This is a genomic window from Aeromonas sp. s7(2024) (assembly GCF_040907825.1).
In the GTDB taxonomy this organism is placed as follows: domain Bacteria; phylum Pseudomonadota; class Gammaproteobacteria; order Enterobacterales; family Aeromonadaceae; genus Aeromonas; species Aeromonas veronii.
The window spans coordinates 1-111,793 of the sequence record NZ_JBFOCM010000006.1; the positions used below are offsets into that span (position 1 = coordinate 1).

The window sequence follows — 111,793 nt, forward strand, 5'->3', positions numbered from 1 at the left end:
AAGAATTTGCCTGGCGGCCATAGCGCCGTGGAACCACCTGATCCCATGCCGAACTCAGAAGTGAAACGCGGTAGCGCCGATGGTAGTGTGGCATTCGCCATGCGAGAGTAGGACACTGCCAGGCACCCAATACAAGAAACCCCGCTCATCGAGCGGGGTTTTTTATTGCCTGTAATTCATCACGTCGCCGGATTATTAGACTTCCCCCTTCTTGTCATTCATTGATTAGCCTTCTAAAGCCCCAAAAAGACCTCTTTTTCTGTTCGATATTTGCTCACCAATTCAATGTGTTGGATACAAAAAGTACAGAATGTGATGCCTCTACCTTTCTTGTGATGTCTCCTCTGGTTTAATTCTTCAGTCCATATTGATGGACCAAGGAATCACAATAATTTAAGGAATAGACTCATGTTCAAGAGAACAGTAACGATGATGCTGGCGGCGGGAACCCTGGTATTAGGCGGTTGCGCATCCAATGGTGGTGCAGAGCAGGCTGGGGCAGACAACAGCGACTTCGGTGGCAAGTCCATCTACCTGCGCGGGGAGATGAACGACTGGATGGCGACTGATGAAAGCAAGGTAGTCAAGGTGGCGGAAAAGCTCTATATGGCCAAAGGCACCCTCAAGAAAGAGTGGGCCCCCTACAAGTTCAAGTTTGCTGATTCAGGCTGGAGCTGCGGTACCAACTTTGGCTACAAGAGCCCGAGTGATGGTGTTGCCGTGTTGGGTGGTGAGGCGGTGCCGGTTAACCCCTGCTCCAAGTATGAGGACATGAAGTTCTCACCGGATGCTGATGGCGTCTATGAGTTCTATCTGAATATGGCGGGTGAAACGCCGTCAGTTTACGTCAAGAAGCCCTGATCTATCTCTGAGTGTTAAATCCCTCAGCAAATTAATCAGTTAAGTGCCCTGGCCCAGAAATCTGCTGGCCGGGGCATTTTTTTAGGTTAGAATCGGCGCCCTCATGGCATCAGGTGTACTATATGTTGTGCCATTAATTTTAGATGGCACCATTAGTGGTGTTTTCTGCTGTTGTCATGATGTTGATGCATTCACATAAGGTTGATTGAAAATGGCTAAATCGAACCCGGTGCTGGAGAGTGAGCTTGGCTCCCGCCTTATCCCCATGCAGGAAACGTCCCTCGAGATCTGGGATAGCAAGTATCGCCTCAAGAGCAAGGATGGCACTCCCATCGACAGCTCTATCGACGAGACCTACCAGCGGGTAGCCCGTGCGTTGGCAGAGCAGGAGCTGGAGCCGGAAGCCTGGTATGAGCCGTTCCTGTGGGCGCTGCGCAATGGGGCCATTCCGGCGGGCCGCATCACCTCTAATGCGGGGGCGTTTGAGCACAAGCCTGCCACTTCAACCATCAACTGTACTGTTTCCGGCACCATCGAAGATTCGATGGACGATATCCTCGGCAAGGTGCACGAGGCCGGTCTGACCCTGAAAGCTGGGTGCGGTATCGGCTATGACTTCTCGACCCTGCGCCCGCGCGGTGCCTTTGTCTCCGGTGCCGGAGCCTACACTTCCGGCCCGCTCTCCTTTATGGATATCTATGACAAGATGTGTTTCACCGTCTCGTCAGCCGGTGGCCGTCGCGGCGCCCAGATGGGCACCATGGATATCCGCCATCCCGATGTGATCGAGTTTATACAGGCCAAGCGTGAAGATGGCCGCCTGCGTCAGTTCAACCTCTCTCTGCTCATCACCGAAGATTTCGTCAAGGCGGTGAAAGAGGATGCCCCCTGGTCGCTGATCTTCCCCTATACCGCTAAAGAGGTGGAGCAGGATGGCATTGGGCTGAACGATCCCGCTCAGGTGCTATGGGCCGACTGGCCCAACAAGGAAGGGGTTGTATTCAACGAGTTGGGGCAGGTCGCCTGCAAGGTCTACAAGACCATGCCCGCCCGCAAGCTGTGGAATGTCATCATGACCTCCACCTATGACTATGCAGAGCCCGGCTTCATCCTGATCGACAAGGTCAACCAGATGAACAACAACTGGTTCTGTGAAGAGATCCGCGCGACCAACCCCTGTGGCGAGCAGCCTTTGCCGCCTTATGGCGCCTGCCTGCTGGGCTCGGTCAATCTGACCAAGTTTGTGCGCGACCCTTTTACTGAAAGCGCTGCGTTCGATTGGCAGGCGTTTCGCAAGGTGGTGGCCATCTTCACCCGTATGCTCGACAACGTGGTGGAGATCAACCAACTGCCGCTGGCCAAACAGCGCGAGGAGATCACTGCCAAGCGCCGTCACGGCATGGGCTTCCTGGGGCTTGGTTCGACCCTCACCATGCTGCAGATCAAGTACGGCTCCGCTGCATCCGTGGCCTTTACCGAGCAGGTATCCCAGGAGCTGGCGATGACCGGCTGGCAGGAGTCCCTGCGTCTAGCCAAGGAGAAGGGCTCTGCCCCAATAATGGAGCAGGAGTTCGAAGTAACCGGCAAGATGCTGCGTCTGCGCCCGGAAATGGCGGCTGATGGCATCAAGGTAGGCGACAAGGTGAAGGGCAAGGTGCTGCATGCGCGCTACAGCCGCTATATGCAGCAGGTTGCCGAAGTGGATCCTGCGCTGGTCGCCGAGTTGGCGGAAGTGGGTGGTCGTTTCACCCATCACAGCAGTATCGCGCCGACCGGCACCATCTCGCTGTCTCTGGCCAACAATGCCAGCAACGGCATCGAGCCGAGCTTTGCCCACCACTACAGCCGCAACGTCATCAAGCCGGGCAAGAAGAGCAAGGAGAGCGTCGATGTCTACTCCTTCGAGCTGCTGGCCTACCGCGAGCTGGTGAATCCGGCCGCCATGCCCTATGCCGATGATGTGGCGAGCCGTCTGCCGGACTATTTCATTACTGCCGATGACATCACCCCGGCGCAACATGTGGACATTCAGGCGGCGGCTCAGCGCTGGATTGACTCATCCATCTCCAAGACCGCCAACGTGCCGACTGATTTCCCGTTCGAGCAGTTCAAGGACATCTACATGTATGCCTCGGACTCCGGCCTCAAGGGGTGCACCACCTTCCGCTTCAATCCGGAGGCCTTCCAGGGCGTGCTGGTGAAGGAGAAGGATCTGGAGAACACCCTCTATGAGTTCACCCTTGAGGATGGCTCCGTCATCTCCGTCAAGGGGAACGAAGAGATCGAATACGATGGCGAGCTGCATACGGCCGCCAACCTCTACGACGCCTTGAAAGAAGGCTATTACGGTAAATTCTGAGAACGACATTATGGTCAAGAAGATCGACAAGAAAATCGTCGCCTACAAGGTGCGTACCAAGGATGAGCCGCAAGAAGATCTCTCTGTGCAGGATGACGTGGTGCACATGCACGAAACCGTGCTGCGCCCGGAGCGGCTGATGGGTACCACCTACAAGCTGAAGACGCCGGAGCATGTCTCCGAGCACTCACTGTTCATCACTATCAACGACATCATTCTCAACGAGGGCACGGTTCACGAAACTCGCCGTCCGTTCGAGATTTTCATCAACTCCAAGAGCCTGGAGCACTATCAGTGGATCGTGGCGCTGACCCGCATCATCTCGGCGGTATTCCGCAAGGGTGGGGATGTCACCTTCCTGGTCGAGGAGCTGCGCTCGGTGTTTGATCCAAAGGGCGGCTACTGGAACAAGGGCAAGTATGTGCCGTCGCTGATCGCCGAAATTGGCAACGTGATCGAGAGCCATCTCACCGAGATCGGCATGCTCAAGGCGCCGGGACTGGATGAGCATCAGCAGGCGTTTCTGGCTGAGAAGCAAGCTGAGTTGAAAGCCGCTCAGGAGGCCGAAGAGCAACAGGCGGGCAGTGGTTTCCCGGCCAATGCGGCGCTCTGCTACAAGTGCCACACCAAGGCGCTGGTGCTGAAGGATGGCTGCATGACCTGCCTCAACTGTGGCGACTCCAAGTGCGGCTGAAAAACATGCCCAAGTAGTTGAACAAGAGAGGAAAGACCGGCCACAGTGCCGGTCTTTTTATTGCTGTTTTTATGCGCAATCAAATCAGGCGGCCCAGTGATTTGTTGCACGATAGTAAAATCGGGCGTAGCGTTGAGGGTAATAAAACTGTCACGGCCGTGTGGTTTCAATGACATCCGAGATTCACACACGTGGCCCTTCAGTGCCAAGGAGGATGCTTATGGACAATACGGACCGAAAGCTGTTTATCCTGGATACCAACGTTCTGCTTCACGAACCCCTCGCTATCTACTCCTTCAAAGAGCACGACGTGCTCATCCCCATGACGGTGCTGGAAGAGCTCGATAACATCAAGGATCGCAACAAGGATGTCAGCCGCGACGCGCGGGTGGCCATTCGTGCGCTGGAAGATGTGTTCCGCGATGCAACCCCGGATCAGATCACCCAGGGTGTGCCGCTGGCTGGCGAAGCGAGCGGCAATATCTGCATCTTCAGCGATCACCATCTGCCGCAGGATGCCGAGGTGTTTACCGACAAGGAGGCCGACAACCGCATCATCAACGCGGCCCTCTATCTGCAAAAGCACGAGTTGAAGCGTCAGGTGGTGCTGGTCACCAAAGACATCAACATGCGCCTCAAGGCCAAGGGGGCCGGGCTTGCTCACGTTGAAGATTACCGCAGCGACCAGCTGATCGACGATATCCGCCTGCTGGCCAAAGGCTTTCAGGTGGTGCCCGGCAGCTTCTGGGAGCGGGTTGGCGAGTGCGAGAGCGAGACCCATGGCCGCGACACCATCCATGTGATCGATGCCAATCTGCTGGAAGGGGTTCACGTAAACCAGTATCTGGTGGATGAAGAGAATTTCTTCGCCGCCCGGGTGCTCAGCCACGATGGCAACAAGATCCGCATCAAGGATCTGGGCCGCGAGCGACTGATGTCTCGCAAGGCGTGGGGTGTCCATCCCAAGAATGTCTATCAGGGGATGGCGCTGGATGCACTGCTCGATCCGCACATCGATCTGGTGATCCTGACCGGCCCGGCGGGTTGCGGCAAAACCTTGCTGGCCATGGCTGCTGCGCTGGAGTTGGTGATTGAGAAGGGCATTTACGAGAAGGTGATCGTCACCCGGAATACCCCGGAAATTGCCGAGAGCATCGGCTTCCTGCCCGGCACTGAAGAGGAGAAGATGATGCCCTGGCTGGCAGCGGTGACCGACACCCTGGAGGTGCTGCACAAGCAGGACGAGAACATGAGCGGCTCGCTCAGCTACATCATGGAGAAGGCCAACATCCAGTTCAAATCGGTCAACTTCATGCGTGGGCGCAGCATCCAGAACACCTTCGTGCTGCTGGATGAGTGCCAGAACCTGACCGCGTCCCAGATCAAGACCATCATCACTCGTTGCGGCGAGGGCACCAAGATCGTCTGCTCCGGTAACCTGGCCCAGATCGACTCCAACTACCTGAGCCCGGTGACCTCGGGTCTCACCTACATCGTCGAGCGTTTCAAGGATTTTGACGGCAGTGCCAACATCTTCCTCAATGGCGTGGTGCGCAGCCGACTGGCTTCGTTCGCCGAGGAAAATCTCTGATTTAAATGAATATTTCCAGATACAAAGGGAGGCCAATCGGCCTCCCTTTTTGATCATGGCGCAGTCTTTACTCCCAAGGGCTATTGGCCAAGGTAGCGCAGCAGCCCTGGGTGGTCGCTATTTTGCAGAATATCCGGCTTGCCTTGCAGGGCGATGCGGCCCTCGTCGACAAAGAGCACCTGATCGGCAATCAGCTGGGCATCTTCCGGATTGTGGGACACCATCAGTACGGTAATGCCCTGTTCGCAGGCTAGCCTCGCCACTTCCGCCAGCATCTCCCGGCGCAGGGCGGGATCGAGGGCAGAGAAGGGCTCATCCAGCAGCAGCAGCGGTTTGCCGCGCACCAGCGCGCGAGCCAGCCCGACTCGCTGCTGCTGGCCGCCGGAGAGCTGTTCAGGCTGGCGGTTTAACATCTCGCCAAGACCAACCCGTGCGGCTGCATCGATCACCTGTGCCCGCTGGGCTGCACTCAGGCGCAGGCCCGGGTGCAAGCCGATGGCGATATTGTCGAACACCGACAGGTGGAGGAACAGGTTGTGATCCTGAAACAGGGTGGTGACCGGTCGCTCGGCGGGGCCCAGTGGCAGCAGGTCTTCACCATCGAAACTGAGGCGGCCTGATTCCACCGGCACGAAGCCGGCGATCATCCCGAGCAGGGTCGATTTACCTGCGCCGCTTGGGCCGATCAGTGCGGTGATCTCCCCCTTGGGCAGGGTCGCGCTGAAGCTGACGCGCCAGTCGGGGTAGCTGGTCGCAAGCGTATCAATGTTCAGCATGTTTTCCTCCTCAAAGGGTCCGTTCCACCAGCCGGAACAGCCGCAGAAACGCTGGCACAGGGGCGCAAGGCGTTTAGTATCTCAATGTTGCTCGCCATTTTTTCCTCCAAGCCCCCGTTCCACCAGCCAGAACAGGGAGAAACAGAGCGTCAGCAGCAGCAGGGCGGTGGCGGCCGCTTCGGTCAGCCGGTAGCTGCCGAGCTGCTGGTAGAGCAGCAAGGGTAGGGTGGTGAGCTCCTGGCTGCCAAACATGGCGATGGCACCGAGATCCCCCAGCGAGAGGATCATCGACAGCGCCATCGCCAGTGCCAGCGAGCGGCGCAGCAGCGGCCACTCCACCAGTCGCAGGCGATGCAGGCCGCGTACCCCCAGACTGTCCGCCAGCCGATCGTACTGGCGTACCACCAGCTGCATGGGGGCTGAGAGGGTGCGCATCACATAGGGCAGCGCCATCAGGGCGTTGACCAGTACTACCAGCCAGGGGCCGAGTGCAAATACATCGGCAAAGGGCATAAACAGGATAAAGAGTCCGGTGGAGAGCACCACTGCCGGGATCATCAGGATCATCGAACCGCTGGCCTCCCATAGGGCCGCAGCGCGCCGCTGGCGGGTGCGCACCTTGAGGTGACGGCTGGTGAGCAACAGGCCGCTGCCAAGCAGGGTTGCAAGGGTGCCCGCCGCCAGCGCAATCAGCAGCGACTGGCCGCTCGCCTGCCACAGCTTGCTGGACGTGAGCGCCGTCAGCAGGCCCGGGTGAAGGCCCGCCACCACGATGGCCAGCAGCGGTGGCAGAAAGATGGCGAGCCCGATACCGAGCGAGAGCAGATCCACCACAGCCGCGCCCGGCTGATGGCGATCCGGTCGCAGGCAGGGGCGACGGGGAGTCACCCGACTGGCCGGGGTACTCTGCAGCTTGTGTTGCAGGAGCAGCAGGGCGGCGGTCAGGATCAGCTGCACCAGCGCCAGTCCGCCCGCGGTGGCGAGATCGAAGTCAAAGCGTAGCGCCTGATAGACGGCCACCTCCAGGGTGGTCGATTTCGGCCCCCCCCCTAGCGCCAGCACGGTAGTGAAGCTGGTGAAGCAGAGCATAAAGATGAGACTGGCCAGCCCCGGCAATATGCCGCGAATAAGCGGCCACTCCAGCAGCCGGAAGATATGGGATGAGCGCATGCCGAGCTGGCTGGCGAGGCGCCAGCTCGATTCGGGGATGCTCTCTATGCTCTGCAGCATCAGGCGGGCCGCCAGCGGCATGTTGAAGAAGACGTGGGCCAGCAGGATACCGAACAGGCCGTAGAGATAATTGCCGGGATCCAGCCCCAGTGAGCGCAACAGTTGCGGCAGCCACCCCTGCTTGCCATGAACCGCCACGATGCCGAAGATGGCGATGATGACCGGCAGTACCAGCGAGAGGCCAAATAGCTTGATCAGCAGGGTGCGGCCAAGGAAGCGGCGCCGCGCCAGCGCGCGGGCCACCGGAATGGCCAGCCCGAGACTGAACAGGGTGGAGAGCAGTGCCTGTCCCAGACTGAAGCCCAGCACATGACGCAGATAAGGATCTGCGAGCAGGGTGCGGGGGGCCAGCGAACCGGCGTGCCACAGTAGGGCCGCGAGCGGCCCGAGAGATAACAGCAGGATCAACAGGGTGGCGGCACTGCCCGGCAACCACCAGAGGGGACGAGCCTGTAATTTCAGATAACGGCTCACTGGGTGACGGCTTGCAGCCACTCGCGGATCCACCCTTTGCGATTGGCGGCCACCTCATCGCTGCTGAAGGCGAGCGGCTTGGCTACGGTGATCATCTGCTCGAAGCCCTTGGGCAGCGGCGTGTCGATAACCGGATACATCCAGTTGCCGGTCGGGATTTCCTGCTGGAAGGCGGGGCTCACCATAAATTGCAGGAACTGGTCAGCCAGTTTCCCCTGTTTGGCGCTCTTCAGCTTGGCGGCCACTTCTACCTGGCGGTAGTGACCCTCCTCGAAGGCGGCAGCCTGATACTGGGGCTTGTTCTCGGTAATCAGGTGGTAAGCGGGGGAGGTGGTGTAGGAGAGCACCATGTCCGCCTCGCCATCGAGGAACATGCCATAGGCCTCGGACCACCCCTTGGTGACGGTGACCGTCTTTTTGGCAAGCGTGGCCCAGGCTTCAGGAGCCTTGTCACCGTAGACAGACTTCATCCACAGCATCAGCCCCTGTCCCGGGGTCGAGGTACGGGGGTCCTGATAGATAACCTTGAGATCGGGGCGCTCCACCAGCTCTTTCAGGCTCTTGGGCGGGGTCTTGAGCTTGCTCTTGTCGTAGACGAAGGCGAAGTAGCCGTAGTCGTAGGGGACAAAGGTGTCATCCTGCCAGCCACCCGGCACCTTGATGCCATCCAGCTTGGCGGGATGGGAGGCGAACAGGCCGCTCTGCTTGGCTTCACTGATGAGTGCATCATCCAGCCCCAGCACCAGGTCGGCCTTGCTGTGGTTGCCCTCCAGTCGCAGCCGGTTGAGGATGGCTACGCCATCTTCGAGGGGAACCAGATTGAGGGTACAGCCGCACTCCTTCTCGAAGGCTTGCTTGATCTTGGGACCGGGTCCCCAGTCGGCAGTGAAGGAGCTGTAGGTGTAGACGGTGAGGGTGTCGGCGGCGAACACATTGGCCGACAGCAGGCCGGTGGTGATCAGCAGCAGGGTCTTCATGGGTGGCACTCCCTATTACTTGTTAATAACGAGGTGCCAGCGGGTGAGGGCGCAAAAAATGAGCGCCATGCCTCAAATTCCTCCGCCAGCATTATCTGGATCAGGTGCACGGGTATAATCTCAGCGGTAAACCGCACCCCGTTTGAGAAACGAACCGCATTGTATTAACGTTCTTTTGGGTAGACCAGCACAATTGTGCAATACCCATGAGATGACGCCCACCCAACAGAGGATGTTCGCGTGCTTACCAATACCAAGGAAAGGCGTGCCTTTGCGCGCATGGTCATCAATGCTCCGGTCACCGTCTATCAGCAGCAGCTGGTGCTGGAGGGGATCTGCCGGGATCTCAGTGCCAACGGCATGGGGATTGCGGTCTCTGAACACCAGCTCGACATCAATCAGCCCATCCGGATCAGTCTTGCCACCAACAACAACCTGTTGCCTCCCTTTGAAGCCCATGCCCGTATTATCCGTGTGCTGGAGGAGGAGAGCGGGTTGCTGCTGGCGGTAGAGTTTCTGCCTCAGGGTTAATCCTCTCTCCCCATCGGCAGAGGGAGGGGATTACCCTTTTTCCTGAACCGGCTGCACACTCAACTGCTTGCTATCGACCAGCGTTTTGCTGGTCGATGCTATTTGGCCTGCAGGCAAGGTGGCGGGACCGGTAGGTTCGAGCAACAGGTAGTTCTGCCCCTGCCAGTTGAGGGTCACATCCCCCGGCTTGGCGGGCAGGTCAACGGCCAGCAGGGCATGGCCGGGGACGAACACCATGGCCTGTTTCAGCTCCGGAAAGAGCTGAGCCAGCATGGCGGCCATCAGGGTTACCTTGCTGTCGCAATCACCCCGGTTCTGCTCCAGCACCTGACGGGGAGATAGAAATCCCTTGCCCTGCCTGCCGTTCAGGCTGTCGAGCTGCTGATAGGGGATGCTCTGGATAAAGGTGAGCATATGGGCCACGGTTTTCTGGCGCGCTTCCGTTTCGGTGCTGCCCTGCTGCTTGAGTTGATCCGCCAGCGGAGCCAGCCCGCTGCGACTCTCCAGCGCGATGCGCACATGATCCTGCTTCACCGCCAGCTGCCCGTCGGGGGTGTTGAAGTACTGGAAGTAGTGTTTGGTCAGCCACGCCTGCTCCTCTTTACCCCGTTGTGACTCCAGAAAGGCCATCGCCTCGCGCGCCTTGTCCTGATTGCGGCTTTTCAGATGCAGCTCCAGCGAGGGGCGAGCGAGGGTGAACTGCACCTCGGGGTAGTTCTGGCGCACCTCCCGCAGCAACACCTGCAACACCTCCTCCTGCATTCTCGCCGGGCGATAGGCGATGAGAGGCGGCAACTTGCCCTGTTCGAGTCGGTAGGTGAGCTGTTGGGGTTTGCCTTCGCTATCCTGCCAGCCGACGCTGATCTGGCCGAGGCTGTTGTTGAAGCTGGTTTGGCTGGCCCCCGCAGGCAGGGCAAGCAGCAGGGCACAGAGTAGAGGGATTGCCGTCGGTCTCTTCATCATCCTTTCCTGTGGCACGGGCCAGTTCCGGTGGCCCAAAGTGGGAAGCGTCGCGGACAGTAAAACAGGGAGCCGAAGCTCCCTGTTGATTCTACTCGTTTTTTTGCAACTGGCGCGTTAAATCCAGCTCGGCTGCTTCGCCTCAAAGGCGCTGATGGCGGCCTCGTGCTGCAGGGTCAGACCGATGGCATCCAAGCCGTTGAGCAGACAGTAACGGCGGAATTCATCGATCTCGAAACCGAAGCTGAGTTTGCCGGCGCGTACCTGATTGGCCTCCAGATCCACCTCGATCTCGATGCCCGGCTGGGCGGCCACCAGCTGGAACAGGGTGTCGACCTCCTCCTCCTTCAGACGTACCGGTACCATGCCGTTGTTGATGGCGTTGCCGTAGAAAATATCGGCAAAGCTCGGGGCTATGATGGTCTTGAAGCCGTAGTCGGCCAGCGCCCAGGGGGCGTGCTCGCGACTAGACCCGCAGCCGAAGTTCTCGCGGGCCAGCAGAATGCTGGCACCGGCAAATTGCGGTTGGTTCAGTACAAACTCGGGGTTGGGCTGCTGGCCGGCATCGTCCAGAAAGCGCCAGTCGTGGAACAGGTGCTTGCCAAAACCGATGCGGTTTACTTTTTGCAAAAACTGTTTGGGAATGATGGCGTCGGTGTCGACGTTGGCGCTGTCGAGGGGGACGACGATCCCTTTATGCTGTTTGAATCCTGTCATCGAAATGTCCTCTTACAGTGCGCGAATGTCGGCGAAGCGGCCGGTGACGGCGGCAGCGGCGGCCATGGCCGGGCTCACCAGATGGGTGCGGCCGGCGCGGCCCTGACGCCCTTCGAAGTTGCGGTTGCTGGTGGAGGCGCAGCGCTCCCCCGGTTGCAGCCGGTCGTTGTTCATGGCCAGACACATGGAGCAGCCGGGCAGGCGCCACTCAAAGCCAGCCTCGATGAAGATCTTGTCCAAGCCCTCAGCTTCGGCCTGTGCCTTCACCTGTTCGGAGCCCGGCACCACCAGCGCCTGCACGCCAGCGGCTACCTTGCGACCGCGAGCGATGGCGGCGGCAGCACGCAGATCCTCGATGCGGCTGTTGGTGCACGATCCGATAAACACCTTGTCGATGGCAACGTCGGAGAGCTTCTGGCCCGGTTGCAAGTCCATGTAGGCGAGCGCCTTGCGGGCGGATTGCTGTTCCATCAGATCGCTGAAGGATTCCGGTGCCGGAATCGGCTCATTGACGGCAATCACCTGGCCCGGGTTGGTCCCCCAGGTGACCTGCGGGGCGATATCGGCGGCATCCAGCACTACTTCGGCATCGAAACGGGCACCTTCATCGCTCTTGAGGCTCTGCCAGTAGGCGATGGCCTGCTCCAGCGCCTCGCCTTTGGGGGCGAACTCCTTGCCACGGATGTAGTCGATGGTGGTCTGGTCGGGGGCAATCATCCCCGCCTTGGCACCCAGCTCTATGGCCATGTTGCACACCGTCATCCGCCCTTCCATGGAGAGGCCCGCAATGGCCTCGCCAGCGAATTCCACCACGTAGCCGGTACCACCGGCATGGCCAACCTGACCGATGATGGCCAGCACTACGTCCTTGGCACTGATACCCTCGGCCAGCTTGCCGTTGACCGAAATGCGCATGGTCCTGGCGCGACCCTGTTTCAGGGTCTGGGTCGCCATCACATGTTCCACTTCGGAAGTGCCGATGCCGAACGCCAGTGAGCCGAAGGCGCCGTGGGTGGCGGTGTGAGAGTCGCCGCAGACGATGGTGGTGCCGGGCAAGGTGATGCCGAGCTCGGGGCCCATCACATGGACGATCCCCTGATATTTGTGGTTGAGATCGTAGAGACGAACCCCGAACTCCTTGCAGTTTTCGGCGAGCGTCTCCATCTGGATGCGGGCCATCTCGCCGGAGGCGGCGATGTCCTTGGTGGTGGTGGAGACGTTGTGATCCATGGTAGCCCAAGTCAGATCCGGGCGGCGCAGCTGGCGGTTCATGGCGCGCAGGCCGTCGAATGCCTGCGGGCTGGTCACTTCATGCACCAGATGGCGGTCGATGTAGATGAGGGGGGTCTCCCCCTCCACTTCCCGTACCACGTGGGCGTCGAATACTTTCTGATAGAGGGTCTTGGCCATTGCTTCTCTCTTCCTTGTTCTCTGTTATGCGGCTCAGATCCGGGCGGCGATCTGGCTACCCATCTCGGACGTGCTCTGCACCGGATGGCGGGCGCTGGCCTGATGCAGGTCAGCGGTGAAGTAACCCTCGGCCAGGGTCTGGGCCACGGCCTGCTCGATGGCTTGAGCTGCGTCTTCCATCCCTAAGCTGTAGCGCAGCATCAGGGCGGCGGAGAGGATCTGGGCGATGGGGTTGGCAATACCCTTGCCGGCGATATCCGGGGCCGAACCACCGGCAGGTTCGAACAGGCCGAAACCCGATTCGTTGAGGCTGGCGGAGGGGAGCAGCCCCATGGAGCCGGTGATCATGGCGCATTCGTCGGAGAGGATGTCGCCGAACAGGTTGGAGCAGAGCAGCACGTCGAACTGGGAGGGATCCTTGATGAGCTGCATGGTGGCGTTATCGATGTACATATGGTTGAGGGTTACGTCCGGATAGGACTTGGCGACTTGCGTCACCACCTCGCGCCACAGAATGGAAGAGGCGAGCACGTTGGCCTTGTCGATGGAGGTGACCTTGCCACGGCGCACGCGTGCTGACTCGAACGCTATCTTGGCGATGCGCTCAATCTCGAAGCGATGGTACACCTCGGTGTCGAACGCCTTTTCGTTCGCCCCTTCTCCCTCGCGCCCCTTGGGCTGACCGAAGTAGATGCCACCGGTCAGCTCGCGCACACAGGCGATGTCAAATCCGCGATCGGAGATGTCGGCACGCAGGGGTGAGAACTGCTCTAAACCGGTATAGATACGGGCCGGACGCAGGTTGCAGAACAGCTTGAAGTGGGCGCGCAGGGGCAGCAGTGCGCCACGCTCAGGCTGATCGTTAGGGGGCAGATGTTCCCATTTCGGGCCGCCCACCGAGCCAAACAGCACGGCATCGGCCGCTTCACAACCCGCGATGGTGCTTTGCGGCAGCGGGGTGCCGTGGTTGTCGATGGCGATGCCGCCCACGTCATGGCGATCATACTCGAAGGCGAGGCCGAACCTGGCCTGCACCTTCTCCAGCACCTTGATGGCCTCGGCCATCACTTCAGGGCCAATGCCGTCCCCCGGCAATACTGCGATCCGATAACTGCTCATACACTCTCCATCCTGATATTGTCTTTGAGATCCCTCTGCCCGGTTTTACCAACGCCGCGCGCGGTTGCCGGTTCAGACGTTCCCCGTCCTGATGTTGTCATTCCATGCCGTCTGTGTGGCTGCGAGTCCTGCTCAGACGGTTTCTGATTTGATGCTGTTATTGCGTTCCATCTGCTCGGCTACCTGATCGGCGCGCCAGATGCTGTTGATCACATGGAGCAGAGCGTGGGCCGAGGATTCGATGATGTCGGTGGCCAGCCCCATGCCGTGGAATTTGCGCCCCTTGTACTCGGCGACGATATCGACCTGACCGAGGGCATCTTCCCCTTCACCCTTGCTCTTGAGGGCATATTTGTCGATACGGATCTCATAACCTGTGATGCGGTTGATGCACTGGTAGACCGCATCCACCGGGCCGTTGCCGGTAGCCGCTTCGCAGATCAGATCCTGTCCCACCTTCAATTTGACCGAGGCGGTGGCCAGTACCGAGCTGCCGCTCTGCACCCCGAGGTACTCCAGTTTGAAGTGCTCGGGCTCTTCGTGGATCTGGCTGAAGAAGGCCAGCGCTTCGAGGTCGTAGTCGAACACCTGCCCCTTCTTGTCGGCCAGGGTCAGGAACTTGCCGTAGAGGTGGTCGAGGTCGTAGCTGCTCTCGGCATAACCCATAGACTCCATCCGGTGCTTGATGACATGGCGGCCGGAGCGGGAGGTCATGTTGAGGTTGTTCTGGGTCAGGCCAATGCTCTCGGGGGTGATGATTTCGTAAGTGTTTTTCGCCTTGAGCACCCCATCCTGATGGATGCCGGAGCTGTGGGAGAAGGCGTTGGCCCCGACGATCGCCTTGTTGGGCTGCACCGGCATATTGCACAGCTGGCTGACGAGGGTGCTGGTGCGATGAATTTCGTTGTGGCGGATATTGGTTTGCACCCCGAGCAGGTCGGCGCGGGTTTTGAGGATCATCGCCACCTCTTCCAGCGAGCAGTTGCCCGCCCGCTCGCCGATGCCGTTGATGGTGCACTCGATCTGGCGGGCCCCCATCTGCACCGCGCCGATGGAGTTGGCCACCGAGAGTCCCAGATCGTCGTGACAGTGGACCGAGATGATGGCCTTGTCGATGTTGGGGACCCGGTTGAACAGGGTGTGGATGATGCCGGAGAACTCGGTTGGTACCGTATAGCCCACGGTATCCGGGATATTGATGGTGCGGGCGCCAGCCTTGATGGCGGCCTCCACCATGCGGCAGAGATTATCGATCGGCGTGCGGCCCGCATCCTCGCAGGAGAACTCCACGTCATCGGTGTAGCGCAAGGCGTACTTGATGGCGCCGACTCCCATCTCCAGCACGTCTTCGAAGCTCTTTTTCAGCTTGCTCTCCACGTGAATGGAGGAGGTGGAGATGAAGGTATGGATGCGAAACGCCTCTGCCACTTTCAAGGCTTCGCCAGCGGCGTCGATATCCTTGGGCAGGGCGCGGGCGAGGGCGCAGACCCGGCTGTTCTTGATGTGGCGGGCGATGGTCTGCACCGATTGAAAATCGCCGGGAGAAGAGACCGGGAAGCCCACCTCCATGACGTCGACACCGAGCCGCTCCAGTGCCTGGGCGATCTGCAGCTTCTCCTTGACTGTCAAACTGGCCGCCAGGGCCTGCTCACCATCACGCAAGGTGGTGTCGAATATGATGACCCGATCTGACATGTGACTTCCCTCTTCCTAAGTTCGGTAACGTGCATCCTGCGGCGGCATAAAAAAACCCGTGCAGGGTGCACGGGTTTTTGTAAATTCCGGCTATGCCTTAGCCCGGCTACAAGGATCCCGCGCGAGTTAACGCGATTAGGGAGATTAGTAGTAGCGGGGTGGCGATACGCATGACGTTGTTTTTCCTTCCAGTCGATAACGCTTTTACCAATATCGAGATTTTTATGCTGTGTCAACACGGAAGGTCAGGGGCAATCTGCTGGCGTATTTAATCGGATTGTAAAGGATTGCAAATTTCCTTGTCCCATATTCGGCCCATGACCGATTATCTGGTCATTCCTGCTGTGCTCTATTCTCTGCACAACCAGATCGACTTATCAGCATTGGCTGAATTATCTGAGGTGTTAAATGGAAAAACGTAGACCTGGTCGTCCGGTCGGACGTTCTGACATTCGTGACAAGTTGCTTGCTGCCGCCCGTGAGCGTTTTCTCAATACTCCCTATAGCAAGGTGACTACACGCGAAATCGCGGAGCTTGCTGGCTCCAATCTGGCAATGATCCACTACTACTTCGGCAGTAAAGAGGGTCTTTACAAAGCTGTGTTGGGCGATGTCGCCGAGCCCCTCGACCATGCCTGGCAAGATGAACACAGCAATCACAGCCTCAACGAGCTGCTCAACACCTACTATCAGGTGATGGCGCCCAACAGCGAGCTGACCTCTGCCATCTCCAGCGCATTGTCGACCGAGAAGAGCCCGGGCCGGGATTTTGTGCTGAACCGCCTGCTGGAACGCCAGCTGCCGCAGTTCGATGCCCTGCTGGAAACCATGAAGTCCAACGGCGAGCTGGGTGACAACCTGGATCCCGACATGCTGAAGATCTCCTTCCTCAGCATGATGTGGCAGCCGTTCGTGATGAAAGATCTCTACGAGCAGGTGTTTGGCCTGAAAGTGGATGAGCACTTCATGGCCCGTCTGGCGGACCACAACTGCCGTCTGATGGAGACCGGTCTGCGCGGCAGCCACTGATTTTGCCGCAACATCGAGATTAAAAAGGGCCATTCGGCCCTTTTTTCATAAATCTGTTATCCCTTGTTCAACGTAACGTCATCCCGCTTTCTTACTCTGCAAGCAGAATTCAGGGAAGGAGGGGATATGAACAAGATCCAGCAATGGGACCTGCAGGTGTGCCGGGTCTGCCTGCTTCACGGCTACAACCGGCAGCAGGCGAGGGTGAGTCGTCTCATTTCCCGCACCGGCGATGGCCCGCTTTACGCCGTGCTGGCCGCCCTGCTCTGGTGGCAGGGGGAGGCAGAGCGGGAGCTGGTGCGACTGGCGCTGCTCGCCTTCGCCATCGAACTGCCCCTCTATCTGCTGCTGAAAAACAGCCTGAAACGGCAACGGCCGGTCGGCTTGCCGGTCTTTATCACTCCTTCCGATCGTTACAGCCTCCCCTCCGGTCACACCGCTGCCGCTTTTCTGATGGCCACCATACTGGCCACCGGCTTTCCGCTCTGGGCGCCCCTGCTGTTTGGCTGGGCGGCGCTGGTGGGGGCATCCCGGTTGCTGCTCGGGGTACACTACCTGAGTGATCTGGTGGCCGGTGCCCTGCTGGGTGGTGGTTGCGCCGTGCTGGCGCTCAGCTGGAGCCACCCATGAGGATACTGTTTGGGGTGCAAGGCACCGGCAACGGTCATATCAGTCGCAGTCGCACCCTGGCGCGGGCGCTGCGCACAGCAGGGGTCGAGGTGGATTATCTCTTTAGCGGCCGCCCCGCCGACCGCTACTTCGACATGGAGGAGTTTGGCGCCTACCGCGCCTTTCCCGGCCTCACTTTTGTCAGTCACGAGGGGCGAGTTTCTCCATGGCGCACCCTGCAAGCCGCCTCGCCGCTCACCTTCTGGCGGGATCTGCGGTCTCTCGATTGCAGCGAATACGATCTGGTGGTGAGCGATTTTGAGCCGCTGACCGCCCACGCCGCCCGCCGCTATGGCAAGCCGAGCCTCACCGTCAGTCATCAGGCCAGCTTCAACTGGCCCATTCCGCGCTGGGGGGAGGATGGGGTCAGCCGCCAGCTGATGCGCCACTTTGCCCCGGTGGATCAGCCGCTCGGGCTGCACTGGTTTCACTTCGGTCACCCCTTGTTGCCGCCGGTGATCGACCCTATCGCCGCTGCGCCGGATAACGGCGAGATCCTGGTCTATCTGCCGTTCGAGCAGACCGAGGCGATTGCTGCCCTGTTGTCGCGTTTTGGTCAGCAGCGCTTTGTCTGCTTTCACCCCGCCATTCGCACCCCCAGCCAATGGCGCAACCTGCGCTTCGAACCGCCATCGCGGCACGGATTTATCGCCGTTCTGGCCGGTTGTCGCGGCGTTATATCCAACGCGGGTTTCGAGCTCGCTTCCGAGGCGCTCACCCTCGGCAAGAAGCTGCTGGTCAAACCCCTCGGCGGTCAGTTCGAGCAGCTGACTAATGGCAAGACGCTCGAGATGATGGGGCTGGCGACCCTGATGGATGTGCTCGACGCCAATCTGGTGCGTACCTGGCTAGACAGCGCCTCGCCGGGGGCTGTCTGTTACCCCGATGTAGCGGGGGAGCTGGCCCGCTGGCTGGCGGCGGGAGCCGACGAGAGCGTGGCCTCTCTGTCGCGGCGGCTCTGGGCGCGCACCCTGTTTCCGGAGGAGGTAAGTGATCGCCTGAGCGAGCTGGATGGGGGCGACTGTTTATCCAGTTGCTGGTTATCGCAAGTGAGCGTTGTTGACTAGACTGAAAGGCGATCCCACCAAGGAGAGGACGGAGCAAATGCGCTTTACCAATGAAAACGGCGAAGTCATGAACCTGGCTGACAATCTCACCCTGCACGAGTTGCTCGATATGGGGGTCAGCATCTCGGTCAGTGAAGAGACCGATCCGGATCAGCAGATCTGGCTGGCGGAGCCGGATCAGGAGAACTGAGTCATCATTCGGCATCAAGCCCACCGCTGAGCGGTGGGCTTTTTTGTGGCTGTTTTTCCCCTCAGCGGAATGATCCGCTGGCCATTCCCCGACTTCCTTCCCTTTTGTCTCATGGTCGCTACGGCAAGTCATTGAATGTTAATAGCCGATTGAAATGTATGACTGTTCTGGTCAGATAAAGCCGTGGACAAGCGTTATGAAGCGGGTTAAGTTGGTTTTTCACCCTATTTTCGGGTGAATGATGGAAAAATCCTTTTTTTCTACTGTCGACGGGGCTGAATTGGACCGATCTGCATTCAGATAACAACAAGAAACGGATCGGGCCGTGCCGGGAAGCACGGCATCGTCGGCGGGATTCGCTAAACGGAGCAAAGCCTGGAGGGCTTTATCATGGAGATGTTATCAGGCGCCCAGATGGTGGTTAGAGCGCTGGAAGATCAGGGAGTTGAGCACGTCTTCGGCTACCCTGGTGGCTCAGTGCTCGACATCTATGACGCTCTCTTCGAAAACGGCAAGATGGAGCATGTTTTGGTGCGGCACGAGCAAGCCGCGGTTCACATGGCTGACGGTTACGCCCGTTCCACCGGCAAGGTGGGGACTGTGCTGGTAACGTCAGGCCCGGGAGCGACCAACTGCATTACCGGTATTGCCACCGCCTATATGGATTCCATTCCGCTGGTGATCCTCTCCGGCCAGGTGCCGACCAGCATGATCGGTGAGGATGCGTTCCAGGAGACCGACATGATCGGTATCTCCCGCCCAGTGGTGAAGCACAGCTTCCTGTGCAAGAAGGCGAGCGATATTCCCGAGGCCATCAAGAAGGCCTACTACATTGCCGCCAGCGGCCGCCCGGGGCCGGTGGTGGTGGATCTGCCCAAAGATGTGCAGAACCCGAAAGAGAAATTCCCCTACCAGTATCCCGAGACGGTCTCCCTGCGCTCCTACAACCCGACCAAGTCTGGCCATAAAGGGCAGATCAAGCGGGCAGCCAAGCTGCTGGTAGAAGCCCAGCGCCCGGTGATGTACGTGGGCGGTGGCGCCATCAACGCCAATGCGGACCATCTGGTGACCAAGCTGGCGGAGCTGCTGAACCTGCCGGTGACCACCACCCTGATGGGGCTGGGGGCCTTCTCCGGTGTTCATCCGCAATTTATCGGTATGCTGGGGATGCACGGCACCTTCGAAGCCAACAAGACCATGCACAACGCGGATCTCATCTTCGCCGTGGGTGCCCGCTTCGATGACCGCGTCACCAACAACGTGGCCAAGTTCTGCCCCAATGCCACCGTGGTTCATATCGATATCGACCCCACCTCCATCTCCAAGACGGTGCAGGCCCATGTGCCCATCGTTGGCTCGGTGGAAACTGTGCTGGAGCAGATGTTGGAAGTGATCCGCGAGTGTGGCTTCGATAACGACAAGGAGGCGCTGGCGGACTGGTGGAGCCAGATCAACCAGTGGCGCTCTCGTCACTGTCTGGCCTACGAAAAGTCGGCCACCCAGATCAAGCCGCAACAGGTTATCGAGACCCTCTACAAAGTGACTCAGGGTCAGGCGTTCGTCGCCTCCGATGTGGGCCAGCACCAGATGTTTGCTGCCCTCTACTACCCGTTTGCCAAACCGCGCCAGTGGATCAACTCAGGGGGCCTAGGCACTATGGGCTTCGGCATTCCTGCCGCCATGGGGGCCCAGTTTGCCAACCCTGATGCGGTGGTCTGCTGCGTCACCGGCGATGGCTCGGTGCAGATGAACATTCAGGAGCTCTCCACCTGCATGCAGTACGGGGTGCCCATCAAGATCATCTCCATCAACAACCGTGCGCTGGGCATGGTCAAGCAGTGGCAGAAGATGTTCTACGGCGGTCGTCACAGCCACTCCTACATGGAGTCCCTGCCGGACTTCGTCAAACTGGCGGAAGCCTACGGCCATGTCGGCATCGCGGTGAGTGATCCGGCCGAGCTGGAGAGCGCCATGGAGAAGGCCTTCGCCATGAAGGATCGGCTGGTGTTCATGGATATCTCGGTCGACCCGGATGAGCACGTCTATCCGATGCAGATCAAGTTTGGCGCCATGGATGAGATGTGGCTGAGCAAAACGGAGAGAACCTGACGATGGAACATATTATTTCGGTCGTGCTCAAGGAGCTCAAGTTTGGTTCCATCAAGGACGAGATGTGGCTGAGCAAGGCGGGGGAAATATCATGAGACACATCATTTCAGTACTGCTGGAGAACGAATCCGGCGCCCTGAGCCGCGTGGTGGGTCTCTTCTCCCAGCGCGGCTACAACATCGAGACCCTGACGGTGGCGCCGACCGAGGATCCCACCCTGTCGCGCATGACCATAGTCACCATGGGTGACGAGCGGGTGCTGGAGCAGATCCAGAAGCAGCTGCACAAGCTGGTGGATGTGCTCAAGGTGTGCGACCTGAGCGAAGGGGAGCATATCGAGCGGGAGATCGCGCTGGTCAAGGCGCGCGCCGCCGGTGGCGCCCGTGACGAGCTGAAACGGCTGGCGGATATCTTCCGTGGCCAGATTGTCGACGTCACCCCCGAGCAGTACACGGTACAGCTGGTGGGTACCAGCGAGAAGCTGGATGCCTTTATCAAGACTGCCGCCCAGACCAACGAGATCATCGAAGTGGTGCGCTCCGGCGTCTGCGGTATCTCCCGGGCGGACAAGGCGTTGCGGCCCTGATGGCTGGCGGGACAGCTGATGATGCGTCAGCTGCCGCAGAGTGAAAGGAAAGAGGGCTCTGCGGAGCCCTTTTTGTTTGGTTTTTCTTTACGAGGGGAGGGGGGATGTTCGGTATTCATGATCTTGCACTGTTTATGGTCTCGGGGTTGCTGCTCAATATCATGCCGGGACCCGACTCCCTGCTGGTCATGCTGCGCAGCGGCTCGCAAGGGTGGCGTGCCGGTTCGGTCGCGACGTTGGGCATTGGCACCGGTGTCATGGTGCATGTGCTGGCGGCGGCCCTCGGTCTGTCGGCCCTGCTCAGCGCGTCGGCCGAACTGTTTGCCCTCATCAAGCTGGCTGGCGCTATCTACCTCATCTATCTGGGGGTCTCCCTGCTGCGCCAGCAGGCTACGGGTACAATGGAGAGAGGGGCCACCCTGCCAGCCCTCGGCTATGGCCAGATTTACCGGCAGGGAGTGCTGACCAATGTGCTCAACCCCAAGGTGGCGCTCTTTTTTCTCGCCTTCGTGCCCCAGTTCATCGCTCCGGATGCCCCCGACAAAGCGTTCGCCTTTATCCTGCTCGGCTGCATCTTCAATCTGGGCGGCATCATCTGGTGTCACCTGCTGGTCTTTACCACCGTCTATGCCAGCCACAGGGTACGGTTGTCACAGCATCTCGGCCGCTGGCTCAACCGGGGCATCGGTACCCTGTTTGTCGGACTCGGGATCAAGCTTGCTCTTTCCAGCCGCTAACTGGCGACCTGGGGAAATTCAAGAAGGGAGCTGACGCACAGGGTCGAGCCGAGAACATGGCCCCAAGCAGGTCGCCGTGACAATGCAACAAAAGGGGCTTGCAACTGCAGGCCCCTTTTCGTTGGTTGTTTCATCCGCACGGTTTCAGCGTGCGACTACGCAGCAGCAGGGGAAGCTGGTAGAGCACCAGGGCACCGAGCACCAATCCGGCACCGGCCAGTTTGGCGCCGCCGAGGGGTTCGTTGTAGAAGAGGGTGCTCAGCAGCAGAGTCCAGACCGGTTCCAGCAGCATCATCAGGGCGGCGTGGGCGGTGGTCATCTTGCTCAACGCATGGGTGAGCAGCCAGTAGCGCAATGTGGTGGCGATCAACACGCTCGCCACAAACCAGCCCCAGATGCCGTGGCTGACTCCAGCCTCGGGCCACTGTTCGGTCAGCAGGGAGAGCAGGGTGCCGAGCAGGCCGGTCATCACCAGCTGGATGCAGGTGAGCCAGGCCGGGGCAATGGATTGGGCGAAGTGGCGATGGACGGCAAGCTGGATGCCGAGGGTGGTGGCCGCCGCCAGAAACCAGAACAGCGAGAGCGACACGCCCCAGTGGGTACTGCTGGAGAGCAGCAGCAAACCGGCGATGGCGATGGGCAGGGTGAGCCAGTAGTGGCGGCCAGGCTTGGCCCGAAAGGCTCCCCAGGCGGCCAGTGGGGCCATCAGGGTCGCGACGCTCATGATAAAGGCGCCGCTGCCCAGCGCATCGCTCTGGCTGATGGCGATGACCCACAGCAGCAGGCTGGCGCCGAGCAATGTGCCGCAGCCGGCGGCGCGCACCAGTTGGGCGCGGGTCGGCGGCGGTTCACGCAGCCAGGCGAGGGGCAGCAACAGCAGGGCGGCCAGTAGAAAGCGGCTGCCGATAAAGGCGGCGGGGGGCAGTTCGCGGATCGCCTCTTTCGAGAAGAGCCAGCCAGCGGCGGCCAGCAGGGTGACCAGTACCATCAGCAGCAGAGGAGTGCGGTTCATCGGGGTCGTCATGGTGAAATGGAGGGGAGAGCATAAAGGAAAGGCGCCAGGTATTGCTACCTGGCGCCTTTCGCATCTGCCTTGAACCGCCGTCGCGGCTCGCGGCCAGCAATCAGTTCATGCCGTAACGCTTGAGCTTCTTGCGCAGGGTGCCACGGTTGATACCCATCATCACGGCAGCGCGAGTCTGGTTACCACGGGTGTACTGCATGATCACGTCCAGCATCGGCGCTTCGACTTCGGAGAGAACCATATCGTACAGATCAATCACTTCCTGACCGTTCAACTGGGCCAGGTAGTTACGCAGGGCCTGTTGCACAGAGTCACGCAGGGGGCGCTGGGTCGGCTCGGCAGCGTGATTGTGAGTAGTTGTTACCAATGCATCAGAAGTCAGGGTTTGTTCGAACATATTCGGTCGGCTCTTTAGTTATCTTGTTAACCTAATCCATCGAAATACGCTTCGAGTGCCTCAAGTTGCGCGTCTGCGCAATCCAGGGCATTGAAGTGCTTACGGAATTCTCGGCCCGTCTCTTCTTCATCCAGATACCAGCCCACGTGTTTACGGGCTATGCGCGCTCCCAGATATGCACCATAAAACCGGTGCAGGTTGGTTACATGCTCGTTCATCAGGGTGCGAACCTCTTCCCTCTCGGGAGGCGGCAGCTTGGTGCCCGTCTCAAGAAAATGACGGATTTCCCGGAAAATCCAGGGTCGTCCTTGCGCAGCTCGGCCGATCATCACGGCGTCAACACCGGTATAGTCGAGGACATACCGGGCTTTCTCCGGGCTGTTGATGTCACCATTGGCGACAACAGGAATCGATACGGCCTGCTTAATCGCCCTGATCGTGTCGTATTCCGCTTCGCCCTTGTAGAGGCAGGCACGGGTACGACCATGCACGGCAAGGGCCGCGATACCGCAATCTTCGGCGATTCGGGCGATCTCCACGCCATTGCGGTTATCCGGATCCCATCCTGTGCGGATCTTCAAGGTGACAGGCACCTCCACTGCATCCACCACGGCCTGGCAAATTGCTTTGACCTGATCGGGGGCACGCAGAAGGGCAGAACCTGCCAACTTCTTATTCACTTTTTTTGCCGGACATCCCATGTTGATGTCGACGATCTGTGCGCCCTGCTCCACGTTGTAGCGGGCAGCAAACGCCATCATCTCGGGGTCGGCTCCGGCAATCTGGACCGATCGCAATCCGCCTTCTGCAGAGTGATCCATCCTCATCCGGGTTTTCTGGGTATCCCAGACATCCGGGTTGGCCAGCAGCATCTCGGAAACGGCCATGCCAGCCCCCAATCGCAAACAAAGTTCACGGAATGGTCGGTCAGTTACACCGGCCATGGGAGCAACAATCAAGGGAGTTTCAAGCGTGTGGGGACCTATCTGCATTCCACGGTTACCATCGGCTTAGGGCGGCGTATATTACGCATTTTTTAGGCAGGAGAAAAGGTTAGTATTTGAGCGTCAGCCATTTTTTTCTGAAAAAAACGTCGCGCCAAGGCTTGCAAATTCTGGAGTTATTGAAAAACGGCCAGATTGCCGGAGAGTGAGCGCTGTACCATTCGGGTCGGACGCCTGCATAATTGTCAGTCCACTTGCAGGCCCGCTTTGCGTTATGATAGCGGGCTTAAGTCGAGCAAATGCTCCACACATTTATGCAACAAAAGCGGATTGGGGATCTATGACGTCAAGGTTCATTAAATCACTCTGGCCGTGTCTGATGGGGGCCGTGCTGGGGTCGGCGCAGGCGCAAACCATCAGTTTTGGCGAAGCCTGGACCCGGGTCATCCAGCAGGATGAAGGGCTGGCTGCCGAGCAGGCCGGGGTCGATCGGGCCAAGCAGCTGCGCGAGGCGGCCAAGGACATGTATCTGCCCAAGGTGGATCTGGGGGCCAGCTATACCCATCTTGATCAGCCGATTGAACTTGATGCCCTCGATCTCAATCCGCTGGCCAAGCAGAAGGATCTGATCCTGGCGCTCGGCAGTCTGTTCGGGGTCGGGGCCAACGCATTTGTAACGCCCCTGACCAAACAGAATGTGGTGACCAGCTCGGTCAAGATGCTCTGGCCGCTCTTTGCCGGTGGTCGCATCGATGCGGCGCAGGATATCCGCCAGGCACAGGTGAGCGAGGCGCAGCAGCTGCTGGTGCTCAAGCAGCAATCCACCTTCGAGAGCCTCTCCCAGACCTATTTCGGCGTGGTGCTGGCTGCTCAGGTGGTGCAGACCAAACAGGAGATCGAAGAGGGGCTGGCCCACCATCTGGATCACGCCAAGAAGCTCGAAGCGCAGGGCCAGATCGCCAGGGTGGAGCGCCTCTCGGCCCAGTCGGCCTATGACAGAGCGCGCATCGATACCCAGAAGGCGCGCCGCAGCCTCGAGATCGCCGAACTGGCCCTCGGCCGCATGCTGAAGTTGCCAAATGCCCAGCCGGGCAGCGGCCTGTTCGTCAACAAGGAGCTGCCGCGCCTCGAGGGGTTGGTGAGCCAGACCCTGGAGGTGCACCCCGGTCTCAAGCTGCTCACTGCCAAGAAGGAGCAGGCCAAGGGGCTGATCCGGGTCGAGCAGGGCAAATATGCCCCCGAGGTGTTCCTGTTCGGCAACTACAACCTCTATGAAGATGATTCGCTCGCTTCCAAGACTGCGCCGGACTGGCTGGTGGGGGTGGGTGTCAGCATGCCGCTGGTGAGCCGCGATGGCCGCTCCGAGACGGTGCAGGCCGCCAAGAGCGCCGAGCTGCAGGTCAATCTGCTGCAAGCCAAGACCCGCCAGGATCTGGAGTTGCTGGTAGAGAAGACCTGGCGCGAAGCGGCGCAGGGGTTGGAGGAGTATCAATCCCTCTCTTCCACCCAGGCGCTGGCCGAGGAGAACGTGCTGCTGCGGGACAAGGCCTTCGGGCAGGGGCTCTCCACGTCACTCGATGTGGTGGATGCCCGGAACCAGCTGGCGGGGGTCAAGACCCAGCGCGCGGCGGCGGCTTATCAATATGTGGTGTCGCTGGCTCGTCTGCTGGCGCTCTCCGGCCAGATGAACAGTTTCAATCAATATCAGCACGGTCAGGTGATCGAGGTGAACTCATGATCGCCATCCGATTCGTGCCTTTTTCTATCTCTGTTTCGACCGCCAAGGGTCGCCCGTTTGTCGAGGTGAAGTGATGAGCCATCCCCCCATCAAAAAGAAGATGAGCCAGGGTAAACCGCTGTTGTTGCCATTGGCGCTGGTTATCTTGGTGGTCTGGCTCGGCTGGCGTTTCTGGCTCGCCTATCAGCCCGAGCCGGTGCATCTGCAAGGGCAGATTGAAGCGCAGCAATATTCGGTCTCCTCCAAGGTGCCGGGCCGCATCGACGAGGTGCTGGTTAAAAAGGGCGATCAGCTGACCAAGGAGCAGCTGGTCTTTACCCTGGCGAGCCCCGAGATTGAAGCCAAGCTGAGCCAGGCCAAGGCCGGTGAGGCCGCTGCGGGTGCGCTGGCGCAAGAGGCCGAGAAAGGGGCCCGAGCCCAGCAGATCGCCGCTGCCAAGGATCAGTGGCAAAAAGCCAAGGCTGCCGCCCAGCTGCGTGGCAAGACCTATGAGCGGGTTGCCAGTCTGCACCGCGACGGCGTAATGCCGCTCCAAAAACGCGACGAGGCCTGGACTGCCTGGCAAGCCGCCCGCTACAGCGAAGGGATGGCGTGGCAGCAGTACCAGATGGCGTTGGAAGGGGCGCGGGAAGAGACCAAGATCGCCGCCCGCGAGAAGGCCAAAATGGCGGCCGGTTCCGTGGCCGAGGTTGAGGCCTATCTGGCCGACACCCGCATCACCAGTCCCCACAATGGTGAAGTGAGTCAGGTGTTGCTGCGTAGCGGCGAGCTGGCGCCGCAAGGCTTCCCGGTTGTGACCCTGCTCGATATGAGTGATGCCTGGGCCCAGTTCCACGTGCGCGAGGATCTACTGCCCCGCTTCCCGGTCGGTACCGAGTTCGATGCCCGCATCCCGGGCCTTGGCGATCAGATGGTGCGCTTCAAGGTGACCCATGTGGCCGTGATGGGGGATTTCGCCACTTGGCGTGCTACCGATACCCGTCAGGGTTTCGATATGAAGAGCTTCCAAGTGGAGGCTCGCCCGCTGCAACCGGTTGAGGGGCTGCGGGTTGGCATGAGTGTGCTGGTTGAACTCTGATGGGACGTGAATTTCGGCTGCTGTGGCAGGATCCATTCAGCCGTGCCCTGATGAGCTGGGTGCCGCTGCTGCTGATGGGGATCCTCTGCTGGATCTTCTCGGCAGGATTGGCCCGCGACCTCAAGGTGGGGCTGGTGGATCTCGACCACAGCGTGCTGTCGCGCCAGCTCGCCTTCTCGCTGAATGGCTCGGCCGGGCTCAAGGTGGCGCAACAGTTCGACTCCATCGATGCCGGGGCGCGCGCCCTGCGCGGTGGCGATATCTATGCGCTGGTGGTGATCCCCAACCATCTGGAGCGAGATGCTCGTCAGGGCACCCAGCCGCAGGTGACTGTGTTCAACAACGGCCAGCTCATCCTCATCGCCAAGCTGGTTAACTCGGCACTGGCGCAGGTGGTAGGCACTCTCAACGGTCAGGTCGGTGTGCTGGAGGCGATGGCCGACGGCAAGGCATTGCCCGGCGCGCTCGGGCAGTCGGTGCCTATCAGCAGTCAGGTCACTGCGCTCTATAACCTCAACTCCAGCTACGCCCAGTTTCTGTTGAGCGCCATTCTGCCAGCCGTATGGCAGATCCTGGTGGTGCTGTTCGGCCTCAATGCGCTGGCCCGTACCGATCGGCTGGGACTGGACTGGACCACACGCGGTGTCTGGTTTGGTCTCTGGCGCACCCTGCTGCCCCACGTGCTGATTGGCTGGGGGTGGGGAATTGTCTGGACACTGCTGCTGTTCAAGGGCTTCTCCTACCCCATGCACGGCAGCTGGCTGGTGCTGGTGGTGGGTCTGGGGCTCGCCTCGGCGGCCTGCGTCACCATGGGGGCCTTTTTCTACGGCATCATTCGGGATCCGGCCCGTGCCCTGTCGCTGGCGGGGGCTTACACTGCGCCCGGTTTCGCCTTTATGGGGGTCACCTTTCCGGTGAGCGCCATGGGGGATTTCGCCCGCTTCTGGCGCAGCCTGTTGCCGGTCTCTCACTATGTGGAGCTGCAGATTGGTCAGAGCAACTACGGTCTGCCTCTCGCATCGGCGTTGCCGCAACTGGGGGCGCTGCTGCTGTTCCTGCTCCCCCTGCTGCTGGTGGTACGCCGTTACAAGCAGCAGGCCGAGCTGGCCCGTCAATCAGCCGCAGTGGCGAGCGCCGAAAAGGAGCCTGAGTGATGCTGGGATTTGTCGATCTGTTGCGCCTAGAGCTGCGCACCCTGCTGGCGGATCGCGCCATCATGCTCACCCTGTTTGGCGGGGTGGTCTTCTACTCGTTTCTCTATCCCCAGCCCTATCTGCATCAGCTGCCGCGGGAAGAGGCGGTGGTGGTGGTCAACGAGGATGGCAGTCAGTTGTCCCGTCAGCTGGAGTTTATGGCCGATGCCACGCCGCAGGTGAAGCTGGTTGCGCGGGCCAATTCGCTGGCCGAGGCGCGCCAGCTGATGATGGCCGGGGAGGCGAGCGGGATCCTGCACATCCCCAACCACTTCTATCGGGATCTGATACTGGGCAAGAGCGTCACCCTGAGCTATGCCGGTGATGCCTCCTACTTTCTGGTCTACGGCACCATTGCCGAAGGACTGGCGCAGGCCGGTGGCACTCTCGCCGCGCAGGTGAAGGTGGCGCGGCTGTTGAGCCACGGCGAGGCGCTACCACAAGCGGCCATGGGCTGGAATGCGGTGGCCCTCAACGTGGTGCCGGTGTTCAACCCCACCATGGGCTATGTGAATTACGTGGTGCCGGCGGTGTTCGTGCTGATCCTCCATCAGGTACTGCTGATGGGGGCGGGGATCCTGGGGGCGACCCAGAACCAGCGCAGCTGCCGCGGCGAGCATGGTTATTGGCAAAGCGCGCCGGTGTTGCCGCTGCTGCTGGCCAGAACCCTGGTGCTGGCGGGGTTGTTCCTGCTGCCGGTGAGCTACTTCCTCGGCTTCTGCTTCGATCACTACAACATCGCTCGCCATGCTGACCCTGTGCAGCTTTGGCTGTTCGCCCTGCCATTCCTGCTGGCGACCTGCTGGTTTGGCGTGGTGCTCGGCGCGATATTTACCCGGCGGGATCTGCCGACTCAGGTGGTGCTGATCTCCTCCCTGCCGCTGGTTTTTCTGGCGGGCTTTATCTGGCCGCTCGAGCTGATCCCGGCGCCTCTCAACTGGCTGGCTCAGTGGGTGCCCACTATCCCCGCCATCGAGGGTTTTCTGCGCCTTAACCAGATGGGGGCCGACTTTGCGCAGGTTTCCCGTTACTGGTGGCAACTATGGGGTCTGGCGCTGCTCTACGGCGCGCTGGCTTGCCTGTTGCTGCGCTGGCGGCAGCAGTCGTTGCCGGTTGCTCGCCCGTCAGTCGTGCAGAGTGAAACGACCGCCGGTTAAGCGGGATGGTGCAAGCGCCCGTGAGATGGCGTGTGCGGTAAAGTGAAAACGGTCAGCCCTTGGGCTGACCGTTTTGTTATGTGGTGGGGTTAAGCGGTTTTACTGCTGCTTTAGCCACGCTGGAGCGTGGGATCCCCGATGGCGTAGATCTGCCCCACCGCCGTCTCATCTGCCAGCAGACGCAGCCCTTGGGCGGCCACATCGGCACGGCGTACCAGTCCGTGTACCTCCTTGCCCTGACTCAGCTCGGCGCGGCTGGTGGCGTCGCCATCCTGCAGGCCCGCCGGGCGCAGAATGGTCCATGCGAGGGCGCTGGTCTGCAGCCAGCTCTCCGCCAGACTCTTGAGACGCACCTCGTGACCGAAGGCGGCGCGTGCCCGCTCCGGCAGATATTGCCAGCTGTCGCCGCAGCCGAGGGAGGTGACCAGCAGCAGCCGTTTCAGGCCTGCCTGCTCCATGGCATCGATTACATGGCGGTTGCCCTGATAGTCCACCGGCGTGGCTTGACGGAAGCTGCCGAGGGTAGAGACGACCTGTGCTTCTAGCCCCGCCAGAACACATGCCTGCTGCACCGCAGCCAGATCCAGCGCATCCCCTTCGATCACTTCGACCCCCAGCTCCCCCAGTTCCGTGGCCATCTCGGGGTTGCGTACCAGCGCAACGACCCGGTGACCCTGGCTCAGGGCGTGATGAGTAAAGGCGCGGCCCAGCCCGCGGCTGGCTCCGAAAATCAGTGTGGTTGGCATAGATGAGCTCCCTTGGCAAAAGGGGCTAGCCTAGTGGCTTGTTCGCCTACTGTAAATGAGAGTTGTTTCTATTTGTGAGCTGGCAGGGAGGAGAGAGTGCGAGCCGCCAGCGACTCGCACTCTTTGGGAGGGATCAGCCGTTGTAGTTGCCGATGCTGGGGCGACGGCTTGGGCCACTCAGGTGGATATCCACCGGATTGAACGCCTTGATCGCCTCATAGCTGAAATCACCGATCGCCTGATGCAGGCTCTGGGGCGTGTGGTTGGTGATGATGATGACGCTCTTTGACAGGTTGCGACGACGGCGCAGCAGGTGGCCGAGGAAGCTGGACTGGCTCTCCGCCATTTTGGCGCGGTTGGCCGATACCTCATCGATGATCAGCAGATCCACCTCTTCCAGCGCGCGGCGGTACTGGTTGCGCTCGTCCTGATCGGGGATGACGTTGAAAAACAGCCGATCGACGATGGAGGCCCACTGCTGGAAGATCACCGATTTCTGGTGACGGGCGATCAGCTCATGCGCTACCGCTCCCGCCAGGGTCGACTTGCCGGTGCCGTAGTCGCCGTAGATCAGCATGCAACCGCCACCGCTCTTCTCCCAGTGCTCGAAGCCGCTGATAAAGTAACGGGCTGTTTCGATGGGGTATTGCAGCGCCGGGTCACCGGCATCCATCTTGTCAAATACCCAGTCAGGGTTGAGGTCGGCCTGGGCGATCAGCTTCTGAATCCGCTCCTGACGGGCTGCCTTCTGCAGCTCGCGCACCTCGGCGTTGGCCTTGGCGTCGTACTCCTTGCGCAGGGTCTCGTAGTCATACTGGCCGCCACCGGTCTCTTGTTGCAGGCGACGAATACGCTCCAGCAGGCCACCCACATGGCGGCTCAATTCCGGGTCGTGAATGCGGTGATCCTGCTTGGCCTTGGCGATCTTCTGGCGCTTGGCTTCGATCTCTTCCAGCTCCTGGCGCAGGGGATCTTGCGGGTCAGTCATGGAATGCTCCTTCTGCTCGATCAGGGATGGGTAGACAAGGGGTTGATTCTGCCTGCAGGCGGGGGCCGCTATCAATCATTATCCGGCTCCTGCTGCGCTGCGGGTTCTTGCGTCTGCTGTTGGGCCAGTCGCTTGGCCTCTTCAATCATCTGTTGGGCCCGTTTGCTGGGGCCCGCCTCTGCCGGGGCCGGCGTCACCTGCTGGTAGCCCTGCACCTCCATCGGCTTGCGACGGGTATAGCGGCGGGTCTTGAGGGCGCGAATGAACTTGAGCATCCATTGATGCTGGGAGTCGAACACCTCGGGGCGCCCCAGCCAGTAGGCGATAAACTCCCCCAGATCTTCTTCGCTATAGCTGGCATCGATCACCCCGCACAGGCGGGCGAGGGCGGGCAGCTCCTCGTCCGGTCGCCATTGCAGATGCATCTGGAAGGGGCGCTCCGGCAGCGGGCTGCGCAATTTCTGGGTCAGCAGTGGCAACTGGAACGGGCACTGATGGTAGTGCTCACTCTCGGGCTGAGCCTCGACCTGCAGCAGGCCCGCCTCCATCAGTTCATCGAACAGCTCGGTGAGCTGGCGGGCATTGACCTGAAACGAGAAGCCGCAGGGATCTCCCGGATCGGCCACTGCCAGCGCCCGACCCAGCTCGGGATAGTTGAGCCTGGCCGCCTGATTTTCCAGCACCAGTCGGCGCAGCTGCAAGGTATAGAGACTGCGAGCCGGATGGGACAATCTTGGGTGGGCAAGGGCGCTGTATTCGGCTGGGGTCATGGTCTTCTTCACGAGCTGGAGTGGGGGGCATTATCCCTTATGGCGCCCACTTGCACAATTCGGATGGGGTTGCGACATAACGAGGAGATGCGGCACTGCTATGTGGTTGTTAATAGAGCTATCTGTATTTCAGAATCTGACCAAGGTCTATTTTTGACGCATCGTTTCCGCGGATACCTCACTTTTGAACTAGTCTTAATACCTAAATAACCAATTGACTAATAAGAGCTTTATCAAGATGTTAAGAGCCGGGCTAAGGATCCTAGTGGTGGAGGACGAAGCCGTTTTTCGCCACTCGATAGTGAGTTACCTCGCACGGGACGGGGCAACGGTTTTTCAGGCCGAAGACGGGATTGAGGGTCTGTCGGCCGCTGCTCTCTACCATCCCGATGTGGTGCTCTGCGATCTCAACATGCCCAATATGGATGGTCACGAAGTGATCGCCTGCCTCTCTGCTCGCTACCCCGATATCCCGGTTATCGTCATCTCGGCCCAGAGCACCATGGAGGCAGTGGCTGGTGCCCTGCGCGCCGGTGCACGTGATTACCTGCTCAAGCCGCTGGAAGATTATGCGCTGGTCGAGCGCAGCATAGAGCAGTGCCTCAACGGCAGCGGCAACCGGGCGCAGCAGTTGGAACTGATGGGTCACATCGACTATTTCAGTGCCCACGACAAGGCGGCCAGCCGCCTGCTGGCGGGGCTCAAGCCGCCGGGCTTGCAGGAGTGGGGCCCCTGGCAGGTCACGTTCAAGGGGCTGGGGCAGTTGTTTATTCCCGATACCTTCAAGGTGGAAGACAAGCTGCTGGTGCTGGTGATGGAGCTGCCTATCATGGGTACGGATGCGGCATTTAGTGGTGCGCTGGTGCGATCCTTGATGAACGTCCCCTACCGCCAGTTTCAGCAGAACGAGAGCCGGTTGCTGAGCCAGCCGCACCGGTTGCTCGACTACCTCAACCATCAGTTGATGGCGTCCGGGCTTCGCCACTCTTTTGCCATGGCGGCGCTGCTGTTTGATCAGCATGATGGGCTGGTGTTTGCCAACGCAGGGCTCACTTCTCCCCACTGGCTGATGCGCTCAGGCGGCCTACCCCTTGGTCTGATGCGCAGCAGCCACTACGCCCTGCACAAACGCAGCTGGCATGAGCCGTTCGCCCTGCAGTTTCGCAGCGATAGCGGCGGCTCGCTGGATGTGCAGGTTCGTCATCACTGATGCCGCCTGATAAACAGGCCAAAACAAACAGGGCGCCGATGGGCGCCCTGTTTGTTGTTTACAATCCTGACCGTTTAGACGGTGGCGGATTGCAGTTTCTTCTCTTGCGCTTGCGGCTCTTTGGCCGGGCCTTCGGCACCGTGCATCCAGTAGACCAGGCGGTTGGCCATGGTCAGCAGGATCAGGGCGCTCAGTATCGCAGCCAGGGCGATGCCACCGAAGATGGCGATCGGACCGGCTTCACCTACGAAGGAGCCGATAAAGCCCGCAGCGTAGTTGGCCAGGGCAACGAAGCCAAACCAGGCACCCATCATCAGGGAAGCCAGACGCAGCGGAGCCAGTTTGGTCACCATGGAGAGGCCAATCGGGGAGAGGCAGAGCTCGCCCAGGGTGTGGAACAGGTATGCGCCAACCAGCCAGAACATGGAGGTCTTGACGGTGTTGTCACCACCCTGCTGCAGCACGGCACCGACCATGAACAGGAAGCCGATAGCCAGGAACAGCAGACCCATGGCGAATTTCACCGGAGAGTTCGGCTCTTTCTTGCCGAGCTTGATCCAGATAGCCGCAACGACCGGTGCCAGGGTGATAATGAAGAAGGGGTTCAGGGACTGGAACCAGGCGGTCGGCACTTCGAAGCTGCCGATCATGCGGTCGGTATACTCCTGGGTGTAGAGGTTCATCAGACCACCGGCCTGCTCGAAACCGGCCCAGAAGATGATGGTGAACAGACCCAGTACCAGAATAACCTTGATGCGATCCACTTCCTGCTTGGTCAGCGGTGCTTTCTGCTCGGTAGTACGCAGGGCGGCTGCGCGCTGGGCGGCAGTGACGCGACCGATGTCACCCAGGAAACGCTGGGCCATGGTGGCCTGGATCACCAGAGAGAGCAGCATACCGATACCGGCGCCGACGAAGGCTGCTTGCCAGCCGTAGGCCGTAGCGGCAGCACCACAGATCACACCTGCCAGCAGGGAACCCAGGTTGATACCCATGTAGAAGATGGTGAAAGCACCATCACGGCGGTGATCGCCCTCTTCATAGAGGTCACCCACCATGGTGGATATGTTCGGTTTGAACAGGCCATTACCCACGATCAGCAGCGCGAGGCCCGCGTAGAACATGGTGTTGACCATATCCGGGAACATGGCGTGGGGCAGTGCCAGAGTGAACTGACCTGCGGCCATCAGCACGGCACCGATCAGGATGGCGCGACGTTGACCCAGGAAGGTGTCAGCCAGCCAGCCGCCGATCAGCGGAGTGATATAAACCAGACCGGTATAGATACCGTAGAGTTTGAGGGCATCTGCCTGACTCCAGCCCAGACCGCCGTTGGCAGTCAGGTCGGTCAGATAGAGCACCAGCACGGCACGCATGCCGTAATAGGAGAATCTCTCCCACAGTTCGGTACTAAAGAGCAAAAAAAGCCCTTTAGGGTGACCTAAAAAGGTCCCTTTTGACGGGTTATTCATTGGAACTTCCACCTGTGTCTTATATTTTTTTGAGTTTTTTATGCAAGGGCGAGAAACACGCCTCAATCCTTATAGAGCATGTGTGAATAAATTACAACATTATGATTTGCTGAGAGTTTATTTACTCTTGATTGATTTTTTGTTGCAAAAATGAAAAAGGAGCATCATTTGATGCCCCTTAAATACGTCTATAAAAAACAGATTTATCAGCGATTACAACTGCTTGACGAACTGCTTCAGCCAGCCGATGAATTCACCATTCAGCTCGTGATGGCGCACACCATATTCCACATTGGCTTTCATGTAGCCCAGCTTGCTGCCGCAATCGTGGCTCTTGCCCTTCATGAAGTAGGCGTTGACTTGCTCCTGCTCCATCAGCATGGCGATGGCGTCCGTCAGCTGGATCTCGTCACCGGCACCGGCCGGGGTTTTCTCCAGCAGCGGCCAGATATTGGAGGAGAGGACGTAACGACCCACCACCGCCAGATTGGAGGGGGCTTCGTCACGGGGCGGCTTCTCGACAATGGCCTGCATCGGCAGGGACATCCCCTCGCTCAGGGCCTCGCCCTTGATGTCGGCGATGCCGTACTTGTCCACTTCGCTCTCGGGAACCGCTTCCACCATGATCTGGCTGATCTGGTTCTCTTCGAACATGTGCACCATCTCGGCCAGGTTGTCTTTTTTCGGGTCGCTGGCTACTTCATCAATCAGTACATCCGGCAGCAGCACGGTAAACGGGTTGTCACCGATCAGCGGGCGTGCGCAGAGCACAGCGTGGCCCAGCCCTTTGGCCTCGCCCTGGCGGACGTGCATGATGGTGACGTCTTTCGGGCAGATCTGTTGCACCTCTTCCAGCAGCTGACGCTTGACCCGCTTCTCGAGGGTCGCTTCCAGTTCGAAACTCTTGTCGAAGTGGTTTTCGATGGAGTTCTTGCTTGAGTGGGTGACCAGCACGATCTCCTTGATACCGGCGGCGATGGCTTCGCGCACTACGTACTGGATCAGCGGTTTGTCGACCACCGGCAGCATCTCTTTCGGGATGGCCTTGGTGGCTGGCAGCATACGGGTACCCAGACCGGCTACCGGGAGCACGGCCTTGCGAACTGTCAGAGGAGTCTTTTTCATGGAAAACTATCCAGCGGGATTAAAGTGCGGCCATGATACTCCAAGAAAAATGGGGCAGCCACAGGCTGCCCCATTCGTATATGCAGAGCTCGGACGTTATTTGACGATGATCATGTCACGGTTGGCTTCCAGCGTGGCCGGGCCAATGCCATTGACATCCGCCAGCTGATCGACCGAGGTGAACTTTCCCTGTTTTTCCCGATAGTCGACGATGGCTTGTGCCTTCTTGTCACCAATCCCTTTCAGGCTGGTGAGTTCGGCAAGGGTGGCCGTATTGATGTTCAGCTTGCCGGTCTCCTTGGCGACCTCGGCTGTGGTTGTTTGCTTGGGTGCTGCCTTATCTGCGGCCAGCACGGGTTGGCTGAACAGGGGCAAGCAGGCCAGCAGCATGATTGCAGAGAGCTTCTTCATCAGCATTTCCATTCCTCCATGATGTTGGATTTTGCCGAGTAGGCAGTTTGAGAAATAGCGTATCGAACGGGTCTTTTTCACTGCTATTTCTAACAGGTCAAATTCTCATGCCGATGGTGGCGGATTTGCTATAAGCGCTTAGCCATGAATGCCGCCGTATAGCCAACCTTATGATCTGGAATGTATTTCAGATGCATCTTTGATTTGACGAGCAAACTTCTCCGAGATGCTCTGCTCAAACCGTTGTGGAGGTGCCGGATGGAATTATTCTGCGCAACAAAGTGCGGATGGCATGTTTCACTGGTCTTCAAAGAGAGAACCAATAAAAAAGGCTGCTCACCTGGGGTGAGCAGCCTTTGTGATCGGTTTTTTCAGACTAAAGCTGATTAGGCTTGTTCGTCAGCCTGGGCAGCCTGGATACCGGTCAGGGCGATGGTGTAGACGATGTCGTCAACCAGGGCACCACGGGAGAGGTCGTTAACCGGCTTGCGCATGCCTTGCAGCATGGGGCCGATGGAGACCAGGTCAGCGGAACGCTGCACCGCTTTGTAAGTGGTGTTACCTGTGTTCAGGTCCGGGAAGACGAACACGGTAGCTTTACCGGCAACCGGTGAGTTCGGTGCCTTGGACTTGGCCACGTTCTCCATGATGGCCGCGTCGTACTGCAGGGGGCCGTCGATGATGAGGTCGGGGCGCTTGGCCTTGGCCAGCTCGGTCGCTTCACGCACTTTCTCTACATCGGCACCGGCGCCAGAGGTACCGGTAGAGTAGGAGATCATGGCGACGCGCGGCTCGATGCCGAAAGCGGCAGCGGAGTCGGCGGACTGGATGGCGATCTCGGCCAGCTGCTCGGCGGTGGGATCCGGGTTGATCGCGCAGTCACCGTAGACCAGCACCTGGTCAGGCAGCAGCATGAAGAAGATGGAGGAGATCAGGGAAGAGCCCGGAGCGGTCTTGATGATCTGCATCGGCGGACGGATGGTGTTGGCAGTGGTGTGCACCGCGCCGGATACCAGGCCGTCAACTTCATTGCGCTCCAGCATCATGGTACCCAGTACCACGTTGTCTTCCAGCTGCTCGCGGGCAACCACTTCGGTCATGCCCTTGTTCTTGCGCAGCTCGACCAGACGCGGCACATAGCGCTCGCGTACAACGGCCGGATCGATGATCTCGACGCGATCGGTCAGAACCACACCCTGCTGCTCCGCAACACGACGGATCTCTTCCGGGTTACCCAGCAGCACCGGACGGGCTATGCCACGCTCGGCACAGATGGCGGCAGCCTTGATGGTGCGCGGCTCGTCGCCTTCTGGCAGCACGACACGCTTGTTGGCCTGACGGGCCAGCTCGGTCAGCTGATAACGGAATGCCGGCGGGCTCAGACGACGGGAACGGGTAGAGCTGACGGTCAGCGACTCGATCCAGTGCTTGTCGATGTGGCCAGCGACGTAGTCCTGTACCAGCTCGATACGCTCGCGGTCATCTTCCGGAATATCGACGTTGAAGTTCTGCAGGCTGACGGCGGTCTGCCAAGTGTTGGTGCCGGTCATCATGATCGGCAGGCCGGTGGCCATGGCCTGTTGGCACAGCGCCATGACCTGCGGCTCCGGATGATAGTTACCGGTCAGCAGCAGGGCGCCCAGCTTGACGCCGTTCATGGCGGAGAGGCAGGCGGAGACGATGACGTCAGAGCGATCGCCGGAGGTGACCAGCAGGCTACCCGGACGGAAGTGCTCAACCATGTTGTGGATGGAGCGGGCGCAGAAGGTCACGGTCTGCAGGCGACGGCTGTCCAGCTCACCCTTGTGCAGGATCTTGGCAGCCAGATGCTTGGCGAGATCCTTGGCGCGCGGGGCGATCAGCTGGGTGTTCCAGGGGATGCAACCCAGGATGCGCAGCGGGCTCTTGCCGAATACTTGCAGCACTTCCAGGTTGTGAGCCGCGTCAGAAGCGTGGTGATGGGCTTCGAACATCTCGGTCAGGTCAGGGCGGGTTACGCCATGCTCGTCAACCGGTGCGCCAACCTTGTTGATCACGCAGCCAACGATGCGGGGGTTGTTGACACCACCGAAGTTGGAGCAGGCCAGCTCGATGCGCTCTTTCAGCTTCTGGCTGGAGTCATGGCCCGGATGGGTCACGAATACCATGTCGGCATCCAGAGCTTTAGCGACGTCGTAGTTCAGCTTGTTGGCAAAGGGCTGCTTGTCGGTCGGCACCATACCTTCGACAACCAGCACTTCGGCACCACTGGATTTCACGTGCTCTTCGAAGCGGGCAACAATCTCTTCCAGCAGGATGTCGGTGTTGCTGGAGCTGATCATGTTCTCGGCGTAGGAGAGGGTGAAGGGCTCGGGCGGATTGATGTTGGCAGCAGCGCGGATAACGGCGGTTGAGCGCTCGGCACCGGTTTCACCCGGACGCGGCTGGGCAACCGGTTTGAAGAAGCTGACATTGACACCGTGACGCTCCATGGCGCGAACAACGCCCAGACTCACGGAAGTTACGCCGACACCAGTGCCGACCGGGATAAGCATAATAGTGCGTGCCACTTTATACCCCTTGTTCATTTTTTGGGATCAGGAAAAGGCCGCCCTGGTGGGCGGCCTCGAGTTACTGCGTCAATTAAGCGCCGACCAGTTCCAGCGCGTCGTGGGCGATAACCCACTCTTCGTTGGTCGGGATTACCAGGGCCTTAGTAGAACCAGCCTTGGTGATCTCACCACCCTTGCCGAAACGAGCCTTCAGGTTGGCGTCGTGATCGACGTCAAAGCCCAGCAGACTCAGCTTGTTCAGGGTGATTTCACGGATCGGGGCGGAGTTTTCACCGATACCACCGGTGAAAACAACGGCGTCCAGACGACCGTCCATGGCGGCAGCGTAGGCGCCGATGTACTTGGCCAGGCGATAGCAGTAAACGTCCATAGCACGCTTGGCTTCTTCTTTGCTGTCGTAGTTGTCTTCAACAAAACGGCAGTCGGAGGTCACTTCGGTCAGACCCTGCAGGCCGGACTCTTTGGTCAGCATGGTGTTGATATCGGCCACGCTCATGCCCAGCTTGTCGTGCAGGAAGAAGATGATGGCCGGGTCCAGATCGCCGGAGCGGGTACCCATCACCAGACCTTCCAGCGGGGTCAGACCCATGGAGGTATCAACGGATTTGCCGTTCTTGATGGCGCAGACGGAACCGCCGTTGCCCAGGTGGCAGTTGATGATGTTCAGCTCTTCAACCGGCTTGTTCAGCTGCTTGGCAGCTTCCAGGCTGATGTAGTAGTGGCTGGTGCCGTGAGCGCCGTAGCGACGGATGCCGTTCTCTTTGTAGAGCTTGTAGGGCAGGGCGTACAGGAAGGCTTCTTCCGGCATGGTCTGGTGGAACGCGGTATCGAATACGGCCACGTTCTTGTCAGCCAGCGCCGGGAATACGCGGCGAGCTTCACGGATACCGATCAGGTGAGCTGGGTTGTGCAGCGGTGCGTACGGAACGGCGGCTTCGATGCCGGCGATCACGTCTTCGCAGATGACAACGGAAGAGGTGAAGCGCTCGCCACCGTGAACAACACGGTGACCGATGGCGATCAGGTTCTTGGACAGTTCCGGATTGAGCGGCAGGATCTTGTTGACGATGAAGTCCAGCGCTTCCTGGTGAGCGGCACCCGCGCCCAGATCGGCACTGCCTTTCTCGCCATTCAGTTTCCACTTGATGCGGGCATCGTCGAGGTTGAAGCACTCGGCCAGGCCGGACAGCAGGTCATCACCGGTGGTTGCGTCAATGACGGCAAACTTCAGGGAAGAGCTGCCACAGTTAAGAACAAGAACCAGCTTACTCATGAATAAATCCTATCGCAGATTGGGTTGTGTAGGCGGATGCGTTGGACGCGGTGCGGCCAAAAACTTTCAACTTATCCTTATGAGGGTTGGCAATCTGTTGCTTGCCCCTTGTATAGTGATACAAGACCCGAAATCCAGACGTCCCTGACAGGTCAATAGCAAGAAGCTTTTGACGCAAAAATGGGCGTACAAAGGATAACCCGATTGTTGAAAAATAACAAAGTCATCCTCAACCTTTGTTACTTTGCATCAAATTTTGTCGAGGTTTTGCCGTTAGTACGTTCAAAAAGCGCTCGGAGGTAGTATGAGCATGAACATTTTTGGAACTAAGTTACAGCAAGGCCGCCATTATATGACGCTTTGGCCGCGCCGTCCCGAGCTCAATTCGATGTTTCCTGAAAATCGGGTGATCAAGGCGACCGAGTTCGCCCTCAAGGTGATCCCCGCGCTGGCGGTGCTGAGCGTGATGCTGCAGTTCCAGTTTGGCGAGCTGCACTACTGGCCCTCCGTCATCACGTCCGTGCTGTTTCTGCTCAGTTTGCCGCTGCAGGGCTACTACTGGCTTGGTCAGCGTGCCGACACCCGCTTGCCCCCATCGCTGGCGAGCTGGTATCGGGAGATCAACGGCAAGATGAACGAGCAGGGAGGCCGCCGCCAGCTGGTTTCCCAGCCGCGCTATGAAGAGCTGGCTGATACCCTCAAGGCCGCCTTCCAGCAGCTCGATAAATCTTTTCTCTACGAATAATCCGCTTCAGATGCAAAAAGGCGCCAGTGGCGCCTTTTTTGTTGCGGTCGGTGTGCGGATCAGGCCGCCAGTACCTTGCGGATCTCCTGGATGGAGAGCTTGTACTGACGCGGGCACTGACGCCATACAGTCAGCATCCGCTGGTATTTGTCGCGCATGGCGATGTCGCTGGAGAGCTCGTCGCACGGGCACTTGAGCTCGGGGAAGCGCTTGTCCACCTCCAGCAGGAAGCAGACATAGTCGGCCAGCTCCCGCTCCTGGCTGCGGCTGTAGCCGTTGAACTCCAGCCGGCTGGCATTGATCTCGCCCTGATCGGCGGCATCCAGATTGCCCCATGAGATGGCCAGTGCGTGGTGCAGCTCCAGGGTGTCGATCACCTCCTGGCAGGTCGCCAGATCCAGATGGCCGAAGCTCTTCTCCAGCTCGAGGATCTGCAGGCAGTAGCCGCGCTCGATGATGGTGCTGGCGCGCTGGTAGGCGTCCGCTTTCTCCGGATTGAGTTTCGCCAGAATTTCGTACTGGTTGCTCAGGATCAAACGCTCAGTGTTGCTCATGTTCATGGGATATCTCGCTGGAAGATGATTCTGGGGTCACGTTAACCCATATATAAAATGAATTTTTTGATCTGGGCGGGGGAGTTGGTGAGAAAAATCCGCTGGCAAGGGGCGGCTGGCCAGACAAAAAAGGCCTGCATGGCAGGCCTTTCAATGACGCAGGGGAGGATTATCCCTTGAGGAAATCCAGTACCACCTGATGGTGATCGCTGGTTTTGAACTTGTCGAAGTGGTGGGCAATCTTGCCCTCTTCGTCGATCAGGAAGCTCTGACGGTGAATGCCGTCATACTCCTTGCCCATAAATTTCTTCGGGCCCCAGACGCCAAAGGCATCCGCGACGGCGTGGTCCTCATCGGCCAGCAGAGTGAAGTTGAGCTGGTCCCGCTCTTCGAACTTTTTCAGAAGTTTGGCCGGATCCGGGCTGATGCCAAGCACCAACACATTGAGGGCGGCCAACTCGGCGTTCACATCGCGCAGGCTGCAGGCCTGGGTGGTGCAGCCGGGGGTCATCGCCTTGGGGTAGAAATAGACCAGCACCTTCTTGCCGCGCAGGCCAGCGAGGCTGACCTGATTGCCATTCTGGTCGGGCAGGGAGAAATCGGGGGCGGGGCTGCCAGCTTGTAGTGGTTGCATGGGGTCTCCTCGGGTAAAACGCCCTCAGGCGTGTTTGCGATTGACGATAAACTCGAACGATTCGGCACCCAGTTGACGACAGAATTCGGCGAAGGCGGTTTGCGAACCTTCCACTTCACCCTCTCTGGCCAGATTGAGCTGAAAACTGATCTTCAGCAGGTTGAACGGCTGCTGCTCCAGGGTCATGGATTGCATCGCCTGAATGTTCCAGCCATGTTCGCTGAAGAACTGGGTGCACTGGCTTACGATGCCGGGCTCGTCGCGGATCAACAGGTCGGCACTGGCGCGGATGTCATACTGCAGGGACTGGTGGCGTTCGGTGCGTTTCATCATGGTGATGAGATCCCACTCCTGGCTACGCAGGGGCAGGCTGATTTCGAGTTGCATCATGCTGTTCCAGTCGCCCGAGAGCAGCATGATAAAGGTAAATTCATTGCCGAAGATGCCAAGGCGGCTGTCCACAATGTTGCAACCACAGCCACTGACGTGGCGGGTCACTTCATTGACGATGCCAGGCCTGTCCGTGCCGATGGCCGTTACGACCAGGTAGTGAGTCATAAATCTTCTCTCGTCCGTTATTTCGTTGCGAAAGCCGCGCTGGCAAGCCAACCCTCCGGCCCTGATGACCACTCCCTGAGGGACGCTGCCGACTTTCGTCCATTGCTTTTTGTTCCGGATGGTATCACGGCTTGCCCCCTCTCTCCCTTGTTTTTCAAAGGGGTCAGCTTTACCATTACGCCCCTGAAAATCGGGAGAAAAGTCCATGTTACGCGGTAGTATTGTTGCGCTCGTTACCCCCATGCTGGCTTCAGGTGAAGTCGATTGGGCCAGTCTGGCCAAACTGGTCGACTATCATGTCAGCGCCGGGACCAGTGCCATTGTTGCGGTGGGTACCACAGGGGAATCGGTGACCCTGAGCGAGCAGGAGCATATCGCCGTCGTTGAAAAGACCGTTGAGTATGCCGCCGGACGCATTCCCGTCATCGCCGGTTGTGGCTCCAACAATACTGCCCATGCCATTGAATTGGCAAAGCGACTGGCCAAAACCGGCGTGGTGGCGGGTCTCTCGGTGACTCCTTACTACAACAAGCCCACTCAGGAAGGTCTCTATCGCCACTATTGTGCGATCGCCGAGGCTAGTGGTCTGCCCCAAATTCTTTATAATGTGCCCGGTCGCACCTGTTGCGATCTCAAACCGGAGACCGTGGCCCGTCTGGCCAAGGTTCCCGGCATTATCGGTTTGAAAGAGGCAACCGGCGATTTGAGCCGCACCCCGCTGCTGCGCGAGCTGTGCGGGCCGGAGTTTGCTCTCTACAGTGGCGACGATGCCACTGGTTGTGATTTTATGCTGCAAGGTGGCGATGGCGTGATTTCGGTCACCACCAATATTGCAGCGGCCCAGATGGCCGACATGTGTCGTGCTGCGCTGGCCGGTGATGCCGGGCAGGCGCATGACATCAACAATCTCTTGATGCCGTTGCACAAGACTCTGTTCTGCGAACCGAGCCCCACCCCGGTGAAATGGGCCTGTGCCCAACTGGGATTGATTGCAACAGCCACCTTGCGCTTGCCGCTGGTTGACCTCACCCCCGAGGGCGAGCAGCTGATGGCGCGAGCACTGACCACAGCGGAGTTGATGGCGAGTGTTTAAATCTAATGGAAAGGGAAATAGAGCCCGTCTGGTGCTGAGCGTTGCGACTGTGGCCGTCTTGGCCGGTTGCAGCACCCCCCAGGATCGCAAAATGGCCAACCGCGACTTCGGTTATGAAGATGCCCGCCTCGAGGGCCGCGCGTTCTTGATCCCCGCAGGATTGAGTGCCCCCACCTTCAACAGCCAGTACGATATCCCGCCGCTTCCCGAAAGCAGCCGTGAAGGTGCCCTCGGCGCCCAGGTTGATGTGCGCCCACCCGCTCAACTGCTGACCGTGGTACCGGGCAGTCAGGTCGTGCAGAGCGCAACCGAACCGACCGTTGCCTTCTATGCCCTGAGCACCAGCCAGAGCGTGGAGCGCGATACCTGGTCGTTCCTGATGAACTTCCTGGCCAAATACAAGGTCACCACCGAGAAGCTGGATCAGCAGGATGGCGTATTGCAGACCGGCTGGTTTGACAACACGGTCGCCCTCGATGGCTGGGGTGAAGATGACGAAGACTTCAAAATCCGTCAGCGTTACCAGTTCACCGTGCGCAACGATGCCCAGCGCCACGCCGTCAATATGTCGGTCCGGGTACTGGATCACGAAGAGACCATAGACGGCGAGACCAGCAACAAGCTGACCCCTGCCGATGCCCAGCGCTATGCCGCGCGAGTGCTGAACCAGTTCTCTCTCTATTACGACAGCCAGCTGAAAGCCCGCGAGCAGCACAAGTCCAACGATGGCATGGATCTGCAACTGGGTCTGGACAACAACGAACTGAGCGCCTGGATTGCCGAAGGCTCCTTTGATCAGGTGTGGCGTCGCCTCAATCAGGTACTGCCCGCTTACGGTTTCACCATCAAGGATACCCAGCAGTCACTGGGCTGGATCGACGTCGAGTACGAAGAGCCGGGTGCCGAGTTCTGGAAGGCGAAAGGGAGCGAGCCGTTCAAACTGGAGGAGGAGAAATACCGCTTCCAGCTTGGCGAAATGGCGGGAGGCAAGACCTCCATTACCCTGTTCGACAAGGACAAGAAGCCGGTATCGTCCGGGGTTATCTCCCAGATGTATATCAGCCTGTCCGAGGCGTTCGCCAAGGGGCTGGCCGATCAGGCAGCAGCAAAAGCAGAATAAATACAGGGGCCTTGTGCCCCTGTTTTGTTATCAAAATCCCCCTGAAAACGCGGGGATTCCGAGCGGTTTTCGATGATGCGAGCCCCCTTGCCAGCCCGTTGCAAACAGAGCGTGCGGGTTAGGGACTCGCGATGTTTACCCCCCACAAACAGGAAGTGTTATTAGCCATGAGTCTTGCAGATCAAGTATTGGCGGTGAATGACGATTTGCCGATCCGTACCGATAAACCTGTCCATTCCGGCAAAGTGCGCAGCGTCTACTGGTTGACCCCCGAAGACAGTGCCCGGCTCATAAAAGAGAAAGGCTATGATGTGCCGGCCGATGCGCCCCTCGCCCTCATGGTGATCAGCGATCGCATCTCGGCCTTCGATTGCATCTGGCAAGGTGTGGATGGCCTGAACGGCGTACCGGGCAAAGGGGCTGCGCTCAATACCATCTCCAGCCACTGGTTCAAGCTGTTCAAGGAGAAGGGACTGGCCGACAGCCACATTCTGGATATTCCGCACCCCTTCGTCTGGATCGTGCAAAAAGCCCGTCCGGTGATGATCGAGGCGATTGCCCGCCAGTACATCACCGGCTCCATGTGGCGTGCCTACAAGGATGGCGAGCGCGAGTTCTGCGGCATCACCCTGCCGGAAGGGCTCCAAAAGGATCAAAAGCTGCCGGAAATCCTCATCACTCCCTCCACCAAGGGCGTGCTGACTGGGCTGGATGGCGTGCCGGAAGCCGATGACGTCAACGTCTCCCGTGCCGATATCGAGCGCCATTATAAGGGCTTCAACTTCAGCAAGCCGGCCGACATCGACCGCTACGAAGTGCTGCTCAAAGAGGGCTTCAACGTCATCAGCGACGCGCTGGCCGGGCTGGATCAGATCTTCGTCGATACCAAGTTCGAGTTTGGCTATGTCCACGATGCGGCAGGCAACGAGAAGCTGATCTACATGGATGAAGTGGGTACCCCCGACAGCTCCCGTATCTGGGATGGCGCGGCTCTGCGCGACGGTCAGATTGTCGAGAAGTCGAAAGAGGGTTTCCGTCAGTGGCTGCTAAACCACTTCCCGGATCCGGACATCCTGCTCAACAAGAACCGCATGCCGGAACGTTTTGCCCTGGCCCGCGACAACAAGCTGCCGACCGAAGTGATGATGGATATCTCCAACACCTATGTCGGGATCGCCGAGAAGATCATCGGCCACAAGTTGGCGCGTTCTGCCAATCCCAAGCAGGAGATCATCGAGGTGCTGCGCGATCAGTACGGTCTGATCGACTAAGGGTTGCTCTCTTTTTTTGTCGCCAACAAACAAACGTTTGCTGGTGGCGATGGAGAGAGGCAGAGAAACAGACGGGCCCCGCTATGGGGCCCGTTTTTATTGCTGGTCTGGCGGCAAGCGAGCGGCGATTAGCCGTTGACCCTGAACACCTGACCGGTCTGGATGCCCAACACCGATTTTTTGTAAGCCTGCGCCACCTTGGCGGCGGGCACCGGCACGAAGCCCGGGAAGAAGTCGGCGTATTTCTCCATCGACTCCGCCAGCACGGTGGGGCTCACCACGTTGATGCGAATGCCCCTTGGCAGCTCGCAGGCGGCCGCTTTCACAAAGTGATCGATGGCGCCGTTGACGGTGCTGGCGCTCACGCCCCAGTTGATCGGCTCCTCGCTCAGAATACCGCTGATCAAAGTGATGGAGCCCTTGTCAGTCAGATAGGGAATGGCGGCTCGGGTCAGGTTGATCTGGCCCATTAGCTTGCTCTCCAGTCCCACCTGCCACTGATCGTCGGTCATCTCGGTCAGGCCGTTGAAGGCCACGCTGCCGCTGGCGACAACCAGTGCATCAAACTGGCCCACCTGGGCAAACAGCGCCTTGATGGAGGCGGGATCGCGCATGTCGACCGTGGCATCGCCACGGCTGTGGCCGACCCGGATCACCTGATGATCTTTGGCAAGCAGTTCACTGACCGCGGAGCCGACGGTGCCGGAGGCACCCACAATCACAATTTTCATCTGCATCACTCCTGGTTGGGATGTATCGATTCTAGCGCAACAGAAAATGCGAAAAAGCGCGTAAAATAAACCAATTGTTTCCATATTGGAGCTAATGATGGATATCGCCCATCTGGCCAGCTTTTATGAGGTGGTGCTGCGCGGCAGTTTCTCGGCTGCGGCCGATACGCTGGGGGTCAGCAAGGGGATGCTGAGTCGCCACGTCAGCGCGCTGGAGTCCTCACTCAATGCGCAACTGTTGCAGCGCACCACCCGCCGCCTCAGTCTGACCGAGGCGGGCAAGACCCTCTACCAGCAGGCGGGGGAGATCTTCGCGCTGGCTCGGCAGGCGGAGCAGGATATTCAGGCGCTGACCGAAGAGGATGGCGGTCGCCTGCGCTTTACCTGCCCGGTCAGTACCGGCGACCGCATGGTGAGCGAACTGCTGGCCAGCTTTGCCGTGCTCTGCCCGGGAGTGGAGGTGGAGCTCAACTTCACCAACCAGATGGTCGACATGAGTCAGGGGGAGAACGACATCGCCCTGCGAGCCATGAACGAGGTGCCGGATAATCTGGTGGCCCTGCCGCTGGGGCGGCTCAAGGATGTGGTGGTGGCGAGCTCCGCACTGGTGGCGCGAGAGGGGCGTCCCGCCACTCCCTATGAGCTGAGCGGGCGCAGCTGCCTGTTGCAGGGGCACAATCCGGCCTGGGAGCAGTGGCACTTTATCCGTGAAGGGGAAGAGGCTCACATTCTGGTGCAGGGCAAGGTGCGAGCCAACCACTACAGTACCGTGTTACAACTGGCGCGTGCCGGTGTGGGCTATGCCAAGTGCCCGCTGATGCTGGTGGAGTCGCTGCTGACGGCGGGAGAGCTGGTGACCGTGCTCGACGAGTGGCAGAGTGGTCTGCATCAGCTTCATGTGCTGCATGCCCAGCAGCGGCGAGTGCCGCGCAAGATCCGGCTGTTCAAGCAGGTGCTGGCCCAGTGGTTTGCCGAGCGACCCCACTACCTGCTCTGAGCGGCGTTATTTTTCTGTCATCTTCGGCTGCTACCCTGCGCCCATCATCGGCATCAGGAAGATCAGCGGGAATGAAGAGTAATAGAGGGTTGACCGGTTTTGTGCTGCTCTGTGCAGTGTTGGGGGCAGGCAGTGTACAGGCCATGGTGGACGTGAAGGTGCCGGAGAATTTCCGCATTCTCGCGGTGAGCAACGGCACCTTGCAGGACGAGCAGCATGCCACCCTGGCTGATGGCGAGCAGCAACTGCTGGTGCGCTTCGAGGGGGTGATCCCCAGTCGCAGCAGCAGCGAGAATGATCGGCAGGTACGCTCCGAGCCGCAGGTGGTGCGCTATCAGGGCAGCAATCAGCATTTGCAGCTGACGGCCAGCGTACCGGGAGACGAGCGGGGGATGCAGGCGTATGCCAAGGCTCCTGTGGTGGCGTTGCAGGAGAATGGCCGCGCGCTTGCCATCCAGCAGGACGCGCTGGTGACCAGTGGCATGCTGCTTGGGGTGGACTGGAGCGGCAAACTGGCCGAATACAACCGCAGCGGCGGCAAGGCGGCGCTGACGGCCGTCGCTGTTACTACACAACCAACGGCTACGCTCTCCGGTGGGGCGCAACCCGTTGTGGCAGCCAGCGAGCTGGAAGGGCAGTTGCAGCAGCTGTTCCTCCAGGCCGATCCTGCCCTGCGCAAGCGCTTTATCGGTTGGGCCGTGCCACAGCTTTAAGTTTTCTGCCCGTTGCAGTAACGTGGACACTCCTTTTTTCAGGCGCTCTGTTCATCGTACTCAACGAGGTTTTCATGTTTGAATTGCATTCACGCCTGCAGGCAGATACCCGGTGGCTCGGGGATCTGCCCCTCTGCCGTGTCTTGCTGGCCAAAGACAGCCAGTATCCCTGGCTGATCCTGGTACCGCGAGTAGCCAACCTGCGGGAAATTCACCATCTGGCGCCGGAGCAGCAGCAACAGCTGATGCAGGAGTCCTGCGCCGTCGCCGCCCTGATGGAACAGGCCCTCAGCCCGGACAAGATCAACATCGGAGCGCTGGGCAATCTGGTGCCGCAACTCCACCTTCACCATGTCGCCCGCTTTGCGACGGATCGCGCCTGGCCCGGCCCCATCTGGGGAGCCCATCCGGTCTTGCCTTACGAGCCACAAGTTTTGGCGCAGCAGGCCGATATATGGCGTGTCCGGCTCGCCAAGCTGAGCGGTTTCACCCCTGTGGCTGCTGATAACGGAGTCAACTGAGAGGCGTGTCGCTATTTCAGTCTCCGGGCCGCGCCATCTGTTAGAGTTATGGTATAGATAAGCCCATTTTCGATGTTCAGGAAGGTCCCATGATAGTGACAAGATCCGATGACGATGCCGTATTGACCACAGAGGATGTGCTGCTCAGCCTGTGCAACTCGGTGACGGACGTTTTGAGTGCCGCGACCATGAGTCAGGTGCGGTTTTCCGGCATGGTGCAGCGGATCAGCAAGACCTGCCTCAAGCCGGATATCGGTTGTTTCGTGCTGTTCGATGGCGGTTTTTCCGGTCTGGTGGTGATCAACTTCTCCGCCGCCGCCGCCATGGAGCTGTACGAGAGCTACATGCTGAGCATGGGGCTCTCCAAGGAGGATCTCGCCATCTCCCACACCTCTGACGAGGTGAGCAACGTGATGGGCGAGCTGATGAACCAGATCGTCGGCAGCTTTACCGTCAAGGTGGGCCGGGATCTGCAGACCCACATCACCCAGAACCAGCCGAAGATGCTGGCCCTTAACAAGCAGGTGATGCTGAGCGTCGATACCAATCTCGACAGCCCGGAGTCCCGCCGCGTCACCTTCTTCACCGCCCGCAACAACATCTTCTATCTGGAGCTGGCGATGGACAAAACAGAGTTCATCCGCATCCACAATGAGGGGATGGAGCATGAAGAGCTGGATCCTGATGCGCTGATCGCCCAGGCCAAGCAGGATGCCGCCAAGCCGGCTCAGGCTGCGGCCCCGGTTGCCAACGATCACGACGATCTGCTCGATTCCCTGGGTATTTGAGGCAAACGCCGGATAGCAACAAGGCCACCTTCGGGTGGCCTTGTTGTATCGGTGCGTACAACCGTTATTAGAAGTTGTAGAGCAGGCCGGTGTTGAACATCACCGATTCAGAATCGTAGAAGTTGATGTCGGAATCGGACTTGGCATAGCCAGCAGTAAAGGTTGCGGAGAGCGGCGCGATACCGAACAGGCGGTGCCAGAAGAAGGTACCGGTCAGGGCAAACTCGTCGGAGTCGGCGTTTTGGCCAAAGATGGGGTTGGCCTCATCATATTTGGTCTGGCCCAGATAGGCGTTGCTGACGAAAGACCACTGGGAAGCGCGCATGCCGTAGGTCAACTGCAGGCCGTTGCTCTTGTAGCTTTGGGCGCTGCCGTCCAGGTCGGCTTGGCGGTAGATAAAGGCTGGCTCCAGCATCTGACCGGGGGCCAGTTGCCATTTGTAGGAGAGGTCGAGGGCGTGGATCTTGCCGTTGCGATCCAGCTTGGTCGCATAGTTTGTCTGGTTATCCTTATCGTATTGCTGGCCGCTGCGCTCCTCATCCACCTCGATGTTGCGGGTGGTCAGGCTGCCATTGAAGTTGCTACCCCAGATGCTGTCCCAGGCGAAGCGAACCCCTTTTGACTTGATATCGGTCGACTGGCGGTCGACACCCACCGCGAAGGGATCGCTCCACTGCTCGGTCGGCATGGCATTAAAGACCACGGAGCCAGCTACGATGCCCTTGTCGCTCATCTCCTGACGGATACCGAGCTGCTGGGTGAAGTCGAAACGGATGGCATCCTGGATCAGGTTACCGAGGAAGACCTGGGTGCGGGTATCGGCAAAGGTGTAGCGGATATCGGCGTTGAGCAGCGGGGCAACGGCGGAGCTGCTCTCGGCACTGCCCAGTCCGCTCAGGCGGCGGTTTTCATCATCACCACTATAAAAATTCGATTCGTAATTGATGACACTGACCCCGCCGAGCAGGAAACCGGACCAGCCAGACTCCTTGGGTATTTCACCCAAATCAGCATAAGCACTATTTGCGACCAGCAGGCCCAGGCCCAGCAAGGTGGTATTGCGCATCGGATAACTCCTAAATTAAATGGTGGTGAATTTTTTCGGCCGGTGAGTATAAAGAAAAAACCTTAATGGCAACTGACTCAATATTGTCAATTATCCTAACCCACTCATTTCATTCGGCGAATCGTTAATTAATTGTGCGAGATTAAGAAGAGTTCACTCGGTTGTGCTGGTATTCTGTACCGCGAATATCGGGGGAAAACAATAAGATGAAACAGATTAAATCCTGGGCGCAATATTATGTCGATCTGATGACCAAGCTGGGACTGGTGCGCTTCAGCATGTTCCTGGCGGCGGGCATTATCGTGCTGGCGGTCGCCATCCAGATGGGGGTGACCCTGTTCCTGCGCGGCAATATCGATGTGATCGACTTCGTTCGCTCGGTGTTTTTTGGCCTGCTGGTGACCCCCTGGGCGGTCTATTTTCTCTCCATCGTGGTGGATCAGCTGGAGGATTCCCGTCAGCGACTGAGCCGGATGGTGCGCAAGCTGCAAGATATGCGCGAGCGGGATCTGGAGCTCAATACCCAGCTGCAGGAGAACATCAGCCGCCTCAACGCCCAGATTGCCGAGACCAACCGGGCCGAGAGCCTGCGTCTGCAGGCCATTGAGGATCTCGAGAACGAGGTGTTTCAGCGAGAGAAAGCCCAGCTTCATCTGGGGGAGCGTACTGCCCTGCTGCGCTCCTTTATCGACTGCTCCCCTGATCTGGTCTACTACCGCAACGAGGATGAGCAGTTTTCCGGTTGCAACCGCGCCATGGAGGAGCTGACCGGCAAGGTGGAGGCCGAGCTGATCGGTCTGACCCCGTTCGATGTCTACAAGCAGGAGATTGCCAACAAGGTGGTAGAGACCGACAAGCAGGTTTTTGCCAGCAACGAGCCGCTCACCTACGAGCAGTGGCTGGAATATCCCGATGGCCGCAAGGCTTATTTCGAGCTGCGCAAGGTGCCCTTCTTCGACCGCTTCGGCAAGCGACTCGGCCTGCTCGGCTTTGGCCGTGACATCACCGAGCGCAAGCAGTATCAGGACAAGCTGGAGAAGGCGAGCCGCGACAAGACCACCTTCATCTCCACCATCAGCCACGAGTTGCGCACCCCGCTCAACGGCATCGTGGGCTTAAGCCGGATGCTGATGGATACCCCCCTCGATCCCAAGCAGCACCAGCAGCTCAAGACCATTCACCTGAGTGCGGTGACCCTTGGCAATATCTTCAACGACATCATCGACTTGGACAAACTCGATCGCCGTCGCCTCGAAATTGCGCCGACCCGTATCGACCTGCCCGCCTTCCTCGACGAGCTGGAGACCCTGTCGCGCATTCAGGCGGAGCAGAAGGGGCTCTACCTCCATTTCGATCGCGATGGTGACATGCCGCAATTCGTGATGGCTGACGGCACCCGTCTGCGTCAGGTGCTGTGGAATCTGGTGGGCAATGCGGTCAAGTTTACCGATGAGGGGGGCGTCACCGTGCGTTGCCTATCCCATCCCGCTGACGAGCCGGGCAAGCTGGCCCTGCACTTCGAGGTGGAGGATACCGGCATCGGCATCCCGCGCGCCCAGCAGGAGAAGATCTTCGCCATGTACTATCAGGTACAGGGCAAGAAGCACGCCACCGGCACCGGCATTGGCCTCGCGGTCTCCCGTCAGCTGGTGCAGGCGATGGGCGGCCAGCTCTATGTGGACAGCGATCCGGGCGAAGGTTCCTGCTTCACTGCCGAATTGGAAGTGGCTTGCGCCGAACCTGTGTTGCCAGAGCAGGAGGAGGAGATGCCCTCCCTCGATATCCTGCTGGTGGAGGATGTGGAGCTCAACGTGACGGTGGCCTGCGCCCTGCTGGGCAAGCTGGGTCATCAGGTGCAGGTGGCACGGGACGGCACCCAGGCGTTGGCGATGGCCAACCCGGATGATTTCGACCTCATTTTGCTCGATATCCAGCTGCCGGACATGACCGGCTTCGATGTGGCGAAAACCCTGCTGGAGCGTTATGGCGACAGCCTGCCACCCATGGTGGCGCTCACCGCCAACTCCACCGGCGATCGCCAGTACTACCGGGATCACGGCATGCAGGATGTCATTAACAAGCCGCTTGGCTCCAAAGCGGTGCGGGAGGTGATTGGCCACCTGTTTGCCGGTCTGGCCGAGGATGAAGCGGACGAGCAGGCGGATGCGGGCAATCAGGATGCGCTACTGGACTTGCCCTTCCTCACCGATTACGCCGATACCGTGGGCAAGCCGGTGCTGCTCTCCAGCGTTGAGCTGTTCGAGAAGATGATGCCGGACTACATGGCAGTGCTCGACTCCAACATGATTGCCAAGGATCAGGCCGGCGTGGTGGAAGAAGCCCACAAGATCAAAGGGGCGGCAGGCTCCATTGGCCTGCGCCGATTGCAGCAGACGGCACAGCTGATCCAGAGCCCGGATCATCCCGCCTGGTGGGAAAACGTGGAAGATTGGATTGAGACGCTGCGCCGCGAATATCCGGGCGACATCGCCCATCTGCGGCGCTGGTTGCTGTCTTGAGGCTGGAGGTTGTCTTGAGTCGGATAGAAGTTGCTGGCAAGGAGCTGCAAGATGTATAGCCGTTTGATTACCCCCGCGCGCATCCACTCCTGGGGGGATGAGGAGCTGCTGGAGGCGACCGAGCAGGATCGCGCCCGTATCGTGCAGGCGGCGCCGGTGCGCCGGTTGCAGCAGAAGACCCAGGTCTTTCCGCTCGATGTGAAGGCCTCGGTGCGCAGCCGCCTCACCCACTCGCTGGAGGTGCAGGAGACCGGTCGCCAGATCAGCCGCCGCATTCTGGCTGCCTTGCCAGCAGGCACGGTCTGCGAGGGAGCCTTTATCAATCTGGTGGAGATGTCCTGCCTGCTTCATGACGTGGGTAACCCGCCGTTTGGCCACTTTGGCGAGCAGGTGATGAGCCAGTGGCTCGGCGAGATGCTCGATCCACTCTATCAGCAGGCGCTGGCGCAGCGCCCTTCGGCCCAGTGGGCTGAATTGCGTCAGGATCTGCAACTGTTTGATGGCAACGCCCAGAGCTTGCGGCTGGTGCACAGCCTGCACGAGCTCAACCTGACGCTTGGACAACTGGCGGCACTCTGCAAATACCCGCAGCAGCCCCAGCCCGGCGTGAGCTATGGTCAGCATCATGGCTGGAGCAGCAAGCGGGGCATCTTTTTTAGCGAGCAGCCGCTCTACCGGGCCCTCGGTCAGAGCCTGGGATTGGCCCCCGGCTGCCGTCATCCGCTGGTTTACATCATGGAGGCGGCCGATGACATCTCCTACTGCATCGCCGATCTGGAAGATGCGGTAGATCGGAGGATCCTGACTCAGGGTGAACTGCTGGCGGCGCTGCGAGCTGCTGACCAGAGTGACTACATGGGCACCTTGCTGGATGACGCGCTTGCCAGTGATCGGGGCTTTTTCCCCCATTTTCGCCAGCAGCTGACCCGGGATCTGGTGGCGTTGGCGGCGCAGAGCTATGTCAGCGAACATCAGGCCATTTTGCAGGGCTCCTATCCGCAAGCGCTGCTGCATGGCCAGGCGCCGGCGGCGCGGGTGCTCGATATCCTCAAGCAGGTGGCCCGCGAGCTGGTCTTTATGCGCCCCGAAGTCGAGGCTCTCGAACTGGAAGGGTATGCGGCGCTGCGCGGGGTGCTGACCAGTTATGCCTGTCTATTGGCACTGCCAGCGCCACAGTTTGCCCGTCTGCTGGCCAGGGAGGGGAGTCAGGCGCTGTTCTTTGCGCGCCGCCTCTATCACCGCCTCTCGGCCCGCCACCTCAAGGCCTATCGATTGGCGATCGCCACCCCGGATCCGCGTTTTGCCTGCCAAAACGAGCAGGAGTGGTATTACCGGGTGCGGTTGCTGCTCGATTATGTCAGCGGCATGACGGATACCTATGTACTGGAAGAGTACCGGCTACTCTCGGGGATCTGATGCCCCAAGATCCCTGTCGGGCAGCATAAAATGCCGTAAAAACGTTTAAAAAGGAGTCGCAAGAGGCTTGTGTTAAATTCGGATATTTTTTAGACTTCTGCAACCTGTTCAACTTTTACCCGGTAAGGAGACGAAAATGCAACATCTGATGCTCAATATTGCATTCTCTCGCGGCACTGCGTGCGGCGTGAAATCTCGTGCTCTTTTACCGCGTGGCGTAAACAGGTAACCCCTGTCTTTTTATCACCCGCGGTTCGTCCCGCAGGGTGATATCCACTTTCTCCGGGAGAACCGCATGTTCAACTGGAGAATGTCATGTCTATCGAACTGGTTTTACTACGCAGTGTTGAATCCCTGGTCCAGAGAAGGATTGCCCGGGTCGAGCGTCGTCTCGTGCAGGTCAATCTGTCACCCGCCCTGCTCAGGGATATCGGGCTGGAAGGATATCAGGGTCAAATCGCCCTCGTTCGCGATCGGGAGTATCAAACCGGCTTCCGCCTCGGGAATCGAATAACCTGATCGCGAGGGGGAGAATAAGATCCCCCTCGCTAGTGAAATGGCAGGCTGCATGCCTGCCATTTTTCCATCTTATGGTTGATTCCAGGTTCACATGTTGGTGACTCAGTATTATCCTCTCCGCCCTCTTTGTAACAGCTGCGATTGTTTTCTCGCCTTGCGTCGTCAGGATCTGCAAGATTAGAGGTGGCAGCCCTATCTGTTTTACTCATCAGGACAAGACCTTATGCCGCTCTTTCGTCAGCTTTTTCTTCCTATTTTGCTGTTGTTTACGGGCATGTTGGCTGTTGCGGCTCCCCAACCGCAAGATGAGAGCACAAGTAACGAAATTACTGCACAAAAGGAGCTGCTGATCGGGGTTCCCCGTGGCGGCTATCTCCCTTTCATCTATCAACTCCCCAACCAGCGTTATGCCGGTCCGCTCAAGGAGCTGGCCTCGCGCATTGCAGCCGAAATGGGCGTGTCATTGCGTTATATCCCCTACAACTCCTACGTGGATGCCCAGATTGCTCTCCAAGGCGGCCAGATTGATGCATTAATCGGGGTCGAACGTAATGCTCTTGAATTGAAGGGGATAAACCCTATTGGCAGTATCGGTTCTTATGCTCGCTCCATTTTAATGCATACCCCGGATCAGCGATTGACCCTGGAGCAGGCGCGCAAGTTACGCTGGGTCTGTATTCGTGGGTTTGGCAGTTGCAATGAGTTGGATCGTTTGGGGATCTCTGATGTAACTGAGCTGGAGAGCCGTAACGAGGCGACCTATATGGTCAAGCTGGGGGCTGTCGATGCATATCTTGATTTGGAACCAATTGTTTCCCTCAAGATGGAGAGAATGCCTGCATCAATGGGGGTTGTCGCTCCTGGGTGGCTTTCTGGCAGTACGCTGACGATGGCGACCAGCCCCCGCCAGCCAGAGCTGAGCGAGAGGCTTTGGCAGGCATATCAACGGATACCCGTTGCAGACTCACGATTACGGTTGCATCAGAAAAATGAACGCGCCAACGCAGGTCTGTTGCTGGAACCAGATGAGGCTAATTGGCTGAAGCAGAGAAACAAGGTGATCAAGTTCGCCGTTGCCCCCGGATTTGCCGGCATCAGCGAAATCGATGACGAAGGTGAATTGCATGGCTATACGGCAGACCTGATGAAATTATTGAGTCTGTGCTCCGGGATCCGCTTTGAGCTGGTGTCGACAAATACCTGGCAGGAGTCACTTAAACTGCTGAAAGAGCACAAAGTGGACCTTATTCCCTTGATGACACCGCTCAAGGATCGTCAGTCCTTTGCCTCTTTTACCTCCTCCTATCTGAAGTTCGACAGCTATGTCGTAGCCAGACACGGTGCTCGCCCGCTGAAGTCGCTGGTCGAGCTGAAAGGGCGTCTGATTGGTGGTGTGACGGGTTCTTACGAAGCCTCTCTCATTCACGCGCTGGGCGCCAATATTATCGAAGTAGGCAAAGATGCCGATTTACTGACCTTGCTTGATACTGGGCGAGCCGAATATGTGCTGTTGACCATGACCAATCTGGGACAGCAGGCGATGAAGGGTTTCAATGATAAGTATCAGGTAGTGCTGAGCTCCCCCGAATTTTCCGTACCTATCAGTATGGCCGTCGATAATGCTCAGCCCGAGTTGCTCCACATCATGGACAAGTTGCTGCTGACCATCACAGATGAGGAGTGGCAACTGCTGGAGCGACGCTGGCTCAATGTGTCGGTCAATATCGAGTCTGATTACACCCTGATTTACAAATGGTTGGCCATAGGGGGGGGCGCCTTGCTCGTCAGCGGTTTGTTGGTGATGTTCTGGGCTCGCAGTTTACGTCGCCAGATTGCGCAGCGGAAAATCGCAGAGGACAAGCTGAATGAACAGTTGCTGTTTGTGCAGACCTTGCTCAACTCACTGCCAACCATGGTGGCGCTACGTGATAGCGAGCAGCGGATCACCTTGTGCAATCAGGCCTATCGCGATGCTTTCCTCGGTGCAGGCAGTAGCAGTGAGGAGCTGCAAAACATGCCCGAGACACTCAGAAACAGTGTGTTGGAAGAAGAGCGCCGGGTGTGGCAGACAGGACAGGATCTGGAGGGGGCAGGGAGCAACCTGCGAGCTGATGGTACGCCCTGCCATGTTATCTATGCCAAACGCCCTTATCGCGATCCGGATGGCAATATGCTGGGGGTGTTGACAGTACTGACCGATGTCAGCCGGATCAAGGAGGCGGAGGAGCGCGCCCGTCAGGCTGAAAATCGCCTTACCCAGATTACCGACAGCATGCCTGGGGTGGTCTATCAGTATTTGTGGCAAGGACCCGGCAAGGGGCGGTTTTTGTATGCCTCTCAGGGTGCCAGCGAGATCCTCGGGGCTTCCCGACAGGATCTGTTCAATGCCGAATCGGGTGGTGAGGTGTTCGGCTTTACCGAAGAAGCGCTGCAGGATTTTGTCAGCAAGGTGGCCAATCATGCCGAGACTCTGGCGCCCCTCGATCTGGAGGTCAAGGTGGAGCGACCTGATGGAGATCGCTATCTGCAAGTACGTGGCAACTTTGTCAGACAGGAGCAGCAGGCACTGATCCTCAACGGGGTGATTCAGGACATTACGGCCCTCAAGCAACAGGAATATGAGCTGCGCGAAGCTCGCGCCTATGCCGAGCAGGCGATGCAGGCTCGCAGCCGCTTTTTGGCAACCATGAGCCATGAACTACGAACACCCATTTCAGGCATGCATGGCATGCTCGAATTGCTGCAAATGAGCGAGCTGAACGACGACCAGCGTTTTATGGTGCGCAATGTGGTCACCTCGACCAACAACCTGCTCTATCTGGTCAATGACATCCTCGATTTCTCCAAGATAGAAGCGGGTCAGTTGCAGTTGAATTACCAGAGCAGCCGGTTGCAAACGGTGATCTGCGATGCCATTCGTGGCCACGCGGCACTGGCTCATAACAAGGGGCTCAACGTGGTGCTTGAGTGGGAGCATCATGTGCCGGATTGGGCCGACATCGATGGGGTGCGTATCGGTCAGGTCATCTCCAACCTGCTCAATAATGCGGTGAAGTTTACCGAACAAGGGGGGATTACTATCCAGGTCAGCTACCTGAGCGAGCAACTGACCATCAGTGTCAGTGACACTGGTATCGGGATCGCCGCAGAGAAGCAGGCGCTGCTGTTCACGCCTTTTGAGCAGGTGGAGTCAGATATCAACCGTCGTTTTGGTGGCACCGGACTGGGGTTGGCAATCTGTGAGCAGCTGGTGTGCAAAATGGGGGGGGCACTGACACTGACCAGCAAGGCAGGAGAGGGCTCCAGCTTCCGCTTTACCGTACCGCTTACCAATCCGCAGTGGGATCCCCCTGCTCTGGCTGACACAGAATGGTGGTTTTTCAGCGATGACACCAACCTCGAAGCGGCCATGGTACGGCAGGGGGCCAAGCTCAGGTACTTGGGGGCCAATGAGCTCAGTCGCTCGCTGGACGGGTTGCTGTTGGCCGATCAACGGTGGCTTGAGCAAGCGCTGGGGGGGGAATGGCAAAGCTGGCTGCAACACTCTGCGCTGAAGGGGATCATAGCGTCACCTGATGAGGCGCTACGGGGTCGGATTGGTGAACAGAAATGGTGGCGCCTGGGTCTATCTCCTCTCTATCCGGATCTTCTGCTGGAGAGCTGCCACGAATTGCTACAGGAGCGGGTCACACCAATCCTCCCTGCGCTTGCAGAGAAGCTGGGTGGCAAAGTACTGGTGGCCGATGATCATCCGGTCAATCGTGCCTTGCTGGCACGGCAGTTGGCCATTCTTGGTATCGAGGCTCAGGTTGTGGAAGATGGCGAGAAGGCTCTGCGGGCCTGGCAGGGACAGCAATTCTCCCTGCTGTTGACTGATTGCCATATGCCGGTGATGGATGGTTATGCCCTGACCAAGGCGCTGCGGGCTGCGGGAGTGACGGCCCCCATCATAGGGGTAACGGCAGATACGTCGGAAGAGGCGAGTGCTCGTATGGTAGAGGCTGGCATGAGTGACATGTTACTGAAGCCTTACCCGCTGGATATCTTGCGCCAGATGCTGGCCCATTGGCTGGCAGAGAGGACGCCAACCAGAAGCGCGGTTGCGCCCGTTGTTGGGGCTACAGGCATGCAGGCTGAGCGCTGGTTGGCGCTGTTTGGTGACGAGCTGACCGCGCGAGCCATGGCGGTGGAGTATCTCGATTCCAACCGGCAGGATGGCGAGGCCATGATGGCAGCACTGATTTGTCATGATGCCAGCGCTTTGGTAGAGACAGCCCACCGGATCAAGGGGGCTGCCCGAATGGTCGGGTTGGAGGAGCTTGCCAGCCAGGCTGCCATGCTGGAATCGGCAGCGCGATTGAAGCGGCTCGACGAGCTCGACGATCTGGTCAGCACAGTGCAGAGGTTGATGACGGCGATTGCCCACGACATTGGATTATGGCTCGATGAAAAAAGCACAACATGAGTTGGTCATCATGGTCGTGGAAGACCATGGATTTCAGCGCAAGGCGCTGCTGCACCAGATCCGCAGCCTGGGTTACCAGAATCTGCTGGAAGCGGTTGATGGTATCGAGGCGTTGGCGCTTAGCCAGCAACACAACGTCGATATCCTGTTTTGCGATCTGCGAATGCCCGGAATGGATGGCATGGCGCTGTTGCGCCGCCTGTCGCTGGGTGGTTTTCAGGGCGGCATTATCCTCTCCAGCGCGCTTGAGGGGGATGTGGTCGAAGCCGTATTGCGTATGAGTACCGCTTATGGCCTGCAGGTGCTCGGTCGCATAGAGAAACCCTCAACGCCGCAGCAGCTCCAGCGGCTTATCCAGGCTTGGTCACCCCGGCAGGAACCCGTCAGGGAGGAAGAGGGGCACAGAATAGGACTCGATGAGTTGCGTAGGGCGATCGAACAAGATCAACTGCTGCCCTGGTATCAGCCCAAGGTGAGTTTTGCATCCGGCGAGTGGGTCGGGATGGAGGCGTTGGCCCGCTGGCAACACCCCGAGTTTGGCCTGATCCCGCCCGGGCGTTTTATTTCACTGGCGGAGCACAACGGGCTTATCGATCCGTTGACCGAGGTGATCATCAGCAAATCTCTGAGTGATGGCCATTTATGGGAGGAAACCGGGTTGTCACTCAATCTGTCGATGAACCTCTCCACCACCTCACTCATTGAAGGGGATCTTTGCAACTTATTGATTGATCAGTGCAAGCGCTGGAGTATCAATCCTGAGCTCATCACTCTGGAGGTGACTGAGAGCGCATTCGTGCAGGATCTGGGCAAGTCTCTGGAGGTGCTGACCCGGCTGAGGATGCATGGTTTTGGCCTCTCCATCGATGATTTTGGTACCGGCTACTCCTCGATGCAGCAGCTGGCACTGTTGCCGTTCACCGAACTCAAGCTGGATCGCTCTTTCGTCGATCGCTGCCATGCCGATCCGTCACGTTTGGCTATCATCGAGTCCAGTATCGAGTTGGCCCGCAAGCTGGGGCTGAAGTCGGTGGCGGAAGGGGTAGAGGATGAGGCGACCTGGCGAGTGCTGGCCCAACTCGGTTGCGACCTCTGTCAGGGATTTTTCTCTGCCCGCCCGATGCCGCGCAGTGAATTGGCTAATTGGCACCGGACTTGGCAAGATAGATTGCCTACACTGATATCTATCTGATTCTGTTGGCTGGATCCCTCCGTTTGAACAAGGATGTTCATGAAAATCTCAAGCAAGTTGCTGCTCAGCTTCGGTTTTATCAACCTGCTGATCCTGCTCTCCTCCACGCTGGTCTATTACCGGCTGACCCAGATCAATCAGGCCCAACACACCCTGCTGGAGCAGGCGCTGCCCACTCTGCAGCGGGATGAAACGAGCCAGAAGGCGCTGGTTGCCACCGTTTCTGCCTTGCGTGGCTATCTGATCCTCGGCAAGGATCCGGCTCAGGCTTCCCGCCTCAAGCAGGAGTGGGAGTCGGCCTGGCAGGCCATTGCCCATCAGGCCTTCAGTCCGGCACTCGCCAAGTCTCTCGAGACCTTCAAAAGCCATCAGGAGAAGGTGTGGACCATCGCCCAGAGTGAAGAGAATCTGCCCGCTCATACCCTGATGCTGCAGGAGGCGGGGCCGTTGGCGGAGGCGGCGCTCGATCAGTTGCAATCCTTTGCCAATGAAGAAGTTGGTACTCCGCAGGATCAACTTTCCGGCGATCGCCGCATGCTGCTCAAACAGGTGGGGGATGCCTACAACAGCCTCGCCAACGCTCTCTCAGCCCTGCGGGATTTTCTCATCTCAGGCGATCCCGAATACCGCAGCAAATATCAGGATTACTACCAGTTTCACCAGCAGCGGGTGGCTGAGGTTAAGCAGCAAGCCGCGCTTTTTACCGACACCCAGCAGAGCCTCTGGCAGCTGTTTGAAGAGATGGCGACCCCTTTCTCCGAGCTGGTGGGACAGGTGATCGAGAAGCGCCAGGCACCGGATTGGGATCAGGCAAACTACCTGATGGCCACCGACATCGAGCCGATGCAGTCCAGCCTCAGCGAGCAGCTGGTCCAGCAGGTGGGGAAAACCCGTGCCGAGGTGGATCAGATTTCGGCGCAGATGACCGGAGCCGGGAGGGCCATCAACCAGACACTGCTGTTGGCTACCGGCAGTGCCATCGTGCTTGGCATGGTGGTCGCATGGCTCTTTAGTCGCCGTCTGACCCGTGACATTGCCTGTCTGGTGACCCGGGCGGGGCAGGTTGCGGATGGCCGGCTGGCGGCCGAGCCCTTGCCGATAACGGGGCAGGATGAGTTGGGAGAGTTGACCGGTTCCATCAACCGGATGTCTGCCCAGTTACATCATCTGGTCGGGGAGTTGCAGGGGGCAGTGGGGCAGGTCGAGGTGGCCTGTCTCGATGTGGGCAGCACCACCAGAGCCATAGTGGCGGATCTGACGGAGCAGGATCAGCGGGTTGATGCGGTGGCGGCGGCTATCGATCAGATGTCGGTGAGCGCTCGTGATGTGGCCAGTAACATTGCCGGTGTGGCGGATGGTGCCCATCAGGTGCGGCAGCAGACCCGTCAGGGAGAGGCCGCGCTGACGCGAATGAGCGATACCATGCAGCAGATTGCCGCCATGATTGGACAGGCCAACGAAGCCATGGGGCTGCTGGAGCATCAGAGTGAACAGGTGGGGCAGATCACCGAGGTGATCGCCACTATAGCCGAGCAGACCAATCTGCTGGCACTCAATGCGGCGATCGAGGCTGCACGGGCAGGCGAGCAGGGGCGCGGTTTTGCGGTGGTGGCCGATGAGGTACGCCAGCTGGCGACCCGCACCCATCAATCCACTGCCGAGATCAGCCAGACCATTGCGGCCATTTCCCAGCAGACTCGCCAGACGGTGAGTACCGTCAGCAGCGGTACCCGGTTGGTAGAGCAAGGGCGGGATGCAGTCGGATTGGTGACAGATACCCTGAGTGCCATGAACCAGCTGGTACAGTCGCTGTCGGGCCAGCTGGAGGCCATTTCGGTGGCAACCGAGCAGCAGTCGCGGGTGGCCGCCGAGGTATCCGGGACGGTCGACGACATTGCCGCGCTCAGTCGGCAATCCTGTCAGCGTAGTCAGCAGGGGGAGGAGATCGTAGCCAGACTGGCTGGCGATACCGGCAAGCTGAAGGCGGTCATCGCCCGATTTGATCTTGATGCGTGAGATGGCGGGATCATCCCGCCATTGCTATTGCCATTCACCGGGCCGTCTGGCCCGTGGGTTTAGTCCAGACGTCTGAAGGTGTGGTTGTCGAAGCTGCTGGTGGTCTCCCGGTTGAGCAGGCTGACCAGCAAAATCGCCCGTTTCTCTCCATCCGGCTCCATATAGATGGCTTCGAAGCCGGCAAGCGGCCCCTCTTCAATCAGCACCTTGTCGCCCGAGCAGGGCAGGTTAGCGTAGCTGGCTCTCGCCTCGTCGCTGTCATCGCGACTCATCAGCTGATAGACCAGCTTGCTGCTGATGGGGGTCCATTCACTGCCAAAGTGGATGATCCGGCTGATGCCGCGGGTCGATTTCAGGGTGACCGGTGTCACCTCTTCCAAATCAACGAAGATAAACAGATAGTTGGGGAACATGGGTTCCCGTACCGGAACTCGCTTGCCCCGGCGCAGCTTCTCGATCTCCACCATGGGGTAATAGGATTCGATACCCTGGGCATCGAGGTGGGCGCGGGCGCGGGCCTCTTCTTTTGGCTTGCAGTAGGCCAGATACCATTTTTTCATGTTATGAGTATGTTCGTGTTGCCGTGCTCGCGGATATGATAGCGGCGCCAATAAAAAAGGCCACGCATTGCGTGGCCTTTTTTGCCGAGTGAGCAATTACCAACCTTTTACCAGGCCGCCTTTGAACAGCTCGAGACCTTTCTTGTAGACATCATCGGTCTGGAAAGCTTGTACGAACTGTTTGACCTTCTCGTCATCCTTGTTGTTGTCGCGGGCGACGATCAGGTTGACGTAGGGGGACTCTTTGTCCTCAACAAACAGGCCGTTCTCGGTCGGGGTCAGACCAATCTGACCGGCGAAGGTGTTGTTGATGATGGCTAAGTCCACGTCTTCCAGCGAGCGCGGCAGTTGGGCTGCTTCCAGCTCGACAATCTTGAAGTTGCGCGGGTTGCTGGCGATATCCAGCACGGTGGCTTCCAGACCGGCGCCATCCTTCAGGGTGATCAGGCCCTGTTTGGCCAGCAGGATCAGGGAGCGACCCAGGTTGGTCGGATCGTTCGGTACCGCGATCTGGGCGCCATCTTGCAGCTCGCTCAGCGCCTTGATCTTCTTGGAGTAACCGGCAATCGGGTAGACAAAGGTGTTGCCAACCGGCACCAGCTTGAAGCCGCGATCACGCACCTGCGCATCCAGATAGGGTTTGTGCTGGAAGGCGTTGACGTCGATGCTGCCATCGTTCAGCGCCACGTTCGGGGTGACGTAGTCGGAGAAGTTGACCACCTCGACTGTCAGACCGTATTTCTCTTTGGCTACCTTGGCAGCCACTTCAACCAGTTCGGTCTCGGGGCCGGCAATAGCTCCCACTTTCAGAACCTTGCTCTCTTCTTTTTGACCGCAACCGGCCAGAACCAGACCAGCCAGCAGGGCAGCCGCAACGGATTTGATGCCAAATTTCATAAAACCTCCTGTCAGAAATCGACGATTAACGATGATCACATTTGTTGACCAGGCGCTCACCCGCGCTCTGGATAAGTTGAACCAGTACTACCAGGATAACCACGGTCACCAGCATGACGGTCGGGTCAAAGCGTTGATAACCATAACGAATACCCACATCTCCCAGACCGCCGCCACCGATGGCCCCGGCCATGGCCGAGTAGTTCACCAGAGTGACGAGGGTAATGGTGACGCTGTTGAGGATGCCGGGCAGGGCCTCGGGCAGCAGCACCTTGGTGATAATTTGCAACGGCTTGGCGCCCATCGCCTTGGCCGCTTCCAGCAGGCCGTCCGGCACTTCCATCAGGGCCCCTTCCACCAGACGGGCAATGAAAGGGATGCAACCGACAGTCAGCGGCACGATGGCAGCGATGGTGCCGATACTGGTGCCGACAATCAGCCTGGTCAGCGGAATGATGGCGACCAGCAGGATGATAAAGGGTACCGAGCGACCCACGTTGACCACCATGCCCAGAGTACGGTTGAGCAAGGGGTTGGCCAGGATCTGGCCCGCCTTGGTCACATGCAGTGCCACGCCGAGCGGCAGACCCAGCAGGCAGCCGAACAGAGCGGAGGCAAACACCATGATCAGGGTGTCGCCCAGGGCCGTGATGAGCAGATTAATCATGGCTTCGGACATAACCCATTACCTCCAGCTGAATGTGATTGTCGATGAGGAACTGCTGGGTCGCCTCGCACTGGGCTTCATCCCCGAACAGTTCTGCCAGCAGGAAACCGAATTTGACGCCACCTGCGTATTCGATGTCTGCGCTCAGTATGCTGATGTCGATGTTGAAACGGCGGCTCGCCTCGGAGATCAGCGGCGTATCGACCGTGCTGCCGGTAAAGCCGAGCTTCACCAGCGGGTAGCTGCCCGGCACCCGCTCGCTGCTCATCCGATCCTGATACTCCTGCGGTACCTCCAGATGGATGGTGGAGTGGATGAAGTCACGGGCCAGCTGGGTCTTGGCGTTGCTGAAGAACCAGGCCACTTCCCCCTGCTCGATCAGGCGACCATCGCTGATGATGGCCACTTCGTCACAGATCCCTTTCACCACATCCATCTCGTGGGTAATGAGCAGGATGGTGAGCCCCAGCTTGACGTTGATCTCCTTGAGCAGGGTCAGGATCGAGCGGGTGGTCTGCGGGTCGAGGGCCGAGGTGGCCTCGTCGCAGAGCAGCACCTTGGGGGCTGGTGCCAGTGCGCGGGCAATGGCGACGCGCTGTTTCTGACCGCCGGAAAGCTCGGACGGATAGGCCTGGGCACGGGCTTCCAGCCCGACCAGCGCCAGCAGCTCGGCAACCCGTTGCTGGATCTTCTCTTTGCTCCAGCCTGCCAGCTCCAGCGGAAAGGCGATGTTGGCAAACACGGTGCGGGAGGCAAGCAGGTTGAAGTGCTGGAAAATCATCCCGATCTGGCGGCGAGCCTGGGTCAGATCCCGTTCGCTCAGGGCGACCAGATCCTGGCCATCAACGATGACTTGACCCTCTGTCGGGCGCTCCAGCAGGTTGACACAACGAATGAGGGTACTCTTGCCGGCACCGGAGGCACCGATCACCCCGAAAATTTTGCCTTGGGGTACATGCAGACTCACATCACGCAGGGCGTGCACGGCGTCACTGCCTGTACCGTAGACTTTGTTGAGACCGATCAACTTAATCATGGATTCTTCCGTGCTAACAGCCTTAAAGCACAGGGCGCTACAGGCGGGGAAATTGGGCAGAGGTTCCACTGGGTTACTCTGTCATCATGGAGGATGATGCTAAGATGTCTGGATGGCCATGTCAACGCATGTTTTTACGTCTAGACGTCTAAAAAAGTGATAAGGATTTCTGTCAGGCGGATAACAATCAGGATGGTATTGTTGCTCTTCCAGATCCTGTTTCGTCCCTGCGGCAGATAACCGAATTAAAGATGGTTTATGCCGGGTAAGGCTGGTTTTATTAGTGTGTTAGCTCGTTTCTGTTCACATCTGCTGTCTAGCTTAATGCTCCACCATCGTTACACAAATTGCTGCACAAATCGTTCCCTATTCGTGACCGGAGAACCTGGCAGCCATTTTGTCGGCGTCAACCTTGATGCAGCGCAAGGGGGGCACGGATAGGGATTGGGTCGGTGGCGCCGGTTTTTTATACTGATGATGTCGACAAACATGGAGGGCAGTGCGATGAGATTCCAACAGATCAAAGAGTTGCTGCACTATCTTGAGCAGGTTCATCACCAGCTCGGACTCTGTTATGGGCGTTTGACCAGTCAGGTGGACAGCGAACGGAGCCGGATGTTGCTGGTCTATCTGCAAGGGCGTGAGGATGCGGCCAGTGCCCATCTGAACGAATATGCCGCTCAGCTGGGAGAGGCGGTCAGGGAGACCTGGCTGAACCAGAGTTTCAGCGAGGATATGCTGCCTGCCATTACCCGCTTCGAGCTGCCGGCATCAGTCCAGACTCAGGATATCGTCACTCAGGTATGCCGCTGGGAAGAGCAGCTGGTGGGCGAGCTGAGCCATCTGGCCCGGGAGTGCCCGACACCGGCCACCACCGCTTTGCTCGAGAATCTGGCCGGGCTGGAGCAGACCCGCCTGACCCGACTGGTGCACGGAGTGCACCGACTCGACGACATGTAACGGGTGATAAGCACCAAATACGCAAGATGACCGCAAAACAAAAGGGCCCGGCAGCAGTGCCGGGCCCTTTCCATTGGTATCTGCTGACTTGCAGTGAGCGTCGGTCAGCCCTGCTGCTCGGCCGCGTAGAGGGCGGCCCCGATAATGCCCGCCTGATTGAGGCTGGCCGCCGGAATAAGCGGCGCCCGGGTCTCGATGCGATCGACAAACTTATCCAGCTTGGCTGCGCTGCCGCCCCCCAGAATGAAGAGGTCGGGGGAGAAGAGAAACTCGAGGCGTGCCAGATACTTGTTGAAACGCTTGCCCCAGCGGTTCCAGGAGAGATCTTCCCGTTTGCGCGCCGCATCGGAGCAGTAGTGCTCGGCGACCATCCCTTCCAGCATCAGATGGCCCAGCTCGGTGTTGGGCAGCAGATGGCCGTTGACGAAGATGGCGGTGCCGATACCGGTACCGACCGTGATGAGGATGATGACCCCCTTGCGATCCTTGCCGGCGCCAAAGCGCATCTCGGCCAGACCGGCGGCATCGGCATCATTCAGCACATAGCAGGGCTTGCCGGTGACATCGGCAAACAGATGCTCGGCATCGGTTTCGATCCAGCTCTTGTCGATGTTGGCGGCACTCTTGGCAACCCCGTTGTGGATGGTGGCAGGAAAGCCGCAGCCCACCGGCCCTTTCCAGTCAAAATGTTCGACCAGTGCCTTGAGGGTATGGGCGATGGCGGCCGGGGTAGCCGGTTGCGGTGTGGCAATGCGATGGCGCTCGCCAATCAATTCGCCGGTTTTGGTATCGACCAGACAGCCCTTGATCCCTGAGCCTCCAATATCCACTCCCAACATATGCATCTGTGTTGTCCTTGTTGTGTGCCGACCAGTTTGCAGTGACCACGCTGTTATGGGGACTGCAGGTCGGCAGAGCATGAAAAAAGTGCTGCAATCCGGCAAGGGGCAGATCACTTATGCGTGATCCGACAGACCTTTTTCGATGCAGCGGATCAGCAAACGGGTCTTTTTGTTCTCTTCATCCTGACGCCGGGCAAGAGTGGCCAGTGCCCATTCGATATGTTCGGCCACCATGGGCTCGGCGGTGGTCAGCCCCAGTTGCAGTGCCGCGATCACCTCGGGGGTTGCCGGGCCATTGCCAAGGGCGACTGCCAGATTGCGGCGCCAGCGTTGATAGCCGATGCGGCGGATCGGGCTCCCCTCGGTCTGTTTGAGGAAATCGCTCTCGCTCCAGCACCACAGCGCCAGCAGGGGGGGGCGGTGCAGACTGGGGCGCGGGCTGAAGTCGGGTTCCGGGCTGGTATCTGCGTAGCGATTCCAGGGGCAGATAAGCTGGCAGTCGTCGCAGCCGTAGATGCGGTTGCCCATCAGGGGGCGAAACTCTTCCGGAATAGGGCCGTCGTTCTCGATGGTGAGATAGGAGATGCAGCGGCGGCCATCTACCACATAGGGGGCGACAATGGCGCCGGTCGGGCAGATGTTGATGCAGGCGACACACTTGCCGCACTGCTCCTTCTCCACTGGCTGGTCGAGCGGTAGCGGCAGGTTGAGCAACAGCTCACCGAGAAAGAAGAAGGAGCCGGCCGATTCGTTGAGCAGCAGTGAGTGTTTGCCAACCCAGCCGAGGCCTGCCTTGGCCGCCAGTGGCCGCTCGAGGATGGGGGCGGAGTCAACGAAGGGGCGCCACTCACCCAAGGTCTCTTCAGTGCCTTGAAACAGCTCGGCGCAGCGCGCTTCGATGCGATCACCCAGCTGTTTGAGCCGGTTGCGCAGCACCTTGTGGTAGTCGCGGCCGAGGGCATAGCGGCTGATATAGCCGAGGGTCGGATCGCGCAGGGTGGCGGCAAAACCCGCCTCGAACGGCAGGTAGTTCATCCGCACCGACAACACCCGCACCGTGCCCGGCAGCAGCTCGTGGGGGCGCGCGCGCATCATGCCGTGGCGCGCCATGTAATCCATGCTGCCGTGATAGCCCGCATCCAGCCAGGCCTGCAATCTCGGCTCTTCGATACGCAGATCGGTGTCGGTGATGCCCGCCTGGTCAAATCCTAGCTCCCGTGCCCAGAGCTTGATATCGTGGGCCAGCTGGTGGAAGTCAGGTGCGCTCATGCGGCTTGGCCTGGCCGGCGTTTGCTGGCGTGGGTCGATTGATAAGAGGCAGGAGCCGTCATGGTAGAGATCATCAGGGGCGCGTTGGGCACAAAAGAGGGGGGCAGTTTACCACAGGGGCTGTGGCAGACTGAACAGATCCGCGCACTGGAGCGCAACTGGGCCGCGCGTGAGGGGCAACCTCTCTATGCCCTGATGGAGCGAGCCGGTGCCGCGCTGCGCACCTATGCCACCCTGCATTGGCCCGACAGTCGCTGCTGGTGGATTTTCGTCGGCCCCGGCAATAACGGCGGTGATGGATATGTGCTGGCCCGCCTTGCCCGCCAGATTGGCATCGAGGTGGTGGTGATTGCCGCCAGGGCACCCGACCAACTGAAGGGGGATGCCAGACGGGCCGCCGATGAGTGGCTGGCGGCCGGTGGCCGGGTCTGGCTGGCCGAGCAGTTTGATAAGGACCCGCACTCCCCCCCGGATCTGGTGGTCGATGCCCTGCTTGGCACCGGCGTCAACACGCCCCTCTCGCCACTACTGACAAAGATCGTCGCAACAATCAATGGCTTGGCTGTGCCCGTGCTGGCGGTGGATCTCCCCTCCGGCCTCAACGGCGATACCGGCCGTGCCATGGGGGCCATGGTGCAGGCCACTCGCACTCTCACCTTTATCGGTATCAAGCAGGGGATGCTCACCGGCGACGGGGTGGATTGTGTCGGCCAGCTCGACTGTGATCCCCTTGGCGTCACGCCTGATGACACTATGCTGCCCGCTGCCTGGCGTATCGATTATCCGCAGCTGAGCACGCAGCTGACCCCGCGCCCGCGCGCTTCCCACAAGGGCTCTTATGGCAAGGTACTGCTGGTGGGGGGCAATCGCGGCATGCAGGGGGCCATCGTGCTGGCTGCCCGCGCCTGCCTGCGGGCGGGGGCCGGGCTGGTACGGGTATGTCAGCATCCGGAACATCCGCCGGTCAGCCTCTATCAACCCGAACTGATGAGTCTCACTACCGCAGATGACGAGGGGTGGGCGTCGGTGCGGGTCATCGGCCCCGGCCTAGGTCAGGATGAGTGGGGAAGAGTACAAATCACCCGTTATCTCACCGAACGGCTGCCACTGGTTTTGGACGCCGATGGATTGAATTGGCTGGCGCAATCTCCCCGCCATCAGGATAATTGGGTGCTCACGCCCCATCCCGGCGAAGCTGCGCGCCTGCTGGGATGCACCATTGCCGAGATTGAAACCGATCGGTTTGCCGCCGTGCAGGCGCTGCAGCGGCGCTATGGCGGTGTGGTGTTGTTAAAAGGGGCGGGAACACTTATTTATGACGGCGAGCGGGTCGCTCTCTGTTGTGAAGGCAATCCCGGCATGGCAAGTGGCGGCATGGGCGATCTGTTATCTGGTATAATCGCCGCCCTTTTGGCCCAGGGCTGGTCTGCCACCATGGCAAGCTGGCTGGGCGCCGTGATCCACGGCGAGGCTGCAGATCAGGCCGCCGCTGACGGCGAGCGGGGCATGCTGGCGTCAGATCTGCTGCCGCTGATCCGCAAACTGGTTAATCCCGACACCATTACAAGTTAAAAAGAAGAACATGGCAAAACAGTTGATGATGACACTGCCGGACGAGGCAGCAACCGTGGCACTGGGTGGCCGTCTGGCACAGGCCTGCCAGCAGGCGACCACAGTGTTTTTGCATGGCACGCTTGGCGCCGGTAAAACCACCCTGACCCGCGGCTGGGTGCAGGGCCTTGGCCATCAGGGCAAGGTAAAAAGCCCGACTTACACCCTGGTCGAGCCCTACGAGCTCGATGGCTGGCAGGTCTACCATTTTGATCTCTATCGCCTGGCTGATCCGGAAGAGCTGGAATTCATGGGCATTCGGGACTATTTTGCCGCCAACACTCTCTGTCTGGTGGAGTGGTCCGAGAAGGGCGAGGGCTGGTTACCGGCTCCCGACCTGGAAATTACCCTTACTTATGTAGGCGAGCAGCGCGAGGTTCTGATAGAGGCTCGCACTGCTATTGGCGAAGCCATTCTGGAACGGTTGTCATCTACGTGCGCTTGATCCTTGTTATTGCTCTCTCTTTGATGGCGTTACCCTCTTGGGCGAATCAGCTCAAGAGCGTACGAATCTGGCCATCACCGGATAATACCCGGGTAGTGCTCGACATGAGCAGCGCCCCCAACTTCAACTATTTCACCCTCACCGGCCCGGATCGGCTGGTGATCGATCTGAAAGGGGCGAGCAACGCCGCCAATCTGGCGCGGATCGAGAACAACAGCGAACTGGTGCGCAAGATCCGCCAGAGCACTCCGCTGGAGAAGGGCGGTCTGCGGCTGGTGATGGATCTCAGCTCCGCCATCAAGCCGGTGGTCTTTCCGTTGGCGCCAGCTGGGCCTTATGGCCACCGTCTGGTCATCGACCTTCCTTATGAAGAGAAGCGCTCGGCGGCAGCAGTGCAATCCACGCCCGTCGGTGGCAAAGGCAAGGGGGTGGTGATTGCCATCGACCCGGGCCACGGCGGGGAAGACCCGGGCTCCATCGGCCCGCGCCGTACCTACGAGAAGCGGGTGACGCTGGCGGTCTCCCAGAAGCTGGCGGCACTGATCGACCGTGAACCGGGGATGCGCGCCGTGCTGACCCGTCGTGGCGACTACTTCGTCGACCTCAACAAGCGCTCCGAGATTGCCCGCAAGGCAAAGGCGGATCTGCTGGTCTCTATCCATGCAGACAGTTTTCATAACTCGACCCCGCGCGGCGCCTCGGTCTGGGTCCTCTCGACCAACCGTGCCAACCGCGAGATGGGCAGCTGGCTGGAGAAGCAGGAGAAGCAGGGCGAGCTGCTGGGCGGTGTCGGCAAGGTGTTGGCGGAATCCGATCCCAACCCCTATCTGGCGCAGACCTTCCTCGACCTATCCATGGACAAGTCCCGTGCCGAAGGGTATGACGTCAGCCGCCAGATCCTGCGCTCCATGGGCAAGGTTGCCCGACTGCACAAGAAGGCGCCGGAGCACGCCAGTCTGGCGGTGCTGAAGGCGCCGGATATTCCCTCGGTGCTGGTTGAAACTGGGTTTATCTCCAACCATGCGGAAGAGAAGCTGCTGGCTACCGCCAGCTATCAGGACCAGCTGGCCCGCGCCATCTTCGAGGGGATCCGCAACTACTACCGCGCCCACCCGACCAAGGGGGCCATGCTGACCGGCAAGGGGCAGGTGAGCCAACCTGTCGCGACCACTCGCCCTGCACCGGTAGCCCGGCAGCCGGTGAGCCAGCCCAGGCAGACACAGTCGCAGCCGGTGGTGACCAACAAGATGCCCGCCACCGCCCGCGACGGCGGTGCTGGGAGCGGCTCCGGCGCCGGGGTGATCAAGCCTTACTCGGCGGCAGCGCAAGAGAGCGGTGCACCGGTCAGCAGTGTGGGGGACTATGACAAATCGCGGATGCTCCGCCATGTGGTCAAACGGGGCGAGAGCCTCTCCCGCCTTGCCGAGAAGCATGGAGTGAGTCAGTCCACTCTGGTGGAGATCAACCAGCTGCGCAGCCGGGATATTCAGATCGGGCAGACCATCTATATCCCCCAGCAGGGGCAGAGCCGCAGTGCAGCCCCCGTTCGCAATGACGACAAGTCACAGATGCTCCGCCATGTGGTCAAGCGGGGCGAGAGTCTCTCCCGCCTTGCCGAGAAACATGGGGTGAGTCAGGCTCGGCTGGTGGAGATCAACAAGCTCAAGTCGCGGAATATTCAGGTAGGGCAGGTGCTCTACATTCCGCAAAACTGACGCACGGGAGCGGGCGATGCCGCTCCCGCTGTTAGCGAATACCATCAGCAAGATTGAAATTCAGGAGCAAGTGATGCCGATCCGTATATTGCCCCCTATCCTTGCCAACCAGATTCCGGTTGGTGGAGAGGTGGTGGTGCTGCCCTCCTGGAGCCTTAAGAGACTGACCATCCGCAAGATTGAAATTCAGGAGTAAATGATGCCGATCCGTATTTTGCCACCCATTCTGGCCAACCAGATTGCAGCCGGAGAGGTGGTGGAGCGGCCCTCTTCTGTGGTGAAAGAGCTGGTGGAAAACAGCCTGGATGCGGGGGCCGACCGGGTCGAGATCGACATCGACAAGGGGGGCGCCAAGCTGATCCGCATCCGTGACAACGGCTGTGGCGTCGCCAAAGACGAGCTGGTGCTGGCGCTATCGCGTCATGCGACCTCCAAGGTGGCCACGCTGGATGATCTGGAAGGGATCAACAGCCTCGGTTTTCGTGGCGAGGCGCTCGCTTCCATCAGCTCGGTCTCCCGTCTCACCTTTACCTCCCGTACCGCCGAGCAGTCCGAAGCCTGGCAAGCCCAGGCGGAAGGGCGCGAGATGAGCGTCACCATCAAGCCGGCGGCCCATCCGGTGGGCACCACGGTGGAGGTGGTGGATCTCTTCTTCAATACCCCGGCGCGGCGCAAGTTCATGCGCAGCGAAAAGACCGAGTTTGCCCATATCGACGAGCTGGTGCGCCGCATCGCGCTCTCCCGCTTCGATGCCACCCTGATCCTGCGCCACAATGGCAAGGTGGTGCGCCAGTACAAGGCCGCCAATACCGTGCCGGAGCAGGAGCGGCGTCTCGCCGCCGTTTGCGGCACCCCCTTCATGCACCATGCGCTGGCGGTGGAGAGCGAGCATAGCGACGTGCGTTTGTGGGGCTGGTTGGCGACTCCGGAGGGGGCAAGACCGCAGAACGACCTGCAATACACCTATGTCAACGGCCGGATGATGCGCGACAAGCTCATCAACCACGCTATTCGTCAGGCCTATGACGAGTTGCTGCCTCCCGACCGCTTCGCCGCTTATGTGCTCTATATCGAGCTGGATCCCCGTCAGGTGGATGTCAACGTCCACCCGGCCAAGCATGAGGTGCGCTTCCATCAGGCGCGGTTGATCCACGACTTTATCTTTCAGGCTTTGTTTACCGCGCTGCGCCGCGAAGGGGTCAGCGCCGCTCATCAGGACGCGCCGCTGGCCGAAACCCTGGTTGAGTTGCCGGTCAGTCCGCAGATTGAATATCCCGGTCAGGCGCCACGTCCCGAATGGTATGGTGCCGAGCACAGCTACCGGGCACCTGCACAGGTGCGGGAGGGGGGCGGTGGGGCTGGCCGAGCCAGCAATTATCAACCGCCCGAGCCCCCAAGCCGTGAGGCGATGCGCGGCATGGGCGCTCTGCTCACTACGCTGCCTATCGCAACTGCGGCTGAGGCTGCTCCCGCACAGTCCACCGACACAGTGCCGTCACCCAAACAGGGGGGATGTCGTGCCCTGACACTGGTGGATCAGGCCTACCTGTTGATCGAGCGGGATAATCAGCTGGCCCTGCTTTCGCTGGTACGTGCCGAGCGTGTGCTGCTTCGCCACTGGCTGCTGGAGACCTGGGGCCAGGGACTGGCGGCCCAGCCACTGTTGCTGCCGGTCTCCTTCAAATTGCCGAAGAATTTGATCGCGCTGGTGACCGAGCAGGAACGTTTGCTGAAACGGATGGGGCTGGAGTTGAAAAGCGGGGGGCGCGACACCATGATCCTGACTCGGGTGCCGGCTCTGCTGCGCCAGACCGATTTGGTTCGTCTGTTACCCGAATTGCTGCAAATTATCGAGGGCGGATCTGACAGTGATGCTGGTCAGCAGGCTGAAGTATTATGCCAATGGCTGGTGGAGCAGGGGATAAGCCGCGAGAAGATATACGATTTTTCAACTGCCAGTCGTCTGCTGACGGAACTTGTGACCGATTTCAGTGACCAACTGGCAGACATTCGCATGGTGCGCCCCCTTTCACTGGCGACCGTGCTGGAGGAGTTTGAACATGGCGAGTGACTTGCCGACCGCAATTTTTCTGATGGGGCCGACGGCCTCCGGCAAGACGGATCTCGCCATTGAATTGTGCCAGGCATTGCCTTGCGACATCATCAGCGTCGATTCGGCGTTGATCTATCGCGGCATGGATATCGGTACGGCCAAGCCGACCGCCGATGAACTGGCGCGGGCCCCGCACCGGCTGATCGACATTCTTGACCCAGCCTTGAGCTATTCGGCAGCCGATTTTTGCAAGGATGCCCTGCGGGAGATGAAAGAGATCGCCGACCGTGGCCGCATTCCGCTGCTGGTGGGCGGCACCATGCTCTATTTCAAGGCGCTGCTGGAGGGATTGTCCCCGCTGCCCTCCGCCGATCCCGCCATTCGTGCCGGGATTGAGGAAGAGGCTGCCCGCCTCGGTTGGCAGGCGCTGCACGACGAGCTGGTGCGCATTGACCCTGTGGCCGGGGCGCGAATTCACCCCAATGACCCGCAGCGGCTCAGCCGGGCGCTTGAGGTCTACCGCATCAGCGGCAAGACCCTTACCGAGCTGACGCAGGTGCAGGGGGAGGGCTTGCCCTATCGGGTGCAGCAGTTTGCCATCGCCCCGAGCGATCGCGCCGTGCTGCATCAGCGGATCGAACAGCGCTTTGACAAGATGCTGCAAGGCGGCTTTGAACAGGAGGTTCGTGCGCTGATGGCGCGCGGCGATCTGACCCCGGATCTCCCCTCCATTCGCTGTGTGGGTTATCGCCAAATGTGGGACTACCTGTGCGGTGAAGTGGGGTATGATGAGATGCGTTATCGTGGCATTGTTGCCACACGCCAATTGGCAAAACGACAGATGACCTGGTTGCGCGGCTGGCCCGACGTGACCTGGTTGGAATCTGGTGAGTCTGGCAATCTCGACCGCGTGCTTGCTCGCGCTGGTGCGGCTTGACACTCCCTGTATAATCAGGTTGTTATATTGATATTCGGTGTTTAAAAACAACAAACTATAAGGAAAAGAAAAATGGCTAAGGGGCAATCTCTCCAAGACCCGTTTTTGAATGCGCTGCGCCGTGAGCGGATTCCTGTTTCTATCTATTTGGTGAACGGCATCAAACTGCAAGGTCAGATCGAGTCTTTTGACCAGTTTGTTATCCTGCTGAAAAACACCGTGAGCCAGATGGTTTACAAGCACGCCATCTCGACTGTCGTACCGGCCCGTGCCGTCAATCATCACCAGCCCACACCGGGTGGCGCGGCTGATGAACAGGGTGATGCCGAGGCGTGATATCCCTGGGCGAGTCGACTCGCCAACTCAGATTCATCATGATTCCTGTTAAGGAGCAAGCGCTTGTTTGACCGTTATGAAGCTGGCGAACAGGCCGTTCTGGTGCATGTCAACTTCAGTGATGAGGGTGAGCGGGAGGATCTGGAAGAGCTCAAGATGTTGGTGAGCTCGGCCGGAGTCAATGCGCTGGGGGTAATTACCACCAGTCGCAGTGCGCCCAGTGCCAAATTTTTTGTCGGCAGTGGCAAGGCTGAAGAGATCGCGTCCCAAGTCCAGATGCTGGATGCCGACGTCGTCATCTTCAACCATGCCCTGACCCCTGCCCAGGAGCGCAACCTGGAGCGTCTGTTCCAGTGCCGGGTGGTGGATCGAACCGGCCTGATCCTCGATATCTTTGCCCAGCGCGCCCGAACCCACGAAGGTAAACTGCAGGTCGAACTGGCCCAGTTGCGCCATCTTTCCACTCGTCTGGTGCGAGGCTGGACCCACCTTGAACGTCAAAAGGGCGGGATCGGTCTGCGTGGCCCGGGTGAAACCCAGCTTGAAACTGACCGGCGTCTGCTGCGGGAACGCATCAAGGCGATTTTGCGTCGGCTCGACAAGGTGGCCAAGCAGCGGGAGCAGGGACGCCGCGCCCGCAACCGCAACGAAGTGCCGACGGTGTCACTGGTTGGTTACACCAACGCCGGAAAGTCCACTTTGTTCAACCAACTTACAGCTGCCAGCGTGTATGCTGCCGACCAATTATTCGCAACTCTGGATCCCACCCTGCGTAAACTGGTGATCCGGGATGTGGGTGATGTGATTTTGGCGGATACAGTTGGATTTATTCGACACTTGCCCCATGATCTGGTCGCGGCCTTCAAGGCAACCCTGCAGGAGACCCGTGAAGCGGATCTGCTGCTGCATGTGGTGGACTGTGCCGATGAGCAGATGCAGGAGAATATCGACTCCGTGCAGCAGGTATTGGCCGAGATTGAAGCCGATGACAGGCCCCAGCTGATGATCTGCAACAAGATCGACAAGCTGGCGGATCGTCCGGCAGGTCTGGAGCGAGATGACGAGGGGCGCCCGTTGCGCGTCTGGTTGTCGGCCCAGACCGGTGAAGGTTGTGAGCATCTGTTTACGGCGCTGACCGAATTGCTGGCTGGCTCCATGGTGCATCACACCCTGCAGTTGCCTCCTTCTGCCGCGAGATTGCGCAGTGCGCTCTATCAGCTGAAAGGGATTGAGCAGGAAGGTTTTAGCGAGGAGGGGGATTTCGTGCTGGAAGTCCGCTTGCAAGTGGCCGACTGGAACCGCCTCGTGAAACAGGAAGGTGAGAGTTTACAACGCTTTATCAGGCATTGATTCGTTGATGAAGATGAACCCTTAGGGGCTTCTCAACGTATGATGGCCCGATAGAGATGATATCCATCCGCATGTATTAATGGAGACGCTGATGGCTTGGAATGAGCCTGGTAACAACGGCAAAGACCGTGACCCTTGGGGGAATAACGGCAAGAATCAGGGACCCCCTGATCTGGATGAAATGCTGCGCAAAGTGAGTCGCCGTTTCGGTGGCTTGTTTGGTGGCGGCAAATCTGGCGGCGATGTAGGTCGCTTTGGTATCTCCATCGCGCTGGTTGTGGCTGTGGTGGTGTGGGTCGTCAGCGGCTTCTACACCATTCGCGAAGCGGAGCGTGGTGCCGTGCTGCGGTTTGGCAAGTTTTCCCATATTGTCGAGCCGGGCCTGCGCTGGAAGCCGACCTTTATCGATCAGGTGATCCCGGTGGACGTCGAGTCCGTGCGCTCCCTGCCTGCCTCCGGTTTCATGCTGACTCAGGATGAGAACGTGGTACGGGTCGAGATGGACGTGCAGTACCGTGTGGTCAATCCCGAGCAGTATCTGTTCAGCGTGACCAATGCCGACGAGAGTCTGGGTCAGGCCACCGATAGCGCTCTGCGCTACGTGGTGGGTCATACCCGGATGGATGACGTGCTGACTACCGGTCGTGAGAAGGTGCGTCAGGAGACCTGGCAGGTGATCGATGGCATCATCGAGCCCTACCAGATGGGTCTGCAGATCGTCGACGTCAACTTCCTGCCGGCGCGTCCGCCGGAAGAGGTGAAAGACGCGTTTGATGACGCCATCTCCGCTCAGGAAGATGAGCAGCGTTTCATTCGTGAAGCAGAAGCCTATGCCCGTGAAGTCGAGCCCAAGGCCCGTGGTCAGGTGAAGCGTCTGGAGCAGGAAGCGGAAGCTTACAAATCCCAGATCGTGTTGAAAGCCCAGGGTGAAGTCGCTCGTTTCAACGAGCTGCTGCCCCAGTATCAGGCTGCCCCCGAGCTGACCCGTGAGCGTATCTATCTGGAAACCATGGAAGAGCTCTATCAGCAGGCCAACAAGGTGGTGGTCGACATGCCGGCTGGCAACAACAGCATGATCTACCTGCCGCTCGACAAGCTGTCTGGCAAGCCGAAGGCTGCCCAGTCTGATCGTGCCACTGTCGCCCCGGTCACAGAGCAGGTCCCCGTTTCCAACGAGGGTGCCAACTCTACCCCGACAATGCCGCTGCGTAGCGGTGACCGCTTCAGCTCAGGGAGAAACTGATAGATGAAAAAGCTAGCTATTGGTGCAATCGCTGTCGCGGCCATGGTCTGCTTCTCCTCTGTCTTTATCGTTGATGAAGGTCAGAAGGGGATTGTGGTGCAGTTTGGCAAGGTGAAGCGGGTTGACTCCGGTGAACCCCGCCTCTATGAGCCGGGCCTGCACTTCAAGGTGCCGCTCATCGACCAGGTTCGCAAGATGGATGCCCGCATCCAGACCATTGACAGCCAGGCCGACCGTTTTGTCACCTCCGAGAAGAAAGACCTGATCATCGACTCCTACGTGAAGTGGAAGATTGAGGACTTCTCCAAGTACTACCTGGCAACCGGTGGTGGCAACAAGCTGCAGGCTGAAGATCTGCTCAAGCGCAAGATCAACAACGGTCTGCGTTCCGAGATTGGTAACCGTACCATCAAGGACATCGTCTCCGGTGAGCGCAGTACCGTGATGGAAGATGCCCTGAAGAAGATGGCGCGCTCCTCCGAGCTCGGTATCAAGGTGGTGGATGTGCGGATCAAGCAGATCAACCTGCCGGTGGAAGTCTCCAACTCCATTTACCAGCGGATGCGCGCCGAACGTACCGCAGTCGCCCGTGAGCACCGCTCTCAGGGTCGCGAGAAGGCTGAAATCCTGCGTGCCGATATCGACCGCAAGGTGACCGTCATGATCGCCGACGCCGAGAGTAACGCTCGCCAGCTGCGCGGTGAAGGGGATGCGGAAGCCGCCAAGATCTATGCCGACAGCTACAAGAAAGACCCCGAGTTTTTCAGCTTCGTGCGTAGCATGGAGGCCTATCGCAAGAGCTTTGCCGGTGGCAACGACCTGATGGTATTGAAGCCGGACAGCGAGTTCTTCCGTTACCTCAAGTCTCCTCACGGCACCAAGCAGTAATCGCCACGAGGTCACATTCAAAGGGTCTGCATTGTCAGACCCTTTTGTTTTTGGTGCCAATGCCAGCCGTCGACCCAGGGGCTGGTTGCATTGAAGGAGGTCGGATGCTGACATCCATGCTGATGGGGTTGGGATTGCTGCTGTTGTTCGAGGGGCTCGGCCCGTTGTTGATGCCCAGGGCATGGCAGCAGATGTTGCGGCTGCTGAGCGATCAGCCACCGGAGCAGTTGCGCCGTATCGGCGGCTCGCTAGTGGTGGCAGGTAGCGTGATCCTCTGGATGCTGAGTCGCTGAGTCTGGCGCAATGCACTGTCCAGCAGATAGCAGACAATAAAAAAGAGGCCGAAGGCCTCTTTTTTCATGCATGTCGTTTACTCAGGCACTGCGCTGCACGGCCATGTGGGCCAGTGTTTCCAGCGCCTGTTTGTGCGGGGAGTCAGGCAGGATGGCGAGGGCGGCAATGGCCTTGTCGGCCTCTTCCCTGGCTCGCATGCGGGAGTACTCCAGCGCGCCGGTACGATCGAGAATGCCGAGGATCTGCTCAAGATGCTCCATGCCGTTGCGGTGCTCGATGGCATCGCGCACCAGCTGGCGCTCTTCCGGCGTGCCCACTTCCATGGCGCGCAGCAGCGGCAGTGTCGGTTTGCCTTCGGCCAGATCGTCGCCGACGTTCTTGCCCATCTCTTCGCTCTGGGAGCAGTAGTCCATCACGTCATCGATGATCTGGAACGCGGTGCCCAGATACTTGCCGTAATCGGTCATGGCCTGCTCGACGGGCTCGGGCTGATGGGTCAGCACGGCGGCAAGGCGAGTGGCGGCCTCGAACAGCTTGGCGGTCTTGCAGTAGATGACCGTCATGTAGCTCTCTTCGGTGGTATCCGGGTCGTTGCAGTTCATCAGCTGCAACACTTCCCCTTCGGCGATGGTGTTGGTGGCATCCGAGAGGATCTCCATCACCCGCAGGTTGGAGAGCTCGGCCATCATCTGGAAGGAGCGGCTATAGAGGTAGTCACCGACCAGCACGCTGGCGGCATTGCCAAACATGGCGTTGGCGGTCTCCCTGCCACGGCGCAGGTCGGATTCGTCGACCACGTCGTCATGCAGCAGGGTAGAGGTGTGAATGAATTCGATGATGGCGGCCAGTTTCAGGTGATCCTCACCCTCATAGCCAAGCGCACGCGCAGCCATCACGGTCAGCATGGGGCGCATCCGTTTCCCGCCGGCGCTGACAATGTAGAAACCCAGCTGATTAATCAGACTAACGTCGGACTGGAGTCGGGCCAGGATCAGTTCATTGACCGCCGTCATGTCGGCGGCACAGAGCGCACGGATAGTCTGTTGGTCCATAAGTCTCGTAACGTGACAGCAGCAATAACTGCGATTTTAGTAATGGCAGGGATTCTACACGATTTCACAATGGGTTACAGTTAGGCGTTTATCCACGGCGGCAGATATGCGCACAAAATAAACTTTTTGCTAAATTGGCCTTGCCTGAGCAGATCGATTTGCGTAGAATGCCCGCCCATTGTTATAGGTTTTTGCGCATGTCTAGCCTTGAGCAAAAGACATGCCTTTACGGAGTTAATCAAATGTACGCGGTATTCCAAAGCGGCGGAAAACAACACCGTGTGGCCGAAGGTCAAATCGTTCGTCTGGAAAAGCTGAACGTTGAGACTGGCGCTACCATCGACTTCAACGAAGTTCTGATGGTTGCTGCAGGCGACACTTTTAAAGTAGGTGCTCCTTTCGTTGAAGGTGGCAAGGTTGTAGCTGAAGTTGTGGCTCACGGCCGTGGCGAGAAAGTGACTATCGTCAAGTTCCGTCGTCGTAAGCACCATCGTAAGCAAGCGGGCCACCGTCAGTGGTTCACTGAAGTCAAAATCACTGGCATCAGCGCTTAATTAGAGGAGTCCGATAAATGGCACACAAAAAAGCTGGCGGTTCATCCCGCAACGGTCGCGATTCTGAAGCTAAACGCCTGGGCGTGAAGCGTTTCGGCGGCGAAACAGTTCTGGCTGGCAGCATCATCGTTCGTCAACGTGGTACCAAGTTCCACGCTGGCACCAACGTTGGTCTGGGCAAGGATCACACCCTGTTCGCTACCGCGACTGGTAAAATCCTGTTCGAAGTTAAAGGTCCGCTGAATCGTAAGTACGTTAGCATCGTTGCTGAGTAATTACGGACCGCAAGGATCCGAAGCCCCGCCAACAGGCGGGGCTTTTGTTTTTCTGACGTCTTTATGATGTCGTTGACGAAAAAACGGAACGCAGCTGACTTTGGCTCTGACGGGCATGATTGGCAAGATGCGTATCGCCCGCAGGGGTCTGTACCACTATAATTGCGTATCGGTTTTTCGAATTAAGGTGACGGTTACCTATGAAGTTTGTTGATGAAGTCCAGATTCGAGTCGATGCCGGTGACGGTGGTAACGGTTGTGTAAGCTTTCGCCGTGAAAAATATATTCCCAACGGTGGTCCGGACGGCGGTGACGGCGGTGACGGTGGCGACGTATATCTGATCGCCGACGAGAACCTCAATACCCTGATCGACTACCGTTTCGAGCGCTTCCATGCTGCCGAGCGCGGTGAGAATGGCCAGAGCGCCAACTGTACCGGTCGCCGCGGCAAGGACAAGATCCTGCGTGTGCCGGTCGGTACCCGAGCGACCGATGAGGATACCGGTGAACTGCTGGGGGATCTGACCCACCACGAGCAGAAACTGCTGGTTGCCAAAGGTGGTTTCCATGGTCTGGGCAACACCCGCTTCAAGAGCTCCGTCAACCGTGCTCCCCGCCAGAAGAGTAATGGTACTCCGGGTGAAGTGCGTACTTTGAAGCTGGAGCTGCTGCTGCTGGCCGATGTCGGCATGCTGGGTCTGCCCAACGCAGGCAAGTCTACCTTTATTCGCGCCGTTTCTGCGGCTCGCCCGAAAGTAGCTGATTACCCCTTCACTACCCTGGTACCGAACCTGGGTGTGGTGCGTGGTGAGAACTCCCGCTCCTTCGTGATCGCCGATATCCCGGGTCTGATCGAAGGCGCAGCCGAAGGCGCAGGCCTGGGTATCCGCTTCCTGAAACACCTCGAGCGCTGCCGCGTGCTGATCCACCTGGTGGATATCTGCCCGGTTGATGGCTCCGATCCTGCTGAAAATGCCGTGACCATCGTCAAGGAGCTGGAGAAGTACAGCCCGGAACTGGCTGGCAAGCCACGCTGGTTGGTGTTCAACAAGATGGACCTGATCCTGGAAGAAGAAGCTCAGGAGGTGATGGATCGCGTCAAGGCGGCCCTGAACCACGAAGGTCCGGTCTATACCATCACTGCCATCAGCAAGGAAGGCACCAAGAAGGTCTGCTACGACATTCTGGATCTGCTGGACACCATGCCCCGTCAGCTGGCGGAAGATGCCAAAGACGCCATTGAGAAGGTGGAGTTCAAGTGGGACGACTACCACAAGAACCAGTTGGCCAAGGCTGAAGCGGAAGCACTGGCTGCCTCTCTTGCCTTCGATGAAGGGCTTGATGATGACGATTGGGATGACGACGAAGATGATGGCGTTGAAGTCATCTACGTCCGTGACTGATCCCCGTCACTCTCATTGAAAACCGGAGCCTGAACAGGCTCCGGTTTTTTTTATGTCTATCGAGCAGCAACTCATTAGGTATATTTGTGATGTCACTTATTGCCTGCCACTGATAACCGATTATACTGCCCACAAAAATTAACAATAACGAAACAATCATCTGGCGATGTCGATTGAATCGATATGCGCCGCTGTATCTTATTGTTTTAATGGAAGGTTTACCTGTGGAAATATTTATGCGCAGATTTCTGTCTTAAGGGCTTGTTTGTGCATTTTTTTAGAGTATTCTTGCGCCCGTTTTGCCGGTTAATGCATGAATACGCAGGTTGGCCGGGATAGGGAAAAGTAACATTAGGGCAGTCATATCATGTTGGAAAAGAGTCTCGAAGCACCTGCGGTCAATACTCGCCGTAACTTGTTGATGTTTCTGGTTCCGTCACTTATCGGGATCCTGCTGTTCATGACGCCGGTCGTCTATGACGGTAACGTCACCATCCCGGTGGCCGTGCTGGCCAAGCTGGTACAGCGCGTTTTTGCCGATTATCTGGTCGCCATGGTCAGTGCGGTGATCACCACCACCATGCTGATGACGCTGATTGCCTGGCTGTTCAAGCCGGCGATTCTGGTGCGTCGTCCTTTCCTCAACAGCTTGTTCAATGTCTCCCCTTTCTGGGCCTGCGTGCGGGTATTGGGCGGTATCTTCGTGCTGCTGACCTTCTTCCAGGTGGGGCCAGAGGTGCTTTACTCCGGCGCAACCGGTGGACTGGTGCTCAACGATCTGCTGCCGGTGCTGTTTTCGGTCTTCATTTTTGCCGGCCTGCTGCTGCCGTTACTGCTCGATTTCGGGCTGCTGGAATTTGTCGGCACCATGATGACCCGCATCATGCGTCCGGTGTTCCGGTTGCCGGGTCGCTCCGCAGTGGACTGCTTTGCCTCCTGGCTTGGCGATGGCAGCGTTGGCATCCTGCTGACCAGCAAGCAGTATGAAGGTAAGTTCTATACCCAGCGTGAAGCCGCGGTGATTGGCACCACCTTCTCTGCTGTCTCCATCACCTTCTGTCTGGTGGTGATCTCCCAGGTGAAGCTGGAGCACATGTTTGTCCCCTTCTACCTGACCGTCTGTCTGGCGGGGGTGGTCGCGGCCATCGTGGTGCCGCGTCTGCCGCCACTTTGCTGGAAGAAGGACATCTATGCCGATGGCACACCCCTGTGCCGCAAGCAGGAAGCCGTGCCACACCAGCACAGCGTGATGAGCTATGGTTTCGAGCGTGCCCTGACCAAGGCTGACAGCATGACTGATCTCGGCGCCGTCGTGCGGGAAGGGGTGAAGAATGCACTGGATATGGTGTTTGGCGTGCTGCCGGTGGTGATGGCGATCGGTACCTGTGCCCTGATGCTGGCCGAACATACCCCTATCTTCAACTGGCTTGGCGCCCCGTTCGTCCCCTTGCTGGAGCTGCTGCAACTGCCGGAGGCGGAAGCGGCTTCCAAGACCATCATGGTCGGTTTTGCCGACATGTTCATTCCGGCGGTGCTGGCCTCGACCATCGAGAGTGACATGACCCGCTTCGTGATTGCCGCCATGTCGGTAACCCAGCTGATCTATATGTCGGAAGTGGGCGCCCTGCTGCTGGGCAGCAAGATCCCGGTCAAGCTGTGGGAGTTGTTCGTTATCTTCCTGCTGCGCACCCTGGTCACCTTGCCGGTTATTGCCGGGGTGGCACACCTGCTGTTCTAAGAGCGCAGTGCAGTGAAAAACGGTCAACTTCGGTTGACCGTTTTCTTTTTCGCAGTGACGGGAGAGAGTACCCCTTCGGTTGGCTCAGCCTGTAGTGACGGGACACTGTATGGTCAGCGAGTGGATTGTGTTGGCGATGCGATAGGGCTTGGCTGCTTTGTAGACCTTCTTCTCGTCGTCATAGCTTCCCCCCAGATACTGGGTGCTGTAGAGCGTCTGCTGGCGACGATCGGTCTCCTTGTAACCTTGCGGGCAGGTCTGGTTGGCCTGCTGGAAGCAGGCTTTCATGCTGCTGCATTCGATGTAGAAGCCGCGCTGGCTGGTATCGGCAAGGTGCACTGGGGTGACGGTGGGGGCGGGGGGAGACAACAGGGCGCAGCCGGAGAGCGTCAGCGCGCCCAGCAGAACGAGATGTTTTGACATAGATAACCTGAACAGTGTGGTGTGACAAAGAGTGAGGGGGAGTCTGTTGCTCCCCCTTCGCTATAGGGGCACCGTTATAACCAGCCGGGGGCGCTCAGGCCAGCCCGCAAATGTAAGAAAATATGATCCACCCCCGGGCATGCGCGGCCAGCAGGATGAGCGTTCAAACAATACTTGCCCGAGATTTGTTCCGTTCGATTGCTGCCGCTTGGCAGGCAGAGTGTGGCAGGAGATAGTGATTCATTCAGGTATCCCGTGCTACATTGCCCCACTTGTTACTGGCCTGTAAATCAATGGAGTGACCCATGTCTGCCATCCCCTATTCCGTGCTCGATCTGGTGCCTGTTGCCGAAGGTTCCGTACCTGCCGAGTCGTTTCGCCGTTCGCGGGATCTTGCCCGCCATGCCGAGGGGTGGGGTTACCAGCGCTACTGGCTGGCCGAACATCACAACATGCCGGGCATTGCCAGTGCCGCTACCTCGGTGCTGATCGGCCATCTGGCCGAAGCCACCACCACTCTGCGGATCGGGGCGGGTGGCATCATGCTGCCGAACCACTCGCCACTGGTGATTGCCGAGCAGTTTGGCACTTTGGCTTCTCTCTATCCCGACCGCATCGATTTGGGCCTTGGTCGCGCCCCCGGTACCGATCAGCGCACCATGCGGGCGCTACGGCGTATGCGCAGTGGCGAGGTGGATGATTTCCCGGCCGATGTGCGTGAGCTGATGAGCTATTTTGGCGACGAGATCGGCGCGGTGCAGGCGGTGCCCGGCCAGGGGCTGCATCTGCCCATCTGGCTGCTGGGTTCCAGCCTTTACAGCGCGCAACTGGCGGCGGCGATGGGTTTGCCGTTCGGGTTTGCCTCCCATTTTGCTCCCGCCATGTTGCTGCAGGCGCTGGAGATCTATCGTAGCCAGTATCGCCCCTCTGCTCGCTGGCCCAAGCCCCATGCGGTGGTCTGCATCAACATGATCGCCGCCGACAGCGAGAAGGAGGCCCGCTTCCAGTTCACTACCGTGCAGCAGCAGTTCTTGCGCCTTCATCGCGGTGATGCGGGCAAGCTGCCCGCGCCGGTCGTCCAGCTTGGCGACGAGTGGGCACCTCGTGAGTTGATGGCGATGGAGCAGACCCTGGCCCGCTCTCTGGTGGGCGACCCTGAGCAGGTTCGTCACGGCCTCAAAGCGCTGCTGGCGGAAACCCGTGCCGATGAGCTGATGTTCAATGGGCCCATCGTCGATCATCAGGCCCGATTGCGCTCCTTTGAAATTGGCGCCGAGCTGATGCAGAGCCTGTAAGCCATGACGAACCCTACTGTCGCGGTGGATGGGCCGTATTGGAATCCCATGGTACCGGAGCTGTCGGTTACCGATCTGGCTCGATCTCTGGTTTTCTATACCGGTTTGTTGGGCTTCTCGGTCCGCTATCGGCGCGATGACCCTCCTTTTGCTTATCTTGAGCAGCAACAGATACAGCTGATGCTGGAGCAGGTACATCCGGCGGGTTGGCAGGTCGGGGCGTTGGAGCCACCGTTCGGTCGGGGGATCAATCTGCAGATGGAGCTGGCCGAGATCCAGCCGCTACTCGACCGATTGCAGGCCGCCGAGATTGCACTTTTCCGGCAGCCCACTGAGGTCTGGTATCCAGTGGGCGAGATGCTGGCCGGGCAGCGCGAATTTTTGCTGCAGGATCCCGATGGTTATCTGTTACGGTTTGTGCAATATCTGGGGGAACGAGCGGCTGACTGACAAGAACAAAATCTTAACCATCTGATTTTAAAGGACTGTCAGATGTATGTCGGCTATCTGTCGTGTCACCTTTCGCGGCGCAAGCCCTATGCTGGCCCTGTCAATTACCACAAGGAGTTCGAGATGATCGTCAAGAAGTTGAGATTGCAACGGGGTTGGTCTCAGGATCAGTTGGCAACGTTGACTGGTTTGAGTGTCCGCACTATCCAGCGGATCGAGCAGGGGCAGCAACCCGGACTGGAATCTCTCAAGGCCCTGGCTGCCGTCTTTGAACTCGATGTGGCTCAACTGGATGGATCAGAGCAACAGGAGCGCGAGATGAGAGGAAGTGACACTATGGGGCAGGATGCGGTGCAGGTATCGGCAGAGGAGCGGGCGGCAATGCGCTATGTGGAGGAGCTCAAGGGCTTCTATCACCATGTCGCCAGCTACGTGGTGGTGATCTGCGGGCTGTTTGTCATCAACTACCTGAGCAATCCGGAGTACATCTGGGCCTGGTGGCCAACCCTGGGTTGGGGGCTGGGACTTGCCTCCCATGCTGTTCGGGTGTTTCAGCCCTTCAAGCTGTTTGGCCCCGAGTGGGAGCGGCGCCAAATCGAGAAGCGGCTGGGGCGCAAGTTGTAACCTTATTCGCAGGGAACCAGAGAACACAAAACAGCAAGCCCGGCAGATTGCCGGGCTTTGTGATTGGAGCGGGTTGTGGCCATTCGTGCGGCAGCGACCGCCAGATTGCTGCGTCCCCCCTAGCTGGCGTGAACCGGGCAGGGGGTGGCGATCAGGGCATCATCCTCGTAGCGCCACAGGGTGAGGCTGTTGCCCCAGACACAGCCGGTATCGAGCGCCTTGATATCGCTCTTGCCAGTGTTGCCCATCAGGGCTGCCCAGTGGCCGAACACCAGAATGGGGTCGTCCACATGGTGTTCACGCTGTTCGAACCAGGGACGCAGCCCCGGGGTCGACTCCTTGGGCCCCTTCTTGCATTTGAAGTCGAGACGACCGTCGAAATAGCAGAAGCGCATTCGGGTGAAGGTGTTGATGATGTAGCGGTAGCGGTCGATACCGACCAGATCATCTTTCCAGCCATCGGGCTGGTCGCCGTACATGTTGTGCAGCAGCCAGCTGTACTGGTCACCGCGTAGCAGGCTCTCTACCTCGCGGGCGCAGTTGCGCGCGGTGCGGACATCCCATGCGGGGGAAATCCCGGCATGCACCATCATGATGGGCAGATCCGGATGTTCGGCCAGTAGCGGGCGGTGGCGCAGCCACTCCAGCAGTTCATCCCGATCCGGGGCATCCATCAGGCTTTGCAGCTTGTCTTTCTTCTTGAGCGGTGCAACGCCATCGGCGACGGCCAGCAGGTGCAGGTCGTGGTTGCCGAGCACGGTGACGGCGCGGTTGCCCAGCCCTTTGACAAAACGCAGGGTATTGAGGGAGTCCGGGCCGCGGGCGACCAGATCGCCGCAGAGCCAGAGCACGTCTTGGTCGGGATCGAACGCGGCAAGATCCAGCAGACGGCGCAAGTCGTCGTAACAGCCCTGGATGTCACCGACAAAACAGTTCGCCATGAAACCTCAGTTGATAATATTGGGGATGGCCAGCGTGAAGGGGGCGATGGGCGCCTCAAACTGCTGACCAGAGCCATCTTGCAGGGTATAGCTCCCTTCCATCACCCCAAGCGGGGTCGCCAGCGGCACGCCGCTCTGGTAGCGGTAGGTCTCACCTTCGGCAATGACGGGTTGTTCCCCGACCACGCCCGGGCCTGCCACTTCCAGCATCTTGCCATTGGCATCGGTGATGAGCCAGCGCCGATGCAGCAGTTGCACCGGGCCGGGCCCCAGATTCTCAATCTCGATCAGATAGTGAAACTGGTAAGGGTCTTTGGAGCCCGCCACATACACGGGGTATGGGCGGATCTCGATGTGCGGGAGTGCCACGGAATCAGGCCTGTTGCTGATCCGCCAGCCAGTTGGCGATCATGACAAACTGCTCGAGGGAGAGATTCTCCGGGCGCAGGTTGCCATCGATACCAAGCTCGGTCAGCTGGGCGTCGGTGATGAAGTTGGAGAAGCTGTTGCGGATGGTCTTGCGACGCTGGCCAAAGCCTTCGGTACAGACGCGATTCAGACAACGAATGTCTTTTGCGACTATGGTCGGATTCTTGTGCGGGATCAGGCGAACTACGGCAGAGTCCACTTTCGGCGCCGGTTTGAAGGCTCCCGGGCCCACTTCCAGCACAGGCACCACCTGGCAGTAGTACTGGGTCATCACGCTCAGACGGCCATAAGCCTTGCTGCCCGGGCCGGCGGCCAGGCGCAACACCACTTCCTTTTGCAGCATGAAGTGCATGTCTTCAACCCGGTCGGCAAATTCGCACAGGTGGAAGATGAGCGGGGTGGAGATGTTGTAGGGCAGGTTGCCGAAGATGCGCAGCGGCCCCTTGCCTTCACCCATCAGGGTGCCGAAGTCGAAACGCATGGCGTCCGCTTCGATGACGGTCAGCTTGTCTTTGAGTGTCGGGTGCTCGCGCAGGCGAGCTGCCAGGTCCCGGTCAAGCTCGACCACGGTCATTTTGTCCATCTGGGCGGCGACCGGCTCGGTCAGCGCGGCCAGACCCGGACCGATCTCCACCAGATTCTGACCCGGCTGCGGGTTGATGGCGGCGACGATCTGATCGATCACATACCGGTCGTGCAAGAAGTTCTGACCGAAACGCTTACGGGCCGTGTGGCCCATGTGCACCTTACTGCTCATATCTTTTTTTCTCTACCATCTTGATGGCGTGGTTAATCGCGGTGACAAGGCTGCCCGGATCGGCCAGGCCCTTGCCTGCCAGATCCAGCGCGGTGCCGTGATCCACCGAAGTGCGGATGAAGGGAAGCCCCAGGGTGATATTGACCGAACTGCCGAAGCCCTTGTATTTGAGCACAGGCAGCCCCTGGTCGTGGTACATGGCGAGTACCGCATCCGCATCCTTGAGGTATTTCTCCTGGAACAGGGTGTCGGCCGGCAATGGGCCGACCAGATCGATCCCTTCCTGGCGCAGGGTGGCCAAGGCGGGTTCGATCACGTCAATCTCTTCACGTCCAAGATGGCCACCTTCCCCAGCGTGGGGGTTGAGGCCGCAGACGTAAATACGGGGTTTGGCGATGCCAAACTTGGTGGCGAGATCCTCGTTGAGGATCCGGATCACCTTGCCGAGGCGATCCTCGGTGATGGCCATCGCCACATAGGCCAGCGGAATATGGGTGGTTGCCAGTGCGACCCGCAGCCCCTCGGTTGCCAGCATCATCACCACATCTGCGGTGTTGGATTGCTGGGCAAAGAACTCGGTGTGGCCGCTGAACGAGACCCCGGCCTGGTTGATGATCCCCTTGTGCACCGGCCCGGTCACCACGGCGGCAAATTCGCCGCTCATGTTGCCATCGCAGGCACGCTGCAGGGTTGCCAGCACATAGGCGCCATTGCCTTCGTTCAGCTCGCCCGGCACCACAGAGGCGCCGAGGATGACCGGACAGACGGTCAGAGTGCCCGCCCGCTGGGGGCGGGCAGGGGCGGCGGCATCGTAGGGCTCAAGCTCAATGGGCAGACCAAGCAGGGTTGCCCGCTCGCGCAGCAGCGCCGGATCGGCGATCACCACCAACTGGTGGGGCCAATCCTGCCGGGCAATCTGCAGCACCAGATCCGGGCCGATCCCGGCCGGTTCGCCCGGGGTAACGGCAAGGCGACGGCAGCTCATCAGCTACCAGCTCCTTCGATCTGGATGTAGGCCTCGTCACGCAGCTCATCCAGCCACGCCTGGGACTCTTCCACGAAGCGGCGATTGTAGATCAGCTGGTAGGCGCGCTGCTCCTGAGCCTTGTCGGTCGCATCCTGGCTGCGGCGATCTTCCACCTGCACGATGTGCCAGCCGTGGCTGGTACGGAACGGGGCACTGATCTGGCCCGGTTGCAGACGGTTGACCATGTCGCGGAACTCGGGGACATAGACGTTGGGATCAGACCAGCCCAGTTCGCCACCCTGCACCGCAGAGCCCGGATCTTCGGAGTACTTCTCCGCCATGCTGGCGAAGCTTGCCTTGCCGCTCTTGATGTCGTGCAGAATGCCATCCAGCATCCCCTTGGCTTTCTCTTCGCTCAGGATGATGGAGGGCTTGATCAGGATATGACGGGCCTTCACCTCGGTCTGCATCACTTGCTGCTGACCCTTGGTGTCGAACACCTTGACGATGTGCAGGCCGGCACCGGAGCGCAGCGGGCCGACGATATCGCCCTTCTTGGCACCCTGTACCGCTTCCGCCATCAGGGTCGGCATCTCTTGCGGGCTCATCCAGCCCCAGTCGCCCCCTTCCAACGCCTTGGGACCGTTACTCTCGGCAATGGCCAGTTTGCGGAAGTCGGCACCTTGCTTGAGGGCGGCCAGAATGCGCTCGATCTTGCTCTTGGCGGCATCCAGCTGGGCGGCAGTGGGGTTGTCCGGCAGGGCAATCTGGATATGGCCGACGTGGTATTCGTTCTGCTGTTGACCCTGTTTCTTCAGGATCTCCACCACCTGCTTCACCTCCTGCTCGGAGATGTTGATACGGCGGCGCACCTGGTTGCGGCGCACCTCGTTCATCAGGATCTCGCGGCGAACCTCTTCCCGATATTGGGCATAGGTCATCCCTTCACGGGCGAGCTGGGCCCGCAGCTGATCCAGGGTCATCTTGTTGTCGGCAGCGATGCCCTGAATAGCCTGTTCCAGCTGGGTGTCGCTGATCTTCAGCCCCTGGCGCTCCGCCAGTTGCAACTGCAGGCTCTCCTGGATCAGCCGATCCAGCGCCTGTTTGCGCAGGGTGGCATCGTCAGGCAGGGACTGGCCGCTCTCCTGAGCGGAGAGTTTTACCTTGTTGACCAGTGCGTCCTGTTGGCTGGACAGCACCACGTCCTTGTTGACCACGGCCAGCACCTTGTCCATCAGCTCGGGCGCAGCCAGTGCGGCCTGGCTCATGGCACCGAACATTCCCGCGGTCAGCAGGGCAATCAGGGTCTTTTTCATATCCATCTCTCAAGGCTGGGCCAGCATCATTGCTGGCCTTTCAGATTAAACGGGCGAACATAGGGCAGCAGCTCGGTATCCAGTGTGACGCTGCGGCCACCGGTACCCACGCTGCCAAGTCCCTTCATTTCAAACTGCAGACCAATGACTTTTTCCGAAGTGGGCTTCAGGGTGACGTTGTCCGGCTGATTGTGCCACTCCAGGCTCATGTTGATGCTCCAGCAGCAGGAGTCGTATTTGACACCGATCTTGCGGTCAATGTTCACATCCTGCTTGATGTCACGGTAGTAACCGCCATACATCTGCCACTGATCGGCGATCGGCGCCATCATCACCAGACCCGCCTGGCTCAGATCTTCTGCCAGCGCCGTGTTGGTCGGATAGCGATAGTCCAGGTTGCCATCCTTGATGTAGCGGTAGTTGACCTGAGTGGTCAGCTTGCCGGTCCGGTACTCGACTGCACCGTTGCCAGCCGTAAATTCACCCTCGGAGGTATCGTACTGGGTTCCTGCGTGGGCAAACCACTCATCGGTGATCCGGGCATCCCCCTCAAACGAGAGCAGGGAGCGTGCGTTGGTACTTTCCGGATTTGAAGGGTAGAGGCGCACCTTGGGTGGTGTCATTTCGAAGGCCTGAGCCACCGCCAGACGCAACCGTTCATCACCCACATTGTCATAGACCCGGCTGGTCAGGCCAACGGTGATCCGATTGGCATCGCTGATGCGGTCGAGACCGGCAAAGCGGCGATCACTGAACAGGCTGTAGTAATCCTGACGGGTGGTGGTGGAGTCGTAGATCCCGATCTCGTCCTGATTTTTGTAAGGGATATAGAGGTACTGGAACTCGGGTTCCAGGGTTTGGGTACCCTTGCCATCATACCAGTCGAGCGGCCGATCGAAGTTGACGCCCCCCTTGAGGCGGAAGGAGGGCAGAGTACGGGTAATGGTGCCCTCTTTCAGGGTCAGCTGTTTGCTGTCTGCATCGGTGAAGCGGCTGCGGTCCTGGCTAACCAGATTATCGGGTACCTCCTGGTTGTAGGAGGTAAACATCAGCTTGTACTGACTGGTCAGGTAGTAACCCGGTGCATCCACCAAGGGCACGGTCAGGGTTGGCGCCAGATGCAGGCGGGTGGCGGTATAGCGCTCACCTGCTTGCAGAGTGGCGGCACTACCACTGTCATAGCCAAACTTGGTTAGTTCACTGTTCCAGGCCAGATCGAACCACTTGCCTTGCTGATAGTAGTTGTAGTCGATACGCGGCAGCATCTCGTGGGGCAGCAGCGCATATGGGCTCAGGATCTGGTAGCGGCGCACCTCGGAGGTGAGGTTCCAGTTGGGCTGGTAGTAGCCGGCGGTAAAGGATTGCTGCAACTGGCTGTCGACCTGAGTGCCCACTTGCGGGCTGAAGTCGTTGAAGTAGTTGTAATCCTTGTCGCGCACCTGGGTGTAGTCGATACCAAAACGCAGGCTGCCATCCATCAGGGCGGAACCGTGGCGGACGTTCATCAGGTAGCGATGTCCATCGGACAGGCCAGCCAGACTCGGATTGCTCGGGCTGTACTGCTTGTCATCCGCCAGATTTTCAAAATAGAGGGTGCCGGTGTGGGCGGGGTCCGGCATGTAGCGGAACTCCACCTGTTCCATCAGGCCGCGTTTGTCCATAAAACGGGAGGTGATGGTGGCATCGTAGTTGGGAGCTATGTTCCAGTAGAAGGGCTGGGTGATATCCATGCCGTTGCTGGAGCTCTGCTTGTAACCCGGGTAGAGCAGACCGGTCTTCCGCTCATCCTTGATGGGGAAGTTGATATAGGGGAAGTAGAACACCGGATAGTCGTAAAGCCAGAGGCTGGCGTTCCAGGCTTCGCCGAACACCTCTTTCTGGTCGATGTCGATGCTGCCCGCCTTGAGGGTCCACACTTCCTGACCGGGGGGACAGGTGGTGTACTGGGCCCCCTCCATGGTGATGTTCTGGTTATTGTTGGTCATCACCACGCGCTTGGCAAAGCCGCGCACCGGTGAGCCATGCACCTGATACTTGCCCTCTTCCAGCTCGGAGTTCTTGGTATCCAGGTTGGATTTGAGGGTCTTGTCGCTGGTGACGGTCACCTGACCGTCGTTGTAATAGATGTTGCCGATGGCGATGACATCCCGGCTCTTCTGGTCGAGCTGGGCATAGTCGGAGTCAAACTTGCGAACACCCTGACGAACCTTGACGTCGCCTTCATAGACGGCGGTGCCGCCCTGTTTGGCCTCGAGACGGTCAGCATCAACCTCGACCGGCTGTGCGTTGGCATCCTGATCCGATGCAGGCTTCTCTATCTTGGGAACATAGTCATAGCAGAGACTATCGAGAATGCCGGTGGCTGGCGGCGCTTCGAACGGGGCCGCCTGCACCATCATAGAGGTGAGTGCGGGGGCCAGGCTGATAGTCAGGGCGATGGGATAGCGGTACCCCAGTGTCCATTTTGTCATGTGAAAGACTCGTGCAATCCGTGATAGATACGGTTGATCCAAGGCATGCATTTTACGACAGGTTTCATCGAGTTGACATTGCATGTCATTGCTTTATGTTAGCCGGCAATGATAAAGCATTATTGCGGCCAGGGCTAACAGCCAAGTGCTGCTTTCCACCTTGGTCCTCTACTTATGCACGATCGCGATTCCCTGCTATTGCAGTGGGCACGCCGTATTTCCGGTGATGCCAATCTTCAGTTGACCCTCATTTCCGGTGATGCCAGCTTCCGCCGCTACTCTCGTGGTGGTGGTCTGGTTTGGGTGGATGCCAATCCGAAAACCGAAAAAAATCATGAGTTTGTTCGTAACGCGGCCGCCTTGCAGGCGCGTCAGCTGTTGGCGCCAGAGGTGAAGGCGGTGGACTACGAACAGGGTCTGCTGGCGGTCAGTGACCTGGGCGATACCCAGCTGATCAGCTGCCTGAACGAACACAATGTGCAGGCCTGGTATGACAAGGCGATTGATTTGCTGCCCCGCCTGGGGGCGGTTGAACTGGCGCTTGAACCCTTCGATGCGGCTTTTATGGCGCGGGAGAACAGCATTTTCCCCGAGTGGCTGCTGGGCCAGCATCTGCAGCTGACCCTGAGCCATGAAGAGCAGCAGTTGTTCGATGAGACCTTTGCCTGCCTCACCGCCTGCAATCTGGCCCAGCCGCAGGGGGTGATGCATAGAGATTTTCACAGTCGCAACCTGATGGTGTGTGGCGGTGATACCCCCGAGAGCAGCCGGCTGGCCATCATCGATTTTCAGGATATGGTCATCGGGCCGCTTACCTATGACCTGGTCTCCTTGCTTAAAGATTGCTACATACGCTGGCCTGACGAGGTGATCGATGAAGGGATGCGCCACGGCTTTGCCACCCTGCAACAGGCGGGTCTGCTTGGCGAGCTCGATTATGCCAGTTTCCGTCGTGATGCCGACCTGACCGGCATGCAGCGACACCTCAAAGCGGCCGGAATCTTCACCCGGCTCTATCATCGCGACGGCAAGTCCGGCTATCTCAAGGATATTCCCCGTACCCTTGGCTACGTGGTGGATGTCTGTCGCACTCACGGTAGCGCCTATCCGGTATTGGCCCGTTTTGGTCAGTGGTTGGAGCAGATGGTGTTGCCGGGGATCGCCAATGCAGGGGTAAAACCATGAAGGCGATGATCCTGGCCGCTGGCCGTGGCGAGCGGATGCGCCCGCTGACCGACCTGCTGCCCAAGCCGTTGCTGGCGGTGGGGGGCAAACCGCTTATCGTCCACCATATCGAAAAGCTCAAAGCCGCTGGCGTGACCGAGTTGGTCATCAACCACGCCTGGCTCGGCCACAAGCTGGTCGAGAGCCTGGGTGATGGCAGTGCGCTTGGCGTGACCATCCACTGGTCAGCCGAGGAGAGCGCACTGGAGACCGCGGGCGGCATAGTGCAGGCGCTGCCGCTGCTGGGCGCAGACCCTTTTCTGGTGATCAACGGCGATACCTGGCTCGATCTCGATTATCACACTCTGGTCAGCCAGCCCCTTGGCGATGATCTGGCCCACCTTTGGCTGGTACCCAATCCGCCCCAGCACCCGAGCGGGGACTTTGCCCTGCAAGGGGGGCGAGTCATGGATACGCCAGCGTTTACCTTCAGCGGGGTCGGACTATATGATCCGGCGGCCTTTGCCGATCTCGCGGGCGGCGCCCGCAAACTGGCGCCCCTGCTCCGTGACTGGATGGCACAAGGGCGGGTGGGCGGCAGCCTGCTCGCTGGCGAGTGGCGCGATATCGGCACGGTCGACCGTCTGCGCGAGCTGGATGACCAGCTCCAGGCCCGCACTCATTAACTTCAAGAGGTCTTGAACCATGCGTATTTGGGGTAAGGTGCTGGGCGCCTTCTTCGGTTTTCTGCTCGGCAATATCATCGGCGCCCTGATTGGCCTCTGGATTGGCCACCGTTTCGACCGTGGCATGGGGCTGCAGGGGGCGTTTCGTCGCGGTCCGAGTCAGGAGCAGCAAGCCGTCTTCTTCCACGCCACCTTCTCGGTGATGGGTCACATAGCCAAGTCCAGCGGTCAGGTGACCGAGCAGGAGATCCGGGTTGCCTCCAACCTGATGGATCGGATGCGGCTGGCGGGTGAACAGCGTGCCCGGGCGCAGGAGTCGTTTCGTCTCGGTAAAGAGGCCGACTTCCCACTGCGCGAAACCCTGGCCGAGTTCCGCCGTGCCAGTCTGGGGCAGCGCGATATTCTGCGCTTCTTCCTCGAGGTACAACTGCAGGCGGCCTTTGCAGATGGTCGGGTAGAGGAGGGCGAGCGCGCCATTCTGCACACCATTGCCGACGAGCTGGGCTTCAGCCGCATCGAGTTGGCCCGCATTCTGGCGATGGCCGAAGCGCAGATGAACTTCTTCAATCAGGCTCATGGCCAGTATCAGGGGGGCCATTCCGGTGGTCAGCAGTATCGGCAGGCGGCACCCTCTGCGGATCGCCTCAAGAATGCCTACCAGTTGCTGGGGGTGAGCGATAGCGACAGCGATCAGGATATCAAGCGCGCCTACCGCAAGGAGATGAGCAAGCATCATCCAGACAAGCTGGCCGCCAAAGGGCTGCCGCCGGAGATGATGGAGATGGCCAAGGAGAAGACCCAGGAGATCCAGCAAGCCTGGGAGTGGATCCGTGAGGCGCGCGGCATTCGTTAAGTGCCAACGTCAGGCTGGAACAGACAATAAAAAGCCCCGCAGCAGTGCGGGGCTTTGTTTTACTGTGTGGCGTAGGCCGGGTTATTTGGCCGGAATCGCTTCCAGCACGTGCACCAGCAGTTGCCAGAAACGCTCGACTGCCGGGATATGTACCTTCTCGTCAGGGGAGTGGGCACCGCGGATGGTCGGGCCGAAGGAGACCATGTCCCACTCCGGATAGGCGCTCTTGAACAGACCGCACTCGAGACCAGCGTGGATCACCATCACGTTGGGCATGGTGCCGAACAGGGTCTGGTAGCTGTTACGTACCAGCGCCATGACGGGGGAGTCCACGTTCGGCGCCCAACCCGGGTAGGCACCGGTGAATTCGCAGCTGGCGCCTGCCAGGGTGAACAGGGAGCGGGTCATCTGCTCGATGCTCTCGCGGCCGGAGTCGATCAGGGAGCGGATCAGGCACTGGACGTACACTTCGCCATCCTGAGTCTTGATGACCCCCAGGTTGGTCGAGGTTTCGGTCACGCCGGGCATGGCATCGCTCATGCGCATCACGCCGTTCGGGCAGGCCATCAGGGCATCCAGCAGGCGCTGCTGCAGGGAGACGCTCATCAGCTTGGCCGGTTTGGCGGCGCTGTTGACCAGCACGGTCAGGTTTGGCTCGGTGGCGGCCAGTTCGGTCTGGTAGATCCCGGTGTAGCGGTCAACCAGCGCCTTGAACTCGTTCACGCTGGCAGCAGGCACCAGCAGGGTGGCACGGGCTTCGCGCGGGATGGCGTTGCGCAGAGTGCCGCCGTGGATCTCGGCCAGACGAACACTCAGCGGCTCGGCTGCTTTGAGCAGACGCACCAGCAGCTTGTTGGCGTTGCCACGGCCGCGATGGATATCGCAACCGGAGTGGCCGCCACGCAGCCCTTTCACGGCCAGCTCGAACGCTTCGCCTTCGCTGGCGTCAACCAGCTCGAGCGGGAAGCGGATATTGGCATCCACACCGCCAGCGCAGCCCATATAGACTTCGCCATCCTCTTCGGAGTCGGTGTTGAGCAAAATTTCGCCCTCCAGCCAGCCCGCTTCCAGACCGAAAGCGCCGGTCATGCCGGTCTCTTCGTCGGTGGTCAACAGCACTTCCAGCGGGCCGTGCTTGATGGTCTTGTCAGCCAGCACAGCCAGGCAACCGGCCATGCCGATGCCGTTGTCGGCACCCAGGGTGGTGCCACGGGCCGTGACCCACTCGCCATCTATATAGGCATCGATGGGATCGGTCGCGAAGTCGTGTTTGGTGTCGGCGTTGGCCTGCGGCACCATGTCGATGTGGGCCTGCAGTACCACGGCTTTGCGGTTTTCCATCCCCGGGGTGGCCGGTTTCTTGATGATGATGTTGCCGACCTTGTCCTGCTTGACCGCCAGACCTTCCCCTTGAGCCCATTGGATGATCCAGGCGCTCAGTTTGGCTTCATGTTTGGAAGGGTGGGGGATGGAGCAGATCTGTTCGAAGAAATGCCAAATCAGTTTGGGAGAGAGAGAGCTAAGCTGTGCCACGTCGGGACTCCTTACCAGCACGGAATTAACAGGGCCCCATCAGCGGGCCGGGGAAGAGGATAACGATAATACAGTCAATCACACAAAAATGTGAGCAATCAGCGCAAATCGCAGGCAGCTTGTGCTGGCTGATGGCAACCAGGCAGTACGATCGTCAGGTTCGGACGACGCTGACCGATAGAAAAGAAAAATGTGTGACCGATCTCACAAAAATATTGAATTTAACGCACCGACTGGTAAATTAGCTCCCGTGGTTCGCCACCCGTCAGGATGACGATGAAAGCCTCCAGGGAACCGAAGCAAAGCAAGTGCGCCTCCATGGAACCGAGTGTTCGTTCAAGGATTTGAGCCCGCATTAAAGGTACGTAACTTGTTAAGCAATCAGGAGTTTCAATATGCCAGGCAGCAACTCAACCTATTGGTTTGCCCCCTCTTTGTATACCCAGGGTTTCAGCTACCCTAACCCCTTCGTCACTCGTCGCTAAGACGAGCTGCCCAACCAGGCAGAGGCGAGAAAGCAGCAGGTGCGTGAGGTAAATCCTCCCCCTGCTATTTTTTTATCTGCGATTTGCCGCACAGCCCATTTGGACTCGGCAGCAGGGATGACAGGTTAGTCGTTTGGCGCTCGAGATGTGCCGAATGGAGAGGGTGATGCCGATTTTTCCTGTTTTTGGCATACGTTTGCCAGGCATTTTCTCTGCAAACGGTGCTATCATATCGGCCCAACAGCCTGTCCGCGGTTTGGACACATCATCTAACCGATCGCCGGATAAGCCCATCTTGCTTCCATTGTTATCAGATTTGCTGCCGAGGCTTAGCCCTGAGGCAGCCGAAGTGCAATCTGAATTCAGTCGGGCAAGGGCCGCTATTTACTGGCATCCGCAGGGATAATTGCGGATGTTGTTATTTTAAGTGATTGTTTTTAAATAACTATTCGAGATCGATAACATGCCGAAAAAGTTCTATGTGTCGTGGGACAACCTGCAACGTGAAGCTCGCCGTCTGGCCCGTCGTCAGCTGCCTGTCAGCCAGTGGAAAGGTATCATCGCGGTCAGCCGTGGTGGCCTGGTGCCCGCAGCCCTGATGGCCCGTGAACTTGGCATTCGTAATGTTGAAACCCTCTGCATCTCCAGCTATGACCATGACAGCCAGCGCGAGCTGGTGGTCGTGAAGGCTGCCACCACCGCCGGTGACGGCGAAGGCTGGCTGGTGGTGGAAGATCTGGTGGACACCGGCACTACCGCCAAGGCGATCCGCGAGCTCTACCCGAAAGCCAAATTCATCGCGATTTTCGCCAAGCCGATGGGCGAAGCGCTGCTGGATGATTTCGAAGTGGCGATCCCGCAGGATACTTGGATCGAACAGCCGTGGGATATGGCACTGGAGTTCGCCACACCGATCTGCGACGAAAAGTAACGGGATCGGGATGTGACGCTCACTGCGTCCATTGGTCGCGACCGGCAATAATGGTTTCACAGGGCTCCAATTTGGAGCCCTGTTTTTTTGTGTATCAATCTGTTGCAGGGTGGCTGATGGGCAGTAAAAGTGGTTAAGATGAGCTATTGCCTGATATGAATGGGACACTATCTTGGACTTGAACGAAGACCTAAACCTGACCGAACAGCTCTTTACCCGCGTCAAGAAGGTATTGGAAACATCCGAGATCTCCAACTCCAGTGCGGCTGATCTGGCGCAAGCCGAGTCAGACGAGATGTTTATCGACGGATCCATGTCAAAGAGCTGGTATCGCCTGCTGCGCCGCCCCTCCTGGACCTGGCAGGGGGCTGATCCCATCGAAGTGGAGCAGACCCTAGCCCGCATCGCCATGGCGACCGGCGAGCGCACCCATGACTGCTATCTCGATACCATCAAGGGCTATGTGCCCGGCAACTGGATCTACGAATGGAGCCAGGTGGCTGGCAACTATTTCAAGCAGGGCCGCGAACTGCGCGAGAAAGGGGATCCTTCTGGCGCCTTGAAACAGCTGCTCAAGGCGGTGCGCTACTACTCCATCGCCAGCTATCCCCATCTCAAGGATGACGAGCTGGCGGATCAGGCCCAGCTGCTTGGCAACATGGCCTATCGCGAGGCGGGTCGCCTGTTCAAGGTGCCGCTCAAAGAGATCCAGGTGCCTTTTCGCGGCAAGCATATTCAGGGCTATCTCCACCTGCCGACGACCGAAAAACCGGTGCCGCTGGTGATCATCAGCGGCGGGATCGACTCCCTGCAGCTCGATTTCCTCAACTTCTATCTCAAACGGCTCGAGCCCAACGGTATCGGCATGCTCTCCCTCGATATGCCCGGGGTTGGCTATGCCGAGCATTGGCCGCTGGTGCAGGATACCAGCCGTCTCCATCAGGCGGTGCTCCATTATCTCTCCGAAGTGGCCTGGGTCGATCATCAGCGTATCGCCATGGTGGGGATGCGTCTGGCGGGCAATATCGCAGCCAGACTGGCCTTTATCGAACCCTTCAAGCTGCGCACCGTGGTTTGTGTCGGCGCCGGGGTCAATCAGGTGTTTACCAATCAGGAGCTGTTTGCCAAGTGTCCGCGCATGATGCGGGACAGTCTGGCCAACCGGTTGGGGGCGGATGCGGCGCAGTGGGATGGCATGCGTACCAAGTGCCAGGTTTTTTCACTTAAAACTCAAGGATTACTGGGGACTCGCACTTCAGTGCCGATATTGAGTATTGGACACAAGCGAGATTTTATCTGTCCCGAGCAGGATGTACGGGCATTGGCGGCGGCCAGTCGTAACGGCAAGGCCATCGTATTCGACAAACAGCCTTTGCTGGAGGTGTATGACAAGGCACTGGACGAAATCGTCGAGTGGCTGAAACAGCATTTGTGTACCTGATATTGCGCTAAAGAACTGACGCCATCCCGAGGTGGCGCGGCTTGTTTAACAGGGAGGTTAACATGTCTGAAAGAGTGACCTACAAGCGACTGCTGAGGCAGTTTGCTGCCATTGGCCCCTATTTGCGCGAAGATCTCTGCGAAGAGGGGCGTTATCGTTTCGACTGCCTGTCGGTCTGCGTCAGCGCCAAGCCGGCGCCGGACAAACGGGAGTTCTGGGGCTGGTGGCTGGTGCTGGAGCAGGACGATCACCACTTCCGTTACCACTATCAGCTCGGTTTCTACAATGCTGATGGTGAGTGGCTGGACAAGCCGATCCCCAAGAAGCACCAGGTAGAAGTGGAGCGGACCCTCAACCGTTTCTACAAGCTCATCAGCGACAAACTGACGGCTCTGGAGTGTCAGTTAGCGCCAGCGGATCAGGTCACCAATGAGTTGACCGTGACCGCTGCTTGATCCCTGATGCCCGGCGAGCAGCATCCTGCTGTTTGCCGGGCCATCAGTCAGCCATCTCCCCTTCCGACCGCAATCATCCGGGCCTTTGCTTCATCTCCTCACCCCCGGCGTTAATTGCCTTGCAGGGCACCATGGCCGTGGGTATAAAGATATTCCTTACTTTTTAGCCTTTATGCTCCCATGGAAAACAGAACCATAGTCGTCAAGTTGGGCACCAGCGTGCTCACAGGGGGGTCTTCCCAGCTCAATCGTGCCCATATGGTCGAGCTGGTCAGACAGTGTGCGGCCTTGCACCGTCACGGCCATCGGGTCGTGGTCGTCACATCAGGGGCTATCGCCGCCGGGCGTGAACATCTGGGTCACCCGCCACTGGCGCCAACCCTGCCCAACAAGCAGATGCTGGCGGCGGTTGGTCAGACCCAGCTTATTCGGGTATGGCAAGATCTGTTCAACCTCTACGGTCTGCATATCGGCCAGATGCTGCTGACCCGCGCCGATCTGGAAGATCGGGAGCGCTACCTCAACGCCCGCGACACCATGCGAACCCTGCTCGATCACCGCATTATTCCGGTGATCAACGAAAACGATGCGGTGGCGATCGCCGAGATCAAGGTCGGCGACAACGACAACCTCTCCGCACGGGCCGCCATTCTGGCGGATGCGGATCTGCTGATCCTGCTGACAGACCAGAAGGGGCTGTTTACCGCCGATCCGCGCACCAATCCCGACGCCCAGCTTATTGAAGAGGTGCAGACCATCGACGATACCCTGCGCTCGCTGGCGGGTGACAGTGTCAGTGGCCTCGGCACCGGCGGCATGGCTACCAAGCTGCAAGCCGCCGATGTGGCACGCCGCGCCGGCGTCAACGTGGTAATCGCGACCGGCCAGATGCCGGAGGTGATCGGCCGTCTCGCCAAGGGCGAGCGTATTGGTACCCTGTTCCCGGCGCTGGCCTCCCCGCTGGAAGGGCGCAAGAGCTGGATCCTGGCAGGCCCGCCCCCTCACGGCGAAGTGCATGTGGATCAGGGGGCTGTCGCCGCCATGAAGGAGAAAGGCTCCAGCCTGCTGCCCAAGGGGATTGTGGCGGTCAGGGGCGACTTTATTCGGGGCGATGTGGTGCGCATTCTCGATCCCAAAGGCGCTGAGTTGGCGCGTGGCATCTGCCGTTACGACCATCTGGAGCTGGACAAGCTGCGTGGCGTCCACTCGGATCAGATTGAGCAGGTACTGGGCTATGGATATGGTTCAGTAGCCATCCATCGAGACGATATGGTGCTGCTCTAATCAGGGCGGCACGGCATGAACAAAAGGGAACCTAGATGAGTCTGGAGAAAATGGGGCAGGCGGCCCGAGAAGCCGCCTATCAGCTGGCTACCATCAGCACGGCGCAGAAGAATCGGGCGCTGGCCGCCATTGCCGACGAGCTTGAGGCGCGCAGCGAGCAGATCCTCGCTGCAAACGCGAAAGATATTGCCGCCGGCCGTGAGGCTGGCTTGTCAGAGGCGATGCTGGATCGCCTGCTGCTCAATCCGGCCCGGCTGGCCGGGATTGTGGCGGATGTGCGCAAGGTGATCACGCTGGACGATCCGGTCGGCGCCGAAATGGATAGCCGAGTGCTGGAAAATGGCCTGCGGCTCTCCCGTCGTCGGGTGCCCATCGGGGTTATCGGCGTCATCTACGAGGCGCGACCCAACGTCACCATCGACATCGCCAGCCTCTGCCTCAAGACCGGCAACGCCAGCATACTCCGCGGCGGGCGCGAGACCTTCCACTCCAATCTGGAGCTGGTGCGGGTGATCCAGCATGCCTTGGCGGCCTCCGGTCTGCCCGAGGCGGCGGTGCAGTACATCGACAACCCGGATCGGGCGCTGGTCGGCGAGTTGCTGCGCCTAGACCGCTATGTGGACATGATCATCCCCCGTGGTGGCGCGGGCCTGCACAAGATGTGCAAGGAGAACAGCTCCATCCCGGTCATCATCGGCGGGTTCGGTATCAGCCATATTTTCGTCGACGAGAGTGCCGATCTGGTGCGCTCTCTGGCGGTTATCGACAACGCCAAGGTGCAACGCCCCTCCGCTTGCAATGCCCTCGATACCTTGCTGGTACACGAGAAGGTGGCTGCCACCTTCCTGCCGCAACTGGTGACGCTGATGAACGAGCGCAAGGTGACGCTTGTGGCCGCGCCCAACGCCATGCCGCTGCTGGCGGGTGCCGACAACTTGTGCGAGGCGGGGCCGGAGGATTTCGATACCGAGTGGCTCGGGCTGACCCTGGGGGTCAAGTTGGTGGCGGATGTGAACGAGGCGCTGGCCCATATGCGCGAGCACAACGCCGGCCACTCCGATGCCATCCTGACCAATGATTTGGCCAATGCCGAGCGTTTTGTCAATGGCGCCGGCTCGGCGGCTGTCTATGTCAACGCCTCGACCCGTTTCACCGATGGTGGCCAGTTTGGGTTGGGGGCGGAGGTAGCGGTGTCGACCCAGATGCTGCATGCCCGTGGCCCCATGGGGCTGGCCGAGCTTACCAGCTACAAGTGGGTAGGGCAGGCCGATTACCTCAGCCGCGCCTGATAACCGATTGTGTCAGATACAAAAATGCCGACCCCTTGGGTCGGCATTTTTTCGCGGGTATCGTGCCGATACCACGCAGTGCGATATCCCTCGGGGTTATTCCCCGTGATAGAGCGCCTTGTCACCGTGCTTGAGCACATAACCCTTCCAGATAAAGAGGGTGTAGCCGCTGCCCTGCCACGACCAGTTGCCCTCCGCACCTTGACGGGTCAGCAGGTGTTGCTCGCCGCTTGGCAGATGCAGTTCGGCCTGCGTCTGGTCGGTGTTGAACAGCACGAAGGCGCTGCTGGTCTGGCTGGCATCGGTCGGATTGAGCCGTACACCCTCTTCAAACAGGCGCACACATTTGCCAGTCAGCGCTGACCACTGATAGCCCGCACTGCCGATACAGCCGTGGCTGTCGCGATCGCCGCCCACCAGATGTTGTTCCGGTGTACTGCATGCCGCCAGCAGCAGAGAGGCGGCCATCAGAGTCAAGGTGCGCATGGTTACTCCAGAAGATCCCGTTCGATGACGATGTTGGAGAATCCCAACTCTTTGAAGTAGTTCTCCTGGTAATCCTTCACGCTTTTCTTGTCGCGGCGACAAACCTGAGCCAGCTGGGCCTCCATGGCGTGAAAACTGGTGAGATCCAGCCCTTCGGCAGCTGCGATGGCATCGTAGATGCTGCGGAACTTGTCGTTCGCGTAGCCGATCTCTTTGGCCTGTTTTTTATAGGTGTACGTAATCTTAAAGGCCATCTTGCCCTTCCTTCTTCGATTTGGCTTGCTTGCGCTGGACGTAGAGGTAGAGGCTTTCGACCTTCTCCCGAGCCCAGGGGGTCTTGCGCAAGAACTTCAGGCTGGACTTGATGCTGGGATTATCGGTGAAGCAGCGGATATTGATCTGCTGCCCCAGCTCTTCCCAGCCATAGTGCTCGACCAGTGCGGTGACGATGGCTTCCAGCGTCAGCCCGTGCAGCGGGTTGTTTTTCTGCGAGGCGTTCGGTTGCTCGCTCATGCCTGCTCCGCCAGCTTGGCAAAGGGCTGACCCATGCGGGTGGTGACACCGTTGGCCAAGTGAGGTTCGAAACCGGCCAGCATGCCCGGGCCAAACAGGCAGACCACGGTGCTGCCCAGCTTGAACAGGCCCATCTCGGCGCCTTTCTGCAGGGTAATGGCCTCATCGCCGGTGTAGTCCCAGCGCACCACCTTCTTCTCTTTGGTCGGCGCAATGTTGCCGGCCCAGATGGTCTCGATGCTGGCCACGATAGTGGCACCGACCAGCACCAGCGCCATCGGGCCGTGCGGAGTGCGGAAGGTGGCGACCACCCGCTCGTTGCGGGCAAACAGGTTGGGCACGTTCTCGGCGGTGAGCGGGTTGACAGAGAAGAGATCCCCCGGCACGAACACCATGCTCTCCAGCACGCCGTCCAGCGGCATGTGGATGCGGTGGTAATCCTTGGGCGCCAGATAGATGGTGGCGAAGTCGCCATCCTTGAACGGCGCAACCAGATCCTCATAGCCGCCCAGCAGCTCGCGAGCGCTGTAGTCGTGGCCCTTGGCCTGAATGATGCGACCCTGCTGGATCGGACCGAGCTGGCTGACGGTGCCATCCACCGGCAGCGCCAGGGTCAGGGCATCTTCTACCACGGGGCGGATACCGGGCTTGAGCTCGCGAGTGAAGAATTCGTTGAAGCTCTTGTAGTGGGCCGGGCTCTCGTGCAGCGCCTCACTCATGTCGACCTGATACTGCTTGATAAAGGCCTCGATCACCCTGGTGGTGATGTTGCCCGCTTCGGCGGCGGCAAACTTGCCGATCAGACGGGAGAGGGCGTGCTTGGGCAGACAGTATTGACCGGCAATTTTCAGGTTGTCAGTAATGCTCATGTTCATCATCAACGTAGGTTTATTAGGGTCACAGGCGCGCCTGTTGGCGACCGTGACGGGCTTCCTGCATGGTTTCCAGGATGCGGTGATAGTTGTGGAAGCGATCGGCGCTGATAGCGCCCGCGTCGACCGCGGCTCGCAGGGCACAGCCGGGATCGTCCTTGTGGGTACAGTCGCGGAACTTGCAGCCACCCAGATAGTCGCGAAACTCGACGAAGCACCAGGTGATGCGGTCGGCTTCCAGATGCCAGAGGGCGAACTCGCGGATTCCGGGGGAGTCGATCAGATCGCCACCGCTCGGGAAGTGGTAGAGCCGCGCCGTGGTGGTAGTGTGCTGGCCGAGCCCCGAGTTTTCGGAGATCTCGCCTGTGAGCACATCCAGCCCCGGCATCAGGGCGTTGGTGAGCGAGGATTTGCCCACCCCGGACTGGCCGACGAAGATGCTGATCTTGTCGGTGAGCTTGGCTTTCAGCTCATCGAGCCCTTCACCGCTCTCGCAGCTCACCAGCAGCACCTCGTAATTGAGCTTGCGGTAGGTTTCGAGCTGGCTTTCGATGCGCGCTCTGGCGACATCATCAAGCATATCGACCTTGTTCAGCACGATGAGGGGGCGGATCTCCACATCCTCGGCGGCCACCAGATAGCGGTCGACGATGTTGGTGGAGAACTCGGGCATCACCGCCGAGACGATGATGATCTGGTCGATATTGGCGGCGATGGGTTTGACACCGTCGTAGAAGTCCGGCCGGGTCAGTACCGAGTGGCGCGGATGCACCGCCTCGATGACGCCCGCTGTCGCGGCATTGAGGCCGGGACGCCACACCACTTTGTCGCCGCACACCAGACTGCTGATGCTGCTGCGCCGCAGGTTGCTGCGGTGGATGGTGCCATCGACCGCTTCCACGTCTGCGTGCTGACCAAAACGACTGATCACCACCCCTTCGATGGCGGGGCCAAACAGGGTGTCATCCACCACTGTGGAGTGACCTTTTTGCAGCCGCCGTTCGCGGTTGGCCTGGACGCGCCTTTGTTGACCCAGATTGAGTTTTGCTTTCTTTGCCACTCGATTCGCCAGTTTATGAACAGATCCAAAGCCAGTATGATACATGCAAATTGGCAAAATTCCGCCATTCCTCCCAATAGAGAGAGCAATCATGACAGTCAGCGCGCAGAACCTGGTATGGATCGACATGGAGATGACGGGTCTGGACCCCGAAGAGAACGTGGTACTGGAGATTGCCACCATAGTCACCGACAAGGATCTGAACGTACTGGCCGAAGGGCCTGTCATCGCCATCCACCAAAGCGATGAAGAGCTTGCCAAGATGGACGAGTGGAACGTCAACACCCATACCAAGAGCGGTCTGGTGGCCCGGGTCAAGGCGAGCCAGCACGATGAGGCGAAAGCCATTGCCGAGACCCTCGCGTTCATTCGCCAGTGGGTGCCGGAGCGCACCAGCCCGCTGTGCGGCAACAGCATCGGTCAGGATCGCCGCTTCATGGTCAAGCACATGAGCGATCTGGAAGCCTTCTTCCACTACCGCAACGTCGACGTCAGCACCATCAAGGAGCTGGTACGCCGCTGGCAGCCGGAACTGCTGGATCAGTTCAAGAAGAGCGGCACCCACCAGGCGCTGGACGACATCCGTGAATCCATCGCCGAGCTGCAGTTCTATCGCAGCCACGTCTTCAAGATCTGATTCCCCGGCAAGGGGTTGTCATACTCTGGCTGCTAAAATCGACAGTTCGGCCAGCTTTTGAGCGAACGCGCGCAACCAGACAAAAAAGCCCTTGCAATTGGAATGACTGCTCTTATAATTCGGCTCCCGTACAGTAGCGCAAGCAACCAAATGCTGTACGGCCTGTTTTAAGGTAGTTGCGGGAATAGCTCAGTTGGTAGAGCACGACCTTGCCAAGGTCGGGGTCGCGAGTTCGAGTCTCGTTTCCCGCTCCAAAAATCTGATGATGACACTGGTGCAAACCAGCCCGATGCGGGAATAGCTCAGTTGGTAGAGCACGACCTTGCCAAGGTCGGGGTCGCGAGTTCGAGTCTCGTTTCCCGCTCCAATCATCAGCCAGCCTCAAGACAACCAAATTGTTGCGGGAATAGCTCAGTTGGTAGAGCACGACCTTGCCAAGGTCGGGGTCGCGAGTTCGAGTCTCGTTTCCCGCTCCAAAAATTTGTAAGTGATATTCCGATGCGGGAATAGCTCAGTTGGTAGAGCACGACCTTGCCAAGGTCGGGGTCGCGAGTTCGAGTCTCGTTTCCCGCTCCAATCACTTGCAGATGACATTCTGTTGCGGGAATAGCTCAGTTGGTAGAGCACGACCTTGCCAAGGTCGGGGTCGCGAGTTCGAGTCTCGTTTCCCGCTCCAAACATTTGTAAGTGACATTCCGTTGCGGGAATAGCTCAGTTGGTAGAGCACGACCTTGCCAAGGTCGGGGTCGCGAGTTCGAGTCTCGTTTCCCGCTCCAATCACTTGTAAATGACATTCTGTTGCGGGAATAGCTCAGTTGGTAGAGCACGACCTTGCCAAGGTCGGGGTCGCGAGTTCGAGTCTCGTTTCCCGCTCCAATCTCTCTTCGAAGTTTTCATAATCCCTTTGAATTACCCCTCACATCGCGCTGCGATGCTTTGTCGTATCTGGCGTTTACTCAGCGTGTCTCTGCCACCTCCTGCAAACAGGAAGGCGGTATGAGTTCATTGTGCGGGTTGTACGAGGGAAAGGTGGTTGGCAGGAAGAATTGCGGGCAAAAAAGAGGAGGGGCCTTGGCTCCTCCTGCATGATTCACTGGCGCGGGCTTAGACCAGAGTAACGTTCTCAGCCTGAGGGCCTTTTTTGCCCTGGGTCACAGTGAACTGGACTTTTTGACCTTCAGCCAGGGTTTTGAAACCGGTGCTCTGGATGGAGGAGAAGTGAACGAATACGTCCGGACCCTGGGATTGTTCAATAAAGCCAAAACCCTTGGTTTCGTTGAACCATTTTACCTGGCCGGTGCGAATGTCAGACATGTGCTAAATCCTATCAATAACAAAATGAAACTAAGCCCGTGCTGGGCTGCATTTGCCTTGCAAGCAGGGGTTGGCTCATGACTGACCACGTCTCTTTGTCCCAGTAGCACGCAGAACAATCCCTGTCTAAAGCACAAACGATTGTACGTTAGCGCCGATCCTTGTCAATTTGACCCCTTTCGTTTTTTGAACAAGCTAAAAATATTGTGAAGTCAGTAGCTTATTTGAAGATATTTGACTGAAAAAAAACGGGAGGCCAGCGCCTCCCGTTTTTGTTATTCCTTGAGGGCGAATCCTTCGCCCTGCCGGTCATAACGGTAGACCGCCTGACCGTAGGAGCGGATCTCCACCCGCTGGATGCGGCGGGTGTCGTCCACCAGGATGAAGATAGAGCGGCCCGATTGCAGGCGGGTCAGGGGGCGATCCGGCCCCTCGATGGCGATCAGGCGGCTCAGCTCGGCACCCGGCAACTCGAATTTACGCCAGATGGAGTAGAGGGTCTCACCCGCCTGCACATCGTGTTGCAGCCAGGTACCGTTGACCTTCTCTTCGACCGGCTTGGCTGCCGCGGGCGCACCGCCTGCCGCGCCATTACCGACAGTTAGAGCTTGAGCAGGCACGGCCAGCGGCACTTCCAGCGAGCCGGAAGGGGCTGCTTTGGGAGCGGATGGTGCTGGCTCCCAGGCCAGCACCAGCAACCAGAGCGGGATCAGGATCAGCAGACCTATGGTGTTTTTGCGGGGCAGCGGGCTGGACAGCTTGAATTTGCCTGCTTTGGCATCCTGGCGGCGTTGACCGAGGTTGCTCATCCCTTGGCCAAAACGTTGGCGCAGGGACAGGGTCGCGGCATTGATGCGATGGAGCAGGGATCCTTGTGATTCGTCTTGGCGACGCTGCTGGGCTCGTCTGTTATGGCCTCGTGGGCGACGGTCCGGGGTGGGCACGGCATTTACCTCTCACTACATTGCCTGCCATCAGGCAAATTCGTAGCCTATGGTAAACGGACTCGCCCCCGAGGGGGAGAGTCCTGAGGCGGAAAATTATCAGCTGAGACGAAATTGACCCAATAATTGCTGCAATTTGTCGGCCGCCTGACGCAATGCCTGACTGGCTTTGGCCGTTTCGGTCGCATCCTGAGCGATGTCGTTGGCCAGTGCGTTGGTTTTTGACAGGTTGCCGGAGACGGTTTCTGAGACCGAGCTCTGCTCTTCGGCGGCGGAAGCGATCTGATAGGTCATGTCGTTGATGGTGGAGATGGCCTGGTAGATGCTGCCGAGCGCCTCTTCCGCCAGATCCGCTTCGCTCACTGCCTGATGGGTCAGCTGCTGGCTCTGGGTGATGGCGTTGACTGCATTGGTGGAGCTGAGGCGGATCTTCTCGATCAACTCCTGGGTGTTCTGCACCGCCTGCTGGGTATTGCCCGCCAGTTTGCGCACCTCGTCGGCTACTACCGCAAAGCCGCGGCCCTGTTCGCCAGCCCGGGCAGCCTCGATGGCAGCGTTGAGAGCCAGCAGGTTGGTCTGATCGGCAATCCCCTGAATGACGGTGAGGATGCTGGTGATCTGGGCGCTGTCGTGAGCCAGCCCTTCGACCACTTCAGCCCCTTTACCGGCTTCTGCCGCGACCTTGTGCATCGACTGGATCACCTGCTGGAAGCGCTCCTTGCCCTGATCCGCCGCGCTTTGTGCCTGTTTGGCCGAGTCGGCGGTGTTGTTGGCGTGGGTGGCGACCTCCTGACTGACGTAGGACATCTCCTGTACCGCGGTCAGCATCTGCTCCATCTCCGCCTGATGGTGCTGCAGGTTGTTGTCGGTCTGACCGGCGATGCGATCGGTGTCACCAGCGTAGCGGTTCACCTCGCTGGCAGTCTTGAGCACATCCCCGAGCAGCCCTTGCAGCTTGTCGATAAAGCGGTTGATCCCCTTGGCGAGATCCCCCAGCTCATCCACCGAGCGGGTTGTGAGACGTTTGGTGAGATCCCCTTCACCATCGGCGATGTCATCCACCAGGCTGACCATCTGACGGATGGGGCCAGTGATGCTGCGGGCAATCACCAGCATGGTGGCCAGCGCCAGCGCCAGTACGATAACGGCGCCTACCAATTGCTGGGTCACCGCGGCCCGGTTCATCTCATTGAGCTGGTTTTCCAGTTGATCGGCGCCCGCCAGTACCACCTTGTAGGGCAGGGTGACGATGATGGCCCAGTTGCGGCTCA

The 111,793-nt window shown here is 59.1% G+C and carries 106 protein-coding genes, 7 tRNA genes, 1 rRNA gene and 1 riboswitch (1 of these 115 cut by a window edge); of the genes, 67 read left to right on the plus strand and 47 right to left on the minus strand.

Annotated elements, in window-relative coordinates:
- Positions 1-9 precede the first annotated feature (9 nt).
- The 5 genes from rrf (at position 10) to AB5Y73_RS00860 (ending at position 5,505) form a co-directional block, all read left to right on the plus strand.
- Positions 10-124, plus strand: a 5S ribosomal RNA gene (gene rrf, locus AB5Y73_RS00840).
- Between the two features lie 284 nt (positions 125-408).
- Positions 409-861, plus strand: a complete 453-nt coding sequence (locus tag AB5Y73_RS00845) for a pullulanase (protein WP_107682657.1) — start codon at positions 409-411, stop codon at positions 859-861.
- Between the two features lie 211 nt (positions 862-1,072).
- Positions 1,073-3,220 carry an adenosylcobalamin-dependent ribonucleoside-diphosphate reductase gene (locus AB5Y73_RS00850; protein WP_107682656.1) on the plus strand — a complete coding sequence of 716 codons (2,148 nt, stop codon included), beginning with the start codon at positions 1,073-1,075 and terminating at the stop codon, positions 3,218-3,220.
- A 10-nt stretch (positions 3,221-3,230) separates the two neighbouring features.
- A complete protein-coding gene (locus tag AB5Y73_RS00855) occupies positions 3,231-3,914 on the plus strand; it encodes an NrdJb (protein ID WP_100646741.1) in 684 nt (227 codons plus the stop codon).
- A gap of 220 nt (positions 3,915-4,134) precedes the next feature.
- On the plus strand, positions 4,135-5,505 hold the full coding sequence (locus tag AB5Y73_RS00860) for a PhoH family protein (RefSeq protein WP_005358170.1): 1,371 nt from the start codon (positions 4,135-4,137) through the stop codon (positions 5,503-5,505).
- A gap of 80 nt (positions 5,506-5,585) precedes the next feature.
- On the opposite strand, the gene thiQ is transcribed toward AB5Y73_RS00860, so the two are convergent.
- The 3 genes from thiQ to thiB all read right to left on the minus strand — a co-directional run bounded on the left by thiQ (position 5,586) and on the right by thiB (position 8,962).
- Positions 5,586-6,281: a thiamine ABC transporter ATP-binding protein gene (thiQ, locus tag AB5Y73_RS00865; RefSeq protein ID WP_107682655.1), complete on the minus strand. Its 696-nt coding sequence runs from the start codon at positions 6,279-6,281 to the stop codon at positions 5,586-5,588.
- Positions 6,282-6,362: 81 nt separating this feature from the next.
- Positions 6,363-7,985 carry a thiamine/thiamine pyrophosphate ABC transporter permease gene (gene thiP, locus AB5Y73_RS00870; RefSeq protein WP_107682654.1) on the minus strand — a complete coding sequence of 541 codons (1,623 nt, stop codon included), beginning with the start codon at positions 7,983-7,985 and terminating at the stop codon, positions 6,363-6,365.
- A complete protein-coding gene (gene thiB / locus AB5Y73_RS00875) occupies positions 7,982-8,962 on the minus strand; it encodes a thiamine ABC transporter substrate binding subunit (RefSeq protein ID WP_107682653.1) in 981 nt (326 codons plus the stop codon). Before thiB ends, thiP begins: the two co-directional genes overlap by 4 nt.
- 60 nt (positions 8,963-9,022) lie before the next feature.
- Positions 9,023-9,113, minus strand: a riboswitch (TPP riboswitch).
- Between the two features lie 89 nt (positions 9,114-9,202).
- On the opposite strand from thiB, the gene AB5Y73_RS00880 reads away from it, so the two are divergent.
- The gene (locus AB5Y73_RS00880; RefSeq protein ID WP_005339160.1) at positions 9,203-9,493 is read left to right on the plus strand and encodes a PilZ domain-containing protein; all 291 of its coding nucleotides are present in this window, start codon (positions 9,203-9,205) and stop codon (positions 9,491-9,493) included.
- Between the two features lie 30 nt (positions 9,494-9,523).
- Here the strand turns inward: AB5Y73_RS00880 and AB5Y73_RS00885 are convergent, their stop codons facing one another.
- From AB5Y73_RS00885 to leuA, 5 genes are all read right to left on the minus strand, one after another.
- Entirely contained in the window at positions 9,524-10,453 is a 930-nt protein-coding gene (locus tag AB5Y73_RS00885; RefSeq protein ID WP_107682652.1) for a hypothetical protein, read from the minus strand.
- Positions 10,454-10,570: 117 nt separating this feature from the next.
- Positions 10,571-11,170 carry a 3-isopropylmalate dehydratase small subunit gene (leuD, locus tag AB5Y73_RS00890; protein WP_107682651.1) on the minus strand — a complete coding sequence of 200 codons (600 nt, stop codon included), beginning with the start codon at positions 11,168-11,170 and terminating at the stop codon, positions 10,571-10,573.
- A 12-nt stretch (positions 11,171-11,182) separates the two neighbouring features.
- A complete protein-coding gene (gene leuC / locus AB5Y73_RS00895; RefSeq protein WP_005339153.1) occupies positions 11,183-12,580 on the minus strand; it encodes a 3-isopropylmalate dehydratase large subunit in 1,398 nt (465 codons plus the stop codon).
- Positions 12,581-12,613: 33 nt separating this feature from the next.
- Positions 12,614-13,699: a 3-isopropylmalate dehydrogenase gene (gene leuB / locus AB5Y73_RS00900; RefSeq protein ID WP_107682650.1), complete on the minus strand. Its 1,086-nt coding sequence runs from the start codon at positions 13,697-13,699 to the stop codon at positions 12,614-12,616.
- Positions 13,700-13,831: 132 nt separating this feature from the next.
- A complete protein-coding gene (gene leuA, locus AB5Y73_RS00905) occupies positions 13,832-15,394 on the minus strand; it encodes a 2-isopropylmalate synthase (RefSeq protein WP_107682649.1) in 1,563 nt (520 codons plus the stop codon).
- A 408-nt stretch (positions 15,395-15,802) separates the two neighbouring features.
- Between leuA and AB5Y73_RS00910 the strand changes: the two genes are divergently transcribed.
- From AB5Y73_RS00910 to AB5Y73_RS00940, 7 genes are all read left to right on the plus strand, one after another.
- On the plus strand, positions 15,803-16,423 hold the full coding sequence (locus AB5Y73_RS00910; RefSeq protein WP_005349170.1) for a TetR/AcrR family transcriptional regulator: 621 nt from the start codon (positions 15,803-15,805) through the stop codon (positions 16,421-16,423).
- Between the two features lie 126 nt (positions 16,424-16,549).
- Complete coding sequence (locus AB5Y73_RS00915) at positions 16,550-17,053, plus strand: phosphatase PAP2 family protein (protein WP_042080526.1); 504 nt, start codon at positions 16,550-16,552, stop codon at positions 17,051-17,053.
- A complete protein-coding gene (locus tag AB5Y73_RS00920; protein WP_005349173.1) occupies positions 17,050-18,159 on the plus strand; it encodes an MJ1255/VC2487 family glycosyltransferase in 1,110 nt (369 codons plus the stop codon). The genes AB5Y73_RS00915 and AB5Y73_RS00920 overlap by 4 nt, the downstream gene beginning before the upstream one ends.
- A 37-nt stretch (positions 18,160-18,196) precedes the next feature.
- Positions 18,197-18,349, plus strand: coding sequence for a hypothetical protein (locus tag AB5Y73_RS00925; protein WP_005339147.1), 153 nt, complete (start codon positions 18,197-18,199; stop codon positions 18,347-18,349).
- Between the two features lie 390 nt (positions 18,350-18,739).
- The gene (locus AB5Y73_RS00930; RefSeq protein WP_005339146.1) at positions 18,740-20,458 is read left to right on the plus strand and encodes an acetolactate synthase 3 large subunit; all 1,719 of its coding nucleotides are present in this window, start codon (positions 18,740-18,742) and stop codon (positions 20,456-20,458) included.
- Positions 20,459-20,549: 91 nt separating this feature from the next.
- On the plus strand, positions 20,550-21,044 hold the full coding sequence (ilvN, locus tag AB5Y73_RS00935; protein WP_005311605.1) for an acetolactate synthase small subunit: 495 nt from the start codon (positions 20,550-20,552) through the stop codon (positions 21,042-21,044).
- Positions 21,045-21,148: 104 nt separating this feature from the next.
- Positions 21,149-21,781 carry a LysE family translocator gene (locus AB5Y73_RS00940; protein ID WP_107682647.1) on the plus strand — a complete coding sequence of 211 codons (633 nt, stop codon included), beginning with the start codon at positions 21,149-21,151 and terminating at the stop codon, positions 21,779-21,781.
- Between the two features lie 130 nt (positions 21,782-21,911).
- Here AB5Y73_RS00940 and AB5Y73_RS00945 read toward each other — a convergent pair whose 3' ends face one another.
- From AB5Y73_RS00945 to dusB, 3 genes are all read right to left on the minus strand, one after another.
- Positions 21,912-22,793 (minus strand): DMT family transporter, encoded by an 882-nt coding sequence (locus tag AB5Y73_RS00945; RefSeq protein WP_107682646.1) that lies wholly within the window; start codon positions 22,791-22,793, stop codon positions 21,912-21,914.
- A gap of 112 nt (positions 22,794-22,905) precedes the next feature.
- Positions 22,906-23,202: a DNA-binding transcriptional regulator Fis gene (gene fis, locus AB5Y73_RS00950; RefSeq protein ID WP_005309538.1), complete on the minus strand. Its 297-nt coding sequence runs from the start codon at positions 23,200-23,202 to the stop codon at positions 22,906-22,908.
- 26 nt (positions 23,203-23,228) lie between these two features.
- Positions 23,229-24,194 carry a tRNA dihydrouridine synthase DusB gene (dusB, locus tag AB5Y73_RS00955; protein ID WP_040064999.1) on the minus strand — a complete coding sequence of 322 codons (966 nt, stop codon included), beginning with the start codon at positions 24,192-24,194 and terminating at the stop codon, positions 23,229-23,231.
- Positions 24,195-24,486: 292 nt separating this feature from the next.
- Between dusB and AB5Y73_RS00960 the strand changes: the two genes are divergently transcribed.
- The 4 genes from AB5Y73_RS00960 (at position 24,487) to AB5Y73_RS00975 (ending at position 29,312) form a co-directional block, all read left to right on the plus strand.
- Positions 24,487-25,884, plus strand: coding sequence for a TolC family protein (locus AB5Y73_RS00960; RefSeq protein ID WP_162895402.1), 1,398 nt, complete (start codon positions 24,487-24,489; stop codon positions 25,882-25,884).
- A 73-nt stretch (positions 25,885-25,957) separates the two neighbouring features.
- Positions 25,958-26,962 carry an HlyD family secretion protein gene (locus AB5Y73_RS00965; protein ID WP_107682614.1) on the plus strand — a complete coding sequence of 335 codons (1,005 nt, stop codon included), beginning with the start codon at positions 25,958-25,960 and terminating at the stop codon, positions 26,960-26,962.
- Positions 26,962-28,116 (plus strand): ABC transporter permease, encoded by a 1,155-nt coding sequence (locus AB5Y73_RS00970; protein WP_107682613.1) that lies wholly within the window; start codon positions 26,962-26,964, stop codon positions 28,114-28,116. Before AB5Y73_RS00965 ends, AB5Y73_RS00970 begins: the two co-directional genes overlap by 1 nt.
- Complete coding sequence (locus AB5Y73_RS00975; protein WP_107682612.1) at positions 28,116-29,312, plus strand: ABC transporter permease; 1,197 nt, start codon at positions 28,116-28,118, stop codon at positions 29,310-29,312. Before AB5Y73_RS00970 ends, AB5Y73_RS00975 begins: the two co-directional genes overlap by 1 nt.
- A 110-nt stretch (positions 29,313-29,422) precedes the next feature.
- Here the strand turns inward: AB5Y73_RS00975 and AB5Y73_RS00980 are convergent, their stop codons facing one another.
- From AB5Y73_RS00980 to AB5Y73_RS00990, 3 genes are all read right to left on the minus strand, one after another.
- Positions 29,423-30,058: an NAD(P)-dependent oxidoreductase gene (locus AB5Y73_RS00980; RefSeq protein ID WP_107682611.1), complete on the minus strand. Its 636-nt coding sequence runs from the start codon at positions 30,056-30,058 to the stop codon at positions 29,423-29,425.
- A 133-nt stretch (positions 30,059-30,191) separates the two neighbouring features.
- On the minus strand, positions 30,192-31,046 hold the full coding sequence (locus AB5Y73_RS00985; RefSeq protein WP_005349200.1) for a DnaA/Hda family protein: 855 nt from the start codon (positions 31,044-31,046) through the stop codon (positions 30,192-30,194).
- 71 nt (positions 31,047-31,117) lie between these two features.
- Positions 31,118-31,816 carry a DnaT-like ssDNA-binding domain-containing protein gene (locus tag AB5Y73_RS00990; RefSeq protein ID WP_107682610.1) on the minus strand — a complete coding sequence of 233 codons (699 nt, stop codon included), beginning with the start codon at positions 31,814-31,816 and terminating at the stop codon, positions 31,118-31,120.
- 238 nt (positions 31,817-32,054) lie between these two features.
- On the opposite strand from AB5Y73_RS00990, the gene AB5Y73_RS00995 reads away from it, so the two are divergent.
- Positions 32,055-33,026 carry a response regulator gene (locus AB5Y73_RS00995; protein WP_107682609.1) on the plus strand — a complete coding sequence of 324 codons (972 nt, stop codon included), beginning with the start codon at positions 32,055-32,057 and terminating at the stop codon, positions 33,024-33,026.
- A 74-nt stretch (positions 33,027-33,100) separates the two neighbouring features.
- On the opposite strand, the gene AB5Y73_RS01000 is transcribed toward AB5Y73_RS00995, so the two are convergent.
- From AB5Y73_RS01000 to AB5Y73_RS01020, 5 genes are all read right to left on the minus strand, one after another.
- A complete protein-coding gene (locus AB5Y73_RS01000; protein ID WP_040065012.1) occupies positions 33,101-34,498 on the minus strand; it encodes a peptide MFS transporter in 1,398 nt (465 codons plus the stop codon).
- Positions 34,499-34,711: 213 nt separating this feature from the next.
- Positions 34,712-35,623 carry a UTP--glucose-1-phosphate uridylyltransferase GalU gene (gene galU, locus AB5Y73_RS01005; RefSeq protein WP_107682608.1) on the minus strand — a complete coding sequence of 304 codons (912 nt, stop codon included), beginning with the start codon at positions 35,621-35,623 and terminating at the stop codon, positions 34,712-34,714.
- 96 nt (positions 35,624-35,719) lie between these two features.
- The gene (locus AB5Y73_RS01010) at positions 35,720-36,040 is read right to left on the minus strand and encodes a ComEA family DNA-binding protein (protein ID WP_107682607.1); all 321 of its coding nucleotides are present in this window, start codon (positions 36,038-36,040) and stop codon (positions 35,720-35,722) included.
- A 380-nt stretch (positions 36,041-36,420) separates the two neighbouring features.
- Positions 36,421-38,601, minus strand: a complete 2,181-nt coding sequence (pta, locus tag AB5Y73_RS01015) for a phosphate acetyltransferase (RefSeq protein WP_005339119.1) — start codon at positions 38,599-38,601, stop codon at positions 36,421-36,423.
- Positions 38,602-38,656: 55 nt separating this feature from the next.
- Complete coding sequence (locus tag AB5Y73_RS01020; RefSeq protein ID WP_279499315.1) at positions 38,657-39,859, minus strand: acetate kinase; 1,203 nt, start codon at positions 39,857-39,859, stop codon at positions 38,657-38,659.
- 304 nt (positions 39,860-40,163) lie between these two features.
- Here AB5Y73_RS01020 and yfbV point away from each other — a divergent pair, with 304 nt between their 5' ends.
- On the plus strand, positions 40,164-40,604 hold the full coding sequence (yfbV, locus tag AB5Y73_RS01025; RefSeq protein WP_005339116.1) for a terminus macrodomain insulation protein YfbV: 441 nt from the start codon (positions 40,164-40,166) through the stop codon (positions 40,602-40,604).
- Between the two features lie 59 nt (positions 40,605-40,663).
- Here the strand turns inward: yfbV and AB5Y73_RS01030 are convergent, their stop codons facing one another.
- The 3 genes from AB5Y73_RS01030 to AB5Y73_RS01040 all read right to left on the minus strand — a co-directional run bounded on the left by AB5Y73_RS01030 (position 40,664) and on the right by AB5Y73_RS01040 (position 42,350).
- Positions 40,664-41,164, minus strand: a complete 501-nt coding sequence (locus AB5Y73_RS01030) for a YfbU family protein (RefSeq protein ID WP_107682606.1) — start codon at positions 41,162-41,164, stop codon at positions 40,664-40,666.
- Positions 41,165-41,327: 163 nt separating this feature from the next.
- Positions 41,328-41,792, minus strand: a complete 465-nt coding sequence (bcp, locus tag AB5Y73_RS01035; protein WP_236095630.1) for a thioredoxin-dependent thiol peroxidase — start codon at positions 41,790-41,792, stop codon at positions 41,328-41,330.
- Between the two features lie 24 nt (positions 41,793-41,816).
- Entirely contained in the window at positions 41,817-42,350 is a 534-nt protein-coding gene (locus AB5Y73_RS01040) for a glycine cleavage system protein R (RefSeq protein ID WP_064337273.1), read from the minus strand.
- A 205-nt stretch (positions 42,351-42,555) separates the two neighbouring features.
- Here AB5Y73_RS01040 and dapA point away from each other — a divergent pair, with 205 nt between their 5' ends.
- From dapA to AB5Y73_RS01055, 3 genes are all read left to right on the plus strand, one after another.
- A complete protein-coding gene (gene dapA, locus AB5Y73_RS01045) occupies positions 42,556-43,443 on the plus strand; it encodes a 4-hydroxy-tetrahydrodipicolinate synthase (protein WP_005349232.1) in 888 nt (295 codons plus the stop codon).
- On the plus strand, positions 43,436-44,563 hold the full coding sequence (gene bamC, locus AB5Y73_RS01050) for an outer membrane protein assembly factor BamC (RefSeq protein WP_107682605.1): 1,128 nt from the start codon (positions 43,436-43,438) through the stop codon (positions 44,561-44,563). The genes dapA and bamC overlap by 8 nt, the downstream gene beginning before the upstream one ends.
- Positions 44,564-44,730: 167 nt before the next feature.
- Positions 44,731-45,834 carry a phosphoribosylaminoimidazolesuccinocarboxamide synthase gene (locus AB5Y73_RS01055; RefSeq protein ID WP_181294859.1) on the plus strand — a complete coding sequence of 368 codons (1,104 nt, stop codon included), beginning with the start codon at positions 44,731-44,733 and terminating at the stop codon, positions 45,832-45,834.
- Between the two features lie 128 nt (positions 45,835-45,962).
- Here the strand turns inward: AB5Y73_RS01055 and AB5Y73_RS01060 are convergent, their stop codons facing one another.
- Complete coding sequence (locus AB5Y73_RS01060) at positions 45,963-46,565, minus strand: short chain dehydrogenase (RefSeq protein WP_107682604.1); 603 nt, start codon at positions 46,563-46,565, stop codon at positions 45,963-45,965.
- Positions 46,566-46,662: 97 nt separating this feature from the next.
- Here AB5Y73_RS01060 and AB5Y73_RS01065 point away from each other — a divergent pair, with 97 nt between their 5' ends.
- The 4 genes from AB5Y73_RS01065 (at position 46,663) to AB5Y73_RS01080 (ending at position 49,584) form a co-directional block, all read left to right on the plus strand.
- Entirely contained in the window at positions 46,663-47,562 is a 900-nt protein-coding gene (locus tag AB5Y73_RS01065) for a LysR family transcriptional regulator (protein WP_107682603.1), read from the plus strand.
- Between the two features lie 71 nt (positions 47,563-47,633).
- The gene (locus AB5Y73_RS01070; protein WP_107682602.1) at positions 47,634-48,275 is read left to right on the plus strand and encodes a DUF2057 domain-containing protein; all 642 of its coding nucleotides are present in this window, start codon (positions 47,634-47,636) and stop codon (positions 48,273-48,275) included.
- A gap of 74 nt (positions 48,276-48,349) precedes the next feature.
- Entirely contained in the window at positions 48,350-48,796 is a 447-nt protein-coding gene (locus AB5Y73_RS01075) for an HIT domain-containing protein (protein ID WP_107682601.1), read from the plus strand.
- An 89-nt stretch (positions 48,797-48,885) separates the two neighbouring features.
- Positions 48,886-49,584 carry a DUF3334 family protein gene (locus AB5Y73_RS01080; RefSeq protein WP_005339098.1) on the plus strand — a complete coding sequence of 233 codons (699 nt, stop codon included), beginning with the start codon at positions 48,886-48,888 and terminating at the stop codon, positions 49,582-49,584.
- A gap of 67 nt (positions 49,585-49,651) precedes the next feature.
- Here AB5Y73_RS01080 and AB5Y73_RS01085 read toward each other — a convergent pair whose 3' ends face one another.
- Complete coding sequence (locus AB5Y73_RS01085; RefSeq protein WP_058057228.1) at positions 49,652-50,650, minus strand: DUF2860 family protein; 999 nt, start codon at positions 50,648-50,650, stop codon at positions 49,652-49,654.
- 206 nt (positions 50,651-50,856) lie between these two features.
- Between AB5Y73_RS01085 and arcB the strand changes: the two genes are divergently transcribed.
- From arcB to AB5Y73_RS01115, 6 genes are all read left to right on the plus strand, one after another.
- Positions 50,857-53,169, plus strand: coding sequence for an aerobic respiration two-component sensor histidine kinase ArcB (arcB, locus tag AB5Y73_RS01090; RefSeq protein ID WP_107682600.1), 2,313 nt, complete (start codon positions 50,857-50,859; stop codon positions 53,167-53,169).
- 51 nt (positions 53,170-53,220) lie between these two features.
- The gene (gene dgt / locus AB5Y73_RS01095) at positions 53,221-54,585 is read left to right on the plus strand and encodes a dGTPase (RefSeq protein WP_107682599.1); all 1,365 of its coding nucleotides are present in this window, start codon (positions 53,221-53,223) and stop codon (positions 54,583-54,585) included.
- A gap of 315 nt (positions 54,586-54,900) precedes the next feature.
- Positions 54,901-55,104, plus strand: coding sequence for a hypothetical protein (locus AB5Y73_RS01100; protein WP_107682598.1), 204 nt, complete (start codon positions 54,901-54,903; stop codon positions 55,102-55,104).
- A gap of 223 nt (positions 55,105-55,327) precedes the next feature.
- Entirely contained in the window at positions 55,328-59,569 is a 4,242-nt protein-coding gene (locus tag AB5Y73_RS01105) for a transporter substrate-binding domain-containing protein (RefSeq protein ID WP_107682597.1), read from the plus strand.
- Positions 59,550-60,761, plus strand: coding sequence for an EAL domain-containing protein (locus AB5Y73_RS01110; protein WP_107682596.1), 1,212 nt, complete (start codon positions 59,550-59,552; stop codon positions 60,759-60,761). Before AB5Y73_RS01105 ends, AB5Y73_RS01110 begins: the two co-directional genes overlap by 20 nt.
- Before the next feature lie 39 nt (positions 60,762-60,800).
- A complete protein-coding gene (locus AB5Y73_RS01115; protein WP_118854267.1) occupies positions 60,801-62,777 on the plus strand; it encodes a methyl-accepting chemotaxis protein in 1,977 nt (658 codons plus the stop codon).
- Between the two features lie 59 nt (positions 62,778-62,836).
- Here AB5Y73_RS01115 and rfaH read toward each other — a convergent pair whose 3' ends face one another.
- The 4 genes from rfaH to metN all read right to left on the minus strand — a co-directional run bounded on the left by rfaH (position 62,837) and on the right by metN (position 65,937).
- The gene (gene rfaH, locus AB5Y73_RS01120) at positions 62,837-63,337 is read right to left on the minus strand and encodes a transcription/translation regulatory transformer protein RfaH (protein WP_058057235.1); all 501 of its coding nucleotides are present in this window, start codon (positions 63,335-63,337) and stop codon (positions 62,837-62,839) included.
- Between the two features lie 96 nt (positions 63,338-63,433).
- Complete coding sequence (metQ, locus tag AB5Y73_RS01125; RefSeq protein ID WP_005339072.1) at positions 63,434-64,234, minus strand: methionine ABC transporter substrate-binding lipoprotein MetQ; 801 nt, start codon at positions 64,232-64,234, stop codon at positions 63,434-63,436.
- Between the two features lie 25 nt (positions 64,235-64,259).
- Complete coding sequence (locus AB5Y73_RS01130) at positions 64,260-64,913, minus strand: methionine ABC transporter permease (RefSeq protein ID WP_005339070.1); 654 nt, start codon at positions 64,911-64,913, stop codon at positions 64,260-64,262.
- Entirely contained in the window at positions 64,894-65,937 is a 1,044-nt protein-coding gene (gene metN, locus AB5Y73_RS01135; RefSeq protein ID WP_005339067.1) for a methionine ABC transporter ATP-binding protein MetN, read from the minus strand. Before metN ends, AB5Y73_RS01130 begins: the two co-directional genes overlap by 20 nt.
- A 504-nt stretch (positions 65,938-66,441) precedes the next feature.
- On the opposite strand from metN, the gene AB5Y73_RS01140 reads away from it, so the two are divergent.
- Complete coding sequence (locus tag AB5Y73_RS01140; RefSeq protein WP_107682594.1) at positions 66,442-66,897, plus strand: hypothetical protein; 456 nt, start codon at positions 66,442-66,444, stop codon at positions 66,895-66,897.
- 104 nt (positions 66,898-67,001) lie between these two features.
- On the opposite strand, the gene ppgK is transcribed toward AB5Y73_RS01140, so the two are convergent.
- Complete coding sequence (gene ppgK, locus AB5Y73_RS01145; protein WP_005339062.1) at positions 67,002-67,742, minus strand: polyphosphate--glucose phosphotransferase; 741 nt, start codon at positions 67,740-67,742, stop codon at positions 67,002-67,004.
- 111 nt (positions 67,743-67,853) lie between these two features.
- Complete coding sequence (gene queG / locus AB5Y73_RS01150) at positions 67,854-69,008, minus strand: tRNA epoxyqueuosine(34) reductase QueG (protein WP_107682593.1); 1,155 nt, start codon at positions 69,006-69,008, stop codon at positions 67,854-67,856.
- A gap of 60 nt (positions 69,009-69,068) precedes the next feature.
- On the opposite strand from queG, the gene AB5Y73_RS01155 reads away from it, so the two are divergent.
- From AB5Y73_RS01155 to AB5Y73_RS01205, 11 genes are all read left to right on the plus strand, one after another.
- Positions 69,069-70,580, plus strand: coding sequence for an NAD(P)H-hydrate dehydratase (locus tag AB5Y73_RS01155; protein WP_107682592.1), 1,512 nt, complete (start codon positions 69,069-69,071; stop codon positions 70,578-70,580).
- 10 nt (positions 70,581-70,590) lie between these two features.
- Positions 70,591-71,064 (plus strand): tRNA (adenosine(37)-N6)-threonylcarbamoyltransferase complex ATPase subunit type 1 TsaE, encoded by a 474-nt coding sequence (tsaE, locus tag AB5Y73_RS01160; protein WP_005339056.1) that lies wholly within the window; start codon positions 70,591-70,593, stop codon positions 71,062-71,064.
- A 23-nt stretch (positions 71,065-71,087) separates the two neighbouring features.
- Entirely contained in the window at positions 71,088-72,779 is a 1,692-nt protein-coding gene (locus tag AB5Y73_RS01165; protein WP_220128911.1) for an N-acetylmuramoyl-L-alanine amidase, read from the plus strand.
- Positions 72,780-72,795: 16 nt separating this feature from the next.
- On the plus strand, positions 72,796-72,975 hold the full coding sequence (locus tag AB5Y73_RS01170) for a hypothetical protein (protein WP_107682590.1): 180 nt from the start codon (positions 72,796-72,798) through the stop codon (positions 72,973-72,975).
- 3 nt (positions 72,976-72,978) lie between these two features.
- Positions 72,979-74,850 carry a DNA mismatch repair endonuclease MutL gene (gene mutL / locus AB5Y73_RS01175; RefSeq protein ID WP_088870084.1) on the plus strand — a complete coding sequence of 624 codons (1,872 nt, stop codon included), beginning with the start codon at positions 72,979-72,981 and terminating at the stop codon, positions 74,848-74,850.
- The gene (miaA, locus tag AB5Y73_RS01180; protein ID WP_162895399.1) at positions 74,840-75,769 is read left to right on the plus strand and encodes a tRNA (adenosine(37)-N6)-dimethylallyltransferase MiaA; all 930 of its coding nucleotides are present in this window, start codon (positions 74,840-74,842) and stop codon (positions 75,767-75,769) included. The genes mutL and miaA overlap by 11 nt, the downstream gene beginning before the upstream one ends.
- Positions 75,770-75,841: 72 nt before the next feature.
- Positions 75,842-76,105, plus strand: a complete 264-nt coding sequence (hfq, locus tag AB5Y73_RS01185) for an RNA chaperone Hfq (protein WP_005339045.1) — start codon at positions 75,842-75,844, stop codon at positions 76,103-76,105.
- A 63-nt stretch (positions 76,106-76,168) separates the two neighbouring features.
- Positions 76,169-77,455 (plus strand): ribosome rescue GTPase HflX, encoded by a 1,287-nt coding sequence (gene hflX, locus AB5Y73_RS01190; RefSeq protein ID WP_005339043.1) that lies wholly within the window; start codon positions 76,169-76,171, stop codon positions 77,453-77,455.
- Positions 77,456-77,546: 91 nt separating this feature from the next.
- Positions 77,547-78,698, plus strand: a complete 1,152-nt coding sequence (hflK, locus tag AB5Y73_RS01195) for an FtsH protease activity modulator HflK (protein WP_107682589.1) — start codon at positions 77,547-77,549, stop codon at positions 78,696-78,698.
- 3 nt (positions 78,699-78,701) lie between these two features.
- A complete protein-coding gene (hflC, locus tag AB5Y73_RS01200) occupies positions 78,702-79,586 on the plus strand; it encodes a protease modulator HflC (protein WP_005339038.1) in 885 nt (294 codons plus the stop codon).
- 104 nt (positions 79,587-79,690) lie between these two features.
- A complete protein-coding gene (locus tag AB5Y73_RS01205; protein WP_005339036.1) occupies positions 79,691-79,879 on the plus strand; it encodes a DUF2065 family protein in 189 nt (62 codons plus the stop codon).
- 81 nt (positions 79,880-79,960) lie between these two features.
- Here AB5Y73_RS01205 and ispB read toward each other — a convergent pair whose 3' ends face one another.
- Positions 79,961-80,932, minus strand: coding sequence for an octaprenyl diphosphate synthase (ispB, locus tag AB5Y73_RS01210; RefSeq protein WP_019444890.1), 972 nt, complete (start codon positions 80,930-80,932; stop codon positions 79,961-79,963).
- 242 nt (positions 80,933-81,174) lie between these two features.
- Between ispB and rplU the strand changes: the two genes are divergently transcribed.
- The 4 genes from rplU (at position 81,175) to AB5Y73_RS01230 (ending at position 84,902) form a co-directional block, all read left to right on the plus strand.
- A complete protein-coding gene (rplU, locus tag AB5Y73_RS01215; protein ID WP_005304210.1) occupies positions 81,175-81,486 on the plus strand; it encodes a 50S ribosomal protein L21 in 312 nt (103 codons plus the stop codon).
- Positions 81,487-81,503: 17 nt separating this feature from the next.
- Positions 81,504-81,761: a 50S ribosomal protein L27 gene (gene rpmA, locus AB5Y73_RS01220; protein WP_005339028.1), complete on the plus strand. Its 258-nt coding sequence runs from the start codon at positions 81,504-81,506 to the stop codon at positions 81,759-81,761.
- Positions 81,762-81,961: 200 nt separating this feature from the next.
- Positions 81,962-83,164 (plus strand): Obg family GTPase CgtA, encoded by a 1,203-nt coding sequence (cgtA, locus tag AB5Y73_RS01225; RefSeq protein ID WP_118854265.1) that lies wholly within the window; start codon positions 81,962-81,964, stop codon positions 83,162-83,164.
- Between the two features lie 367 nt (positions 83,165-83,531).
- Positions 83,532-84,902 (plus strand): YjiH family protein, encoded by a 1,371-nt coding sequence (locus AB5Y73_RS01230; RefSeq protein ID WP_107682587.1) that lies wholly within the window; start codon positions 83,532-83,534, stop codon positions 84,900-84,902.
- A gap of 84 nt (positions 84,903-84,986) precedes the next feature.
- Here AB5Y73_RS01230 and AB5Y73_RS01235 read toward each other — a convergent pair whose 3' ends face one another.
- Positions 84,987-85,325: a hypothetical protein gene (locus tag AB5Y73_RS01235; protein ID WP_100646709.1), complete on the minus strand. Its 339-nt coding sequence runs from the start codon at positions 85,323-85,325 to the stop codon at positions 84,987-84,989.
- Positions 85,326-85,630: 305 nt separating this feature from the next.
- Here AB5Y73_RS01235 and AB5Y73_RS01240 point away from each other — a divergent pair, with 305 nt between their 5' ends.
- The 3 genes from AB5Y73_RS01240 to AB5Y73_RS01250 all read left to right on the plus strand — a co-directional run bounded on the left by AB5Y73_RS01240 (position 85,631) and on the right by AB5Y73_RS01250 (position 87,694).
- Entirely contained in the window at positions 85,631-86,620 is a 990-nt protein-coding gene (locus AB5Y73_RS01240; protein WP_107682586.1) for a luciferase-like monooxygenase, read from the plus strand.
- Between the two features lie 3 nt (positions 86,621-86,623).
- The gene (locus AB5Y73_RS01245; RefSeq protein ID WP_107682585.1) at positions 86,624-87,070 is read left to right on the plus strand and encodes a VOC family protein; all 447 of its coding nucleotides are present in this window, start codon (positions 86,624-86,626) and stop codon (positions 87,068-87,070) included.
- A gap of 123 nt (positions 87,071-87,193) precedes the next feature.
- The gene (locus AB5Y73_RS01250) at positions 87,194-87,694 is read left to right on the plus strand and encodes a 2TM domain-containing protein (RefSeq protein ID WP_107682676.1); all 501 of its coding nucleotides are present in this window, start codon (positions 87,194-87,196) and stop codon (positions 87,692-87,694) included.
- A gap of 119 nt (positions 87,695-87,813) precedes the next feature.
- Here the strand turns inward: AB5Y73_RS01250 and AB5Y73_RS01255 are convergent, their stop codons facing one another.
- The 6 genes from AB5Y73_RS01255 to lptD are packed head-to-tail and all read right to left on the minus strand — an operon-like array spanning position 87,814 to position 94,575.
- On the minus strand, positions 87,814-88,635 hold the full coding sequence (locus tag AB5Y73_RS01255) for a symmetrical bis(5'-nucleosyl)-tetraphosphatase (RefSeq protein ID WP_021231933.1): 822 nt from the start codon (positions 88,633-88,635) through the stop codon (positions 87,814-87,816).
- 6 nt (positions 88,636-88,641) lie between these two features.
- Entirely contained in the window at positions 88,642-89,004 is a 363-nt protein-coding gene (apaG, locus tag AB5Y73_RS01260; RefSeq protein WP_031227971.1) for a Co2+/Mg2+ efflux protein ApaG, read from the minus strand.
- 4 nt (positions 89,005-89,008) lie between these two features.
- Complete coding sequence (gene rsmA / locus AB5Y73_RS01265; protein WP_005339016.1) at positions 89,009-89,821, minus strand: 16S rRNA (adenine(1518)-N(6)/adenine(1519)-N(6))-dimethyltransferase RsmA; 813 nt, start codon at positions 89,819-89,821, stop codon at positions 89,009-89,011.
- Complete coding sequence (gene pdxA, locus AB5Y73_RS01270; RefSeq protein ID WP_107682584.1) at positions 89,811-90,806, minus strand: 4-hydroxythreonine-4-phosphate dehydrogenase PdxA; 996 nt, start codon at positions 90,804-90,806, stop codon at positions 89,811-89,813. Before pdxA ends, rsmA begins: the two co-directional genes overlap by 11 nt.
- Positions 90,806-92,104: a peptidylprolyl isomerase SurA gene (gene surA, locus AB5Y73_RS01275; RefSeq protein WP_005349338.1), complete on the minus strand. Its 1,299-nt coding sequence runs from the start codon at positions 92,102-92,104 to the stop codon at positions 90,806-90,808. The genes pdxA and surA overlap by 1 nt, the downstream gene beginning before the upstream one ends.
- Positions 92,105-92,130: 26 nt before the next feature.
- Positions 92,131-94,575 (minus strand): LPS assembly protein LptD, encoded by a 2,445-nt coding sequence (lptD, locus tag AB5Y73_RS01280; RefSeq protein ID WP_107682583.1) that lies wholly within the window; start codon positions 94,573-94,575, stop codon positions 92,131-92,133.
- A 174-nt stretch (positions 94,576-94,749) separates the two neighbouring features.
- On the opposite strand from lptD, the gene AB5Y73_RS01285 reads away from it, so the two are divergent.
- From AB5Y73_RS01285 to djlA, 3 genes are read left to right on the plus strand one after another with little or no spacing between them, the layout of a single operon-like run.
- Positions 94,750-95,760 (plus strand): aminoglycoside phosphotransferase family protein, encoded by a 1,011-nt coding sequence (locus tag AB5Y73_RS01285; protein ID WP_107682582.1) that lies wholly within the window; start codon positions 94,750-94,752, stop codon positions 95,758-95,760.
- A complete protein-coding gene (gene murU / locus AB5Y73_RS01290) occupies positions 95,757-96,425 on the plus strand; it encodes an N-acetylmuramate alpha-1-phosphate uridylyltransferase MurU (protein ID WP_107682581.1) in 669 nt (222 codons plus the stop codon). Before AB5Y73_RS01285 ends, murU begins: the two co-directional genes overlap by 4 nt.
- A gap of 19 nt (positions 96,426-96,444) precedes the next feature.
- The gene (gene djlA, locus AB5Y73_RS01295; RefSeq protein WP_107682580.1) at positions 96,445-97,278 is read left to right on the plus strand and encodes a co-chaperone DjlA; all 834 of its coding nucleotides are present in this window, start codon (positions 96,445-96,447) and stop codon (positions 97,276-97,278) included.
- 81 nt (positions 97,279-97,359) lie between these two features.
- Here djlA and AB5Y73_RS01300 read toward each other — a convergent pair whose 3' ends face one another.
- Positions 97,360-98,811, minus strand: a complete 1,452-nt coding sequence (locus tag AB5Y73_RS01300; protein WP_107682579.1) for an aminoacyl-histidine dipeptidase — start codon at positions 98,809-98,811, stop codon at positions 97,360-97,362.
- Between the two features lie 948 nt (positions 98,812-99,759).
- On the opposite strand from AB5Y73_RS01300, the gene gpt reads away from it, so the two are divergent.
- From gpt to AB5Y73_RS01325, 5 genes are all read left to right on the plus strand, one after another.
- Positions 99,760-100,227: a xanthine phosphoribosyltransferase gene (gpt, locus tag AB5Y73_RS01305; protein WP_005339007.1), complete on the plus strand. Its 468-nt coding sequence runs from the start codon at positions 99,760-99,762 to the stop codon at positions 100,225-100,227.
- Between the two features lie 172 nt (positions 100,228-100,399).
- Positions 100,400-101,668: an esterase FrsA gene (gene frsA / locus AB5Y73_RS01310; RefSeq protein WP_005349360.1), complete on the plus strand. Its 1,269-nt coding sequence runs from the start codon at positions 100,400-100,402 to the stop codon at positions 101,666-101,668.
- 62 nt (positions 101,669-101,730) lie between these two features.
- Positions 101,731-102,123: a sigma factor-binding protein Crl gene (gene crl / locus AB5Y73_RS01315; RefSeq protein ID WP_005339003.1), complete on the plus strand. Its 393-nt coding sequence runs from the start codon at positions 101,731-101,733 to the stop codon at positions 102,121-102,123.
- 180 nt (positions 102,124-102,303) lie between these two features.
- A complete protein-coding gene (gene proB, locus AB5Y73_RS01320; protein WP_107682578.1) occupies positions 102,304-103,407 on the plus strand; it encodes a glutamate 5-kinase in 1,104 nt (367 codons plus the stop codon).
- A 35-nt stretch (positions 103,408-103,442) separates the two neighbouring features.
- On the plus strand, positions 103,443-104,696 hold the full coding sequence (locus AB5Y73_RS01325) for a glutamate-5-semialdehyde dehydrogenase (RefSeq protein WP_107682577.1): 1,254 nt from the start codon (positions 103,443-103,445) through the stop codon (positions 104,694-104,696).
- Between the two features lie 96 nt (positions 104,697-104,792).
- On the opposite strand, the gene AB5Y73_RS01330 is transcribed toward AB5Y73_RS01325, so the two are convergent.
- The 5 genes from AB5Y73_RS01330 to rsgA are packed head-to-tail and all read right to left on the minus strand — an operon-like array spanning position 104,793 to position 107,627.
- On the minus strand, positions 104,793-105,182 hold the full coding sequence (locus tag AB5Y73_RS01330) for a hypothetical protein (RefSeq protein WP_107682576.1): 390 nt from the start codon (positions 105,180-105,182) through the stop codon (positions 104,793-104,795).
- Positions 105,183-105,184: 2 nt separating this feature from the next.
- A complete protein-coding gene (locus AB5Y73_RS01335; RefSeq protein ID WP_107682575.1) occupies positions 105,185-105,436 on the minus strand; it encodes a DUF2960 domain-containing protein in 252 nt (83 codons plus the stop codon).
- Positions 105,426-105,695, minus strand: coding sequence for a VF530 family DNA-binding protein (locus tag AB5Y73_RS01340; protein WP_005349372.1), 270 nt, complete (start codon positions 105,693-105,695; stop codon positions 105,426-105,428). Before AB5Y73_RS01340 ends, AB5Y73_RS01335 begins: the two co-directional genes overlap by 11 nt.
- Positions 105,692-106,564, minus strand: coding sequence for an archaetidylserine decarboxylase (asd, locus tag AB5Y73_RS01345; RefSeq protein ID WP_042080746.1), 873 nt, complete (start codon positions 106,562-106,564; stop codon positions 105,692-105,694). Before asd ends, AB5Y73_RS01340 begins: the two co-directional genes overlap by 4 nt.
- A gap of 28 nt (positions 106,565-106,592) precedes the next feature.
- Positions 106,593-107,627 carry a small ribosomal subunit biogenesis GTPase RsgA gene (rsgA, locus tag AB5Y73_RS01350; RefSeq protein WP_162895398.1) on the minus strand — a complete coding sequence of 345 codons (1,035 nt, stop codon included), beginning with the start codon at positions 107,625-107,627 and terminating at the stop codon, positions 106,593-106,595.
- Between the two features lie 91 nt (positions 107,628-107,718).
- On the opposite strand from rsgA, the gene orn reads away from it, so the two are divergent.
- The 8 genes from orn to AB5Y73_RS01390 all read left to right on the plus strand — a co-directional run bounded on the left by orn (position 107,719) and on the right by AB5Y73_RS01390 (position 109,140).
- Positions 107,719-108,264 (plus strand): oligoribonuclease, encoded by a 546-nt coding sequence (gene orn, locus AB5Y73_RS01355; RefSeq protein ID WP_101151024.1) that lies wholly within the window; start codon positions 107,719-107,721, stop codon positions 108,262-108,264.
- Positions 108,265-108,442: 178 nt separating this feature from the next.
- Positions 108,443-108,518 (plus strand) — tRNA-Gly (locus AB5Y73_RS01360).
- 37 nt (positions 108,519-108,555) lie between these two features.
- Positions 108,556-108,631 (plus strand) — tRNA-Gly (locus AB5Y73_RS01365).
- A gap of 33 nt (positions 108,632-108,664) precedes the next feature.
- Positions 108,665-108,740: transfer RNA gene (locus tag AB5Y73_RS01370), tRNA-Gly, on the plus strand.
- A 24-nt stretch (positions 108,741-108,764) separates the two neighbouring features.
- Positions 108,765-108,840, plus strand: a tRNA-Gly gene (locus AB5Y73_RS01375).
- A gap of 24 nt (positions 108,841-108,864) precedes the next feature.
- Positions 108,865-108,940: transfer RNA gene (locus AB5Y73_RS01380), tRNA-Gly, on the plus strand.
- Between the two features lie 24 nt (positions 108,941-108,964).
- Positions 108,965-109,040: transfer RNA gene (locus AB5Y73_RS01385), tRNA-Gly, on the plus strand.
- 24 nt (positions 109,041-109,064) lie between these two features.
- Positions 109,065-109,140: transfer RNA gene (locus tag AB5Y73_RS01390), tRNA-Gly, on the plus strand.
- 228 nt (positions 109,141-109,368) lie between these two features.
- Here the strand turns inward: AB5Y73_RS01390 and AB5Y73_RS01395 are convergent.
- The 3 genes from AB5Y73_RS01395 to AB5Y73_RS01405 all read right to left on the minus strand — a co-directional run.
- Entirely contained in the window at positions 109,369-109,578 is a 210-nt protein-coding gene (locus AB5Y73_RS01395; RefSeq protein ID WP_005338972.1) for a cold-shock protein, read from the minus strand.
- 275 nt (positions 109,579-109,853) lie between these two features.
- On the minus strand, positions 109,854-110,522 hold the full coding sequence (locus tag AB5Y73_RS01400; RefSeq protein ID WP_005338970.1) for a LysM-like peptidoglycan-binding domain-containing protein: 669 nt from the start codon (positions 110,520-110,522) through the stop codon (positions 109,854-109,856).
- A 99-nt stretch (positions 110,523-110,621) separates the two neighbouring features.
- A protein-coding gene (locus AB5Y73_RS01405) for a methyl-accepting chemotaxis protein (protein ID WP_107682573.1) crosses the window boundary here: on the minus strand, positions 110,622-111,793 show its 3' portion. Its footprint extends 931 nt past the window's final position; only the last 1,172 of its 2,103 coding nucleotides appear in the window; its start codon lies off the right edge, out of view; its stop codon occupies positions 110,622-110,624.

What these genes read in the sequence shown, in the direction of transcription:
- AB5Y73_RS00845 (WP_107682657.1), top strand. Translation starts at nt 409, where the DNA reads ATGTTCAAGAGAACAGTAACGATGATGCTGGCGGCGGGAACCCTGGTA.
- AB5Y73_RS00850 (WP_107682656.1), top strand. Translation starts at nt 1,073, where the DNA reads ATGGCTAAATCGAACCCGGTGCTGGAGAGTGAGCTTGGCTCCCGCCTT.
- AB5Y73_RS00855 (WP_100646741.1), top strand. Translation starts at nt 3,231, where the DNA reads ATGGTCAAGAAGATCGACAAGAAAATCGTCGCCTACAAGGTGCGTACC.
- AB5Y73_RS00860 (WP_005358170.1), top strand. Translation starts at nt 4,135, where the DNA reads ATGGACAATACGGACCGAAAGCTGTTTATCCTGGATACCAACGTTCTG.
- thiQ (WP_107682655.1), bottom strand. Translation starts at nt 6,281, where the DNA reads ATGCTGAACATTGATACGCTTGCGACCAGCTACCCCGACTGGCGCGTC.
- thiB (WP_107682653.1), bottom strand. Translation starts at nt 8,962, where the DNA reads ATGAAGACCCTGCTGCTGATCACCACCGGCCTGCTGTCGGCCAATGTG.
- AB5Y73_RS00885 (WP_107682652.1), bottom strand. Translation starts at nt 10,453, where the DNA reads ATGAAGAGACCGACGGCAATCCCTCTACTCTGTGCCCTGCTGCTTGCC.
- leuD (WP_107682651.1), bottom strand. Translation starts at nt 11,170, where the DNA reads ATGACAGGATTCAAACAGCATAAAGGGATCGTCGTCCCCCTCGACAGC.
- leuC (WP_005339153.1), bottom strand. Translation starts at nt 12,580, where the DNA reads ATGGCCAAGACCCTCTATCAGAAAGTATTCGACGCCCACGTGGTACGG.
- leuB (WP_107682650.1), bottom strand. Translation starts at nt 13,699, where the DNA reads ATGAGCAGTTATCGGATCGCAGTATTGCCGGGGGACGGCATTGGCCCT.
- leuA (WP_107682649.1), bottom strand. Translation starts at nt 15,394, where the DNA reads ATGTCAGATCGGGTCATCATATTCGACACCACCTTGCGTGATGGTGAG.
- AB5Y73_RS00910 (WP_005349170.1), top strand. Translation starts at nt 15,803, where the DNA reads ATGGAAAAACGTAGACCTGGTCGTCCGGTCGGACGTTCTGACATTCGT.
- AB5Y73_RS00915 (WP_042080526.1), top strand. Translation starts at nt 16,550, where the DNA reads ATGAACAAGATCCAGCAATGGGACCTGCAGGTGTGCCGGGTCTGCCTG.
- AB5Y73_RS00920 (WP_005349173.1), top strand. Translation starts at nt 17,050, where the DNA reads ATGAGGATACTGTTTGGGGTGCAAGGCACCGGCAACGGTCATATCAGT.
- AB5Y73_RS00925 (WP_005339147.1), top strand. Translation starts at nt 18,197, where the DNA reads ATGCGCTTTACCAATGAAAACGGCGAAGTCATGAACCTGGCTGACAAT.
- AB5Y73_RS00930 (WP_005339146.1), top strand. Translation starts at nt 18,740, where the DNA reads ATGGAGATGTTATCAGGCGCCCAGATGGTGGTTAGAGCGCTGGAAGAT.
- ilvN (WP_005311605.1), top strand. Translation starts at nt 20,550, where the DNA reads ATGAGACACATCATTTCAGTACTGCTGGAGAACGAATCCGGCGCCCTG.
- AB5Y73_RS00940 (WP_107682647.1), top strand. Translation starts at nt 21,149, where the DNA reads ATGTTCGGTATTCATGATCTTGCACTGTTTATGGTCTCGGGGTTGCTG.
- AB5Y73_RS00945 (WP_107682646.1), bottom strand. Translation starts at nt 22,793, where the DNA reads ATGAACCGCACTCCTCTGCTGCTGATGGTACTGGTCACCCTGCTGGCC.
- fis (WP_005309538.1), bottom strand. Translation starts at nt 23,202, where the DNA reads ATGTTCGAACAAACCCTGACTTCTGATGCATTGGTAACAACTACTCAC.
- dusB (WP_040064999.1), bottom strand. Translation starts at nt 24,194, where the DNA reads ATGCAGATAGGTCCCCACACGCTTGAAACTCCCTTGATTGTTGCTCCC.
- AB5Y73_RS00960 (WP_162895402.1), top strand. Translation starts at nt 24,487, where the DNA reads ATGACGTCAAGGTTCATTAAATCACTCTGGCCGTGTCTGATGGGGGCC.
- AB5Y73_RS00965 (WP_107682614.1), top strand. Translation starts at nt 25,958, where the DNA reads ATGAGCCATCCCCCCATCAAAAAGAAGATGAGCCAGGGTAAACCGCTG.
- AB5Y73_RS00970 (WP_107682613.1), top strand. Translation starts at nt 26,962, where the DNA reads ATGGGACGTGAATTTCGGCTGCTGTGGCAGGATCCATTCAGCCGTGCC.
- AB5Y73_RS00975 (WP_107682612.1), top strand. Translation starts at nt 28,116, where the DNA reads ATGCTGGGATTTGTCGATCTGTTGCGCCTAGAGCTGCGCACCCTGCTG.
- AB5Y73_RS00980 (WP_107682611.1), bottom strand. Translation starts at nt 30,058, where the DNA reads ATGCCAACCACACTGATTTTCGGAGCCAGCCGCGGGCTGGGCCGCGCC.
- AB5Y73_RS00985 (WP_005349200.1), bottom strand. Translation starts at nt 31,046, where the DNA reads ATGACTGACCCGCAAGATCCCCTGCGCCAGGAGCTGGAAGAGATCGAA.
- AB5Y73_RS00990 (WP_107682610.1), bottom strand. Translation starts at nt 31,816, where the DNA reads ATGACCCCAGCCGAATACAGCGCCCTTGCCCACCCAAGATTGTCCCAT.
- AB5Y73_RS00995 (WP_107682609.1), top strand. Translation starts at nt 32,055, where the DNA reads ATGTTAAGAGCCGGGCTAAGGATCCTAGTGGTGGAGGACGAAGCCGTT.
- AB5Y73_RS01000 (WP_040065012.1), bottom strand. Translation starts at nt 34,498, where the DNA reads ATGAATAACCCGTCAAAAGGGACCTTTTTAGGTCACCCTAAAGGGCTT.
- galU (WP_107682608.1), bottom strand. Translation starts at nt 35,623, where the DNA reads ATGAAAAAGACTCCTCTGACAGTTCGCAAGGCCGTGCTCCCGGTAGCC.
- AB5Y73_RS01010 (WP_107682607.1), bottom strand. Translation starts at nt 36,040, where the DNA reads ATGCTGATGAAGAAGCTCTCTGCAATCATGCTGCTGGCCTGCTTGCCC.
- pta (WP_005339119.1), bottom strand. Translation starts at nt 38,601, where the DNA reads ATGAACAAGGGGTATAAAGTGGCACGCACTATTATGCTTATCCCGGTC.
- AB5Y73_RS01020 (WP_279499315.1), bottom strand. Translation starts at nt 39,859, where the DNA reads ATGAGTAAGCTGGTTCTTGTTCTTAACTGTGGCAGCTCTTCCCTGAAG.
- yfbV (WP_005339116.1), top strand. Translation starts at nt 40,164, where the DNA reads ATGAGCATGAACATTTTTGGAACTAAGTTACAGCAAGGCCGCCATTAT.
- AB5Y73_RS01030 (WP_107682606.1), bottom strand. Translation starts at nt 41,164, where the DNA reads ATGAACATGAGCAACACTGAGCGTTTGATCCTGAGCAACCAGTACGAA.
- bcp (WP_236095630.1), bottom strand. Translation starts at nt 41,792, where the DNA reads ATGCAACCACTACAAGCTGGCAGCCCCGCCCCCGATTTCTCCCTGCCC.
- AB5Y73_RS01040 (WP_064337273.1), bottom strand. Translation starts at nt 42,350, where the DNA reads ATGACTCACTACCTGGTCGTAACGGCCATCGGCACGGACAGGCCTGGC.
- dapA (WP_005349232.1), top strand. Translation starts at nt 42,556, where the DNA reads ATGTTACGCGGTAGTATTGTTGCGCTCGTTACCCCCATGCTGGCTTCA.
- AB5Y73_RS01055 (WP_181294859.1), top strand. Translation starts at nt 44,731, where the DNA reads ATGAGTCTTGCAGATCAAGTATTGGCGGTGAATGACGATTTGCCGATC.
- AB5Y73_RS01060 (WP_107682604.1), bottom strand. Translation starts at nt 46,565, where the DNA reads ATGAAAATTGTGATTGTGGGTGCCTCCGGCACCGTCGGCTCCGCGGTC.
- AB5Y73_RS01065 (WP_107682603.1), top strand. Translation starts at nt 46,663, where the DNA reads ATGGATATCGCCCATCTGGCCAGCTTTTATGAGGTGGTGCTGCGCGGC.
- AB5Y73_RS01070 (WP_107682602.1), top strand. Translation starts at nt 47,634, where the DNA reads ATGAAGAGTAATAGAGGGTTGACCGGTTTTGTGCTGCTCTGTGCAGTG.
- AB5Y73_RS01075 (WP_107682601.1), top strand. Translation starts at nt 48,350, where the DNA reads ATGTTTGAATTGCATTCACGCCTGCAGGCAGATACCCGGTGGCTCGGG.
- AB5Y73_RS01080 (WP_005339098.1), top strand. Translation starts at nt 48,886, where the DNA reads ATGATAGTGACAAGATCCGATGACGATGCCGTATTGACCACAGAGGAT.
- AB5Y73_RS01085 (WP_058057228.1), bottom strand. Translation starts at nt 50,650, where the DNA reads ATGCGCAATACCACCTTGCTGGGCCTGGGCCTGCTGGTCGCAAATAGT.
- arcB (WP_107682600.1), top strand. Translation starts at nt 50,857, where the DNA reads ATGAAACAGATTAAATCCTGGGCGCAATATTATGTCGATCTGATGACC.
- dgt (WP_107682599.1), top strand. Translation starts at nt 53,221, where the DNA reads ATGTATAGCCGTTTGATTACCCCCGCGCGCATCCACTCCTGGGGGGAT.
- AB5Y73_RS01100 (WP_107682598.1), top strand. Translation starts at nt 54,901, where the DNA reads ATGTCTATCGAACTGGTTTTACTACGCAGTGTTGAATCCCTGGTCCAG.
- AB5Y73_RS01105 (WP_107682597.1), top strand. Translation starts at nt 55,328, where the DNA reads ATGCCGCTCTTTCGTCAGCTTTTTCTTCCTATTTTGCTGTTGTTTACG.
- AB5Y73_RS01110 (WP_107682596.1), top strand. Translation starts at nt 59,550, where the DNA reads ATGAAAAAAGCACAACATGAGTTGGTCATCATGGTCGTGGAAGACCAT.
- AB5Y73_RS01115 (WP_118854267.1), top strand. Translation starts at nt 60,801, where the DNA reads ATGAAAATCTCAAGCAAGTTGCTGCTCAGCTTCGGTTTTATCAACCTG.
- rfaH (WP_058057235.1), bottom strand. Translation starts at nt 63,337, where the DNA reads ATGAAAAAATGGTATCTGGCCTACTGCAAGCCAAAAGAAGAGGCCCGC.
- metQ (WP_005339072.1), bottom strand. Translation starts at nt 64,234, where the DNA reads ATGAAATTTGGCATCAAATCCGTTGCGGCTGCCCTGCTGGCTGGTCTG.
- AB5Y73_RS01130 (WP_005339070.1), bottom strand. Translation starts at nt 64,913, where the DNA reads ATGTCCGAAGCCATGATTAATCTGCTCATCACGGCCCTGGGCGACACC.
- metN (WP_005339067.1), bottom strand. Translation starts at nt 65,937, where the DNA reads ATGATTAAGTTGATCGGTCTCAACAAAGTCTACGGTACAGGCAGTGAC.
- AB5Y73_RS01140 (WP_107682594.1), top strand. Translation starts at nt 66,442, where the DNA reads ATGAGATTCCAACAGATCAAAGAGTTGCTGCACTATCTTGAGCAGGTT.
- ppgK (WP_005339062.1), bottom strand. Translation starts at nt 67,742, where the DNA reads ATGCATATGTTGGGAGTGGATATTGGAGGCTCAGGGATCAAGGGCTGT.
- queG (WP_107682593.1), bottom strand. Translation starts at nt 69,008, where the DNA reads ATGAGCGCACCTGACTTCCACCAGCTGGCCCACGATATCAAGCTCTGG.
- AB5Y73_RS01155 (WP_107682592.1), top strand. Translation starts at nt 69,069, where the DNA reads ATGGTAGAGATCATCAGGGGCGCGTTGGGCACAAAAGAGGGGGGCAGT.
- tsaE (WP_005339056.1), top strand. Translation starts at nt 70,591, where the DNA reads ATGGCAAAACAGTTGATGATGACACTGCCGGACGAGGCAGCAACCGTG.
- AB5Y73_RS01165 (WP_220128911.1), top strand. Translation starts at nt 71,088, where the DNA reads ATGGCGTTACCCTCTTGGGCGAATCAGCTCAAGAGCGTACGAATCTGG.
- AB5Y73_RS01170 (WP_107682590.1), top strand. Translation starts at nt 72,796, where the DNA reads ATGCCGCTCCCGCTGTTAGCGAATACCATCAGCAAGATTGAAATTCAG.
- mutL (WP_088870084.1), top strand. Translation starts at nt 72,979, where the DNA reads ATGCCGATCCGTATTTTGCCACCCATTCTGGCCAACCAGATTGCAGCC.
- miaA (WP_162895399.1), top strand. Translation starts at nt 74,840, where the DNA reads ATGGCGAGTGACTTGCCGACCGCAATTTTTCTGATGGGGCCGACGGCC.
- hfq (WP_005339045.1), top strand. Translation starts at nt 75,842, where the DNA reads ATGGCTAAGGGGCAATCTCTCCAAGACCCGTTTTTGAATGCGCTGCGC.
- hflK (WP_107682589.1), top strand. Translation starts at nt 77,547, where the DNA reads ATGGCTTGGAATGAGCCTGGTAACAACGGCAAAGACCGTGACCCTTGG.
- hflC (WP_005339038.1), top strand. Translation starts at nt 78,702, where the DNA reads ATGAAAAAGCTAGCTATTGGTGCAATCGCTGTCGCGGCCATGGTCTGC.
- AB5Y73_RS01205 (WP_005339036.1), top strand. Translation starts at nt 79,691, where the DNA reads ATGCTGACATCCATGCTGATGGGGTTGGGATTGCTGCTGTTGTTCGAG.
- ispB (WP_019444890.1), bottom strand. Translation starts at nt 80,932, where the DNA reads ATGGACCAACAGACTATCCGTGCGCTCTGTGCCGCCGACATGACGGCG.
- rplU (WP_005304210.1), top strand. Translation starts at nt 81,175, where the DNA reads ATGTACGCGGTATTCCAAAGCGGCGGAAAACAACACCGTGTGGCCGAA.
- rpmA (WP_005339028.1), top strand. Translation starts at nt 81,504, where the DNA reads ATGGCACACAAAAAAGCTGGCGGTTCATCCCGCAACGGTCGCGATTCT.
- cgtA (WP_118854265.1), top strand. Translation starts at nt 81,962, where the DNA reads ATGAAGTTTGTTGATGAAGTCCAGATTCGAGTCGATGCCGGTGACGGT.
- AB5Y73_RS01230 (WP_107682587.1), top strand. Translation starts at nt 83,532, where the DNA reads ATGTTGGAAAAGAGTCTCGAAGCACCTGCGGTCAATACTCGCCGTAAC.
- AB5Y73_RS01235 (WP_100646709.1), bottom strand. Translation starts at nt 85,325, where the DNA reads ATGTCAAAACATCTCGTTCTGCTGGGCGCGCTGACGCTCTCCGGCTGC.
- AB5Y73_RS01240 (WP_107682586.1), top strand. Translation starts at nt 85,631, where the DNA reads ATGTCTGCCATCCCCTATTCCGTGCTCGATCTGGTGCCTGTTGCCGAA.
- AB5Y73_RS01245 (WP_107682585.1), top strand. Translation starts at nt 86,624, where the DNA reads ATGACGAACCCTACTGTCGCGGTGGATGGGCCGTATTGGAATCCCATG.
- AB5Y73_RS01250 (WP_107682676.1), top strand. Translation starts at nt 87,194, where the DNA reads ATGATCGTCAAGAAGTTGAGATTGCAACGGGGTTGGTCTCAGGATCAG.
- AB5Y73_RS01255 (WP_021231933.1), bottom strand. Translation starts at nt 88,635, where the DNA reads ATGGCGAACTGTTTTGTCGGTGACATCCAGGGCTGTTACGACGACTTG.
- rsmA (WP_005339016.1), bottom strand. Translation starts at nt 89,821, where the DNA reads ATGAGCAGTAAGGTGCACATGGGCCACACGGCCCGTAAGCGTTTCGGT.
- pdxA (WP_107682584.1), bottom strand. Translation starts at nt 90,806, where the DNA reads ATGAGCTGCCGTCGCCTTGCCGTTACCCCGGGCGAACCGGCCGGGATC.
- surA (WP_005349338.1), bottom strand. Translation starts at nt 92,104, where the DNA reads ATGAAAAAGACCCTGATTGCCCTGCTGACCGCGGGAATGTTCGGTGCC.
- lptD (WP_107682583.1), bottom strand. Translation starts at nt 94,575, where the DNA reads ATGACAAAATGGACACTGGGGTACCGCTATCCCATCGCCCTGACTATC.
- AB5Y73_RS01285 (WP_107682582.1), top strand. Translation starts at nt 94,750, where the DNA reads ATGCACGATCGCGATTCCCTGCTATTGCAGTGGGCACGCCGTATTTCC.
- murU (WP_107682581.1), top strand. Translation starts at nt 95,757, where the DNA reads ATGAAGGCGATGATCCTGGCCGCTGGCCGTGGCGAGCGGATGCGCCCG.
- djlA (WP_107682580.1), top strand. Translation starts at nt 96,445, where the DNA reads ATGCGTATTTGGGGTAAGGTGCTGGGCGCCTTCTTCGGTTTTCTGCTC.
- gpt (WP_005339007.1), top strand. Translation starts at nt 99,760, where the DNA reads ATGCCGAAAAAGTTCTATGTGTCGTGGGACAACCTGCAACGTGAAGCT.
- crl (WP_005339003.1), top strand. Translation starts at nt 101,731, where the DNA reads ATGTCTGAAAGAGTGACCTACAAGCGACTGCTGAGGCAGTTTGCTGCC.
- proB (WP_107682578.1), top strand. Translation starts at nt 102,304, where the DNA reads ATGGAAAACAGAACCATAGTCGTCAAGTTGGGCACCAGCGTGCTCACA.
- AB5Y73_RS01325 (WP_107682577.1), top strand. Translation starts at nt 103,443, where the DNA reads ATGAGTCTGGAGAAAATGGGGCAGGCGGCCCGAGAAGCCGCCTATCAG.
- AB5Y73_RS01330 (WP_107682576.1), bottom strand. Translation starts at nt 105,182, where the DNA reads ATGCGCACCTTGACTCTGATGGCCGCCTCTCTGCTGCTGGCGGCATGC.
- AB5Y73_RS01335 (WP_107682575.1), bottom strand. Translation starts at nt 105,436, where the DNA reads ATGGCCTTTAAGATTACGTACACCTATAAAAAACAGGCCAAAGAGATC.
- AB5Y73_RS01340 (WP_005349372.1), bottom strand. Translation starts at nt 105,695, where the DNA reads ATGAGCGAGCAACCGAACGCCTCGCAGAAAAACAACCCGCTGCACGGG.
- asd (WP_042080746.1), bottom strand. Translation starts at nt 106,564, where the DNA reads ATGAGCATTACTGACAACCTGAAAATTGCCGGTCAATACTGTCTGCCC.
- orn (WP_101151024.1), top strand. Translation starts at nt 107,719, where the DNA reads ATGACAGTCAGCGCGCAGAACCTGGTATGGATCGACATGGAGATGACG.
- AB5Y73_RS01395 (WP_005338972.1), bottom strand. Translation starts at nt 109,578, where the DNA reads ATGTCTGACATTCGCACCGGCCAGGTAAAATGGTTCAACGAAACCAAG.